The sequence below is a fragment of the Streptomyces sp. S063 genome (genome assembly GCF_002832675.1).
In the GTDB taxonomy this organism is placed as follows: Bacteria; Actinomycetota; Actinomycetes; order Streptomycetales; family Streptomycetaceae; genus Streptomyces; species Streptomyces sindenensis.
In genome coordinates, this window is sequence record NZ_CP021707.1 from 340,341 (window position 1) to 455,683 (window position 115,343).

Annotated in this window: 80 protein-coding genes and 32 pseudogenes (2 of these 112 cut by a window edge); 56 read left to right on the plus strand and 56 right to left on the minus strand. The window is 72.8% G+C overall.

All coding sequences use genetic code 11. The annotated features are described in order from the left end of the window. Positions 1-1,508, plus strand: a pseudogene (locus CCZ36_RS01620) (glycosyl hydrolase family 18 protein); it begins 247 nt to the left of the window's first position. Between the two features lie 163 nt (positions 1,509-1,671). Here CCZ36_RS01620 and CCZ36_RS01625 read toward each other — a convergent pair. The 3 genes and pseudogenes from CCZ36_RS01625 to CCZ36_RS01635 all read right to left on the minus strand — a co-directional run bounded on the left by CCZ36_RS01625 (position 1,672) and on the right by CCZ36_RS01635 (position 3,140). Further along, entirely contained in the window at positions 1,672-2,109 is a 438-nt protein-coding gene (locus tag CCZ36_RS01625; protein ID WP_069735228.1) for a DUF2267 domain-containing protein, read from the minus strand. A gap of 104 nt (positions 2,110-2,213) precedes the next feature. Continuing rightward, positions 2,214-2,610: pseudogene (locus CCZ36_RS01630) on the minus strand (DUF2267 domain-containing protein). 98 nt (positions 2,611-2,708) lie between these two features. Further along, positions 2,709-3,140 carry an Hsp20/alpha crystallin family protein gene (locus CCZ36_RS01635; protein ID WP_069735230.1) on the minus strand — a complete coding sequence of 144 codons (432 nt, stop codon included), beginning with the start codon at positions 3,138-3,140 and terminating at the stop codon, positions 2,709-2,711. A 139-nt stretch (positions 3,141-3,279) separates the two neighbouring features. Between CCZ36_RS01635 and CCZ36_RS01640 the strand changes: the two genes are divergently transcribed. After that, positions 3,280-3,963, plus strand: coding sequence for an HSP18 transcriptional regulator (locus CCZ36_RS01640; protein ID WP_128816901.1), 684 nt, complete (start codon positions 3,280-3,282; stop codon positions 3,961-3,963). Between the two features lie 93 nt (positions 3,964-4,056). Here CCZ36_RS01640 and CCZ36_RS01645 read toward each other — a convergent pair. Together CCZ36_RS01645 and CCZ36_RS34655 are read right to left on the minus strand one after the other, a co-directional pair. After that, a pseudogene (locus CCZ36_RS01645) lies at positions 4,057-4,841 on the minus strand (SAM-dependent methyltransferase). 127 nt (positions 4,842-4,968) lie between these two features. Continuing rightward, positions 4,969-5,124, minus strand: a complete 156-nt coding sequence (locus CCZ36_RS34655) for a hypothetical protein (protein WP_164873471.1) — start codon at positions 5,122-5,124, stop codon at positions 4,969-4,971. A 185-nt stretch (positions 5,125-5,309) separates the two neighbouring features. On the opposite strand from CCZ36_RS34655, the gene CCZ36_RS01650 reads away from it, so the two are divergent. Together CCZ36_RS01650 and CCZ36_RS01655 are read left to right on the plus strand one after the other, a co-directional pair. After that, positions 5,310-5,564 carry a hypothetical protein gene (locus CCZ36_RS01650; RefSeq protein ID WP_128816902.1) on the plus strand — a complete coding sequence of 85 codons (255 nt, stop codon included), beginning with the start codon at positions 5,310-5,312 and terminating at the stop codon, positions 5,562-5,564. 40 nt (positions 5,565-5,604) lie between these two features. After that, positions 5,605-7,064, plus strand: a pseudogene (locus CCZ36_RS01655) (alpha/beta hydrolase family protein). Positions 7,065-7,208: 144 nt separating this feature from the next. On the opposite strand, the gene CCZ36_RS01660 reads toward CCZ36_RS01655, so the two are convergent. The 6 genes and pseudogenes from CCZ36_RS01660 to CCZ36_RS34660 all read right to left on the minus strand — a co-directional run bounded on the left by CCZ36_RS01660 (position 7,209) and on the right by CCZ36_RS34660 (position 13,791). Continuing rightward, positions 7,209-8,531: a lanthionine synthetase C family protein gene (locus CCZ36_RS01660; protein WP_128816903.1), complete on the minus strand. Its 1,323-nt coding sequence runs from the start codon at positions 8,529-8,531 to the stop codon at positions 7,209-7,211. 43 nt (positions 8,532-8,574) lie between these two features. Further along, positions 8,575-9,786 carry a JmjC domain-containing protein gene (locus CCZ36_RS01665; RefSeq protein WP_069735235.1) on the minus strand — a complete coding sequence of 404 codons (1,212 nt, stop codon included), beginning with the start codon at positions 9,784-9,786 and terminating at the stop codon, positions 8,575-8,577. Further along, complete coding sequence (locus CCZ36_RS01670; protein ID WP_128816904.1) at positions 9,783-11,057, minus strand: hypothetical protein; 1,275 nt, start codon at positions 11,055-11,057, stop codon at positions 9,783-9,785. The genes CCZ36_RS01665 and CCZ36_RS01670 overlap by 4 nt, the downstream gene beginning before the upstream one ends. Beyond that, entirely contained in the window at positions 11,054-12,079 is a 1,026-nt protein-coding gene (locus CCZ36_RS35415; protein ID WP_237302572.1) for a DUF6624 domain-containing protein, read from the minus strand. The genes CCZ36_RS01670 and CCZ36_RS35415 overlap by 4 nt, the downstream gene beginning before the upstream one ends. A gap of 79 nt (positions 12,080-12,158) precedes the next feature. Further along, positions 12,159-13,505, minus strand: a pseudogene (locus CCZ36_RS36635) (hypothetical protein); the annotation flags it as partial. A 118-nt stretch (positions 13,506-13,623) separates the two neighbouring features. Beyond that, positions 13,624-13,791 carry a hypothetical protein gene (locus tag CCZ36_RS34660; RefSeq protein ID WP_007449166.1) on the minus strand — a complete coding sequence of 56 codons (168 nt, stop codon included), beginning with the start codon at positions 13,789-13,791 and terminating at the stop codon, positions 13,624-13,626. Between the two features lie 281 nt (positions 13,792-14,072). Here CCZ36_RS34660 and CCZ36_RS01680 point away from each other — a divergent pair. Beyond that, positions 14,073-16,084, plus strand: a pseudogene (locus tag CCZ36_RS01680) (neutral/alkaline ceramidase). 33 nt (positions 16,085-16,117) lie between these two features. Here CCZ36_RS01680 and CCZ36_RS01685 read toward each other — a convergent pair. From CCZ36_RS01685 to CCZ36_RS01700, 4 genes and pseudogenes are all read right to left on the minus strand, one after another. Beyond that, positions 16,118-16,600, minus strand: coding sequence for an NUDIX hydrolase (locus tag CCZ36_RS01685; protein ID WP_128816905.1), 483 nt, complete (start codon positions 16,598-16,600; stop codon positions 16,118-16,120). Positions 16,601-16,630: 30 nt separating this feature from the next. Further along, positions 16,631-18,223 (minus strand): apolipoprotein N-acyltransferase, encoded by a 1,593-nt coding sequence (gene lnt, locus CCZ36_RS01690; protein ID WP_128819382.1) that lies wholly within the window; start codon positions 18,221-18,223, stop codon positions 16,631-16,633. Between the two features lie 227 nt (positions 18,224-18,450). Continuing rightward, positions 18,451-19,013 (minus strand): annotated as a pseudogene (locus CCZ36_RS01695) (hypothetical protein). Between the two features lie 151 nt (positions 19,014-19,164). After that, complete coding sequence (locus CCZ36_RS01700) at positions 19,165-19,950, minus strand: glutamate racemase (RefSeq protein WP_128816906.1); 786 nt, start codon at positions 19,948-19,950, stop codon at positions 19,165-19,167. Between the two features lie 58 nt (positions 19,951-20,008). On the opposite strand from CCZ36_RS01700, the pseudogene CCZ36_RS01705 reads away from it, so the two are divergent. Next, positions 20,009-21,187: pseudogene (locus CCZ36_RS01705) on the plus strand (glycosyltransferase). Between the two features lie 43 nt (positions 21,188-21,230). Here the strand turns inward: CCZ36_RS01705 and CCZ36_RS01710 are convergent. Next, a complete protein-coding gene (locus CCZ36_RS01710; RefSeq protein ID WP_128816907.1) occupies positions 21,231-22,541 on the minus strand; it encodes a TerD family protein in 1,311 nt (436 codons plus the stop codon). Positions 22,542-22,799: 258 nt separating this feature from the next. On the opposite strand from CCZ36_RS01710, the gene CCZ36_RS01715 reads away from it, so the two are divergent. The 3 genes from CCZ36_RS01715 (at position 22,800) to CCZ36_RS01725 (ending at position 26,662) form a co-directional block, all read left to right on the plus strand. Beyond that, positions 22,800-23,285 (plus strand): DUF6643 family protein, encoded by a 486-nt coding sequence (locus CCZ36_RS01715; RefSeq protein ID WP_069742040.1) that lies wholly within the window; start codon positions 22,800-22,802, stop codon positions 23,283-23,285. 162 nt (positions 23,286-23,447) lie between these two features. Beyond that, a complete protein-coding gene (locus tag CCZ36_RS01720) occupies positions 23,448-24,068 on the plus strand; it encodes an Rv1733c family protein (RefSeq protein ID WP_128816908.1) in 621 nt (206 codons plus the stop codon). A 167-nt stretch (positions 24,069-24,235) separates the two neighbouring features. Continuing rightward, complete coding sequence (locus CCZ36_RS01725; RefSeq protein ID WP_128816909.1) at positions 24,236-26,662, plus strand: right-handed parallel beta-helix repeat-containing protein; 2,427 nt, start codon at positions 24,236-24,238, stop codon at positions 26,660-26,662. On the opposite strand, the pseudogene CCZ36_RS01730 reads toward CCZ36_RS01725, so the two are convergent. Then, a pseudogene (locus CCZ36_RS01730) lies at positions 26,632-28,759 on the minus strand (hypothetical protein). The gene CCZ36_RS01725 and the pseudogene CCZ36_RS01730 sit on opposite strands and share 31 nt — an antisense overlap. 548 nt (positions 28,760-29,307) lie before the next feature. Between CCZ36_RS01730 and CCZ36_RS01735 the strand changes: the two are divergent. From CCZ36_RS01735 to CCZ36_RS01755, 5 genes and pseudogenes are all read left to right on the plus strand, one after another. Beyond that, positions 29,308-30,149, plus strand: a pseudogene (locus tag CCZ36_RS01735) (DeoR/GlpR family DNA-binding transcription regulator). A gap of 97 nt (positions 30,150-30,246) precedes the next feature. Continuing rightward, the gene (locus CCZ36_RS01740) at positions 30,247-30,699 is read left to right on the plus strand and encodes an SRPBCC family protein (protein WP_069735248.1); all 453 of its coding nucleotides are present in this window, start codon (positions 30,247-30,249) and stop codon (positions 30,697-30,699) included. Between the two features lie 97 nt (positions 30,700-30,796). Beyond that, positions 30,797-32,811: pseudogene (locus tag CCZ36_RS01745) on the plus strand (hypothetical protein). A gap of 121 nt (positions 32,812-32,932) precedes the next feature. After that, entirely contained in the window at positions 32,933-34,522 is a 1,590-nt protein-coding gene (locus CCZ36_RS01750; RefSeq protein ID WP_069740297.1) for an SDR family oxidoreductase, read from the plus strand. Between the two features lie 71 nt (positions 34,523-34,593). Beyond that, entirely contained in the window at positions 34,594-35,073 is a 480-nt protein-coding gene (locus CCZ36_RS01755; protein WP_069740292.1) for an SRPBCC family protein, read from the plus strand. 47 nt (positions 35,074-35,120) lie between these two features. Here the strand turns inward: CCZ36_RS01755 and CCZ36_RS01760 are convergent, their stop codons facing one another. Next, positions 35,121-36,254 carry a PLP-dependent cysteine synthase family protein gene (locus CCZ36_RS01760; RefSeq protein ID WP_069744649.1) on the minus strand — a complete coding sequence of 378 codons (1,134 nt, stop codon included), beginning with the start codon at positions 36,252-36,254 and terminating at the stop codon, positions 35,121-35,123. 234 nt (positions 36,255-36,488) lie between these two features. Here CCZ36_RS01760 and CCZ36_RS01765 point away from each other — a divergent pair, with 234 nt between their 5' ends. Next, positions 36,489-36,806, plus strand: a complete 318-nt coding sequence (locus CCZ36_RS01765; RefSeq protein WP_069740290.1) for a hypothetical protein — start codon at positions 36,489-36,491, stop codon at positions 36,804-36,806. Between the two features lie 255 nt (positions 36,807-37,061). Continuing rightward, a complete protein-coding gene (locus tag CCZ36_RS01770) occupies positions 37,062-37,580 on the plus strand; it encodes an ATP-binding protein (protein ID WP_176734705.1) in 519 nt (172 codons plus the stop codon). 69 nt (positions 37,581-37,649) lie between these two features. On the opposite strand, the pseudogene CCZ36_RS01775 reads toward CCZ36_RS01770, so the two are convergent. Next, a pseudogene (locus tag CCZ36_RS01775) lies at positions 37,650-37,944 on the minus strand (SHOCT domain-containing protein). A 154-nt stretch (positions 37,945-38,098) separates the two neighbouring features. Continuing rightward, the gene (locus CCZ36_RS01780) at positions 38,099-39,313 is read right to left on the minus strand and encodes an ROK family protein (RefSeq protein WP_069740288.1); all 1,215 of its coding nucleotides are present in this window, start codon (positions 39,311-39,313) and stop codon (positions 38,099-38,101) included. 239 nt (positions 39,314-39,552) lie between these two features. On the opposite strand from CCZ36_RS01780, the gene CCZ36_RS01785 reads away from it, so the two are divergent. Next, positions 39,553-40,683: an MFS transporter gene (locus CCZ36_RS01785; RefSeq protein WP_128816910.1), complete on the plus strand. Its 1,131-nt coding sequence runs from the start codon at positions 39,553-39,555 to the stop codon at positions 40,681-40,683. A 69-nt stretch (positions 40,684-40,752) separates the two neighbouring features. Then, positions 40,753-41,505, plus strand: a complete 753-nt coding sequence (locus CCZ36_RS01790; RefSeq protein ID WP_128816911.1) for a maleylpyruvate isomerase family mycothiol-dependent enzyme — start codon at positions 40,753-40,755, stop codon at positions 41,503-41,505. Between the two features lie 12 nt (positions 41,506-41,517). Here the strand turns inward: CCZ36_RS01790 and CCZ36_RS01795 are convergent, their stop codons facing one another. The 3 genes and pseudogenes from CCZ36_RS01795 to CCZ36_RS01805 all read right to left on the minus strand — a co-directional run bounded on the left by CCZ36_RS01795 (position 41,518) and on the right by CCZ36_RS01805 (position 44,113). Further along, positions 41,518-42,126, minus strand: a complete 609-nt coding sequence (locus tag CCZ36_RS01795) for a response regulator (protein ID WP_237302818.1) — start codon at positions 42,124-42,126, stop codon at positions 41,518-41,520. Continuing rightward, positions 42,027-43,291: pseudogene (locus CCZ36_RS35430) on the minus strand (sensor histidine kinase). The gene CCZ36_RS01795 and the pseudogene CCZ36_RS35430 overlap by 100 nt, the downstream one beginning before the upstream one ends. 114 nt (positions 43,292-43,405) lie before the next feature. After that, positions 43,406-44,113, minus strand: coding sequence for a TetR/AcrR family transcriptional regulator (locus tag CCZ36_RS01805; RefSeq protein ID WP_128816913.1), 708 nt, complete (start codon positions 44,111-44,113; stop codon positions 43,406-43,408). 127 nt (positions 44,114-44,240) lie between these two features. Here CCZ36_RS01805 and CCZ36_RS01810 point away from each other — a divergent pair, with 127 nt between their 5' ends. Beyond that, positions 44,241-44,696, plus strand: coding sequence for a nitroreductase/quinone reductase family protein (locus tag CCZ36_RS01810; protein WP_069740284.1), 456 nt, complete (start codon positions 44,241-44,243; stop codon positions 44,694-44,696). A gap of 96 nt (positions 44,697-44,792) precedes the next feature. On the opposite strand, the gene CCZ36_RS01815 is transcribed toward CCZ36_RS01810, so the two are convergent. Next, a complete protein-coding gene (locus tag CCZ36_RS01815) occupies positions 44,793-46,007 on the minus strand; it encodes a geranylgeranyl reductase family protein (protein ID WP_069740283.1) in 1,215 nt (404 codons plus the stop codon). Between the two features lie 195 nt (positions 46,008-46,202). Here CCZ36_RS01815 and CCZ36_RS01820 point away from each other — a divergent pair, with 195 nt between their 5' ends. Together CCZ36_RS01820 and CCZ36_RS01825 are read left to right on the plus strand one after the other, a co-directional pair. Then, positions 46,203-47,567, plus strand: coding sequence for a dipeptidase (locus tag CCZ36_RS01820; protein WP_128816914.1), 1,365 nt, complete (start codon positions 46,203-46,205; stop codon positions 47,565-47,567). Positions 47,568-47,652: 85 nt separating this feature from the next. Further along, a pseudogene (locus tag CCZ36_RS01825) lies at positions 47,653-48,377 on the plus strand (MBL fold metallo-hydrolase). On the opposite strand, the gene CCZ36_RS01830 reads toward CCZ36_RS01825, so the two are convergent. Together CCZ36_RS01830 and CCZ36_RS01835 are read right to left on the minus strand one after the other, a co-directional pair. Next, a complete protein-coding gene (locus CCZ36_RS01830; protein WP_069744642.1) occupies positions 48,346-49,383 on the minus strand; it encodes an NUDIX hydrolase in 1,038 nt (345 codons plus the stop codon). The pseudogene CCZ36_RS01825 and the gene CCZ36_RS01830 overlap by 32 nt on opposite strands. Before the next feature lie 213 nt (positions 49,384-49,596). Then, a pseudogene (locus CCZ36_RS01835) lies at positions 49,597-50,525 on the minus strand (ROK family protein). 208 nt (positions 50,526-50,733) lie between these two features. Here CCZ36_RS01835 and CCZ36_RS01840 point away from each other — a divergent pair. Further along, a complete protein-coding gene (locus CCZ36_RS01840; protein ID WP_107403870.1) occupies positions 50,734-51,762 on the plus strand; it encodes a LacI family DNA-binding transcriptional regulator in 1,029 nt (342 codons plus the stop codon). Between the two features lie 149 nt (positions 51,763-51,911). On the opposite strand, the pseudogene CCZ36_RS01845 reads toward CCZ36_RS01840, so the two are convergent. Continuing rightward, positions 51,912-52,744: pseudogene (locus CCZ36_RS01845) on the minus strand (alpha/beta fold hydrolase). Positions 52,745-52,837: 93 nt separating this feature from the next. Between CCZ36_RS01845 and CCZ36_RS01850 the strand changes: the two are divergent. Continuing rightward, positions 52,838-53,386: a CGNR zinc finger domain-containing protein gene (locus tag CCZ36_RS01850; RefSeq protein ID WP_069744650.1), complete on the plus strand. Its 549-nt coding sequence runs from the start codon at positions 52,838-52,840 to the stop codon at positions 53,384-53,386. A gap of 438 nt (positions 53,387-53,824) precedes the next feature. Here the strand turns inward: CCZ36_RS01850 and CCZ36_RS35020 are convergent, their stop codons facing one another. Continuing rightward, entirely contained in the window at positions 53,825-54,004 is a 180-nt protein-coding gene (locus CCZ36_RS35020; RefSeq protein ID WP_206515705.1) for a hypothetical protein, read from the minus strand. A gap of 99 nt (positions 54,005-54,103) precedes the next feature. Here CCZ36_RS35020 and CCZ36_RS01855 point away from each other — a divergent pair, with 99 nt between their 5' ends. Then, a complete protein-coding gene (locus tag CCZ36_RS01855) occupies positions 54,104-54,532 on the plus strand; it encodes an RICIN domain-containing protein (RefSeq protein ID WP_206515706.1) in 429 nt (142 codons plus the stop codon). Positions 54,533-54,674: 142 nt separating this feature from the next. Here the strand turns inward: CCZ36_RS01855 and CCZ36_RS01860 are convergent. The 5 genes and pseudogenes from CCZ36_RS01860 to CCZ36_RS01880 form a co-directional block, all read right to left on the minus strand. Continuing rightward, positions 54,675-55,972, minus strand: a pseudogene (locus CCZ36_RS01860) (DUF6986 family protein). Positions 55,973-56,144: 172 nt separating this feature from the next. Beyond that, positions 56,145-57,107 (minus strand): electron transfer flavoprotein subunit alpha/FixB family protein, encoded by a 963-nt coding sequence (locus CCZ36_RS01865; RefSeq protein WP_128816916.1) that lies wholly within the window; start codon positions 57,105-57,107, stop codon positions 56,145-56,147. Positions 57,108-57,173: 66 nt separating this feature from the next. Continuing rightward, positions 57,174-57,959: an electron transfer flavoprotein subunit beta/FixA family protein gene (locus CCZ36_RS01870; protein ID WP_069737254.1), complete on the minus strand. Its 786-nt coding sequence runs from the start codon at positions 57,957-57,959 to the stop codon at positions 57,174-57,176. Positions 57,960-58,154: 195 nt separating this feature from the next. Further along, positions 58,155-58,664 (minus strand): flavin reductase family protein, encoded by a 510-nt coding sequence (locus CCZ36_RS01875; RefSeq protein WP_069739412.1) that lies wholly within the window; start codon positions 58,662-58,664, stop codon positions 58,155-58,157. Positions 58,665-58,860: 196 nt separating this feature from the next. Then, entirely contained in the window at positions 58,861-59,187 is a 327-nt protein-coding gene (locus tag CCZ36_RS01880) for a TlpA family protein disulfide reductase (protein WP_069739413.1), read from the minus strand. A gap of 230 nt (positions 59,188-59,417) precedes the next feature. Here CCZ36_RS01880 and CCZ36_RS01885 point away from each other — a divergent pair, with 230 nt between their 5' ends. Next, positions 59,418-60,140, plus strand: a complete 723-nt coding sequence (locus tag CCZ36_RS01885) for a lysophospholipid acyltransferase family protein (RefSeq protein ID WP_069739414.1) — start codon at positions 59,418-59,420, stop codon at positions 60,138-60,140. A 65-nt stretch (positions 60,141-60,205) separates the two neighbouring features. On the opposite strand, the gene CCZ36_RS01890 is transcribed toward CCZ36_RS01885, so the two are convergent. From CCZ36_RS01890 to CCZ36_RS01905, 4 genes and pseudogenes are all read right to left on the minus strand, one after another. Further along, entirely contained in the window at positions 60,206-60,805 is a 600-nt protein-coding gene (locus CCZ36_RS01890) for a transglutaminase-like domain-containing protein (protein ID WP_069739415.1), read from the minus strand. Positions 60,806-60,885: 80 nt separating this feature from the next. Beyond that, positions 60,886-61,947 carry a threonine aldolase family protein gene (locus CCZ36_RS01895; RefSeq protein WP_176734695.1) on the minus strand — a complete coding sequence of 354 codons (1,062 nt, stop codon included), beginning with the start codon at positions 61,945-61,947 and terminating at the stop codon, positions 60,886-60,888. After that, positions 61,944-62,711, minus strand: a complete 768-nt coding sequence (locus tag CCZ36_RS01900; protein WP_069744416.1) for an SDR family NAD(P)-dependent oxidoreductase — start codon at positions 62,709-62,711, stop codon at positions 61,944-61,946. The genes CCZ36_RS01895 and CCZ36_RS01900 overlap by 4 nt, the downstream gene beginning before the upstream one ends. A gap of 26 nt (positions 62,712-62,737) precedes the next feature. Beyond that, positions 62,738-64,134, minus strand: a pseudogene (locus CCZ36_RS01905) (DUF6421 family protein). Positions 64,135-64,427: 293 nt separating this feature from the next. Between CCZ36_RS01905 and CCZ36_RS01910 the strand changes: the two are divergent. Then, on the plus strand, positions 64,428-65,111 hold the full coding sequence (locus CCZ36_RS01910) for a glycerophosphodiester phosphodiesterase (RefSeq protein ID WP_079134325.1): 684 nt from the start codon (positions 64,428-64,430) through the stop codon (positions 65,109-65,111). A 34-nt stretch (positions 65,112-65,145) separates the two neighbouring features. Here CCZ36_RS01910 and CCZ36_RS01915 read toward each other — a convergent pair whose 3' ends face one another. Further along, on the minus strand, positions 65,146-65,691 hold the full coding sequence (locus CCZ36_RS01915; RefSeq protein WP_069744417.1) for a GNAT family N-acetyltransferase: 546 nt from the start codon (positions 65,689-65,691) through the stop codon (positions 65,146-65,148). 220 nt (positions 65,692-65,911) lie between these two features. Between CCZ36_RS01915 and CCZ36_RS01920 the strand changes: the two genes are divergently transcribed. The 5 genes from CCZ36_RS01920 (at position 65,912) to CCZ36_RS34665 (ending at position 69,338) form a co-directional block, all read left to right on the plus strand. Beyond that, positions 65,912-66,520, plus strand: coding sequence for a DUF5134 domain-containing protein (locus CCZ36_RS01920; RefSeq protein ID WP_128816917.1), 609 nt, complete (start codon positions 65,912-65,914; stop codon positions 66,518-66,520). A 97-nt stretch (positions 66,521-66,617) separates the two neighbouring features. Further along, positions 66,618-67,553: a M56 family metallopeptidase gene (locus tag CCZ36_RS01925; RefSeq protein WP_069744419.1), complete on the plus strand. Its 936-nt coding sequence runs from the start codon at positions 66,618-66,620 to the stop codon at positions 67,551-67,553. 185 nt (positions 67,554-67,738) lie between these two features. Beyond that, the gene (locus CCZ36_RS01930) at positions 67,739-68,344 is read left to right on the plus strand and encodes a phosphatase PAP2 family protein (RefSeq protein WP_443069783.1); all 606 of its coding nucleotides are present in this window, start codon (positions 67,739-67,741) and stop codon (positions 68,342-68,344) included. Further along, positions 68,338-69,033 carry an HAD family hydrolase gene (locus CCZ36_RS01935; protein ID WP_128816918.1) on the plus strand — a complete coding sequence of 232 codons (696 nt, stop codon included), beginning with the start codon at positions 68,338-68,340 and terminating at the stop codon, positions 69,031-69,033. The genes CCZ36_RS01930 and CCZ36_RS01935 overlap by 7 nt, the downstream gene beginning before the upstream one ends. 128 nt (positions 69,034-69,161) lie before the next feature. Continuing rightward, positions 69,162-69,338: a hypothetical protein gene (locus tag CCZ36_RS34665; RefSeq protein WP_164873472.1), complete on the plus strand. Its 177-nt coding sequence runs from the start codon at positions 69,162-69,164 to the stop codon at positions 69,336-69,338. Positions 69,339-69,637: 299 nt separating this feature from the next. Here CCZ36_RS34665 and CCZ36_RS01940 read toward each other — a convergent pair. Further along, a pseudogene (locus CCZ36_RS01940) lies at positions 69,638-71,129 on the minus strand (LVIVD repeat-containing protein). A gap of 157 nt (positions 71,130-71,286) precedes the next feature. Between CCZ36_RS01940 and CCZ36_RS01945 the strand changes: the two are divergent. After that, positions 71,287-71,972, plus strand: a pseudogene (locus CCZ36_RS01945) (DUF305 domain-containing protein). Between the two features lie 91 nt (positions 71,973-72,063). Then, positions 72,064-73,472 (plus strand): annotated as a pseudogene (locus CCZ36_RS35435) (FAD-dependent oxidoreductase). A gap of 13 nt (positions 73,473-73,485) precedes the next feature. Here CCZ36_RS35435 and CCZ36_RS01955 read toward each other — a convergent pair. The 3 genes and pseudogenes from CCZ36_RS01955 to CCZ36_RS01965 all read right to left on the minus strand — a co-directional run bounded on the left by CCZ36_RS01955 (position 73,486) and on the right by CCZ36_RS01965 (position 75,604). Beyond that, a pseudogene (locus tag CCZ36_RS01955) lies at positions 73,486-74,273 on the minus strand (class I SAM-dependent methyltransferase). A gap of 79 nt (positions 74,274-74,352) precedes the next feature. Continuing rightward, complete coding sequence (locus CCZ36_RS01960; protein WP_237302575.1) at positions 74,353-74,865, minus strand: hypothetical protein; 513 nt, start codon at positions 74,863-74,865, stop codon at positions 74,353-74,355. Positions 74,866-74,887: 22 nt separating this feature from the next. Then, positions 74,888-75,604: a cupin domain-containing protein gene (locus tag CCZ36_RS01965; RefSeq protein WP_069739429.1), complete on the minus strand. Its 717-nt coding sequence runs from the start codon at positions 75,602-75,604 to the stop codon at positions 74,888-74,890. A gap of 262 nt (positions 75,605-75,866) precedes the next feature. Between CCZ36_RS01965 and CCZ36_RS01970 the strand changes: the two genes are divergently transcribed. The 4 genes from CCZ36_RS01970 (at position 75,867) to CCZ36_RS01985 (ending at position 79,914) form a co-directional block, all read left to right on the plus strand. Then, positions 75,867-76,952, plus strand: coding sequence for a WD40/YVTN/BNR-like repeat-containing protein (locus tag CCZ36_RS01970; protein ID WP_069744426.1), 1,086 nt, complete (start codon positions 75,867-75,869; stop codon positions 76,950-76,952). Positions 76,953-77,019: 67 nt separating this feature from the next. Next, on the plus strand, positions 77,020-77,697 hold the full coding sequence (locus tag CCZ36_RS01975) for a uracil-DNA glycosylase (protein WP_030112429.1): 678 nt from the start codon (positions 77,020-77,022) through the stop codon (positions 77,695-77,697). Further along, positions 77,682-78,824, plus strand: coding sequence for an N-acetylglucosamine kinase (locus CCZ36_RS01980; RefSeq protein ID WP_079149692.1), 1,143 nt, complete (start codon positions 77,682-77,684; stop codon positions 78,822-78,824). The genes CCZ36_RS01975 and CCZ36_RS01980 overlap by 16 nt, the downstream gene beginning before the upstream one ends. 157 nt (positions 78,825-78,981) lie before the next feature. Continuing rightward, a complete protein-coding gene (locus CCZ36_RS01985) occupies positions 78,982-79,914 on the plus strand; it encodes a sirohydrochlorin chelatase (RefSeq protein ID WP_079134327.1) in 933 nt (310 codons plus the stop codon). Positions 79,915-80,051: 137 nt separating this feature from the next. On the opposite strand, the pseudogene CCZ36_RS01990 reads toward CCZ36_RS01985, so the two are convergent. The 3 genes and pseudogenes from CCZ36_RS01990 to CCZ36_RS02000 all read right to left on the minus strand — a co-directional run bounded on the left by CCZ36_RS01990 (position 80,052) and on the right by CCZ36_RS02000 (position 83,275). Next, positions 80,052-81,112: pseudogene (locus tag CCZ36_RS01990) on the minus strand (lactonase family protein). A gap of 153 nt (positions 81,113-81,265) precedes the next feature. Continuing rightward, positions 81,266-81,577, minus strand: a complete 312-nt coding sequence (locus CCZ36_RS01995; protein ID WP_069739433.1) for a hypothetical protein — start codon at positions 81,575-81,577, stop codon at positions 81,266-81,268. 198 nt (positions 81,578-81,775) lie between these two features. Continuing rightward, a complete protein-coding gene (locus CCZ36_RS02000) occupies positions 81,776-83,275 on the minus strand; it encodes an FUSC family protein (protein ID WP_069744429.1) in 1,500 nt (499 codons plus the stop codon). Positions 83,276-83,536: 261 nt separating this feature from the next. On the opposite strand from CCZ36_RS02000, the gene CCZ36_RS02005 reads away from it, so the two are divergent. The 3 genes and pseudogenes from CCZ36_RS02005 to CCZ36_RS02015 all read left to right on the plus strand — a co-directional run bounded on the left by CCZ36_RS02005 (position 83,537) and on the right by CCZ36_RS02015 (position 85,997). Continuing rightward, a complete protein-coding gene (locus tag CCZ36_RS02005) occupies positions 83,537-83,866 on the plus strand; it encodes a hypothetical protein (protein ID WP_069739435.1) in 330 nt (109 codons plus the stop codon). A 118-nt stretch (positions 83,867-83,984) separates the two neighbouring features. Further along, positions 83,985-84,494: an Lrp/AsnC family transcriptional regulator gene (locus CCZ36_RS02010; RefSeq protein ID WP_069739436.1), complete on the plus strand. Its 510-nt coding sequence runs from the start codon at positions 83,985-83,987 to the stop codon at positions 84,492-84,494. A 304-nt stretch (positions 84,495-84,798) separates the two neighbouring features. Continuing rightward, positions 84,799-85,997 (plus strand): annotated as a pseudogene (locus CCZ36_RS02015) (serine/threonine-protein kinase). Between the two features lie 45 nt (positions 85,998-86,042). Here CCZ36_RS02015 and CCZ36_RS02020 read toward each other — a convergent pair. Continuing rightward, a pseudogene (locus CCZ36_RS02020) lies at positions 86,043-87,034 on the minus strand (aldo/keto reductase). Positions 87,035-87,157: 123 nt separating this feature from the next. Continuing rightward, positions 87,158-88,063: a glycoside hydrolase family 16 protein gene (locus CCZ36_RS02025; RefSeq protein ID WP_069739438.1), complete on the minus strand. Its 906-nt coding sequence runs from the start codon at positions 88,061-88,063 to the stop codon at positions 87,158-87,160. Between the two features lie 273 nt (positions 88,064-88,336). On the opposite strand from CCZ36_RS02025, the gene CCZ36_RS02030 reads away from it, so the two are divergent. The 3 genes and pseudogenes from CCZ36_RS02030 to CCZ36_RS02040 all read left to right on the plus strand — a co-directional run bounded on the left by CCZ36_RS02030 (position 88,337) and on the right by CCZ36_RS02040 (position 90,704). Further along, positions 88,337-88,897, plus strand: a complete 561-nt coding sequence (locus CCZ36_RS02030; protein WP_069739439.1) for a DNA polymerase ligase N-terminal domain-containing protein — start codon at positions 88,337-88,339, stop codon at positions 88,895-88,897. Positions 88,898-89,033: 136 nt separating this feature from the next. Continuing rightward, positions 89,034-90,349: pseudogene (locus CCZ36_RS02035) on the plus strand (geranylgeranyl reductase family protein). Between the two features lie 103 nt (positions 90,350-90,452). Continuing rightward, positions 90,453-90,704 (plus strand): twin-arginine translocase TatA/TatE family subunit, encoded by a 252-nt coding sequence (locus CCZ36_RS02040; RefSeq protein ID WP_069739441.1) that lies wholly within the window; start codon positions 90,453-90,455, stop codon positions 90,702-90,704. A gap of 6 nt (positions 90,705-90,710) precedes the next feature. Here the strand turns inward: CCZ36_RS02040 and CCZ36_RS02045 are convergent, their stop codons facing one another. The 4 genes from CCZ36_RS02045 to CCZ36_RS02060 form a co-directional block, all read right to left on the minus strand. After that, a complete protein-coding gene (locus CCZ36_RS02045; protein WP_128816921.1) occupies positions 90,711-91,733 on the minus strand; it encodes a hemolysin family protein in 1,023 nt (340 codons plus the stop codon). Next, entirely contained in the window at positions 91,730-93,088 is a 1,359-nt protein-coding gene (locus CCZ36_RS02050) for a hemolysin family protein (RefSeq protein ID WP_069739443.1), read from the minus strand. Before CCZ36_RS02050 ends, CCZ36_RS02045 begins: the two co-directional genes overlap by 4 nt. 330 nt (positions 93,089-93,418) lie before the next feature. Then, the gene (locus tag CCZ36_RS02055; RefSeq protein ID WP_069739444.1) at positions 93,419-94,354 is read right to left on the minus strand and encodes a M56 family metallopeptidase; all 936 of its coding nucleotides are present in this window, start codon (positions 94,352-94,354) and stop codon (positions 93,419-93,421) included. Positions 94,355-94,356: 2 nt separating this feature from the next. Next, positions 94,357-94,788 carry a BlaI/MecI/CopY family transcriptional regulator gene (locus tag CCZ36_RS02060; protein ID WP_069743986.1) on the minus strand — a complete coding sequence of 144 codons (432 nt, stop codon included), beginning with the start codon at positions 94,786-94,788 and terminating at the stop codon, positions 94,357-94,359. Between the two features lie 262 nt (positions 94,789-95,050). On the opposite strand from CCZ36_RS02060, the gene CCZ36_RS02065 reads away from it, so the two are divergent. From CCZ36_RS02065 to CCZ36_RS36500, 3 genes and pseudogenes are all read left to right on the plus strand, one after another. Further along, positions 95,051-95,626, plus strand: coding sequence for a TerD family protein (locus CCZ36_RS02065; protein WP_128816922.1), 576 nt, complete (start codon positions 95,051-95,053; stop codon positions 95,624-95,626). A gap of 32 nt (positions 95,627-95,658) precedes the next feature. After that, complete coding sequence (locus CCZ36_RS02070) at positions 95,659-96,240, plus strand: TerD family protein (protein WP_069739447.1); 582 nt, start codon at positions 95,659-95,661, stop codon at positions 96,238-96,240. Positions 96,241-96,286: 46 nt separating this feature from the next. Continuing rightward, positions 96,287-97,059 (plus strand): annotated as a pseudogene (locus CCZ36_RS36500) (hypothetical protein). Here CCZ36_RS36500 and CCZ36_RS02080 read toward each other — a convergent pair. The 3 genes and pseudogenes from CCZ36_RS02080 to CCZ36_RS02090 all read right to left on the minus strand — a co-directional run bounded on the left by CCZ36_RS02080 (position 96,962) and on the right by CCZ36_RS02090 (position 100,205). Continuing rightward, positions 96,962-97,710: pseudogene (locus CCZ36_RS02080) on the minus strand (gamma-glutamyl-gamma-aminobutyrate hydrolase family protein). The pseudogenes CCZ36_RS36500 and CCZ36_RS02080 overlap by 98 nt on opposite strands. Before the next feature lie 59 nt (positions 97,711-97,769). After that, complete coding sequence (gene eat, locus CCZ36_RS02085) at positions 97,770-99,239, minus strand: ethanolamine permease (RefSeq protein WP_069739450.1); 1,470 nt, start codon at positions 99,237-99,239, stop codon at positions 97,770-97,772. Positions 99,240-99,407: 168 nt separating this feature from the next. Next, the gene (locus CCZ36_RS02090) at positions 99,408-100,205 is read right to left on the minus strand and encodes an FCD domain-containing protein (RefSeq protein WP_128816923.1); all 798 of its coding nucleotides are present in this window, start codon (positions 100,203-100,205) and stop codon (positions 99,408-99,410) included. A gap of 73 nt (positions 100,206-100,278) precedes the next feature. Between CCZ36_RS02090 and CCZ36_RS02095 the strand changes: the two genes are divergently transcribed. The 3 genes and pseudogenes from CCZ36_RS02095 to CCZ36_RS02105 all read left to right on the plus strand — a co-directional run bounded on the left by CCZ36_RS02095 (position 100,279) and on the right by CCZ36_RS02105 (position 103,856). Next, positions 100,279-101,643: a glutamine synthetase family protein gene (locus CCZ36_RS02095; protein ID WP_128816924.1), complete on the plus strand. Its 1,365-nt coding sequence runs from the start codon at positions 100,279-100,281 to the stop codon at positions 101,641-101,643. A 28-nt stretch (positions 101,644-101,671) separates the two neighbouring features. Continuing rightward, positions 101,672-103,065, plus strand: a pseudogene (locus CCZ36_RS02100) (aldehyde dehydrogenase family protein). 5 nt (positions 103,066-103,070) lie between these two features. Continuing rightward, positions 103,071-103,856, plus strand: coding sequence for a 3-oxoacyl-ACP reductase (locus CCZ36_RS02105; RefSeq protein WP_069739454.1), 786 nt, complete (start codon positions 103,071-103,073; stop codon positions 103,854-103,856). A 72-nt stretch (positions 103,857-103,928) separates the two neighbouring features. Here the strand turns inward: CCZ36_RS02105 and CCZ36_RS02110 are convergent. Continuing rightward, positions 103,929-105,133: pseudogene (locus tag CCZ36_RS02110) on the minus strand (helix-turn-helix domain-containing protein). Beyond that, positions 105,130-105,282 (minus strand): hypothetical protein, encoded by a 153-nt coding sequence (locus CCZ36_RS34670; protein ID WP_164873474.1) that lies wholly within the window; start codon positions 105,280-105,282, stop codon positions 105,130-105,132. Before CCZ36_RS34670 ends, CCZ36_RS02110 begins: the two are co-directional and overlap by 4 nt. A 186-nt stretch (positions 105,283-105,468) precedes the next feature. On the opposite strand from CCZ36_RS34670, the gene CCZ36_RS02115 reads away from it, so the two are divergent. From CCZ36_RS02115 to CCZ36_RS02145, 7 genes and pseudogenes are all read left to right on the plus strand, one after another. Beyond that, positions 105,469-106,452, plus strand: coding sequence for a DUF3068 domain-containing protein (locus CCZ36_RS02115; RefSeq protein ID WP_128816925.1), 984 nt, complete (start codon positions 105,469-105,471; stop codon positions 106,450-106,452). A gap of 266 nt (positions 106,453-106,718) precedes the next feature. Then, positions 106,719-107,885 (plus strand): annotated as a pseudogene (locus CCZ36_RS02120) (glycosyltransferase family 4 protein). Next, entirely contained in the window at positions 107,882-108,601 is a 720-nt protein-coding gene (locus CCZ36_RS02125; RefSeq protein WP_069739458.1) for a class I SAM-dependent methyltransferase, read from the plus strand. Before CCZ36_RS02120 ends, CCZ36_RS02125 begins: the two are co-directional and overlap by 4 nt. Further along, a pseudogene (locus CCZ36_RS02130) lies at positions 108,598-112,881 on the plus strand (alpha-(1->3)-arabinofuranosyltransferase domain-containing protein). Before CCZ36_RS02125 ends, CCZ36_RS02130 begins: the two are co-directional and overlap by 4 nt. After that, positions 112,881-114,209, plus strand: a complete 1,329-nt coding sequence (locus CCZ36_RS02135) for a condensation protein (RefSeq protein WP_128816926.1) — start codon at positions 112,881-112,883, stop codon at positions 114,207-114,209. Before CCZ36_RS02130 ends, CCZ36_RS02135 begins: the two are co-directional and overlap by 1 nt. Continuing rightward, positions 114,206-114,931 (plus strand): class I SAM-dependent methyltransferase, encoded by a 726-nt coding sequence (locus tag CCZ36_RS02140; RefSeq protein WP_069739616.1) that lies wholly within the window; start codon positions 114,206-114,208, stop codon positions 114,929-114,931. The genes CCZ36_RS02135 and CCZ36_RS02140 overlap by 4 nt, the downstream gene beginning before the upstream one ends. A gap of 4 nt (positions 114,932-114,935) precedes the next feature. Then, positions 114,936-115,343: the beginning of a hypothetical protein gene (locus CCZ36_RS02145; RefSeq protein WP_069739617.1), read on the plus strand. 486 nt of this gene lie beyond the right edge of the window; 408 of the gene's 894 nt are visible here — the first part of the coding sequence; its start codon is at positions 114,936-114,938; the stop codon falls past the right edge of the window.

A 115,343-nucleotide genomic window follows, 5' to 3' on the forward strand; every position in this document is an offset into this window, starting at 1 on the left:
TGGCCCCGGCGCGTCCGTCTCCTTCGGCTTCAACGGATCCGGCTCCGGCGCACCCTCCGGCTGCAAGCTCAACGGCAACCCGTGCGACGGCGGCTCCACCAACCCCGGCGACAACGCCCCTCCGCTCCGGGCAAGCCCACCGCGAGCGACATCACCAACTCCTCGGTGAAGCTGTCCTGGGCGGCCGCCACGGACGACAAGGGCATCAAGAACTACGACGTCAAGCGCGACGGTGCCACGGTCGCAACCGTCACCGGCACCACGTACACCAACACCGGACTGACCGCGGGCACGGACTACAGCTACTCCGTGGTGGCCCGCGACACCGCCGACCAGACCGGACCGGCCTCGGCCGCCACGACGGTCCGTACCACCGGTGGCGGAGGCGGCGGTGAGAACCCCGGCGGCAACGGGAAGATCAACCTGGGCTACTTCACCAACTGGGGCTCCTACACGGTGAAGAACCTCGTGACCTCAGGATCCGCCGAGAAGATCACGCACATCAACTACGCCTTCGGCAACGTGCAGAACGGCAAGTGCACCATCGGCGACGCGTACGAGGACTACGAGAAGTCCTACACCGCCGCCCAGTCGGTCGACGGCAAGGCCGACGCGTGGGACCAGCCGCTGCGGGCCACTTCAACCAGCTGCGCAAGCTGAAGGCGCAGTACCCGCACATCAAGGTCCTCTGGTCGTTCGGCGGCTGGACCTGGTCCGGCGGCTTCGGCCAGGCCGTCCAGAACCCCGCGGCCTTCGCCCAGTCCTGCTACGACCTGGTCGAGGACCCCCGCTGGGCCGATGTCTTCGACGGCATCGACCTGGACTGGGAGTACCCCAACGCCTGCGGTCTGACCTGCGACACCAGCGGCCCGGCCGCGTTCAAGAACATGATGCAGGCCATGCGGGCCAAGTTCGGCCCGGACAACCTGCTCACCGCCGCCATCACCGCGGACGGCTCCAACGGGGGCAAGCTCGACGCCGCCGACTACGGAGGCGCCGCCCCGTACATCAACTGGTACGACGTGATGACGTACGACTACTTCGGTTCCTGGGCGGCGCAGGGTCCCACAGCCCCGCACTCCCCGCTCACCTCGTACCCCGGCATCCCGGCACAGGGCTTCAACTCGGCGGACGCCATCGCCAAGCTGAAGGCCAAGGGCGTCCCGGCTTCCAAGCTGCTCCTCGGCATCGGCTTCTACGGCCGCGGTTGGACGGGGGTCACTCAGTCGGCTCCGGGCGGTACCGCCACGGGCCCGGCCGCCGGAATCGAGCCCGGCAACCAGTACTACAAGGTCCTCAAGACGTCGTGCCCGGCCACCGGCACGGTCGGAGGCACGGCGTACGCCCACTGCGGGAACGACTGGTGGAGCTACGACACCCCGGCGACCGTCGGCACCAAGATGGCGTGGGCCAAGAGCCAGGGCCTGGGCGGCGCGTTCTTCTGGGAGTTCAACGGTGACACGGCCAACGGCGAACTCGTGACGGCCATCAACAGCGGCCTCAAGTAGCCCCGGTACGTTCCCGGGTCCGCCCGCTCCCCACAGGAGCGGGCGGACCCGGGAACCGGAGCATCCGAACTCCCGCGGCCCGGCGGCCGCTGATCTCGTTCACTGTCACCCTGCGGCTGCGCGCGGGACCCGGATTCCGGGACCCGCGCGCAGCCGTGCCGGATCAGGCCGCCTGGGCGAGGAGTTCCGCGCGGCCGAAGAGGAGCGCGTAACCGGGCGGCAGGCAGCTGACCACCTCGGCGACGAGGTCGTCGCCGACCAGCGCGGCGATCTGGCTCAGGACCACCCCAGCGTCCCACCGGGCGGTCGCCGGGGTGCCCCCGGTACGCTCGGCGAGCTCGGCGACGAAGGCGGCCCCGGCGAGCTGCTTCACGGCAGGCACTTCCGCGGTGAACACCCGGGCGGCTTCCTCGGGCAGGGCGGCGGCGAGTGCGACGCGTTCGTCGCCGGTGATCTGGCGGCCGAGCGCCCCCAGCACGGCGCACAGGCTCTCCTCGGCGCGTTCACGCGTGGGGTAGGCGCCCTCGTACCGGATCTTCTCCAACAGCAGGCCAAAGGTCGTGTCCATCGGTGCGCCGGCGTTCCGGGGTTCGTGGGTCATCGTGGCGGCAGCCCTTCTCGTCCGTACTGCTCGTGTCGATGCGCCGTCCGCCCCCGCGACTCGTCGTCGAGCAGGCGCGGGGGCGGACAGCGGTGGATCAAAGTTCAGGTGCTCTTCGGATGCCCGCCGAAGAGCAGGTCATACCCGGGCGGCAGTTGAAGCAGGATGCGTCGGGTGAGATCCTCGCCCGCCGCCTCGGCGGCGACTGAGGACGGCTCCGACGTCCCACCGGGCGGTCTGTTCGCCGGCTCCCTCGATCCAGGCCGCGGTGGCGCGCACGAACCGTTCCGGGGAGAGCGGTTCGGCGGCCTGGAGCGGGTTGAGCAGGATCAGAGCCATGGTCTCCGGGAGCCGGGCGGCCAGTTCGGCCCGTTCCCCGCCCACCAGGTGGGCACCGAGGAGGGCCAGGACGACGCGCGCGGCGCGTTCGGCCTCCCCGTGCGTCTCGTACTCTCCGCGTTCCTGGACCCGGTCCAGGAACGCTTCCCATCGCAGGGTCACCTCAGCCGCCTCCCAGGGTGGTGCGGGCGGGGGCCGGAACCGGGGGGAAGAAGGGGATCTGCGTTCCGGTCCCCGCCGCTGTCGCGGGCCGGCCCGGGTCAGCCCTTGATCTGCTTGCGCCGGGACTCCCCGCCGATGGCGATCTTGCGGGGCTTGGCGCGCTCGGCGATCGGGATGCGCAGGGTCAGCACACCCGCTTCGTAGTCGGCGTCGATGCGCTCGGTGTCGAGCGTGTCCGCGAGGACGATCTGCCGGGAGAAGACGCCCAGCGGACGCTCGGACAGCTCCATCTGCACGTTGTCGGCGTTCACCGCCGGCCGACGTTCGGCCTTGACGGTCAGCATGTTCCGCTCGACGTCGATGTCGATCGCATCCGGCGAGACGCCGGGAAGATCGAAGGCCACCACGTACTCGTCGCCCTCCCGATACGCGTCCATCGGCATCGCCGAGGGGCGCGACCAGGTGCCGGGGCGCAGGAGTTGCTCGGTGATCCGGTCGAGTTCACGGAAGGGGTCGGTACGCATCAGCATGACGGAAACACCTCCGGTCGATCAGGCGGTCAGCCCGCGCTTTTCACCTGCCACCGTTGTAGCATGTCATCCATTCGATGACAACTGACCGTGTCACCGAAAGGATGACGGCATCGTCGAGCGCAGCGAGGAGCCCCCTGTGACCCCACCGACCCAACCCGAACCGCCCCGGCGTTCCACCCCGGACGCCGTCTCCTTCCTTGCCGCGTGGGCGGCCCTCCAGACCATCGACGAGGCGGTCCGCGACGCACTCGGCCACGCCGGGGACGCCACCTCCGGTCCGCCACCGGCCACGGAGCGGGCCGAGGCCCTGGCCTCGCTCCAGCTGTTGCGCGAGGTGCGGGAGCAGCTCGCGGGCTGGGAGACCGGCCTGATCGAGACGGCCCGCGCGGCGGGGGCGAGTTGGGCCGACCTCGCCGACCCGCTGGGCGTCGCGAGCCGGCAGGCGGCCGAGCGGCGCTATCTGCGCCTGCGTCCCGGCTCCGAGGGCAGCACCGGGGAGCAGCGGGTCCGGGCGACCCGGGACCGCCGGGCGGGAGACCGGTCGATCACCGCGTGGGCCCGGCAGCACGCGGCGGATCTGCGGTCGCTCGCCGGGCGGATCGCGGCGCTGACCGATCTCCCCGCCGCGGCGGACGCCCCGCTGGACCGGCTCCGGCAGGCCCTCGGCACCGACGACGCCGCCGCCCTGGTCACCCCACTCACCGCACTGCACCCCCATCTCGCTCCGGGGCACGGTGAGTTGGCGGATCGCGTGGACGCACTGACGCAGCACACCGGTCGGCTGCGTGAGGACACGGCCGCCCGCCGGCGCGGCGACTGACCGCACGAGGGCGGGTCCGGGCACATCCGCCCGGACCCGCCGTACGACCACGACTGCCGGTTCCTGGCTACTGCTGCCGACCACGGCCTCCGGCTACGGTTTGCGGGCGACGAGCCCCCACTGGTCGACCGGCACCGCGTCGTCCTCCTCGGGCCGCCAGCGGTCGATCGGGACGAAACCCGGCTCGACCAGCTCCAGCCCCTCGGCGCACCCAGTGATCTCCGCCGGCTCCCGCACGAGGTAGGGCGGGTTGTCGCCCGACGCGTACGCCTCCTGCGCCGCCAGCGTCTGCGGGGTCTTCACCGTGTCACAGAGCACCAGATGGCTTCCCGACGGCATCCGGGCCAGATACCGCTGGACGACCTCGATGCCCTCGGCCGGCACGAGGTGCCCGAGGGTCGAGAGCAGGAGCACGGCGACGGGCTCGGACAGGTCGAGAGTCTTCGCCGCCTCGTCCACCACCACGTCCGTCGCGGAGAGGTCGGCGTCCACGTAGGCCGTACGGCCCTCGGGCGCGCCGGTCAGGAGCGCCTCCGCGTGGGCGAGGACGATCGGATCGTTGTCGACGTAGACGACGCGGGACACCGGCGCGATGCTCTGCGCCACCTCATGGGTGCTGTTCGCCACCGGCAACCCGGTCCCGACGTCCAGGAACTGACGCACGCCCACCGAGACGAGATGGCGGATCGCGCGGATCTGGAAGGCGCGGGAGGCCCGGGCGATGTCGGCCATCTGCGGGTAGGCCGCGCTCACCGCCTCGGCCAGCTCCGGTCCACCGGGTAGTGGTCCTTTCCGCCCAGCCACGCGTTCCAGACGCGCGCCGAGTGGGGGACGTCGGACCGGATGCTGCGGCGGAACTCGTCGTCGTCGGCGCTCATGGCTCTCCTCTGCCCGCTTCCCGTACCTGACGGTCGACCGGACGCACGCCGACCGGCCCCCGGTGGCGACCGTACCCCGCGCCCCGGCACCACGCACCGGTGACGGAGCGGTCAGGCCCGCGGGCGCTCAAAAAAGCCGGCCCACGAGGCCGAAGATCCAGCTGATCAGCACCGCGAGCAGGATGAAGATCCCGACGGTGATGACACCGCACCACGACCAGCCGCCTCCGGTGTCCAGCCCCCGGTCGTCCCGTCCGCCCAGCTCCCCGTCGAACAGATCCATGCTCCACGCCTCCCCCGTACGCGGAACCCCCGTGTTCCGCGGGAATGCACTCTCCCACACCCTCACGTGGCCACGATACGGATCAGGATCGTGACCATCGGCGTTCAGATGAGGGGCGTGCGCTCCGGGCGACCGCCCGGGAAGCCCAGGCCCTCGGCCGGTGCACGGTCAGCGTCGGCGACCCGGTGCACAACGGCAACCACGTCCGGGCCGAGGCTCCGTGGAACTGTTCCACGCTGCCTCCGTACGGTGGCGCGAAGACCAAGGTGAACCTCTACCGGGACGGCGTCCTGGTGAAGAGCGCCGAGTTCCGGCCGAACGGCCTGCTGAACGCCCGGTACGGCCGGCCCGGCCGTCTCCGTCGGTGCGGTCGGATACGCGTACGGGATGACGTGCGCCGCCGCCGTATGCGCCTCAGGTCGCACACGGGCGCGACGTGAGCCGATGTGCCGGACCCCCGCCGGATCCGACGATGGGCGCATGACCGAACCGACCGCGGGGCTGCCGTTGTCCGCCCCGGAAGCCCTCACGGTGCTCGGGGCGCTCGTCCTCGTCCTGGCCCGCTGGCTCCCCGACCGGCTGCGCGGCCCGGCCGCGCTCGCCGCCGGAGCGTTGCTGGCCGGGTCGGTGACCGTCCTCGTCGCGACGGGGACGCGCTGGCAACTGGTCCCGGTCCTCGTCGTGGCGGCCGCCGCCGGCGGGTTCGCGCTCGCCCCACTGCTCGCCCGGCGCTCCGGCCGCACACCGTGGCGGGCCCGGTGGTGGCTCGCGGTGCCCGGGTCGGTGGTGTGCGCCGCCCTCGTCGCGACGGGGCCGGTGTCGGCGTGGGCGTTTCCCGTACCGGACTTCCCCGCGCCGTCGGGGCGCTTCCCGGTGGGCACCGAGACGGTGGAGTGGTCGGTGCCCGCGACGCGATCCGAGCGGGAGAAGCGACCGCGTGCCGCCGGGCCGCGCCCGCTCGTGGTGCAGCTCTGGTACCCGGCGGGGCGCAGCGCTCCGGAAGCCCGGCGCGCCCCGTACCTCGGGCGTACGGAGGCGGAGGCGCGTACGGTCTCGGCGGCGCTGGCCGACTACGCGGGCGTTCCCGGGTTCCTTCTCGACGGTCTGCCACGCGCCCGGAGCCACGCGGTGCCCGGCGCACCGGTCGCGAACGGCGGCGGACGTTTCCCCGTGGTGCTGTTCTCACCCGGACTGGGCGGTGCGCGCACCCAGAACACCGCCTGGGCCGAGGAACTCGCCTCCCACGGCTACGTCGTGGCGGCGGTCGACCACCCGTACGACTCCGCCGCCGTGGTCCTCTCCGACGGGCGGACCCTCCGTACCCGGGTCGCCGCCACCGGCGACCGGGCGAAGGACCGGGCCCTGGCGGAGAAGTGGACCCGGACGCGGGCGGCGGATCTGCGCGCGATGCTCACCCGGCTGGAGCGGCTGGAACGCGGTGGGGCCGAGGGACGGTTGGCCGGGCGCCTCGACGTCGGCCGGGTCGCGGCCGCCGGGCATTCGATCGGCGGCGCGGCCGCTTTGCGGGCGGCCCGCCAGGACCCCCGGTTCGACGCGGTCGTCGATCTGGACGGCTTCCCGCACGGGCCCGTCGGCGGTCGCTTCGAGCAGCCGGTGCTGGCGCTGACCCAGGAGATCGGGCGGGGCACGGACCCGGACTACCTGCCCCGGCTCACCCGGGTGCTCGAACGGAGCGACGCGACGAGCTACCGGCTGACCGTCCCGGGGCCGCACACCTCACCTTCACCGACGCCCCGCTCTATCTGCCGCCGGTCCCGGGGATCGTGGGCTCCCTGGGCCGTACGGAGGGGCATCGGATCACCGCCGGGGCGACCCTGTCCTTCCTCGACGCCGCCTTGCGCCGCGCCCCCGTCGACGTGCCCGCCGCGCTCTCGGCCCACGGGGAGGTGACGGTTCACCGGCCGGAGGGCGCTCGCTGAGCACCCCGGACCCGGCAGGTCGAACAGTGCGCCGGACGCGATCTTGATGACCGGCCGGTCGGCGAGTTCGCGGTGCACGGGCGATTCCTCCGGCCGGGGCCTCGATGGGCTCGCCCCCACGGTCACACCGGTGCACGACCGCGTTCAGCTCAGCAGCAGGGCGCTGTCCCAGGGGGTGACCGGCGCACGGCCGATGGCGTACGTGTGCAGAGCCAGGGCGATGCCCGCCGCCCCCTCCAGGAAGCCGGGGCGGTCGAGCGGTCGGTGCGCGAGGGCGTGGGCGTAGCGGAAGCCGAACGGGGCCCCGGGGTCGAATCCGTCCAGCACCCGGGCCGCCAACCGGTCGGCGGTGGCGTGGAGTTCCGGGTCGTCGGTGTCCTCGGCGGTGCGCAGCACGATCTGGAGGAGGCCGGCCCAGCCGTGGCACAGCGCGGAGTCACGGATCGACTCGTCGCTCGCCACCGCCAGCGCACCGCGCAGTGCGGCCTCCGCGTCGGCGCGCCACTCCGGCCGGTCCAGCGCGCTTCCGGCGAGGTGGACGGCGCGGGCCGCACCGGCCGCTCCGTAGCACCAGGAGTCCCGACCGCGCTCCGGCGGCTCCCCCTTCTCGATGCGCTCCCGTGACATCAGGTGCGGCCAGCGCGGGCCCGCCTCGTCAAAGGTGCGCAGGCTGGTCAGCAGCGCCATGGTCCGTTCGATGGCCTCGTCCTGGCGGTCCACCCGGACCCCCGCCCGCCAGGCGAGGGCGAGCAGGGCCAGTGGGCCGGGGACACCGTGGGCGAGGCCGAGGTTGACGTGCTCGGGGAGCCCGTGGTCCAGCCCGTCGGTGATCCACCACGCGGGCAGCCGGGAACCGTGCCGGGTGATGTCGTCGGCGGTGGCCACGGCCACGAGGGAGGTGAGCACCTCGGTCAGGGCGGCGCCGGCCGCCTGTCGTGCCTCCTGTGCGTCGGCCGCCAGGTGGCGGGCCAGCAGATAGCGGCCGATCCCGGCGGTGCCGGCGAGGACGTCGTAGCGGCTCCACGCTCCGGCGGGCTCCCCGGCGCGGGTTCGCTCCAGGTCGGCGCGGGCGCGGGTGCGGACCCGGTCGAGGATGTGCCGGTCCAGTCCGGCGAGCATCGCGGTGTAGCCGCCGGAGCCGGCGGCCGTCGTGTGCCCGGCGTACGCGAGCGCCACCATGCCGCCGAACAGCGACTGGGGCGCCGGCCTGACCCCGGCCGCGAGGCCCGCGGACAGGTGCGCGTGGGCCCGGTGGCGCAGGGCCGCGTCCGTGGTGGCCAACTCGGCGTACAGCAGGGCGACTCCGGGGTGGCCGTCGGAGAGCTGGAGCGCGTCCCATACCGGTTGGGGGTCGCCCGGGTAGTGCATGAGGTTGTCCGGCGCACCAGCGGTCCGGGCCACCCGCTCGGGGTCGGCCAGCCGGTCCGCGATCTCGGCGACGACCCGGGCGGCGGCCCCCCGGTGCACCGGTTCGCGGGACGAACGGCCGGCCGGCTCCCGGGGCGAACGGTCAGTGGGTGTCGACGCGGGTGACGGCACGGAAGCTCTCCAGTTCCTCCAGCAGGCGGCGGACCTCCGCGCGGCCGGTCACGGGCAGTTCACCGACCCGTACCGCCTCCCCGGCGTCCAGCCGGCGCAGCACCGCGACTGCTTCGGCGGTGGTCGCGCCGGAAGTGACATGGCCGCCGGTGGCCCAGCGGCGGGGGCTCTCGCCGGGCGCGGGCAGCAGCGGGGCGCAGCCGCGTACGGGCGTGTCGTCGTCCAGGGGGCGTGGCTCGGCGGGCGGTTCGGTCGGCCAGAAGCCGCCCGCCGTCCTGACCCGCAGGGCGAGTTCGGTGGCCCGGTCGGTGAACCGGCCCTCGTCCAGGCGGGTCGCGAAGGCGTCCACGGCGTCGGCGAGGGCCGTGGGCAGTTCGGCGGCGAGCCGGCCGCCCGGGGCGGCGTCCGGGGTGAACAGCGGTGCGGACGCGGTGGGCCGGGTGCCCCGGAACAGGTCCTTGATCTCGTAGTAGGGCCGGTGCTCGCGGCGCGGGATACCCACGTTGACGCTGGTCGCCGGGGCGTCCCCGGTGCTCTCCCCCACGTGGTAGTAGCGCGAGGGCCAGTAGAGCAGGTCGCCCGGTTCGACCTCGGCGACGAACGAGGACGCGAGGTAGGGCTGGTAGTCCAGCACCGTGTGCACCGGGTCCGACCACGGCCTCTCGGCCCAGAACCGCATCCGCTTCGTGCCGCGTACGCAGAACATGAAGGTGGCGAAGCGGTCCTGGTGCACGCCGACCGGGCTGTGCTCGTAGGACCCGTGGAACATCGTGGAGCCCGCGCTGTGCGTGGGCTGGCCGACTCGTTCCCACAGCCCGGCGTAGAACCGCTGCGCGCGGTCCCACAGCGGATGGGAGAAGGAGTGGAAGCGGTGGACGACGAGGGCGTAGCGCCGGCCGCCCAGCCGGTCGGCCATGCGCTGTTCGTAGCCGTCGAACGATCCGTCGGACGGCTCGGGCAGATAGTCGTGGGGCCGGGTCTGCTGCCGTCGTCGCACGAGGAACTGGAGGTTGCCCGGTACGGCGAGCGGGTGCGGCGGGCGGCTGCCGAGCACGGCGGCCCGGAACACCTCGGGTTCGGCGAACGGTACGGCGTCGACGGCCTTGTACAGCACGGGCCGCCGGTCCCAGAACCGCTCGGTGAAGGTGTCCCAGTCGAAGGACTTCTCGACGGTCAGCGTCATCGTGTCCCCTCCTCGGCCAGGTCGATGCCGCGTAGCCGGTACAGCTTGTCGAGCAGCGCGAGCACCGTCGCCGCGTTCCGGTCGTCGTCGCCCGCGGTCAGCGCGCGGCAGACCTCGTCGGCCCCGGTCTCCTCGCCGTCGCCGAGTGCGGCGTACACCCGGTCGGCAGCCGCTCGCGGCAGGGTGAAGACGTTCCCCTCCACCGCCCAGACCTCGTGGGCGGGCCCGTCGGGCATCCGGACGATCTCGCCGGTGCGGCGGAAGCGGGTGGCCCGGGTGATGGTGACGCCCTCGCGGGGCACCGGGATCGGTTCGAGTCCGGCGGCGGAGCGCAGCGCGGCCCAGCGGATCCGCAGGGTCCTGCGCAGGTGCTCGCCGTCCACGACCTCGCGCAGATCGTCGCCGAGGCCGGTCAGCCGGGGCAGCACCCCGTCCGGGTCGTCGATGCCGGTCCCGGGGCCGAAGGGGAAGTACGGCACGGTCTCGTCGTTGCCCTGCCCGGCGTGCACCAGGGCGGCGAGCAGATCCCGCAGGGCGGTGAACGGCAGGCTCCGGTCGACGGGGATCCGCAGGCGGAGGGCGACGCACCGGTCCCGGTAGGTGTCCACGTGCCGTTGGTCGCCGGGCCAGTACAGCAGCTCCCCGGCCCCGGCGCTCAGGGTGCGCGCCCCGGGCACCGCCCGGTCCGGTTCGGCGATGTCCGCGGGCGGCGGCCCGCCGCGCTCGTCCCACAGCCGTACGTCCATCCGGCCGCGCAGCACCCAGGTCAGCGCCGCGTGGGTCGGGGCCTCGGTCGCGCCGACGTGCTGGGTGAACCGGTCACCGGTCAGCACCTCGGCGACGACGGGGAGGTTGGGCCAGCCGACCTGCCGCCACAGCCCGCTGACCGTGTCCCGTACGGCGGACCACAGCGCGTGGTCCAGGAGGAGCGGCTGACGCACGGTGAGCAGGTAGCCCTGGCGCCCGCTGTCGGAGTCGAGCCGGTCGAGGTAGGCGTCCAGGCTCGGATCGGTGGTGTCCGGCAGGAGGGCGCCGGGGGCGCGCAGCCAGCCGTCGCCGACGAGGAACCGGACGTCGGGCATCACCCAGAACCGGGTTCCGGCGCGGAAGGGTGCGCACGAGGCGACGTTCAGGGGGTGGACCGCGTCGAGGCCGAACGGTGGCCGGGCGGGCAGCCGGACGGGCCTCCGGTCCCAGTAGCGCTGCCCGAACAGCTTCCAGTCGACGCCGTCCTGCGGCGTCCGCCGTGTCTCGGGGGCGAGGGTGCTCATGTCGCTTCCCTTCCGGCCGGGGTCCGCGGGGCGTTCCCGAGGGGGAATCGCCGCCGGATCCGGTCCGTGTGATCGGCCAGGGGTTCCATGCCCAGCGCGGCGCGCCGCCGGTCGACCTGCTCCGGCTCCTCGATCGGCCAGGGCACCAGCTCGCCCGCGACAGGCTCGAACTTGGTCCCGTAGACCTGCGGAAGACCTTCACTGACGCGCAACTCGTCGGTGAGATAGGCGACTTCACGCCACGGCAGATCGCGGCGTTCAGCCGCGTCCCGCATCAGCTCCAGGCAGCGGCGGCGGAAGTCGAGGTGCTCCCTGGCATGTTGTACGAGGCGGCTCGCGGCGGCGGCCGCCTCGGCGCCGACGAGGGCGTGTCCCGGCCATCCGTGGTCGGCCACGACCGTGGTGAGCCAGGCGATTCCGGCGTCGGTCAGTTCCCGCAGCCTGCGTTCGGCGCTCTCGTCGCGCATGCCGCCGTCGGCCCACGGCATCCGGATCGTGCCGTCGAGCCGGTCCAGCCGTAGCAGTCTGCGCCGGATCTCCCCGGCGGACGCGGGCTCGACGGGGGCCTCGGGCGCGTCGATCGGGTCGACGCCCAGCCGTACCTTCTCCCGGTCCCAGACGTAGGTGATCCGCCGTCCGGCCTCCGGCCAGTCGAAGGAGACCTGCCCCTCGGAGGGGCTCTGCAGATGCAGCCGCACGCCGAGCGCGGTGTCCGTGACGACGTGGTCGGGCACATCGTCGAAGACGTGCTCGGCGGCGTCCCGCAGGGCCACGCCGAGGCCGGCGAGGGTGAGGTTCTCCCCCTGCAGCAGCGGGGGCAGCGGCGGCCAGCCGCCCTCGGGTTCCGGCCGGGCCGCGACCCGGGACGTGCCGAACGGTCCGGGCGGGGGTTCGACGCTCAGGACCGGGCCGCCCTCCAGCGAGCGGACGAAGTAGGGCACGTCCATGCGCCGCAGCTGCTCGGTCTCGGGCCGGTCGAAGCGGATGCCGGGTTCGGCGGGTCGGGGTGCGGCCCGCGCCACCGGACAGCCAGCGGGGCACGAGCGCGTCGAAGTACCGGAACGTGGGCTGGCGCAGGACCCTGACGTAGTGGCCGGCGGTGGCGGTCGCCAGGTGGTCCCGGATGGCGGGCCGTTGCCGGCACATGAGGGTCCAGGCGTCGAACATGCCGCGCAGCATGGCAGGGAGGTAGGGTCCGTAGCCGGTCCGCCCGTCGGTGTCGGCGACGACGTTCCTGGTCTCGTCCCGGGCGAAGGAGGCCTGGCGGCGGTGCAGGCTCAGCGCGCCCGTCGGCCGCGGGGTCCAGACGACCGGCGGGCCCTCGGCGCTGCACCATCGGGCGGTGCGTTCCAGGCCGACGTGGTGCTGGTCGATCTCGGCGGTCGCGTCGTGCAGGAGGCCGGTGTCGTAGAGGCGCGGGACCCGGCAGAAGTAGATCTCCAGGTCGATCGGGTGGAGCAGCGGCTCCGGGTCTCCGGGCCTGCTCCCGGTGACCACGTTGCCTCCGATCATGTCGGTGATCCCGAAGGCGAACATGGCGGCGGTCAGCGAGCCTGCCCGGTGCCAGAACCGCCCCGACTCCTGAGGGGTCAGCCGGGTGCCGGTCAGTTCCCACGGGCCCGAGGTGCGGATCGGCCCCCACTGGGCGGGCGGTTCGATCCACTCCTGCCAGAGGTAGCCGGGCTCGGCCCCGGGCCAGCAGGACAGCACGGGCAGCCGGATCTCCCCGGAGGCCGCGGGCGCCTGGTTGAGCAGGTGGAACAGTGAGGCCGGCGGTGCGGTCGGGTCGGGTCCGGCGGCCCTGGTGAACAGCAGCTCGCCGGAGGCCGGACGGGGCTTGTAGGCGATCCGGCCGCCGCCCGCGCAGTCGAGGCGCAGCACGCGCTGGCGTCCGTTGTGGGTCTCCTCGCCGTGGGTCCAGAGTCCGACGACCGGGCCCCGGAACGCCGGTTCATCGGGCCAGCAGGCGTCCATGTCCCGCAGCAACCGGTCGAGGAAGAGCGTCAGGAATTCCTCGCAGCGTACCGCCCACTCGGCCACCCGGTCCCGGGCGTGGTGCGTCCTCCCGGCGGCGCAGGCGACAAATGCCTCGGATACCACGGGCCCGAATATGTCGGCGTTCGTGATGTCGAGTATTTCGGGAGAGACAACGGTCGAATAGGCCTGCCGGGAATGGGCGCACCAGCCGTCGAGCCGCTCCCACAGATCCAGCAGCGGCGCGAACCGCGGGTCGCGGACGGCGTGTTCGATCATCCGCGCGTCGCTCTCGCCACCGAGCAGCCGGTCGACCGCGACGGTTCCCTCGGGGCCCGCGGCGACCACGGGCGGGAACATTCCGCCGACCTCGCCCTTGCGGACGGCGTCGACCATCCGCCTTGCCACGGAAGGCAGTTGGGAAGACACCTCCCGGTCAGCACCCTCTACGGAGGCACCATCGGGGGCGCACATCTCCCAGAGCGCCCGGGCGTCCAGGGGGGAATCCGGCACAGCAGCCTCCGACTCGTCACCGGTGGACGGACGGCGCGACCGGGTGGCGCCGGACCGGGCCGGCGCCACCCGCCACGCATCAACAGCAGTAGACGCCCGCGCACGTACCACAGGCGGTGCCGCTGCCCGAGTTCGTCGGAGAAGCGAGCGGCGGAATTTCCTGTTCCAGATCGCCGATCACCAGATCGAATACCTCATCGGCGTTCCGGTCCGTTCCGCTCTGGACCTTTTCCTCAACTGCCTGCATGAATATCCTCCTCCCGTACTGGCCAATTGAACCGCCACTCAGTAGAACAATGCGGCATGCTCATGTCAACGAGGCGCATGCGGGCGCACTGTGGACGCGGGAGCTCTACTGACCGGTAGACATCTATGCGACGCAGGTCACACTGCTCTACGGTCGGGGCACTGCCCCGGCCCCCCCGCGTCGGTGAGCCGCCGACCGGGCCCCGGCATCCCGTCTCCCGCCCCAGGAGGTTCCATGCCACCCCCACCGTCCGCCGCTCCCGACGCCGGCTGCCCGTCGCGCTGCTCGCCGCCGCCCTCGGAGCGGTCACCCTCGGCGCCCCCTCCCCGCGTCCGCGTCGGACACCGCCGAGGAGGCGGGCTACCTCGTCGGGCGCGGCATCGCCGATGTCACGGGCGAGGCCGCCGAGACGGGGATGATGGGCTACTCCAGCTTCGACCAGAAGACCTCCGGCATCCACCAGCGGCAGCGGTCGCGCGCCTTCGTCGTCGTCGACCGGGCGAGCGGCAAGCGCGTGGTGTACGTCAACGCGGACCTGGCGATGATCTTCCAGTCCGTCCGGCAGGGCGTCATGGCGCAGTTGAAGGAGCGTTACGGCAGCCTGTACGGCGAGGAGAACGTCCTGCTCTCCGCCACCCACACCCACTCGGGGCCCGGCGGGTACTCCCACAACGTCGCCTACAACCTCTCCGTGCTCGGCTTCCAGAAGGAGACCTACCGGGCGATCGTCAACGGCATCACCGACTCCGTGGCCGAGGCGCACGAGGACCTGAAGCCCGGCACGATGAGCCTGGGCACGGGGACCCTGACCAACGCCAGCGTCAACCGCTCGCGGGAGGCGTTCGACCGCAATCCGGCCGCCGACCGGGCCGCCTTCCCCGACGGGATCGACCCGGCGATGACCGTGCTGCGGTTCAAGCAGGGCGACCAGGACGCGGGCGCGATCAGCTGGTTCGCCACCCACAACACCTCGATCACCAACAAGAACACGCTGATCAGCCCCGACAACAAGGGCTATGCCTCCTACGCCTGGGAGCACGACCACGAGGGCGTCCGCTATCTCGACGACACCCCGGGGTTCGTCGCGGCCTTCCCCAACACCAACGCCGGGGACATGTCCCCCAACCTCAATCTGAAGCCCGGTTCCGGGCCCACGGAGGACGAGTTCGAGAACGCGCGCGTCATCGGTGAGCGGCAGCTCGACAAGGCCCGGGAGATCTACGACGACGCGACGCCCGTCGCCGGAGGGGTCGACTCCCGGCTCGCCTACGTCGACATGGAGAACGTGACCGTACGACCGGAGTACACGCCGGACGGCGAGGAGCACCGCACCTGCCCCGCCGTCGTGGGCGCCTCCACGCTCGCGGGCAGTGTCGAGGACGGTCCGGCCATCCCCCTCTTCGAGGAGGGCATGCGCACCCCGATCGCCCCCATCCTCGAAGCGCTGCGCGTCGACACCCCGTCCTGGCTCGCGAGCTGCCAGTACCCGAAGGCGAGCCTGGTCCCCACGGGCCTGCTGAGCAACGTCCACCCGGTCACCCCGAAGCGGCTCCCCCTCCAGATCATGAAGATCGGCGAGCTGCACCTGGTGGCCGCCCCGGGCGAGTTCACCATCGCCTCCGGCCTCCGCGTACGCCGCACGGTGGCCGAGCGGCTGGGCGTGCCGCTGGACCGCGTCCTGCTCCAGGGGTACGCCAACGCCTACAGCCAGTACGTCACGACGCCGGAGGAGTACGACACCCAGAACTACGAGGGCGGCTCCACGCTGTACGGCCGCTACACCCTGCCCGCCTACCAGCAGGAGTACGCCCGGATCGCGGAGTCCCTGCGCGCGGGCACGGCCCTGGACCGGGGCACGACGCCGGCGGACGAGTCGGGGCGGCAATTCACCTTCCAGACGGGGGTCGTGTACGACAACCCGCCGTCGGGCAAGGCGTTCGGCGCGGTCCTGAAAGCCCCGGAGGGTTCGTACGCGCGCGGCTCCACCGCCACCGTCGAGTTCGCCACCGGCCACCCGAAGAACAACGTCCGCCGGGGCTCCACCTTCCTGGAGGTCCAGCGGCTGGAGAACGGCACCTGGAAGCGGGTCCTGGACGACGGTGACTGGGAGACGGCCTACCGCTGGACCCGGCTCAACGCTCTGACCGGCACCTCGAAGGCCACGGTCACCTGGAGGATCGCGGCGGACACCGCACCCGGCACCTACCGGATCCTGCACCACGGGGACGCGAAGAACCTGTTCGGGAAGATCACGCCGTTCACCGGGGCGACCGGGACCTTCACCGTGGAGTAGAGACGACGGGAAGCCTCACCCTCCGGGAGAGGTTCAGGTCGTGCTCGGGGTGGGCTGGAACCAGGCGGGGCCCTCGGTGAGTGCCTGCTTGATCCGGAACAGGGCGAACTCGCCGAGCGGCGGGAGCCCGTCCAGCGGGAACCAGCCCACCTCCAGCGACTCGTCGTCGTTGACCCGCGCCTCGCCGCCGGTCGCCCGGCAGCGGAAGGTGATGTCGAGATACTGGCAGCGGTCGCCGTTGGCGTACTGCACGGGATCCAGCGCCTGGGCGAGCACCAGCCGCTCGGCGACACAGTGCACGCCGGTCTCCTCCAGCACCTCGCGCTCCGCCGTCGCCGCCGGCTCCTCCCCCGGCTCGGAGATCCCTCCGACGATCGCCCACTTCCCCGTGTCCGCGCGCCGGCCGAGCAGCACGCGGCCCTCGTCGTCGAGGACGACGGCCGTCACTCCGGGCAGCAGAAGCAGCTGGTGCCCGGCAGTGGCGCGGATGTCACGGATGAAGTCGGGAGTAGCCATGGATCCGAGCCTACGTGGCCGGATCCGGTGCTACTTCCCGGCGCCCCTCGCCCTGCGTGCCCGGACCGCCGAGACGCCCACCCAGCCCAGGCCCGCCAGGGCCAGCAGGGCGATGACGCCCTCGGGCAGGGGGCCCATCCTGGTGGCCGGGGTGAGGGAGGAGCGCAGCGGGACCTCGTCGACGAGGGCGGCGGGGGTGAACATCCCGCTCTTCTCCACGATCGTGCCGTCGGGCCGGATCACCGCGCTGACCCCGCTGGTGACGGGGACGACGACGGCCCGGCCGTGCTCGACGGCCCGCACCTGGGACATGGCCAGCTGCTGGTAGGTCATCTCGCTGCGCCCGAAGGTGGCGTTGTTGCTCGGCACGGCGATCATCTGCCCGCCGTGCTTGACCGTGTCGCGTACGGCGTCGTCGAAGGCGGCCTCGTAACAGGTCACGAGCCCCACCTTCGTCCCCGCGAGGTCGAAGACGCCCACCTCGGTGCCGGGGACGAACTCGCGCTGCACCCGGTCGACGTCCTCGCTGAAGAAGCGGGCGACCGTGCGCATCGGTATGTACTCGCCGAACGGCTGGATGTGGCGCTTGTCGTAAGTGTCCACGGGGCCCCGGTCGGGGTCCCACTCGATCAGCGTGTTGCGGAGGCTGTCGGAGCCCTTCTCGACCACCGAGCCGACGACGGTCGGGGCGCCGATCGCCCTGACCGCGTCGTCGATGACCTGGCGGGCGTCGGTGTTGAGGTAGGGATCGAGGTCGGAGGAGTTCTCCGGCCACAGAACGAAGTCGGGCTGCTTCTCCTTGCCCGCCTTCACCTCCTCGGCCAGCTGGGCGGTACGCCGGGCGTGGTTGTCGAGGACGGCGCGGCGCTGGGCGTTGAAGTCGAGGCCGAGGCGCGGCACATTGCCCTGGATCGCGGCGACTGTGGCGGTGCCGTTCTCCGCCGAGTCGTCGACCAGGGGCAGGGCTGCGAGGGCCCCTGCGATCGGTACGAGGACGCTCGCGGCGGCCCCTGCGACGGCGGCGCGGGGAACCTTCCCGGTGGACCGGTACGCCCTGATCCGGCGCACCGCCTCGTAGAGGCCGAAGCCGCACAGCACGACGGCGAAGGAGAGCAGCGGGGTGCCGCCGAGCGCGGCGAGCGGCAGGAAGGCGCTCTCGGACTGGCCGAAGGCGATCTTGCCCCAGGGGAAGCCGCCGAACGGGATCCGGGCCCGGACCGCCTCGTCCAGCGTCCAGACCGCGGCCGCCCACACGGGCCAGTACGCGAGGCGGGTCACCGCGGCGATGCCCAGGCACCCCACGGCGATGAAGAGCCCCTCCGCGGCGGCCAGGGCCAGCCACGGCACCGGCCCGACGTCCTCGCCGGTCCAGTGCAGCAGCGGCAGCATGAAGCCGAGGCCCGACAGGAGGCCGAGGCCGAACGCGGCCCGCAGCCGTCGCCCGTGCAGCACCCAGCCGAGCAGCGCGAACCCGGGCAGCACGAGCCACCACACGGTCCGGGGCGGGAAGCTGGCGTAGAGCAGGAGCCCGGACAGCACGGCGGCGGCCGGGCGGAGGAGCCGCCGCGGCAGCCCGGCGGCCCGGGGGGCCGCCGGGGGCGGCGCATCGTCGACGGGGGTCATGGTGGCGCTCACCCGCCGGAGTCTACGGGGGGCGGCTGTGTGCGGCGGCGTTGACCTGCGCGGGGCCGGGGCCCGGGCGGCTTGCGAACGGCTCGCCGCCGGGGCGGCACGGTCACCGGCGGCTTCGGGGCGGACCGCCGGTGGGACGGCGCGGCATCCGGCGGGGTGCCTGGCGCCGGGTCTGCCCGGCCGCCGCCGGACGGGACGCCGGCGACGGGGCCGTCCGGTCAGTCGCCGGGCCGTTTGCCGGGGGACGGCAGGTGCAGGCGTTGCCGGATGAACCGTACGGCCGCCTCCGCGTCGTCGACCGTGACGGTGAAGGTACGGCCGTCACCGAGGCGCAGGGCCATGCCCTCGCCCTTGCGGACCACCACCGCGGTGCCTTGTTCGGGGCGCCAGCGGTAGCCCCAGCCGCCCCACTCGCGCGGATTGATCCGGGGACGAACTCCGCGCCCGTGACATGGCTGAGCAGGATCCGGCGACGGGGCAGTCCGGCGTGGCCGCAGCGCACCTCGAGGCTGTCCCCGTCGACCCTGACGGCCACATGGACGAAGGCGAGCGTGCCGAAGAGCATCAGCAGTCCGGCGGCGAGGCAGCCGATCACGGACATGAGCAGCGGGGCGATGCCCGAGGTCCAGGCTCCGTCGACGGCGAGCTCGATACCGAGCGCCACGCATCCCGCGCCCGCGAGGGCCAGCAGCCACTGGAGCCGGTTGGTGGCGCGGCCGTTCCACTCCGTGGGCGGCGCCTGGCTCGACCCGTGCCTCACACTCTCGGGGTGGTCGGTCATATTCAGCAGCGTAGCCGTGTTCCGGTCTTCCGGCCGGGGCCGCGGGGCCGATCGGGCTAGGGTCTGTCCGACCGGTTCCCGTCGTCGCCCGCAGGGCGGCCGGCGGGCCATATCTCAGACAGGCCCCAGGGGTTGTCGTTTGGCCGTACGGTCAGCGGACGGGTGCTCCGGCGGACAGGATCCGGCCTTCCGCATAGGTCAGGGCGGCGTCCGGGAGGGCGGCTACGCGGCCCGCCCGCAGCACGGTGAGCGCGCCGGAGGGTGCGGCCGTCGGGGCGGGTTCCGCGCCGATCCGGCGCAGCGCCTGGGCGGCGACCGCCCCGGCGGAGGCGTGCAGGGCGAGCGGCGGGCGGCCGGGGCGCTGCACGGCGTCGCGGATCCGGGTCGCGACGAGCTCGTAGTGGGTGCAGCCGAGGACGACGGCTCGCACGTCGGACGGGGTGCGGGCGGCGGCCGCCGCGACGGCCCGGTCGATCGCCGCCTCGTCGCCGTGCTCCACGGCGTCGGCGAGGCCGGGGCACGGGACCTCGGTGACCTCGGCGGAGCCGCCGAATTCCGCGATCAGTCCGCGCTGGTAGGGGCTGCCGGTGGTGGCGGGGGTGGCCCAGATGGCGACGGAGCCGCCGCCCGCGGCGGCGGGCTTGATCGCGGGGACCGTGCCGATGACCGGAAGGGCGGGCTCCAGCTCGGCGCGGATCGCCGGCAGGGCGTGGACCGAGGCCGTGTTGCAGGCGATGATCAGCGCGTCGGGGCGCTGGGCCGCGGCGGCGCGGGCGACGTCCAGGGCCAACGCGGTCAGGTCCTCGGGGGTGCGGGGTCCCCAGGGCATCGAGCCGGGGTCGGAGGAGAGCACCAGCTCGGCGTCGGGCCGCAGGCGGCGCACGGCGGCCGCTGCCGCCAGCAGGCCGATTCCGGAGTCCATGAGCGCGATCTTCACCCGGTCACCCTAGCCGACAGCCCTTGCGAACCGGGCTCAGTGGGGCAGACTTCGGCGGATGAGCGCCGTTGCCTGGATCGCCGTGGGTTCGCTGATCGCGTGGGGGTGGCTGCTGCTGGGGCAGGGCTTCTACTGGCGGACGGACCAGCGGCTCCCCCGGCGGGGCGACCCGGCGCGCTGGCCGTCGGTGGCGGTGGTGGTGCCGGCCCGCGACGAGGCGGCGATGCTGCCGGTGAGCCTGCCGTCGCTGCTGGTCCAGGACTATCCGGGGGAGGCCCGGATCATCCTCGTCGACGACTGCAGCAGCGACGGCACCGGGCCGCTGGCCCGCGACCTGGCCGCCCGGTACGGCGGTCTCCCGCTGACCGTGGTGACGCCCGGGGAGCCCGAGCGGGGCTGGACGGGCAAGCTGTGGCCCTGCGGCACGGGATCGCGGTGGCCCGGCGGGACAAGCCGGACTTCCTGCTGCTGACCGACGCGGACATCGCACACGAGCCGGACAGCCTGCGCGATCTGGTGGCAGCGGCCGGTCCCGGCGGCCCGGACGGCTTCGACCTGGTGTCGCAGATGGCGCGGCTGCGGGTGGAGAGCGTCTGGGAGCGCCTGGTGGTGCCCGCGTTCGTCTATTTCTTCGGGCAGCTCTACCCGTTCCGCCGGGTCAACAGCGCCCGGTCGCGGACGGCCGCGGCGGCGGGCGGCTGTGTCCTGCTGCGTACGGAGGCCGCCGAGCGGGCGCGGATCCCCGAGTCGATCCGGCAGGCGGTGATCGACGACGTGTCGCTGGCACGGGAGGTGCGGCGCAGCGGCGGCCGGATCTGGCTGGGGCTGGCGGAGCGGGTGGACAGTGTGCGGCCGTATCCACGGCTGGCGGACCTGTGGCGGATGGTCGCGCGCAGCGCGTACGCCCAGTTGCGGCACAGTCCGCTGCTGCTGGCGGGGACGGTCCGGGGCTGCTGCTCGTCTATGTGGCGCCGCCCGTGACGCTGGTGGCGGGTGTGTCGACGGGTGACGCGGTGGCGGCCTGGGCGGCGGCGCGGCCTGGGCGGTCATGACGGCGACGTATCTGCCGATGCTGGCGTACTACCGGCAGTCGCCGTGGCTGGGCCCGCTGTTGCCGCTGACGGCGGTGCTGTACCTGCTGATGACGGTGGACTCGGCGGTGCAGCACTACCGGGGGCGGGGCGCGGCCTGGAAGGGCCGTACCTATGCGCGCCCGGAGGCCGCGCCCGACCGGTGACGCCGCCGGGATGCGGGCGGCGGGTCCGGGCGGGCGCGGGTCGTCACTTGCGGCCGGGCGTCCAGTTCATGCCCCAGCCGTAGGCGGCGTCGATGGTGCGCTGAGGGCTGATCCCCCGGTCCGGGACGAGGTAGCGGGCCTCGCGCTGGACGATGAGGTCGCCGCCGTTGTTGGTGATCAGGGCCAGGGCGCAGACGGTGGAGGGCACGGTGCACTCGTCGAGGGAGAAGTCGATGGGCGCGCCGTTCTGCGGCTGGAGGGTGACCGTGGCATGGAGATCGGCGAAACTCCGGGCGCCCTCATAGATAGTGACGAAGATCAGTACCCGCCGCAGCAGGTTCTTGTGGTCGAGGTTGATGGTCATGTTCTCGCCGGTGGAGACCGCGCCGGTGCGGTCGTCACCGTCGAGATGGATAAAGGGCGGCTGATTCAGAGAACCGAACGCGTTTCCGAGAGCCTGTACAACTCCCTTGCGCCCGTCGGTGAGTTCGTAGAGCGCGCAGAGATCAAGATCGAGGTCGGCGTGCATGGCGACGGCCCGGCCGAGTTTCGCCCCCCAGCCTTTGAACTGTTTGCGCACTTCCCAGTTGAGGTTGACGCGCAGCGCGCCGGAGGTGCCGCCCTGCTTGGCGAGCGAGACGGACGGGGCGCTCTTCGTCAGCGTGATCTTGGTCAGCCGGACGGGCGCCGGGGCCGGCGGGACGGGAGCAGCCGGGGCCGGGGCGGGAGCGACCGGAGCAGGGGCGGGGGCAGCGGGCCGGGGCTGCGGAGGGGCGGGAGGGGCGGCCGGGACCTGCGGTGCCGCCGGGGCCTGCTGCGGTTCGTCCACGGAGATGCCGAAGTCCGTCGCCAGGCCTTCGAGGCCGGTGCCGTAGCCCTGCCCGACCGCGCGGAACTTCCAGGCGCCCTGGCGCAGATACAGCTCGCCGAGGATGAACGCGGTCTCGACCGTGGCGTCCGTGCTGTCGAAGCGGGCCAGCTCCACGCCGCTCGCCGCGTCCGTGACCCGTACGTGGAGCCCGCTCACCCGGCCGAAGGTCCCGCCGTCGGCCGATGCCGCCACGACGACGCGCTCGATCCCGGGCTCGATCTTCCCGAAGTCGACGAGGAGGGTGTCGGTGACCCCGTCGGGGGCAGTCCGCTTGCCCTCGTGCCGGACCGCTCCGGACGCGTGGGCCGGCTGGTTGTAGAAGACGAAGTCCGCGTCACCGCGGACCTTGCCCGCCACCAGCAGGAGGGCGGAGGCGTCGACGTCCGGAGCGCCGGGGGCGGCGTGCCACCCCAATTCGACGCGCACGGCGCCGGCAGGCACCGGAACGTTGGCCCCTTTTTGCATGATCATGCTCGCCCCCATCACGTGTCCGGCTGCCTTCAGCCATTTCCCCGACAACCTAATCCCGGCCCGTCCGAGCGCGCCCAGCCGACCCAGCCCCCTCCCGGCGATCTGCCGGTAACCCCCCGTGAACTCGGCCTTTACACGATCAGTAGACGTCAGTGCGCCCTTTTTTTGCCAAGTTCGCTCGCATTGGGGATCGTCGTTCACTCACATCGCGGAAAACAACCCTCTTATCGGGCTCCCCTTACAGCACATCGTGGGCTTAACTTAGGTGGCATGACGTCCCCCCGCTCCACCTTCGGCGGCGGCTACTACGCCGCGTCGTTCCCCGACACTCCGATCTACGACTCCTTGGTCGCGGAGCGGGGAACCCCGCAGATCGCTCCCATCCGTGTGCCGGCCGCGTACGACACCGGCAACAGCTATCTGCCGGCCCTGCCGTCGGCGCTGCCGGCCCTGCCCGCGGCCCCGTCGCAGCAGACCGGCTCCTACGGCTACCCGCAGCAGCAGCCGATGCCGCAGTACCAGCAGGCTCCGGCACAGCAGGCGCCGATGCAGCCCGCCCAGCTGCAGCACGCGCCCGCGCCGTACATCCCGCAGCAGCCCTCGGCGGTCCGCGGCTATCCGCAGCAGCCCCAGCCGCAGCGCCCCGCGTCCGCCACCGGGTACGAGTCGATGCGTCCGGCCTCGCCGCGCCCCGTACCGGCCCAGTCGCCGTACGAGGACCCGTACAACCGGCCGTACCAGAGCCAGGGGTACTGAACCGCACCACTCGGTACGGGCAAGGTGCGCCGGGGACGCATCGGGCAACCTCTGACGGCTGGACGCGGTCATGGCTACCGAGGCCGGGCTCGGCATCTCGACGACTGTCGCACCGCGGCCCGTCAGGGCCTGCCGCGGGACAATCGATCGAGGGGGCACGGGGTGCGGGAGTCGTGGGGACTGCTGTGGGATCTGCTGCGCGGGCGGGACAATCCGCTGTGCCGCGCCACCGACCGCCGCGAGGCCCGGGTGGCGCTCGGAGCGCTGCTGATCCTCTTGGTCGGGGCCCCGGCCGCGGGCTGGGCCGGCGGTTCCATCGCCCATGACGCCCTCCAGCGATCGGTCCGCGCCCAGCACCAGGAGCGCCACCCCGTCGACGCGGTCGTGGTGGGCCGGGCGCCGGGGCGCGAGCGGTACGTGGGTGACCCCGAGGGCGGCTCCGAACGGGCCGCGCACATCTGGGTGGTGGCGTCCTGGCAGGCCCCGGACGGCAGCCCGCGCACCGGGGAGGTGGCCACCGCGTCGGGGCCCGGCGCCCCGGGGTCCCCGCTGCAAATCTGGACGGACGCGGCCGGTCTCCCGGTCCCCCCGCCGATGGACGGGCACGCCGCCCGCGCCCATGCGGTGCTGGCCGGCATCGGTACGTTCCTGCTCGCCGCCGGATGCGTCGAGGCGGGCCGCAGGGTGATCGTCGGGCACATGGTGCGGCAGCGGTACGCGCGTCTCGACCGCGAGTGGGCCGCGGCCGGCGCGGACTGGGGCAGGGCCGGAACGGGCGGCTGACCACGCTCTCCGCCGGCCGGACGCGGCTGGCTGCGACATCGGCCCGCGGGGCCGACTCGTCAACTCCCGGCTCCCACGCGCGCTACGGTGGTCCGACCCCGTCCGCCTCCCCGGCGACGGACGGGCCCGAGGCAGCGCACAGCACGAGGTGGGGGCACAGCAACGCCATGGCACAGGGCACGGTCCAGGTGACGCACACCGGCACATCGCGATGGCGCCGCCGCACCGGCGAGTACGCCTCCCTCTCCGCGGCCCTGGAGGCGGCGGCCGAGGGCGACGTCCTCACCGTCGCGCCCGGGACCTACCGGGAGAACCTCGTCGTCCCCCGCGCGGTGACCCTGCGCGGCCCCGAGGGGGCGGCCGGCTCCGTGCGGATCGCGCCGCTCGACGGCGTACCGCTGACCGTGCGCGCCTCCGCGGTCGTCCAGGGCCTGCATATCGAGGGCCAGGACTCGGCGGCCCCGGCGCTGCTGGTCGAGGACGGTACGGCGGAGCTGACGGATCTGCGGATCGTGACCCGGTCCGCCGCCGGCATCGAGGTGCGCGGCGCGGCCCGGCCCACCGTGCGGCGCTGCACGGTCGACAATCCGGCCGGGGTCGGCATCGCCGTACTGGACGGCGCGGGCGGGGTGTTCGAGGAGTGCGAGATCGTCTCCGCGGGCCAGTCCGGGGTGTCGGTCCGCGACGGCGCGCATCCACGCCTGGACCGCTGCCGGATCCACCACGCGTCCGGGGCGGGCATCGCCGTCACCGGCGACGGCAGCGGTCTCGAGGCGTTCGGGTGCGAGGTGTACGAGATCAAGGGCAGCGGCATCCAGGTCACCGCCCGGGCCTCGGCCCACCTCACCGACTGCACCGTGCACCGCACGTCGGCGGACGGCGTCACGCTGGACACCGACGCGGTGCTGACGCTCGCCGACTGCGACATCCACGACATCCCGGAGAACGCCGTCGACCTGCGGTCGCGTTCGGTGCTCACCCTGACCCGCTCCACCGTCCGCCGGTTCGGCCGCAACGGGCTCTCGGTCTGGGACCCGGGGACCCGGGTCGACGCCAACCAGTGCGAGATCCACGACAGTACGGGCGACTATCCGGCGGTCTGGGTCAGTGACGGCGCGACGGTGATACTGGACGCCTGCCGGGTGCACGACGTGCCCGACGCGCTGTTCGTCCTCGACCGGGGTTCGCGCGCCGATGTGGTGGACAGCGACCTCTCCCAGATCCGTAACACCGCCGTGTCGGTGAGCGACGGGGCGACCGCGCAGCTGGACGACTGCCGGATCCGGGAGGCGTCCACGGGCGCCTGGTTCCGCGACCACGGGAGCGGCGGCACGCTGAACAACTGCACCATCGACGCGGCGCAGACCGGGGTCATCGTCACCAAGGGCGCGGACCCCACCATCGAGCGCTGCACGGTCACCTCGCCCGCCGAAGCCGGGTTCTACGTCTCGGCCGAGGGCCGGGGCACCTTCGACGGCTGCCGGGTGACGGGCAGCGACGGGTACGGCTTCCATGTCATGGAGGGCTGCCGCACGACCCTGACCCGGTGCCGTACCGAGCGGTGCGCGCGGGGCGGTTACGAATTCCCCGAGGGGGACGGCGGTTCCACGGCCGGGCCGATGGCCCGGGACTGCACGAGCGACGAGAGCGGTCTGCGGACGGCTCCGGCCCCGCCTCCCCCGGTTCTGACGGCCACGCAGTCGACGCCGGGGCTGCTGGGCGCTCTGCCCGGGCAGCGCGCGGTCGAGCCCGCCCCCGAGCCGGCCGCCCCGGTGGAGCCGGCCCGGGACTCCTCGGCGGTCCTCGGTGAGCTGGACGCGCTGGTGGGCCTGGAGAGCGTCAAGCGGGAGGTGCGGGCGCTCACGGACATGATCGAGGTGGGCCGGCGCCGCGCGGAGGCCGGTCTCAAGGCGGCGTCCGTCCGCCGCCACCTCGTCTTCACCGGCTCCCCCGGTACGGGCAAGACCACGGTCGCCCGGCTGTACGGGGAGATCCTGGCCTCGCTCGGCGTGCTGGAGCGCGGTCATCTGGTCGAGGTGTCCCGGGTCGACCTGGTCGGCGAGCACATCGGCTCCACCGCGATCCGCACCCAGGAGGCGTTCGACCGGGCACGCGGCGGGGTGCTGTTCGTCGACGAGGCGTACGCCCTCTCCCCCGAGGACTCCGGCCGGGACTTCGGGCGGGAGGCCATCGACACGCTGGTGAAGCTGATGGAGGACCACCGGGACGCGGTGGTCGTGATCGTCGCGGGCTACACCCTGGAGATGGAGCGGTTCCTCACCGTCAACCCCGGGGTGGCCTCGCGGTTCTCCCGGACCATCACCTTCCAGGACTACGTTCCCGAGGAGCTGCTGCGGATCGTCGAGCAGCAGGCCGAGGAGCATGAGTACAGCCTGGCGGCGGGGACCGGGGAGGCGCTCCTGAAGCACTTCGCGGCGCTTCCCAAGGGCCCCGCCTTCGGCAACGGCCGCACCGCCCGCCAGACCTTCGAGTCGATGGTGGAGCGGCACGCGGGCCGGGTCGCCCAGCTCGCCGAGCCGAGCACGGACGACCTGACCCTGCTCTACCCGGAGGACCTCCCCGAGCTCTTCTGAAGGGTGTCCCCGCCGTCCGTCTGCCGGGGCAGCCGTGGTCCGAGCTCTTCGAGGAGGGCGGCCCGTTCCTTCGCGAAGACCGGGTCGGCCTGGTAGTCGGAGTGGCCGAGAATCGGTTCGGGCAGCGGGAGCGCGGTGGTACGCCCGTACGCCAGCGGATCCTTCAGCGGCCCCCGGTCGACATCGGGGTCGGGGTCGGCGGTAAGCCGCACGGCCCCGCCGATCGGGTCGGTGGCCCGGAAGAGGTTGCGCCAGCAGTGCACCGAACGGTTCAACCCGAGCAGGGGTACGGCTCCGAAGTAGGCCGGGAACCAGCGCCCGTACAGCCGCTCGATCGGGGAGCCGTAGGTGAGCAGCCCGACCCGGCGGCGGGCCGTGTCGGGGAGCTGCCAGACCGCGGCGGCCGCGAGGACGCTGCCCTGCGAGTGGCCCGAGATGATGAGCCGGCCCTTGGTCGTCGCCGTCCACGCGCACATCCTCGACGCCAGGTCGGGGACGGCGCGCTCGGCGTAGCAGGGGGCGCGAAGGGGTGGGCGGCGCGCGGCCAGAAGGTGCCCACGTCCCAGAGGATGCCGATGGTGCGCCGGGCGGAGGCGTCCCGGTAGGCGCGGCGCCCGCCCGCGACGAACAGGATGAAGCCGAAGCCGATGAGCCAGGAGCCCGTCGACTGGGCGGCCTCGGCGAGGGATTCGACGGGGGCCGCGGCCCCGTCCGTCGCGAGGCCGGGCACCTCGCCGCTGGCCCAGGAGCCCGCGACGGCCGCCGCGCCGAGGAGCAGGGTGGCGGCGGAGACCACCCCGACGATCCAGGGGGCCGAGTCGGTGAGGGCCGCCGTGGCGCGGATGCGGGCGATCCGCCGGGTGCGGGCGCGGTCGGGCGGCTCGGGGGCGTACTCCGCCTCGATGTCCGGGCCCATGCGGCGGGCCCGGCGGGCGGTGCGGACGACGAGGAAGACGACCGGGACGAGCAGCAGGAGCAGGAGTACGGGGATGACGGAGGCCTGCCAGCTGAGCAGGACGGGCGGTCCCTCGATGATGGAGCCGCGCCCCGTGCCCGGGGTGCCGGGGCCGTCCAGCCAGTCGGCGACGCGCTGGGCCACGCCGCCGGTCATCACTCCGCCGAGCGCGCAGGCGAGCATGGCGACGGAAGGGCCGCCGAGACCGTACAGCGTCGTACGGGGTTCGGGGGTGCGCCGGTAGAGGCTGCGGGCGACCAGCGCCATGATCACGACGAGGAGGCCCTGGCCGAGGGCGAGGAGCCGGAAGGCGGTCTCGCCGGACAGGCTGCCGGAGGAGACCCACTCCGGACGTGACCAGCCGGCGTGCAGGACGGCGAGGCCGAGCAGCGTGAGCGCGGAGCCGGGCAGATAGGTGATGAGGGCGCCGTCGACGCGGGTGTCCCGGACGCTCTCGCTGCGGCCCCGGCGGCAGATGACCCAGACGGCCACCACCGCACAGAGCAGCAGGGCCCCTTCGATGACCAGGCCGAACACCGGCGGCACCGAGCTGCCGACCGTCCGGTCGTGGCGGGCCGCGGCGCCCATGACGAAGGCCGCGACGGTGAGGAAGCCGGCGGCGGTGTGCGCGGCGCGGAGCCGGGCGACGAGCCGGCGGCCGTACCAGAAGCCGGGCCTGCTGAGCGCGGGCGGCACCGGGCGCGCGGACTCCGGGTCGTCGGCGTTGTCCGGGGCGCCCGGCCCGTGGGCCTCCTCCATGCCGTCCGGGTCGCAGGCGTCGGCGTCCGTGGCGTCCAGCGGGCTCTGGGACTCGTAGGCGCTCCAGGTCCGGTTGGAGAGGTACCACAGCAGTCCCACCAGGGCGGCGGGCACGGTGGCGGCGAGCGCGAGCCGCCGTCCGGGCTGGGACCACCAGCCGCCCTGATGGGCCGACAGGAAGCCCAGCCAGGAACGGCGTTCGGAGCAGGCGGAGGTGCCCGCGCACTGCCAGGCCACCAGGTCCAGCGCCACCTCGCAGGCGGCCGCCGTGAGCAGCACGGTGAGGCTGAGCGCGACGAGCCGGACCAGCACCCGTACAGCCGGACGGCGCGGGTGCGGCCGGCGGCGGTGGGGCGCATCCAGTGGGCGAGGTTGACCACCATGAACGGCAGGAGCAGCAGCCACAGCGCGCGGGAGCTGTTGCCGGAGGTGAGCCCGGACCAGCAGTACGCCTCGGCGACGGGCTCGTCCCGGTAGCGCTCGGGGTGCTTCTCGCCGTGGGCGTCCTCGGTGCGCCGGTACACGGCGGCGGTCGTGTCCCCGGTGACCCGGACGGTACGCGGGTCGCCCAGCATCTCCTGCGGGGTGGCGCCGCCGACGCCGTGGACGAGCAGTTCCAGTGCGCTTCCGGTGTGCTCGGGGGGCGGGTGGCGGACGGGGCGGGGTGGCAGGAGCCAAGGGGGAACTCTTTCTCGGGCGAGCGGCACTGCGGGAAGCGGCACAGCGGGTACGGGTGCGGACGGGGCGGCGGACGGGCCGGGGCGGGGAAGCGGCGGGCCGCCCGGAGCCACGATCCCCGGTCCGGGGCGGCCGCGTGAGCGGTCTCACGGAATCTCCCCAGGTGGTACGCCGGACATGCCTGCGTGGCAGGATGAGCGTGGCCCGCAGACCGCTGCGGACGGTACGGCAGAGGGAAGGACCGGACCCGGCGTTGAGCGAGAATCAGAACCTGCTCGCGGAGCAGCGCCGTGCGCTGATCCTCGACGAGGTGCGCAGGCGCGGCGGGGTCCGGGTCAACGAGCTGACCCGGAGGCTGAACGTCTCCGACATGACGATCCGCCGGGATCTGGACGCACTGGCCCGCCAGGGCGTCATCGAGAAGGTCCACGGCGGTGCGGTCCCGGTCGTGGAGGCGAGTACGCACGAGCCCGGGTTCGAGGCGAAGTCGGCGCTGGAGCCGAGCGCCAAGGAGGACATCGCGCGGGCGGCGGCGGCGCTGGCGGTGCCCGGCAGCGCCATCGCGCTCTCGGCGGGACGACGACCTTCGCGCTGGCCCGGCATCTGCTGGACGTGCCGGATCTGACGGTGGTGACCAACTCGGTGCGGGTGGCCGACGTGTTCCACGACGCGCAGCGTCCGGCCACAGGGCGCGGCGCGCGCCCCGGGGCGGCGACGGTGGTGCTGACGGGCGGGGTGCGCACCCCCTCGGACTCGCTGGTCGGGCCGGTCGCGGACCGGGCCATCGACTCCCTCCACTTCGATGTGCTGTTCCTCGGCGTGCACGGGATCTCGGCGGAGGCGGGGCTCTCGACCCCCAATCTCGCGGAGGCGGAGACCAACCGCCGTTTCGTCCGGGCGGCGCGCCGGATCGTGGTGGTGGCCGACCACACCAAGTGGGGCACGGTGGGCCTGAGTTCCTTCGCCGCGCTGGAGGAGGTCGACACCTTGGTCACGGACGCGGGACTGGCTCCGGAGCTGCGCGCGGAGATCGAGGAGCATCTGCCGGGTCTGGTGGTGGCGGGCGAAGCCCGCGACGGGACCGACGACGCCTAGAAGACTGATGAAGATCTTGTCGAGCGGCTGTCCGACCGCGGCGCTGCGGATTCCGTTCCGCTCGGCGGGGCGGCGGTACACGCTCTAGGATCGCGGTGTGGCCGTCTTCCGGATCGAGCGTTTCTCCCCTCTCCCCGCAGCCGAGGCCTGGTGCCGGGTGACCGACTGGGAACGGCACGCCGCGCAGGTGCCGTTGACGTCGGTCTCGGTCCCGACGGGCCTGCCCTCGCGGCTCGGCACGGTCTTCGTGGCGCGTACGGGGCTGGGCCCGCTGGCGTTCGACGATCCGATGGAAGTGGTGCGGTGGACGCCGCCCGCCGGGGGCCGGGCCGGGGTGTGCCAACTGGAGAAGCGGGGCTCCGTGGTGCTGGGCCGGGCCTCGATCGACGTGCTGCCCACGGATTCCGGTTCTCATGTGGTGTGGGTCGAGGAGCTGCGGGTTCGGCTGGTGCCCCGGTGGGGTGACCCGCTACTCGCCTCCGCCGGGCGACGGATGTTCGGCAAGGTCCTGGACGCCCTGCTCGCCTCCCCCGGCGACGCGCACGGCTAGGGAGGGCACGCGCCGCGTACGGGTGATGTGACCGTCACACGATTGACTCGTTTGTCGGTATGACACCCCCGCCACGGCCCCGGAAGGCACCCATTTCATGCCGATCCACCAACCGCAGCAGCGGACCGACGTACGCACCGACCGCACGGGCGTGCAGCAGGCCGAGGCCGCCCTCGTGGAGCACTACCCGCGTCTCGTGCGGCTCGCCTATGTCGTCCTGCCGCCGGCCCTCGGCCGGCACCGCCGGGTCCTGACCGCTCACGCCGTCGTCCAGCGGGCCCTGCCGGCGGCCGGGAGCAAGGCGTCGAGCCCACGTGTGCCGGCCCAGTCCCGCCGGACCGGCGCTCCGGAGGGCGCGGAGGGCGCCTCGGCGGACCGTAACCCCCCGCACTCGGCGTACGGGTGGGTGCGGCAGCGGGTGCTGCGGGCGGCACTGGCCCACGAGCGGCGGCCCGGCTGGTGGCCCGGGCGGCTCCCGGCGCCGGCCGCGCTGCGTCCGGCCCTGCCGGTGGTGTGGGGGCTGCGGCTCTTCCCCGGGCGGGCGGCGTCGACGAACTGGCCCTGGACCGGGCGTTGTCGGCGGTGGACGGGCCGGTCCGGGCGGCGTTCGCGCTGCACCTGCTGGAGGGTCTGGACGAGTCCGGCGTCCGGGAGCTGCTGGCCGGGGCGGGGGCGGCGGATCCGGCGGGTGCGGTGCGCCGGGCGGCCCGGCTGGGGCGGCCGGACCGGGCCGGGGCGCAGGCGTTGCTCAGGTCCGGCGAGTTCGACCCGTGCACGGTCCAGACCCGGCCCAGCGATCTGCTGCGGCGTCGGCACCGGGTGCGGGCGGCGGCGGTGGCGGCGGTGCTGTGCGTGGTGGCGGGCGGCCTGGCGGCCGCCGTCGAGGAGGGGGCGCGGGGCGGGGGCGAGGACAGGGCTCCGGCGGGGGTGTTCGCGCCGGTGCTCGATCCGGCGGAGCTGATGCGGACGGCGGCGGAGCGGTGGGCGGACACCTCGCGCGTCGACTTCACCGCCTGGCCGGCCAGGGGTGAGCGCACGGACGACGGCGAGCTGTTGGGCCGGGCGCTGCGGGCCTGGGCGGGGCCGCCGGATTCGGCCCGGGTGTCCACGACGCCGGGGACGGTCACGGTGCCGCCCGCGCAGCCGCCCGGCTGCTGTTCGCGGGTGAGGTGGACGGGGCGGCGGTGGTGCTGTTCCACGACGGCGGGGTCCGGGTGGTGCGGTACGCGGAGCCGCTGTCCGGGTCCGGCGGGGGGCGCTCGACTTCGCCCGGACCGACGACGCGGACGTGACGACGGGTGCGGCGGTCGTCGTCAGCCGCACGGGGGACGGCGCGCGGTTCCTGCTCGCCCCCTGGATCGACGCGTCGGCCACCCGGGACCTGCTCGCGCCGGACACGCCCGCACAGCCGCTGGAGGTGGGCCCGGACGGGGTCACCGCCGTGGTGCCCCGGCCCGCCGCGGGCGGCGCGTGCGAGACGTGGCCGGTGCTCCGGTTGCGGTCCTCCGAGCGGATCGTGGAGAAGCACGCGTTCCTGGTGACGGATCTGGGCGATCTGACCCCTGTCCATCTGACGTACACCCCGAAGCCCGGGCGGGGTACGCCGGCCCGGCAGCCGCGTGAGGCGACGAGCACCGAGGCGCTGCTCGCCTGGGCCCGTACGGCGTGTTCCCTGCGGACCCTGGCGGGCTCCGGCGTACGGTCCGTCAACAACTGGGCCTTCGCCGAGCAGAAGCTCCCCGAGGGCCGCGCGTCGGCCGACTGGCTGTGCACCCGCGCCGACACCTGGCAAGGCCCGGGCCGGGTCCTCGTGCAGTTCCTCGCCCCCGCCGTCTCGCCCACGGAACCGGCCGCGGTGGTCGCCGGCCGCGACGACACGGCGCTGTGCAGCCGGTTCGGGCAGCACGTGCTCGCGGGCACGCACTGGAGGGCGGCCTCGGGCCGGTGGTACGTCCTGGCCGCGGGGAGCCGGGCGGTGACCCGTATCGAGGCGAGCGGGGCGGTGCGGGGCGCGGCGGGCGGGCCGACGTTCGCGGTGCGGGCGCCCGGGACGCCGACGTGGAGCTGACGGCGTCGCTGCGCGAGGGCGGGACGCTCACGGCGGTGCGCTGAGCCCGCGGGAGGGCCAGGTGTGGCGGCCCGGGCCGGGGGCGTCACCGTACCGATGGGTCCGATGCCGCTGTACGGAGTCCTCGACCGGCCCCCGGAGCCGTCCGCTGGCACACTCGGACAGGTGACGGATCTTGAGGAAGGCCCCGGCGGCAGCGCGGAACTCCCCGACGGACCGGCCCCGCGCTGTCTGGTGACCGGGGCCACCGGGTACATCGGCGGGCGGCTGGTGCCCGCGCTGCTGGACTCCGGGTACCGGGTGCGGGCCCTGGCGAGAACGCCGCAGAAGCTGCGCGACTACCCGTGGGCGGACCGGGTCGAGGTGGTGCGCGGCGATGTCACCGACGCCGGCTCCCTGGCCGAGGCGATGCGGGGCGTCGATGTGGCGTACTACCTGGTGCACGCGCTCGGCACCGGCTCGTCCTTCGAGGAGACCGACCGCAGGGCGGCCCGGACCTTCGGCGAGCAGGCGCGGGCGGCCGGGGTGCGCCGGATCGTGTACCTGGGCGGGCTGACCCCGGCCGGAGTGCCGGAGGAGGACCTGTCGCCGCATCTGCGTTCGCGGGCCGAGGTGGGGCACATCCTGCTGGACTCCGGGGTGCCGACGGCGGTGCTGCGCGCGGCGATCGTCATCGGCTCGGGTTCCGCCTCGTTCGAGATGCTGCGGTATCTGACGGAGCGGCTGCCGCTGATGATCACCCCGAGCTGGGTACGGACCCGGATCCAGCCGGTGGCCGTACGGGACGTGATCCGCTATCTGGTGGGATGCGCGGCGCTGCCGGCGGAGGTGAACCGGGCCTTCGACATCGGGGGCCCGGACGTCATGACGTACCGGGACATGATGCAGCGCTACGCGGCGGTGGCGGGGTTGCGGCGGCGGCTGATCCTGCCGGTGCCGGTGCTGACCCCGACGCTCTCCAGCCGCTGGGTCGGTCTGGTCACTCCGGTGCCCAGCTCCATCGCCCGGCCGCTCACGGAGTCGCTGCGCCACGAGGTGGTCTGCGCGGAGCACGACGTCAAGGAGTACGTCCCCGATCCGCCGGACGGGACCATCGGCTTCGACCGGGCGCTGCGGCTGGCCCTGAAGCGGATCCAGGAGGCGCGGGTCGACACCCGCTGGTCCAACGCCGCGGTGCCGGGCGCGCCGAGCGACCCGCTCCCCACCGACCCGGACTGGGCGGGCGGCAGCCTCTACCGCGACGAGCGGGAGATGGCCGTGCCGGTCGGGCCCGAGGCGCTGTGGCGGGTGATCGAGGGCATCGGCGGGGAGAACGGCTGGTACTCCTTCCCGCTGGCCTGGGCGGTACGGGGCTGGCTCGACCGGCTCGTCGGCGGGGTGGGGCTGCGGCGCGGCCGGCGGGACGCCCAGCATCTGCGAGTGGGCGACTCGCTGGACTTCTGGCGGGTGGAGGAGATCGTGCCGGGCGAACTGCTGCGGCTGCGGGCCGAGATGCGGGTGCCGGGGCTGGCCTGGCTGGAGCTGTCGGTGCGCCGCGACGAGCGGGGCCGGACGTTGTACGGGCAGCGCGCGCTGTTCCATCCGCGCGGCCTGTTCGGCCACGCGTACTGGTGGAGCGTGTGGCCGTTCCACTCAGTGGTGTTCGGCGGGATGGCGCGCAACATCGCCGAGGCGGCAGCGGCGGAGGAGAAGCGGCGCGGACCGGTGGCAGGCGGCGGTCGCGAAGCGGTGACCGGCAGTGGTACAGACAACTGACGGCCGGGCCGCTAGGGTGTGCGCTCCACAGACGCAACACCGCGACAGCACACCGCCGGGAGGTGCACGGGATGGCACGCCGACTCCGTACCGTGGGAAGGGATTTCACCGACTCGGCACCGATGCGGCTGGTGTTCGCCGCCGAGGTGTCCGCGCCCCCGGACGTGGTGTACCGCGCGCTCGCCGACGATGTCGCGTCCTGGCCGTCCTGGTTCACCGCCGTCACCCGGGCCACGCCCGTCGACGGGGGCGCGGGCCGGGAGGTGCGGTTGCGGGGCGGGGTCCGTTTCCGCGAGACGATCGTCGCCACCGACCCGGGTCACTGTTACGCCTACCGGGTCGACGAGACCAACGCACCTGGTCTGCGGGCCCTGCTGGAGGAGTGGCGGCTCACCCCGGAGGGGTCGGGGACCCGGGTGCAGTGGACCTTCGCCGCCGACGGGACGGGGCTGTTCCGCCTGGTGCTGAGCCTGGGCCGGGCCGGGGTGGGCCGGTCCTTCCGGGACGCTGTGCGCCGCCTGGACACCCGGCTGGCGACGACGACGCCCTGAGCGGTCGGGCGGCGGGCCCCAGCGGGGCGCGGGCCGGACGCGGACCCTCAGCAGGGCCAGGTGCCGGTCGCGAGGAAGTCGTCGATGGCGGCGGTGTACGGGGCGATGTCCAGGCCCTGCTCCTCCAGCCAGGAGTCGGAGTAGTACTTGTCCAGGTAGCGGTCGCCCGGATCGCACAGGAGCGTGACGACGCTGCCCTGCTCGCCGCGCTCCACCATCTCGGCGATCAGCTTGAACGCGCTCCACAGTCCGGTGCCCGTGGAGCCGCCCGCCTTGCGGCCGATGGCGCGCTCCAGGGCGCGGACGGCGGCGACGCTGGCGGCGTCGGGCACCTTCATCATCCGGTCGATGGCGCCGGGCACGAAGCTGGGCTCCATGCGCGGGCGGCCGATGCCCTCGATGCGTGAGCCGCGGTCGCTGGTGGCGTGCGGGTCGTGGTGGGTCCAGCCGTCGAAGAAGCAGGAGTTCTCCGGGTCGGGCACGCAGATGCGGGTGTCGTGCTGGAGGTAGTGGACGTAGCGGGCGATGGTCGCCGAGGTGCCGCCGGTTCCGGCGGTGGCGACGATCCACGCGGGTTCCGGGTAGCGCTCGAGGCGCAGCTGCTGGTAGATCGACTCCGCGATGTTGTTGTTGCCGCGCCAGTCGGTGGCGCGCTCCGCGTAGGTGAACTGGTCCATGTAGTGTCCGCCGGTCTCGGCGGCGAGCGCCGCGGACTGTTCGTACATGGTGCGCGAGTCGTCCACGAAGTGGCACTGCCCGCCGTGGAATTCGATGAGGCGGCACTTCTCGGGGCTGGTGGTGCGCGGCATCACGGCGATGAACGGGACGCCGATGAGCTTGGCGAAGTACGCCTCCGACACGGCGGTGGAGCCGCTGGACGCCTCGATGACCGGCTTGCCCGGCCTGATCCAGCCGTTGCAGAGCCCGTACAGGAAGAGCGAGCGGGCCAGGCGGTGCTTGAGGCTGCCGGTGGGGTGCGTCGACTCGTCCTTGAGGTACAGGTCGATGCCCCACGCCTCGGGCAGCGGGAAGCGCAGCAGATGGGTGTCGGCGGAGCGGTTGGCGTCGGCCTGGACCTTGCGGACGGCCTCCTTCAGCCAGGACCGGTACTCCGGGTCACTGCGGTCGATGTCCACGGTCGCCCTGGCCCCGCTTCCGGACGCGTGTTCACTGGTCTTCATGGGCCTGCTCCTGTTGGTCGTCGATCCGCGCTCGCACCTCCCACGATATGTACCCCACCTGCACAAACGGTCACTTTGATGGCCCATAGCGCTGCCTTTGACCGCCGCCTGCGGGGCGGCTGTGGCGTGCGGTGCGGGCGGCCGTGCGCCGGGCTTTCGGGCCCTCTGGCGGTCCGGCCCGCGTCCGGGCACACTGCAACAGCAGGAGTAGTGACGAAGGGGGGCGAATCCGCGATGGCGGACGTCGAGTTCAGTGCGTCGGGGGTCAGGATCGAACGGTTCACCAGGTCGCTGACCAGGGCTGGTCAGGTGGTGGTGAAGGACGGCCGGCTGTCCCTGCTCACGAGCAACGGGCGGGAGATCGACAGCGCCCCGGTGGGCACGGTCAGCGCCCGCAAGTGGTGGTTCATCGCGGCGGATTCCGTCATCGCCCGGGTGAACGGGGTGCGTTACCGGTTGACGATGGGGCAGCGCAACCGCAGACGCGACGGAGCGGCCCCGCTGCGGCGCTTCCTGGAGACGCTGCGCAGCGCGGGAGGCCGCCGGGACTGAGCCCGCCGCACGTCCACGGCGACCGGGTGCCGGGCCGTCGGGCTCCGCCGCGAGTTGCGGAGCCACAGCCCCTGGGCCACGCTGGATCCACGTCACTGAAGGTGCAGCATCGGTGACAGAGCGATCCGCTCCACGGACCGGGTCGCGCGACACGAGCAGACACGACAAGAGCAGAGCGGATTCGGCAGTCAGTCGTCCGCCGGGCCCGTTCGTGTCTCTTCTCTTCTTCCGGACCTATTTCGGGGAGTCGCAGCCGTGATCAGCGAGCCAAGCAGGCACTGCACGGTGGAGCTCCAGGCCCTGCCGTCGCGGATCGGTCAAGTCCGCAGAATCATCTCGGCGCAACTGCGCTACTGGCATCTCGATCCTCTGATCGACCAGGCGGCCCTGGGCGTCACCGAGCTTCTCACCAACGTTCACCGGCACGCACAGCCGGACAAATCATGCACCGTCGACATCGAGCTGCTGCTCGACCGTCTGACGGTCTCCGTCCACGACCACGATCCGCGGCTGCCCACGGTGAACGAGGCGGATTCGTTCGCCACCTCGGGCCGGGGGCTGGCGCTCATCGCCGCCGTCAGCGAGAGCTGGGGCGTGCGGCCGATCGGCTCGGCCGGGAAGGCCGTCTGGTTCACCCTGCCGGCGGTCACCGGCGCCTCGACCCTGCCGCCGCTCGCGGTCTACGGGTCGACGACCGACGGGCCGTTCGGAGCCGTGACCATCACCCCCGACGACATCGCGGCCCTGCCCGCCCGGTCGGCCGTCGTCGGCTGACGGGGAGGCCCTGTCCGGTCGGCCCGCGCGGGCCGATGGGACAGGGCCGGGCCTCCGGGGACCACGGGGTCACGCCGGTCCGCCGCCCGCGGTCCGGCCGGACTGCTCGTCCAGCGCCGACAGTCGGCGCCAGCACTCGTCCTCGTCGATCTCCCCCGCGGCGAACCGTCGGCCGAGCAGCGCGATCGGCGAGGACGGTCCGGGAGCGCCCTGGGGAGTGCGGGCCGTCTGCCATGGGCCCTTGCGCCCGCGCCACACGGTGCGGGCGCAGCAGGGTGACGCTTCCGATGACGACCGCCGCCCGGAACAGCGGGAAGAGCAGGGCCCAGGGGCCGGGCCCGCCGGTGTGCGCCAGGGTGTTCATCTCGGTCAGCTCCCTCGTTCGCGGTCGGCACGGTGCCTTTCCGGTCGCTTTCGAGCCTGCCGGGACGAGGCGCTCCGGGCGTCGTCCACCCGGCGGCCGTGCGCGTACTCCGGTGGGAGCGCGCCTTCTCGCGCGATGACCGCTCGGCGGCCGCTCAGGCCAGCGCGGCGAGCGGGTCGTCGAGGACCGGCTGCCAGGCGAGTTCGGCGGCGCCCACCAGGCTGTTGTGGGCCAGGGTGCACGGCAGGATCGGCACGCTGCCGCTGCGCCCCCACAGGCTCCGGTCGGCGACGACGGCGCGCAGCCGCTCGGGGTCCGCCTCCAGCAGGTCGCGGTGGAGGCCGCCGAGGATGATGCGGTCGGGGTTGAGGATGTTGACCAGTCCGGCGAGCCCCAGGCCCAGCCGGTCGATCAGCGCCTCGGCGGCCTGTCGCACCGCCGGATCGTCGTACTCCGCACGGAGCAGGTTCCCGGCCTGCTTGAGGAGGGACTCCTCGGGGCCGGGTTCACGGCGGGCGGTGGTGAGGAAGGCCAGCGGATCGGTCTCCACGTCGAGGCAGCCGCGCCCGCCGCAGTGGCAGGGGCGCCCCTCGGGGTTCACGGTGAGGTGGCCGACCTCCAGGGCGAGGCCCGAACTCCCGCTGTGCAGGCGGCCGTCGAGCACGAGGGCCCCGCCGACGCCCCGGTGTCCGGTGGCCACGCACAGCAGATGCTGGGCACCCCGCCCCGCACCGTGCCGGTGCTCGGCCAGCGCGGTGAGGTTGACGTCGTTGCCGGTGAACGCGGGCCCCGTGATGCCCGCCCGGCGTACGCAGGCGGCGAAGATGTCCCGGACCGGGGAGCCCGCCGGCCAGGCGATGTGCAGCGGGTTGAGGGCGGTGCCCTCCGGTTCGGCGACCGCCGACGGCACGGCGAGACCTGCGCCCACGCAGCGGAGCCCGCTCGCGCGGAGCAGTTCGGCTCCCGCCTCCACGACCTCGCCGAGCACCTGCGCGGGGTCCGCCATCACGGCGACACAGCCCGGCGAGGTGGCGACGATCCGGCCGCCGAGCCCGACGAGCGCGGCCCGGAAGCCGTCGGCGTGCACCTGGGCGGCGAGGACGACGGGGCCGGTCTCCAGGACGGACAGCCGGTGCGAGGGGCGGCCCTGGGACCCGGCCGCCGACCCGGGGCTGGAGTCGACGCGGATCAGCCCGAGCGCTTCCAGTTCCGCGGCGACCGCCCCGGCGGTGGCGCGGGTGACGCCGAGTTCGGAGGTGAGGACGGCCCGAGTGGGGGCGCGTCCGGTGTGGACCAGTTCCAGTGCGGGCCCGAGCGCGCTGCGGCCCCTCTCCAACTTGGTCCGGGTGGTGGTCGCCTTGCCGTTCATGGGGGCGAGTCTCCCATGATCCGGAGGCTTCCCGGACGCCCAGGGCCGGGCCGGGGACCCCGTTCCGGCCACGGCCGTACCCCCGGAACGCGCGGTGTGCGGCGGTGTTGCGTCCGCCGCCGGAGCGCCCCTATGCTGAGTTTGTGCCGCAACTAAACAAACTGCGGACGGCCCTACCGGGGGGACCTGGCGGAGACACCGCCCCACCCTCGTCGGCCCGCCTCCGTACCGCGCTGACCGTGTTCTTCGCCCTCGACGGGTTCCTCTTCGCCGGCTGGGTGGTCCGTATCCCGGCCATCAAACAGCAGACCGGAGCATCCGCCTCCACCCTCGGCCTCGCCCTGCTCGGCGTCTCCGCCGGTGCGGTGATCACCATGATGCTCACCGGCCGGCTCTGCCGCCGCTACGGCAGCCATGCCGTCACCGTGGCCTGCGGTGTCCTGCTCCCCCTGAGCATCGCCCTGCCCGCCCAGACCCACTCGGCGCTCTCCCTCGGCCTCGTGCTGCTGGTGTTCGGAGCAGCGTACGGCGGCATGAACGTGGCGATGAACAGCGCCGCCGTCGATCTGGTCGCCGCTCTGCACCGGCCGGTGATGCCGAGCTTCCACGCGGCGTTCAGCCTCGGCGGGATGGTCGGCGCCGGGCTCGGCGGGCTGGTCGCGGGCGGCCTCTCCGCCTCCATCCATCTGTTCCTGCTGGCCGGGATCGGCCTGCTGGTCACCGCGTTCGCCGGACCCTCCCTGCTCCGGTACCGCCCGGCCCCCGCCGCCCCGGAGGCCGTCAGCCCGCGCGAGCCGAGGCAGCGGCTGTCGCCCCGGGCCCGTCGGATCGTCGTGCTCTTCGGTGTGATCGCCCTGTGCACGGCGTACGGGGAAGGGGCCCTGGCCGACTGGGGCGCGCTCCACCTGGAACAGGATCTGGGCGCGCACCCCGGGCTCGCCGCCGCCGGATACGCGCTGTTCGCCCTGACGATGACGGCGGGCCGGCTGACCGGAACCCTGCTCCTGGAACGGCTCGGCCAGACCCGCACCCTGGTTCTCGGCGGGACGACGGCCGCGGCCGGGATGCTGCTGGGTTCGCTGGCGCCGACCGCCTGGGCGGCGCTGGCCGGCTTCGCGGTGACGGGGCTCGGGCTCGCCAACATCTTCCCCGTCGCCGTGGGGCGCGCGGGCGAACTGGCCGGTCCCAGCGGGGTCGCCGCCGCCTCGACGCTCGGCTACGGCGGGATGCTGCTCGGCCCGCCCGCGATCGGCTTCCTCGCCGACTGGTTCTCGCTGCCGGTGGCCCTGACCACGGTCGCCCTGCTGGCCGCGGCCGCGGCGGTCCTGGGCTACACGGCCCGCAACGCCACGACGAGCGCGCCCGTCTGACCGTCCGCCCGGGCCGGTGGGGCCGCCGATCCCGGTCGCGGCCATCGCGGCCCTGGCACAATCGCCGCCATGCAGATCACCGAGCACATCGCGTCGTTGCCCGAGGAGGGGCGGCTGCTCGCGGCGGCCGCCGAACAGGCCGGCCCCGGGGCGTCCGTCCCGACCTGTCCCGGCTGGCAGATACGCCATCTGCTGCGGCACACCGGCATGGTGCACCGGTGGGCGGCGGCGTTCATCACCGAAGGCCACACCGCGTACCACCCGGACGGCGGCGAGCCCGATCTCGACGGCGCCGGCCTCCTGGCCTGGTTCCGCGAGGGGCACCGCCATCTGGTCCGGTCCCTGGAGGAGGCGCCCGCGGACCTGGAGTGCTGGACCTTCCTGCCGGCCCCCTCACCGCTGGCGTTCTGGTCCCGCCGCCAGCTCAACGAGACGACGGTGCACCGGGTGGACGCGGAATCGGCGCTCGGCGGTCCGCTGACCCCCGTCTCCGTCGACCGTGCCGTCGACGGCATCGACGAACTGCTCGTCGGCTTCCACGCCCGCCCCAAGAGCCGGGTCCGCTCCGACAAGCCGCGCACACTGCGGGTACGGGCCGTGGACACGGCGGCGACCTGGACGGTGCGGATCTCCGACGACCCGCCGCAGACCGTGCGCACGGCGGGTGAGGAGAACGCGGAGGATGTCGACTGCGAGCTGAGTGGTACGGCCGAGGGGCTCTACCTCGCCCTCTGGAACCGGCTTCCGCTCTCCGCCGTCACCCTGCGCGGCGACCGCGCGGTGGCCAGGCTCTGGACGGACAACTCCGCCGTCACGTGGTGAGGTCGGGCCGGCTCAGCCGAGCCAGCCGGGGAGCACCAGCCCCGATGCGCAGGCGAGGACGACGAGCTGGGCCCGGTCGCGGGCTCCCAGCTTGACCATCGTGCGGCTGACGTGGGTCTTCGCGGTGAATGGGCTGACGACCAGTCTGCGGGCGATCTCCTCGTTCGACAGGCCGATGCCGACCAGCGCCATCACCTCCCGCTCCCGCTCGGTGAGCAGGGCGAGCGAGGCGGCGGCGGCCGGTTCCTTCGAGCGGGCCGCGAACTCCGCGATCAGCCGGCGCGTCACGCCCGGGGAGAGCAGCGCGTCCCCGCCGACCACCGCCCGTACCGCGCGCAGCAGTTCCTCCGGCTCGGTGTCCTTGACCAGGAAGCCCGAGGCTCCGTTGCGGAGGGCCTCGAAGACGTACTCGTCGAGTTCGAAGGTGGTGAGCATGACCACCTTCACCGCGTTCAGTTCCGGGTCGCCGGTGATCCGCCGGGTGGCGGCCAGTCCGTCGAGACGGGGCATGCGGATATCCATCAGCACGATGTCGGGGCGCAGTTCGCGGACCAGGCGGACGGCCTCCTCGCCGTCGGCGGCCTCCCCGGCGACCTCGATGTCGGGCTGCGCGTCCAGCAGGGCTCGGAAGCCCGCCCGCCGCCGTCCGGGCGCGGGCCCGCCTCGATCGTGCCACCGAGGGCGGCGGCCCCGCTCCAGCATCCCGACGAGTCCATTGCCGCTGCCGCCCGCGTCGCCGCCGGTGGCCGGTCCCGCGTCGTCGATACGGAGACGGAGACGCGCGGAGCCGTAGCCGACGCGCACCTCGGCGGTACGGGAACCGGAGTGGCGGACGACGTTGGTCAGGGCTTCCTGGACCATGCGGAAGGCGGCGAGTCCGGCGCCGGGCGGGACGGCGGACGGGTCGCCCTCGCTGTCGACGGTGACGGCGAGTCCGGCGGCCGCGGCCTGTTCGACGAGTTCCGGCAGCCGGTCGAGGCCGGGGGCGGGGGAGGTCGGGCGTCGCCGGGCGTACGGAGGTGGGCGAGCACCTGGCGTATCTCGTCGAGCGCCTCCTTGCCGGCCCCCTTGATGGTGGTGAGGGCGGTGCGGGCCTGTTCCGGGTCGGAGTCGAGCAGCGCGAGCCCGACGCCGGCCTGGACGTTGATGACGGAGATGGAGTGGGCCAGCACGTCGTGGAGTTCGCGCGCCATGCGCAGCCGTTCCTCGTCGGCCCGGCGCCGCTTGGCCGCCTCGCGCTCGGCCCGGGCCGCCGCCCACCGCTCGCGGCGCACCCGCAGCAGTTCGGCGGCGGCCACGACGGCGACCACCCAGGCGGTGACAGACCCTTCCTGCGACCAGGGCGCGGCCCGGTCCCCGTCCGTCGGCAGCCAGCGGTAGAGCCAGTGGGAGACCAGGACGTGCCCGGCCCACAGCCCGCCCAGCGACCACCAGGCGGCCTTGCGGTGTCCGGTCACGATCGCGCTGAAGCAGCCGACGGCGACGAACACCGGACCGTACGGATAGCCCGCCGCGAGGCAGACGAGGGTCGCCGCGCAGGTCGTGGCCACGGCGACCACGGCCGGCGGCGGCGCAGGAGCAGCACGCCGACCGCGACGAACAGCAGCAGCCGGACCGCCGGGTCCAGGGGCCGGCGGCCCTGTCCTTCCTCGGCGAAGCCCGTACCGACCATGACGAACACCAGGAGCACCACCGTCGACACCCAGGGCAGCCCGGCGGCGGTCCGCGAGCGCGCGCCGGACAGCCACGGCGGCCCGCCCCGGTGCGGCGGTCGCAGTTCGTCCATGGCGGCCACGCCAGACGGCGGGCGGGCCCGAAAGCGTCCGCCGTGCGTGGTGATCACCCGCACTCCGTGGGGAGTACGCCGCTGGGAAAGCCGGGCGGGGCAGCGCTCGGCCCGTCAGTCCGTATCGGCGTCGCGCAGGCCCACCGAGCGGGCCAGCTCACCGGCAGCCTGCCGGAACAGCGCCTCACGTTCCTCGACGACCCGGTTGAACTGGCCGAACAGCTCGAAGGAGATCAGGCCGAACAGTTGCGCCCAGGCGGCGACCAGGGCGGCCACCGCCTCGGGCGGGACACCCTCGGCGAAATCGGCGGCCATCCGCTCCGCGTCGGCGCGCAGCTCGTCCGCGAGCGGCGGGAGGACGAGGCGGCCGGCCCGGTGCGCGCCGCGGACGATGTCGACGAGGACCAGGCCCACGCGCGCCGCGGGCCCCACCGTGTCCATCGGGGCGATGTAGCCGGGGACGGGCGAGCCGTAGATCAGGGCGTACTCGTGGGGGTGGGCGAGCGCCCATTCCCGTACGGCACAGGCGACGGCGACCCATCGCTCGGCGGGCGGGACCACCTCCGCCCGCTCCCCCGCCGCCGCCTGCTCCGCCGCCGCGCCGATCGCGTCGAACGCGTCGACGATCAGCGCGGTCAGCAGGTCGTCGCGGCTGGGGAAGTAGCGGTAGAGCGCGGAGGAGACCATACCCAGTTCCCGGGCGACGGCCCGCAGCGAGAGCTTCGGCGCGCCCTGCTCGGCGAGCTGCTTCCTGGCCTCGTCCTTGATGGCCGCGGTCACTTCGATACGGGCGCGTTCCCTGGCCCCTCGGATGGTGCTCATACGGTCAGTCTGCCATGCCAACGGAGCAGTGACCATGAACGAGAGCAGTGCTCTTGCTTTGGATCGCCCTTGCGTGCACACTGATCTCAAGCGAGAGCACCGCTCTCTCCGTAACCCGGGAGTCATCATGTCGCAGCAGCCCTACTACCTCCGGGCGAGCGCCTCCGCCGCCCGCTTCAACAAGGTCGTCGGCCGGCTGGCCCGGCACGGCTTCAGCCTGATGGGCTCCGCCGAGCTGTCGGTGCGCGGGCGCAGGACCGGCCAGATGCAGCGCCTCCCGGTCAACACCCACACCTTCGAGGGCGACCGCTACCTGGTCTCGGCACGCGGCCACTCGCAGTGGGTGCGCAACATGCGCGTGGCGGGCGGCGGGGAGCTGCGGCTGGGGCGCAGGTTCAACCGCTTCACCGCCGTGGAGATCCCCGACGACGCGGAGAAGGCCCGGATCATCCGGGCCTATCTGGAGCGGTGGGGCTGGGAGGTCAACCAGTACTTCCAGGGGGTCACGGCGAAGTCCACGGACGCCGAGCTGCTGGCCGCCTGCCCGGACCACCCGGTCTTCCGGATCACGGTCGAGGCATGACGACGCCCCCGTGCCGTACGGGAGGTACGGACAACGGGGGCGCGGTCGCCGGTCGCGGGTGTGGGCCGCGAGCGGCCCAGGGCGTGGCGTGGGGGGCTAGCGGTCCAGGGCGTGGAGGGCCCGCTGTGCCAGCGGGTGCGTACGGACGAGCTCGGCCAGCGACGTCGTGCCCCGGGTGATTCCGGCGAACGACTTCCAGGCCGGGCGGAAACCGGTCAGCACCGCGTGCAGCAGGCCCGGCCGGCGCTCGAACAGCTTGAGCATGCGGCGGCCGACGCCCATCTCCACGCCGAGGCCGGCCTTGATGGCGAACGCGTAGTTGAGGGCCTGACGCCGCGCGTCCACCGCGTCGTGCGCCTCGGCGATCCTCACCGCCCACTCCCCCGCGAGCCGTCCCGAGCGCAACGCGAAGGAGATGCCCTCGCGGGTCCACGGCTCAAGAAGTCCGGCCGCGTCGCCGCAGACCACGACCCGGCCGCGGGAGAGCGGCGAGTCGTCGCTGCGGCAGCGGGTGAGATGGCCCGACGAGACGGCAGGCTCGAACCCGGCGAGGCCGAGGCGGGCGATGAAGTCCTCCAGATACCGCTTGGTGCCCGCGCCGTCGCCGCGCGCCGAGATGACGCCCACAGTGAGAGTGTCGCCCTTGGGGAAGACCCAGCCGTAGCTTCCCGGCATCGGGCCCCAGTCGATGAGGACCCGGCCCGCCCAGTCCTCCGCGACGGTGGCCGGAACCGGGATCTCCGCCTCCAGGCCGAGGTCGACCTGATCGAGCTTCACCCCGACATGGGCTCCTATCCGGCCCGCGCTGCCGTCCGCGCCGACGACCGCCCGCGCGAGCACGGTCTCACCACCGGCCAGCACCACGGCGACCGTTCGCCGGTCGGGCACGGCGGGACCGTGCTGCTCGACCCGCACCACCGAGGCGCCGGTGCGCAGTTCGGCCCCGGCCTTCTGCGCCTCCTCGACCAGCCCGGCGTCGAACTCGGGGCGGTTGATGAGCCCGAAGAGCATCCGCCGGGAGCGGCGGGTGCGGGCCAGCTTGCCGTTGAGCGAGAAGGTGACCGCGTGGATGCGGTCCTTCAGGGGCAGTTCGAACCCGGGCGGCAGGGCGTCCCGGGAGAAGCCGATGATGCCCCCGCCGCAGGTCTTGTAGCGCGGCAGTTCCGCTTTCTCCAGCAGCAGGACTCTCCGGCCCGCCACGGCTGCCGCGTACGCCGCCGATGCCCCGGCCGGTCCGGCGCCGACCACGACGACATCCCACACCAACGACTCTTCCGGCTCACGTCCGGCGTCTGCGTTCTCGCTGCTCACGATGTGCTTCTGCTCCCGATCCGACCAGTGGCCCCAAGCTGCTCACGGCATCCTACGGCGCGCTGCGGGCCGGCCCTCCTGTGGGAGGATCGGCCATGATTTCGTCGTACATGCGTCGTCGCACACACGGCTTCGCACACGGTCGCGTACACACCGCGCCCTACCCATAACGTCGCACCCACGAGGAGCGTGCCCATGACCGCCCGTCCGATTCCCGAGACCGTCGCCTCGCTGATGCCCCGCGCCCGGGAGGAACTGGCCGAGCTGGTGGCGTTCCAGTCGGTGGCGGACCCGGCGGTGTTCCCGAGGAGCGAGTGCGAGGGCGCGGCCGACTGGGTCGCCGACGCGCTGCGCGCCGAGGGGTTCACGGACGTCGCCCTCCTGGACACCCCCGACGGGACGCAGTCCGTCTACGGCTACCTGCCGGGGCCGGCCGGGGCGCCGACCGTGCTGCTCTACGCCCACTACGACGTACAGCCGCCGCTGGACGAGTCGGCGTGGATCTCCCCGCCGTTCGAGCTGACCGAGCGCGACGGACGCTGGTACGGGCGGGGCGCGGCCGACTGCAAGGGCGGGTTCATCATGCACCTGCTCGCGCTGCGCGCCCTCAAGGCGGACGGTGGCGTCCCGGTCTCGGTGAAGGTGATCGCCGAGGGGTCCGAGGAGCAGGGCACCGGCGGTCTGGAGCGGTACGCGGAGGCTCACCCGGAGCTGCTGCGCGCGGACACGATCGTCATCGGGGACACCGGCAACTTCCGGGTCGGGCTGCCGACGGTCACGGCGACGCTGCGGGGGATGTCCATGCTGCGCGTGCAGCTGGACACCCTCGAAGGGAACCTGCACTCGGGGCAGTTCGGCGGTGCGGCGCCGGACGCGCTGGCCGCGATGATCCAGCTGCTGGCGTCGCTGCGCGCGGAGGACGGGACGACCACGGTCGACGGTCTGACCGGTGACGCCGACTGGGACGGCATCCAGTACCCGGAGGAGGAGTTCCGGCAGGACGCCAAGGTGCTGGACGGGGTGGAGCTGATCGGCACGGGTACGGTCGCGGACCGCATCTGGGCCCGTCCCGCCGTCACCGTCATCGGCATCGACTGCCCGCCGGTGGTCGGCGCGACCCCGTCCGTGCAGGCGAGCGCCCGGGCCCAGATCAGCCTGCGGGTGCCGCCGGGCCACGACGCGGCCGAGGCGACGAAGCTGCTCACCGCCCACCTGGAGTCGCGGGCCCCCTGGGGCGCGCGGGTGAAGGTGGAACAGGTGGGCCAGGGCCAGCCGTTCCGGGCCGACGTGAGCAGCCCGGCGTACCAGGCGATGGCGGACGCGATGCGGGACGCCTACCCGGGCCAGGAGATGCAGTCCTCCGGCATGGGCGGCTCCATCCCGCTGTGCAACACCCTGGCGAGCCTCTACCCCGAGGCGGAGATCCTGCTGATCGGGCTGAGCGAGCCCGAGGCGCAGATCCACGCGGTGAACGAGAGCGTGTCGCCCGAGGAGCTGGAGCGGATGTCGGTCGCCGAGGCGCTGTTCCTGCGCAACTACGCGGAGTCGAAGAAGGCCTGATCCCGCTGGAGGGCTTCGCCCTCGGCGAAGTCGCCCGGAGCGTAGATCCGTGCGGCGTCCGTGCGCCGCTGCGTACGTTCGCCGCATGGATCTCGTCGAGGTACTCCCCCAGTTGCACATGTTCCGCTTCCGGATCGGTCAGGCGTATCTCTGGCGCGACGGGGCGGACCTGACCCTGGTCGACGCGGGCGACATCGGGGCGGCCGGCGCGATCGAGGACGCGGTCCGGACGCTCGGCCACGCCCCCGCCCGGATCCGGCGCATCGTCATCACCCACGGCCACCGCGACCACTACGGGGCCGCGCAGGAGCTGGCGGACCGGCACGGCGCCGAGATCCTCTCCCACGCGCTGGACGCCCCGGTGATCCGGGGCGAGCGACCCGTACCGGAGCCGGACCTGCTGGACTGGGAACGACCGTTGTACGCCCATGGGTTGACGTGCCCCGAGGCGCCGCCCACCCGGGTCGACCGCGAGCTGACCGGCGGCGAGGTGCTGCCGTTCGGGGCGGGGCGCGGGTGGTCCACGCCCCCGGTCACACTCCGGGCTCCGTCGCGCTCCATCTGCCGCGCCACGGTGTGCTGTTCACCGGGGACGCCGTGGCCTCCGTGGAGCGGGTGATGCTCGGCGTGTTCAACGTGGACCGCGCCGGGGCGGCGGCCGCGTTCCGCGAACTGGCCGCGCTCGCGCCCCGTACCGTCTGCTTCGGCCACGGCGACCCGCTCACCGAGGACGCCGCCGCGGTGATGGAGGCGGCGGCGAACGGCGTACGAGCCCCGCTCAGCCCACCGGCGCCCCCGCCTCCAGGTTGAGCACTGTCCTTTGCTCACGCGCCCGCAGGGCCCAGCGCAGCCGCTCGTACCGGGTGGGCGGCAGCATCCCCGCGGCCTCGTCCTCGGTGACGAAGCGCCAGCCGCGCAGCTCGGAGCCGGGCAACAGCAGCCGGCCGGCGTCCTCGGAGCGGAGCAGGCCGCCGTCGAAGAGGAAGCGGAGCCCGCCGTAGCCGGGCGGGCGGGGCGACTCCCAGTCGACGAGCAGCAGGGTGGGCACCCGGTCGAGGCGGAGGCCGATCTCCTCGGCGACCTCGCGGATCCCGGCCTGCGCGGGAGCCTCGCCGGCCTCCACGACCCCGCCGGGGAACTCCCACCCCGGTTTGTACGTGGGGTCGACGAGCAGCACCCGGTCCTGCTCGTCGAAGAGCAGCACCCCGGCGGCGACCGTCTCTCCGGTCGGCTCGGGGCTCTGCACGATGGGGCACGGCGGCGCGCTCCCGGTGCGCACGGCGTCCGCGATCCGCTCCGCGGTCTCCCGCGGGGTGAGGGCGCTGTTGTCGACCACATGCGCGTCCTCGGCGATCCAGCCGAGGGCGTCGCGGTACGGGCCGATGTGTCCGTACGCCCACCGGCGCACCCGGTCGTTCTGCTCGTCGTCGCCGGGAAACTCCTCGCGGCCCGCGATGCGCCTACGCAGGATCGTTTCCTCAGGTGAGAGCGCCACATGGCGGACCGGGATGCGCCGGGACGCGAGCCCGCCGAAGATCTCGTCGCGGTACTCCTGCCGCAGCAGTGTCATCGGCACCACCAGTACCCCGGGCACCTCGGCGAGCAGCGCCGCCGCCGTGTCCACCACGAGTCGCCGCCAGATCGGCAGGTCCTGGAAGTCGGTGACCTCGGCGAGCCGCTTCTGCGGCAGCAGGGCGCGCAGCCCCGCGCCGGTGACCTCCGGGTCGTACAGCGTGCTGTTCGGAATCAGATCGATCAGTTCGCCGGCGGCGCTGGTCTTGCCCGCGCCGAACGCACCGTTGATCCAGACGATCACGGTTCCCCCTCCTCCGTAGCCCCCTGTGGCTTGCCCGCAACACCCTGCCGCGGAAACCCCGCGGGGGCGACGGCGTTGGCCGGATGCGGCCGCCCGGGGCGTACGACCGGCCCACCGTCACCCCACGGTGCCGTCCCCGCGCGGCTCGGACCATTCCACCCGCGGCGCGATCCCGCGCGCTCCCGGGACGGCGACCGTCGGAACCGAAGACGGCTAGCGCAGGGCGATGGCCGCCGCCGCGGCCCCGACCAGGCCCGCGTCGTTGCCCATCACGGCGGGCGCCACCGTCAGCCGGCGGAGGTAGGAGAGCGTGGCGTACTCGCGCAGGCTGCGGCGCAGGGGGGCGAAGAGGACGTCGCCGGCCCCGGCCACTCCCCGCCGACCACCGCGATGTCGAGGTCCGCCAAGGTCGCGGTGGCGGCGATACCGGCCGCCAGCGCCTGGGCCGCGCGCTCGTAGGAGGCGAGGGCGACCGGATGCCCGGCGCGGGCGGCGACGGCCACCGCGGCGGCCGTCGCGTCGCCGTCCGGGCCGGGCCGCCAGCCGTTCTCCAGGGCACGGCGGGCGATGTTGGGGCCGCTGGCGATGCCCTCGACGCAGCCGCGCGCGCCGCAGGGGCACGGGTCGCCGTCCAGGTCGACGCTGATGTGGCCGATGTGCCCGGCGTTGCCCGAGGGGCCGGGGCGCAGGGTACCGCCGAGGACGAGGCCGCCGCCGACACCCGTCGACACGACGAGGCAGAGCGCGTTGTCGTAGCCCCGGGCGGCGCCGAGCCAGTGCTCGGCGGCCGTCATCGCGACCCCGTCGCCCACCAGCGCGACCGACAGCCCGCCCGCCGCCTTGTGCACGCGCTCCACCAGCGGGAAGTCCCGCCAGCCGGGAACGTTGACCGGGCTGACCGTACCGGCGGCGGCGTCCACCGGACCGGCGCTGCCGATGCCGACGGAACCGGCCCTGGCCCACAGCGGCGAGGCCATCAGCTCGCCCAGTACCTCGTCGACCGCCCCCATGACCGCCTCGGCGCCCTCCCGGGCGGGCGTCGGCAGCTGCGCCCGTACGAGGAGGGATCCGTCGCCGTCCACCAGCGCTCCGGCGATCTTGGTGCCGCCGATGTCGAGCGCGGCGACGAGGTCGGTATGCATCGGTGTGGGCTCTCCGGATCGGTGAAGGGGCGGGACCTGCGGGTTCCGTCCATAGTCTGCACAGTCTTCATCCTCGTGACAACGTTGTCCAGGGCCTATGCTCGACGCCACAGCCTCCGATCACCTGAGCGGCGCCCCGTCTCGGCCCCGCTCAACCCCGGCCGGAGCACCGCACGCCCCGCCCGTATCCGACGACAGGACAGCGCACGTGGACCGGACCACCCGGCATTCCGAGACCCGCTACGGCAACCGGCCGACCATGAAGGACGTGGCGGCCCGGGCCGGAGTCGGCCTGAAGACGGTCTCCCGGGTGGTGAACAGCGAGCCCGGCGTCACGCCCGACACCGAGCGCCGCGTGCAGGAGGCGATCGACGCTCTCGGCTTCCGCCGCAACGACAGCGCCCGGGTGCTGCGCAAGGGGCGTACGGCGTCCATCGGGCTGGTCCTGGAAGATCTGGCGGACCCCTTCTACGGTCCGCTGAGCCGCGCGGTGGAGGAGGTCGCCCGGGCGCACGGCGCGTTGCTGATCAACGGTTCCAGCGCCGAGGACCCGGAGCGGGAGCAGGAGTTGGTGCTGGCGCTGTGCGCCCGCCGCGTCGACGGCCTGATCGTGATCCCGGCCGGCGACGACCACCGCTATCTGGAGCCGGAGATCAAGGCGGGGATCGCCACGGTCTTCGTGGACCGTCCCGCGGGCCATGTGGACGTCGACATGGTGCTCTCCGACAGCTTCGGCGGGGCCCGGGAGGGGGTGGCGCATCTGATCGCGCACGGTCACCGCAGGATCGGGTTCATCGGTGACCAGCCGCGGATCCACACGGCCACCGAGCGTCTGCGCGGCTATCACGCGGCCATGCGGGACGCGGGCATCACCGTCGAGGACGGCTGGGTCTCCCTGGGCTCCACCGACCCGGAGCGCGTGCGTGCCGCGGCCGAGGAGATGCTGAGCGGCTCCGAACCGGTCACCGCCCTGTTCGCGGGCAACAACCGGGTGACGGTGACGGCGGTACGGGTGATCGCGGAGCGGGAGCGTCCGGTGGCGCTGGTCGGGTTCGACGACATCGAGCTGGCCGATCTGCTCGGCATCACGGTGATCTCGCAGGACGCCGCGGCGGTCGGCAGGACCGCCGCCGAGCATCTCTTCCGCCGCCTCGACGGGGCGGACCACGCCCCGGCACGGGTGGAGCTCCCGACGACGCTGATCCCCCGCGGTTCGGGCGAACTGCCGCCCGCCTGAGCCGAGTCGGCCCCCGCGCGGTATACCCCGGGCGAGCGGCGGCAGGAGTCGTACGGGCGTGGGGCGGGGAGCCAGCCGCCCCACCCCAGGCCCACGAACCCCAAAGGCCCTCGGCCCCCGAAAGACCCCGGGCCCCGGGACGCCCGCCGTCAGGCCGCGGCGGCCAGCGGCCTGAACTCCCGGGTGAGCAGCGCCAGAAGCCGCGCGGGCGCGTCCTCGGGGGTCGCGTGGCCCGCCCCTCCAGCCAGTGCAGCTCGGAGTGCGGGATCAGGGCGTGCAACTGCTCGGCGAAGGGCGGCGGCAGGAAGCCGTCCTCGCGCCCCCAGATGATCCGGGTCGGTACCGGTACGGACCCCAGCAGATGCTGGAACTCGTCGGTGGCCGCCTGCTCCAGCTGTCCGTACTGGCGGTAGTACGCGGCCCTGCCCGCTTCACCGCGCCACGGGTCGAGATGGGCGGCCAGGATTTCCGGCCGGTAGCCGGTATGGCTCGCGAAGCGCAGGTGGCTCTCGGCCAGCGCCTCGTGCGCGTACACCGGCAGCTGCTCGAAGATGTGCGCGTTCTCCCGTACGAGCCTGAACAGCCCGGTCCCCCAGTCGCCGCAACTCACCGCGTCGACCAGGGTGAGATCGGTGCACCGGGCCCCTTCCAGCAGCAGCGCCCGCAGAGCCACCGCCCCGCCGATGTCATGGGCGATCACCCTCGGGCTCTCCAGCCCCCAGTGATCCAGCAGCCCGGTGAACACCCGCGTGTGCGCGGCCAGCCCGAGGTCCTGCCCCGCGCGCTGCTCCGACTGCCCGAAGCCGAGCAGGTCGAAGACGTACACCCGGTGGTCCTGGGCGAGCGCCGGTGCGATCTCGCGCCAGACACGCGACGAGAACGGGGTGCCGTGGAGCAGGACGACCGGGTCGCCCTCCCCCAGCACGTCCCAGCGGACGGTCCCGTCCGGGGTCTGATACGTCCTGGTCAGATTGCCGTTCATGACACGCCTCCTGATGTCGGGTGCAGAACCCTGCCGGACTTTCGACGTTACCAGATAAGGCTGCTTGTCGGTAACGTTGATACAGTGGGGATCATGCGACGGAACCCGGCGCCCCCGGAACTCGAACCGGTCGAGGCGTTCTGCAATACGGCGACCCTCCTCCACGGGGAGGACGAGTTCGCCCGGCCGGAGACGGCGGGCGGATGGCTGCGGGCGCACGGGTATCCGGAAGCGGTCGCCCCGGCCGAACTGGCGGCGCTCACCGAGGCCCGGGAGACCGTGCGGGCCTTCCTGGTGGAGCGGGCCTCACCCGGGGCCCTCGACGCCCTCAACCGGCTGATCCGCTCCGTGGCCGGCGCCCCGGCCGTACGCCCGGACGGCACACTGACCCTGCGCCCGGCCGACGACGGGCCGGTGGCGGGGATCGTACGGACGGTGCTCGAAGCCCTGCTGCGGGACGGCCTGACCGGGCGTCACGCGACGCGGCTCAAGGCCTGCGCGGCGCCGGAATGCCGCTGGGTCTTCTACGACCGGGCGCCGTCGTCGAACGGCCTGTGGTGCGACATGGGCGTGTGCGGCGCCCGGCACAAGATGCGGGCCTACCGCGCCCGTGGCGGCGCGGCCGCACGCCGGGACGACTGAGAACGGCCTGACCTCCGGAGGGGGCCCGTCCGGAGGCAGGTGCTCCCGACGGGTCGAACGGTACGACGATCCCCGCCGGGCGACGTCGGGACGCTTCTGCTGGCAGGCGGACGCTGCGAGCGAACCGGGCATCACCACGCGCCGGGCCTGCCTGTCTCCGCGCTGCACGGCTGGTCCCCATAGATGACGGAACTCTTACGGTGCGCCGCCACCGCGAACATACGGGCGCTCCAGGATGTGCACTCTTCTCGTCAGCCGAATATTTCGATCTTTCGACGGAGTGACCATGAGACGCATACCTTCCTTGGCCACGGCGGCCCTGGTCCTGGCCGCCTTCCTCGGCCTTCCCGCCACCGCGTCGGCGACCCCGACGGCCGACGCACCGGAGAACTTGCGGATCTCCGACGGCCCCTACGCGGGCTTCCAGCTCTGCGGTGATCAGTCCCGGCCGGCCTTCAGCACGTCCAACACGTTCGGACCGCTGTTCGCCGCCTCGGTCAAGGGCCTGGCCCCCGGCCCGACCTGGGCGGGACGCTGGAGCTCGCGCGCCTGGGCGAGCAGCCGTTCCAGGTCCTCCCGGTCAGCACGGGGCCGCTCGGCCACGGGTGGGACGTCCAACTCCCTACAAGTACGTTCAGTCCGGGCGAATACCAGTGGCGGATTCGCGCCGAGGGACCCGCCGGCCCGTCCGCCTGGTCCGCGTGGTGCACGTTCACCGTGACCGGGCCGGAGGCCACGCCCACCGGGTTCACCTACAGCCCCGACGGCGGCGCGCACTGCTTGGATGTGAGCGGCGCCGGCAGGGAGAACGCCACGCCGGTGCAGCTGTGGGACTGCAACGGCTCTGCGGGCCAGACCTGGCAGGTCATGCCCCCGGGCACCTTGGTCAACCCGAACTCCGGTAAGTGCCTGGACGTGGCCGGGGCGGGGATCGCCGACGGCACCACGGTGCAGATCTACACGTGCAACGGCACCGGGGCCCAGCAGTGGCGCCACGACGAGCCGACCCCGGACGCCTTCACCAACCCCAGCTCCGGCAAGTGCCTCGATGTGCCCTACGCGGACTTCGCCAACGGGGTCCGGGTGCAGATCCACGCGTGCAACGGCACCGACGCCCAGACCTGGAAGCGGCTCACCCTCGCCTGACCTGACCGCCGTCGCCGCCCCCGCGCCGCTTTGGTCGCGGCGACGGCAACGGCGGTTCGACCGGCACGGCGCTCAACGTCCGAGGGTCGTCTCACCGCCGACAGGGACGACGACCGGACCGTGCGGCGCCCGGAGAAGCGTCCTACGGAGCGGTGACCGTCAGGTCGCCCCGGCGCGGCGAGGAGAAGGCGTCCAGGTCCGCGCGGGTCAGGCCGGTCAGTCGGGCGACCTCGGCGGTGTCCAGCGCGCCGCAGTCGATGCCGCGCAGCAGGTAGCCGCTGAGGGCCTTGGCGGTGGCGGGTTCGTCCATGACGTCACCGCCGGCCTTGGCCACGTAGGCGGCGAGGCGGGCGGCGGCGGGCTCCAGGCCCTCGCGGTAGAAGGCGTACACGGCCGCGTAGCGCGTCGGCAGGTGGCCGGGGTGCATGTCCCAGCCCTGGTAGTACGCGCGGGCCAGAGCGCGGCGGGTGAGGCCGTAGTGCAACCTCCAGGCCTCGTGGACCTGGTCGGTCGGGCCGACGGGCAGGACGTTGGTCGAGCCGTCGGAGACGCGTACGCCGGTGCCCGCGGCGGCGACCTGCATGACGGCCTTGGCGTGGTCGGCGGCGGGGTGGTCGCTGGCCTGGTAGGCGGCGCTGACCCCGACGCAGGCGCTGTAGTCGAAGGTGCCGTAGTGCAGTCCGGTCGCCCGGCCCCGGGCCGCGTCGATCATGCGGGCGACGGCGGCGGTCCCGTCGGCGGCGAGGATGGACTGGCTGGTCTCGATCTGGATCTCGAAGCCGATGCGTCCGGTGTCGAGGCCGTGGCCTTCTCGAAGGCCTCGAGGAGCTGGACGAAGGCGGTGACCTGCTCGGGGTACGTGACCTTCGGGAGGGTCAGCACGAGCCCTTCGGGGAGCCCGCCCGCCTCCATCAGGCCGGTGAGGAAGACATCGGTGGTACGGATGCCCCGGTCGCGGACACCGGCCTCCATGCACTTCATGCGGATGCCCATGTACGGGGCGGCGGTGCCGTTCGCGTACGCCTCGGAGACCAGGCGCGCGGCGCGAGCGGCGGCCTCGTCCTCCTCGGCGTCCGGGCGGGGACCGTAGCCGTCCTCGAAGTCGATGCGCAGGTCCTCGACCGGCTCGCGCTCCAGCTTGGCGCGTACGCGGTCGTGGACCGGACCCGCCAGCTCCTCGGGGATGCCGAGGACTGCGGCGAACGAAGCGGCGTCGGAGGCGTGTTCGTCGAGGGCGGCCAGCGCCTGGTCACCCCAGGAGCGCAGGGTGCCGGGCTCGAAGACGTCACCCGGTACGTAGACGGTGTGCACGGGCTGGCGGGTGCCGGGATCGCCCGGGTAGCGGCGGGCGAGCTCCGCGTCGACCGCCGTGAGGGAGGCGCTGATCTCCTCGCTGACCGCACCCGCGAGGCTCGTTGCCACCTTCTCCTGCTGACCCATGACCGTACCCTCCACGCTCTCGCTGTTTCCGCTTCCCGGAATCAACAATCCGTATAGTGAAGTTATAAGGCCGCTCGACCCGCGTCAATGGTCGCCCGGAACGGCCCCGGGCCGCGCGGTGGGGTTCACCGTGCGGCCCGGGGCGGGGTAATGCTGGGTGGTGCTGGAGGGATCAGCCCTTGCGGGTGTTGATCTCCTCGGTGAGCTGGGGAACGACGGTGAAGAGGTCGCCGACGACGCCGTAGTCGACGAGCTCGAAGATCGGGGCCTCGGCGTCCTTGTTGATCGCGACGATCGTCTTCGAGGTCTGCATCCCCGCCCGGTGCTGGATGGCACCGGAGATCCCCGAGGCGATGTACAGCTGCGGGGAGACGGACTTGCCCGTCTGCCCGACCTGCGAGGTGTGCGGGTACCAGCCCGCGTCGACCGCCGCACGCGACGCGCCCACCGCAGCCCCCAGCGAGTCGGCCAGCGCCTCGATCAGCGGGAAGTTCTCCGCACCGTTGACCCCACGGCCCCCCGAGACCACGATCGCGGCCTCGGTCAGCTCCGGACGCCCGCTCGACTCCCGCGCCGTCCGGGAGGTGACCTTCGTACCCGTCGCGCCCTCACCGAACGACACCGACAACGCCTCCACCGCACCCGCCGCCGCGGCCGGCTCGACCGGCGCCGAGTTCGGCTTCACCGTGATCACCGGAACACCCCGGGAGACCCGGGACCTGGTGGTGTACGAGGCGGCGAACACCGCCTGCGTCGCCACCAAACCCCCGTCCCCCGCCTCCAGATCGGTGGCGTCGGTGATGATGCCCGACCCGATCCGCAGCGCCAGACGCGCCGCGATCTCCTTGCCCTCCGCGGAGGACACCACCAGCACCGCCGCCGGCGAGACGGCCTCGAACGCCGCCTGCAACGCATCCACCTTCGGCACCACGAGGTAGTCCGCGAACTCCGCAGCCTCCGAGGTCAGCACCTTCACCGCACCGTGCTCACCCAGCACCGGCGCGGTCGCCCCCGCACCCGCACCCAGCGCGACCGCGACCGGGTCACCGATCCGACGCGCCAGCGTCAGCAACTCCAGGGTCGGCTTACGGACCGCACCATCCACATGATCGACCAGAACCAGAACATCAGCCATGACAACGCACTCCAGACGAGAAGAAGAGAGGGAGGGGAAGAAGGAGGAAGGACCGCACGCGCGGGATCAGATGAACTTCTGGCCCGCGAGGAACTCGGCGAGCTGCCTGCCGCCCTCACCCTCGTCCTTCACGATCGTGCCCGCCGTCCGCGCCGGACGCTCCGTCGCCGAGTCGACCGCCGTCCACGCACCCGCCAGACCCACCTCGTCCGCCTCCAGCCCCAGATCCTCCAGATCCAGCGACTCCACCGGCTTCTTCTTCGCCGCCATGATCCCCTTGAACGACGGGTAACGCGCCTCACCCGACTGGTCGGTCACCGACACCACCGCCGGCAACGACGCCTCGAGCTGCTCCGTCGCCGTGTCACCGTCACGCCGCCCGGTCACCACACCCCCGGCCACCGACACCTCGGACAACAGCGTCACCTGCGGCACACCCAGCCGCTCCGCCAGCAGCGCCGGCAGCACACCCATCACACCGTCCGTCGACGCCATACCGCAGATCACCAGGTCATAACCGGTCTTCTCGACCGCCTTCGCCAGCACCAGCGACGTACCCATCACATCCGTGCCGTGCAGATCGTCGTCCTCGACGTGAACCGCCTTGTCCGCACCCATCGACAACGCCTTGCGCAACGCGTCCTTGGCATCCTCCGGACCCACCGTCACCACGGTGACCTCCGCATCGTCCGCCTCGTCCGCGATCTGCAACGCCTGCTCGACCGCGTACTCGTCCAGCTCCGACAACAGACCGTCGACATCCTCACGGTCCAGCGTCAGGTCATCGGCGAAACGCCGGTCACCGGTCGCGTCGGGCACGTACTTCACACAGACAACGATCCTCAAGCTCACGCCGGCTCTCCTACTGCATCGTCATTTCCGGGCTGCCTTGTTGCACGCAGCATAGGCGCCTTGTCGGCCGGATCCGGTCAGGACGACCGAGGCTCCGAGGCCGATATTACTCGCCAGTACACCCAGGCTGTTACCCCTGAGCAAGGGCGCCGCACTGTGACCTTGCCAACGCGGCAGACCCGTGCGTGCGTGACCTCAGTCTCGCAGAGCCGTGAACCGTCCCTGGTGATAGACCAGCGGGCGGCCGGCCCCCGAGGGCGAGCCTTCCACGGCCTCGGCGATGACGATGCGGTGGTCCCCGGCCGGGATCCGGCTCACGACCCGGCAGACCAGCCAGGCGGATACGTCCGCCAGCAGCGGAACGCCTTCGGGGCCGCTGCTCCAGTCGGTCGACGGGCCGAATCGGTCGGCTCCGCTGCGGGCGAAGGTCGCGGCCAGTTCCCGCTGGTGCTCGCCGAGTATGTGGACGCCGACGTAGTCGGCGTCGGACAGCACGGGCCAACTGGAGGACGAGGTCCCGATCCCGAAGGAGATCAGCGGGGGTTCGGCGGCGACGGAGGTCAGCGAGGTGGCGGTGAAGCCGACCGGACGCTCCCCCGCGGCCGTGATCACGGCGACGCCCGCCGCGTGGCGGCGGAAGACGGAGCGGAAGAGTTCGGGCGTGGCGACCGTCGGGGCGGGGGCGAGGTCGGGCGTTGCCGTCATGGACGTGTCCTTCTGCGGGGGTGGCATGCGGGTCCGTGGGTGCTCAGACACCCGGACAGCGAGCACTCGCGCAGCGTGCGAGGTCCACGTGGACCCGGCCGTGGAGAAGGAGTTCTGGCGGCATAACGTCAGACTGACGATGCGTGGTACGTGCAGTCAAGAGGGTTCCGGAAGGTGCGAGATGCATCACGGTCCGTCATATGGCGTGCCCCAGCGCCGCGACGACGTCGACCTTGCGGGGCTGACCGGACGCCCGGCGGACCACCTCGCCCTCGGCGTCGAGCACCAGGACGGTCGGCGTCTTCGTGATGCCCAGCTCCCGCACCAGCGCGAGACGGTCCTCGGCGTCGATCTCGATGTGGGCGACCCCGTCGACCAGTCCGGCCACCTCGATGAGCGTGCGGCGGGTGGCCCGGCACGGCTGGCAGAAGGCGCTGGAGAACTGGACGAGCGTCGCTCGTTCCCCCAGTTCCGCACCGAGCCGTTCGGCGTCGAGTCGCTGTCCGCGGGTCCGGCGGTCCACCTGCTGCCTCCTGATCAGAGTTCTTCGTCAGGGGTCAGCATCGGCTGCCGCCCCGGCATTCCCGCAGCGTGCGGGTCACGCGCACGTGACAAGAATCTCGCGCTCGGCGTCCGCCGGGACTGGCCAGGGGCCCGCGCATGGGGCACCATCGCCACAATGCCGAAAACCTACGGCTGCGTAACTTCCGCCGGGAGAACCCTCCCGAGGCACTGAAGAAGGGTCTTCCCCAGATGGCAGAACTCGTCTATCGACCGGTCATCGGCGCCGCTCGCACCATGTTCAAGGCGCTCGACCTGAAGATCGACACTCAGGGTTCGGAGCACATCCCGAAGACCGGTGGTGCAGTGCTGGTCAGCAACCACATCAGCTATCTCGACTTCATCTTCACCGGCCTCGGGGCCCTTCCGCAGAAGCGGCTCGTCCGGTTCATGGCGAAGGAGTCGGTCTTCCGACACAGGATCTCCGGTCCGCTGATGCGGGGAATGAAGCACATCCCGGTCGACCGCAAGCAGGGCGAGGACGCCTACGCGCACGCGCTGCGGTCGCTGCGTTCCGGCGAGATCGTCGGCGTGTTCCCCGAGGCCACCATCTCGCAGTCCTTCACGCTGAAGAGCTTCAAGTCGGGTGCCGCGCGCCTGGCCCAGGAGGCGGGGGTTCCGCTGATCCCGATGGCGCTCTGGGGCACGCAGCGGATCTGGACGAAGGGCCGGCCCCGCAATTTCTCCCGCAGTCACATCCCGATCACGATCCGGGTCGGCGAGCCCGTGGAGGCGCCTGCCGACCAGTACGCGGGCGCCATCACCCGGCGGCTGCGGGAGCGGGTCCAGGAGCTGCTGGAGGCGGCACAGCGGGCCTACCCGGTGCGCCCGAAGGACGCGAGCGACACCTGGTGGGTGCCGGCCCATCTCGGCGGTACGGCTCCGACCCCCGCCGAGGCGCGCGAACTCGGCTGACCGGCCCTCTCCGCCCCTTTTTCCCAGGCCCCCGGCGAGCACGTCGCCGGGGGCCCTGGGTGCGTTCAGAGGTGCGTGGGGAGGGTCTGCCAGAGTTCCGTGCGGTCCCGGGCGCTTCTCAGCGTGCGGAGAATTTCGGGCGGCGGAGCGGCGTAGACGGTCGGGTAGTCCACTTCCCCGAGGTGTTCGCGTACCGTCCACGCCAGCCGCTCCTCCTCCAGCGAGAACTGCGCGTCGATGCCCGGCTTGTTGCCCCGGGGATCCACCCGCGCCCAGCGGTCGCGTCCGGGCAGCCGGAGAGCGACCAGGCCGTGGACCACGGGGTTGCTCCCGTCGTCGTCGGCCAGGCGCTGGTAGCAGAGGCCGGCCGGGATGGCGTGGGCCCGGAGGAGAGCGGTGAGCGCGATGGACTTGGCGTAGCAGATGCCGTTGCGGGTGGCGAGGACGTCGGAGGCACGCCACGTGACGCGTGGATCGCCGGAGTCCGCGGAGTGCGGGACGGTGTCGCGTACGTAGGTGAATGCCGTACAGGCGTAAGTGTATGCACCCTCGGCCTCGTGGGCCAGGTCGGCCGCCAGCTCCCGTACCCGGGGGTGCTCATGGTCGATGGCCCCGTCGGCGGCCAGATAGGCCGCGATGTCCGGGGATTGCTGGATCAGTCGCATGGCCCCGGAGCGTACGAAGCGGCCGACCGGAGATCAATTGATTTCCGGTCGACCGCATAGTCATGCATTTCGAAAGAGTCCTACCGCGCCATCTCTTCCTTGATCGCCTGAAGGAAGGCGTCGACGTCGTCCTCGCGGGTGTCGAAGGCGCACATCCAACGGACGTCTCCGGCCGCCTCGTCCCAGAAGTAGAAGCGGAAGCGCTCCTGGAGCCGCTCGGTGACCGCGTGAGGGAGCCGGGCGAACACGGCGTTGGCCTGGACCGGGTAGAGGATCTCCACCCCGTCGATCGCCCGGACGCCCTCGGCGAGGCGCTGGGCCATGGCGTTGGCGTGCCGGGCGTTGCGCAGCCAGAGGTCCTTGGCGAGCAGCGCCTCCAGCTGGACGGAGACGAAGCGCATCTTGGAGGCGAGCTGCATGGAGAGCTTGCGCAGGTGCTTCATCGCCCGGACCGCGTCCGGGTTGAGCACGACGACGGCCTCGCCGAACAGCGCGCCGTTCTTCGTGCCGCCGAAGGACAGCACATCGACGCCGACCGTGTTGGTGAACGTCCGCATCGGCACGTCCAGGGAGGCGGCGGCGTTGGCTATCCGGGCCCCGTCCAGGTGCACCTTCATGCCGCGCTCGTGGGCGTGGTCGCAGATGGCCCGGATCTCGGCGGGGGTGTAGACGGTGCCCAGCTCGGTGTTCTGGGTGATCGAGACGACCTGCGGCATGGCCCGGTGCTCGTCGTCCCAGCCGTACGCCTGACGGTCGATGAGCTCGGGGGTGAGCTTGCCGTCCGGGGTGGGCACGGTGAGGAGCTTCAGGCCGCCCATGCGTTCGGGCGCGCCGCCCTCGTCCACGTTGATGTGCGCGGACTCGGCGCAGATGACCGCTCCCCAGCGGTCGGTGAGCGCCTGGAGGGCGACCACGTTGGCTCCGGTGCCGTTGAAGACCGGGAAGGCCTCGGCGGTGGGGCCGAAGTGGCTGTGCATGACGCGCTGGAGGTGGCCGGTGTAGTCGTCCTCGCCATAGGCGACCTGGTGGCCGCCGTTGGCCAGCGCGATCGCCGCGAGGACCTCCGGGTGCGCTCCGGCGTAGTTGTCACTGGCGAAGCCGCGTACCTGCGGATCGTGGTGACGTCGCGCGTCGGTCCTCACGGTTGCGGGGTCAGCCACAGGCGCTTTCCGTTCACTTCGGGGGCGGGCTCGTCCCAGACGCCGGCGATGGCCTCGGCCAGCTCCGTGACGTCGGTGAAGCCCGCGAATTTCGCATTCGGCCGCTCGGCGCGCATGGCGTCGTTCACCAGTGCCTTGACCACCAGGATGGCAGCAGCGGTACGCGGCCCGTCCTCGCCCCCCGCTTTGCGGAAGGCGTCGCCGAGCGCGAGGGTCCACGCCTCGGCCGCGGCCTTGGCGGCGGAGTAGGCGGCGTTGCCCGCGGTGGGCTTGCTGGCTCCGGCGGCGCTGATCAGGAGGTAGCGGCCCTTGTCACTGCGCTCCAGGGCCTCCTGGAAGGCCAGCGAGGTCGACTGGACGGTGCGGATGAGCAGCTTCTCCAGCGCGTCCCAGTCGGAGAGCGCGGTCTCCTGGAACGTCGGGCTGCCGCGCCAGCCGCCGACGAGGTGGACCAGGCCGTCGATGCGGCCGAACTCCGCCTCGGTGCGCTTGGCCCAGTCCCGGGTGGCGTCGAGGTCGAGCAGATCGACGGTCTCGCCGGTGACGGTCGCGCCCCCGTGGGCGTACCGGGCGGCGTCCACCGCCTCGGCGAGCCGTTCGGGGTTGGCGTCGCAGCCGACGACGGTGGCGCCCGCCTCGGCGAGTCGCAGCAGCGTCGCGCGGCCCGCGGGCCCCGCCGCTCCGGCGACCGCGACCACGGCTCCTTCGAGCGCACCCGTCCCCTCGCCCGTGCCGTTTCCGTTCATGGCCACCGCCTCCTCGGGAGAATGGTTCACGCGGCTGCCCGCTCGTCGTTCGCCGCGGTGATTCCCTTGGTGGAGGCAATCACGTGCTTCAGCTTCTTGGCGAGCGCCTCATAGAACATGCTCAGGGGAAACTCGTCCGGAAGCACGTCGTCGACGAGCTTGCGAGGAGGAAGTGAGAGGTCGAGAGCGTCGGGGCCCTTGGCCAGCGCGATCCCGGGTGCGGGGCGAGGTAGGTGGAGACGAGGTCGTACGCGGCGAACCAGTGGACCAGCTTGGGGCGGTCGATGCCGTCGCGGTAGAGCTGCTCGATCTCGCCGCAGAGCTGGTTGGTGACCTGGGGGGCACGCTCCCAGTCGATCTTCAGCGTGTTGTCGGTCCAGCGGACGACGTCGTGCTTGTGGAGGTAGGCGAAGAGCAGCTGGCCGCCCAGGCCGTCGTAGTTGCGGACGCGCTCACCGGAGACGGGGAAGCGGAACATCCGGTCGAAGAGGACGGCGTACTGGACGTCGCGGCCGTGGGGGTTGCCCTCGGACTCCAGCTTCACTGCCTCCTTGAAGGCGGTGAGGTCGCAGCGCAGCTCCTCCAGGCCGTACATCCAGAACGGCTGGCGCTGCTTGATCATGAACGGGTCGAACGGCAGGTCTCCGTGGCTGTGAGTGCGGTCGTGGACCATGTCCCACAGGACGAACGCCTGCTCGCAGCGCTGCTGGTCACCGATCATCTCGCGGATGTCCTCGGGGAGCTCCAGGCCGAGCAGTTCGACGGAGGCCTCGGTGACACGGCGGAAGCGGGCGGCCTCGCGGTCGCAGAAGATGCCGCCCCAGCTGAACCGCTCGGGGGCCTCGCGCACGGCGATGGTCTCCGGGAAGAGCACCGCGGAGTTGGTGTCGTATCCGGAGGTGAAGTCCTCGAAGGTGATGCCGCAGAAGAGCGGGTTGTCGTAACGGTTCGCCTCCAGGTCGGCGAGCCACTCGGGCCAGACCATCTTGAGGACGACCGCTTCGAGATTGCGGTCGGGGTTGCCGTTCTGCGTGTACATCGCGAAGACGACGAGGTGCTGGGTGCCGTCGGCCCGGTTCTTCGCGGGCTGGAAGGCGAGCAGCGAGTCCAGGAAGTCGGGGACGCGGAAGCCGTCGGCGGCCCAGCGGCGCAGGTCGGTGACGAGCGCGCGGTGGTAGGCGGCGTCGTGCGGGAGGAGCGGGGACAGCTCCTCGACCGCACCGACGACCCGGTCCAGGACGCGCTCGACGTCGGCCGGGGTCGGGGCGCCGTCGGCCTCGAAATCGATGGATCCGTCCTCGGACTGCCAGGGCCGGATCTCCTCGACGGCATCCCTGAGCACGGGCCAGGCCGGGTGCTCGACGACCCGGGGGGCCGTAGCTATCGCGCCGTCGGTGGCGTCGTGCACAAGAATTTCCGTCATAACACTTCCTCCACGGGAGAACCTCGCGTGGCATCACCGTAGCCGGGCAGGCTTCCCCTCGGCAAGGCGAGCCCTGAAAATTATCCTGCACATCCTCACCGTCACCGCTGTTTTTCCTGTGAAATACCGGGTAGGCGCGCAGTTCCCGCAGTGTTACTCGCATCCGGGCGTCCGGGCCCGCACGGCGTGGGACATCCCACGCGCGGGCCGTTACCCTCCCCAGTGCCGTATTGCCGTACCTCAGCGCGGGCAGGAGCAGTCGACGGGAAGCCGCCGACGGAAACGAGGTCGCCTTGTCATTTCTCACCCTGGGCCATCGCGGAGTGATGGGCGTCGAGCCCGAGAACACCCTGCGCTCGTTCGTCCGCGCCGAGGCGTCCGGCATGGACGCCATCGAGCTGGATCTCCATCTCAGCAAGGACGGCGCGCTCGCCGTGATGCACGACGCGGACGTGGACCGCACGACGGACGGCACCGGGCCGATCGCGGCCAAGACCCTGGCGGAGCTGCGTGAGCTCGACGCCGGGCGGGGTGAGCGGATTCCCGTCTTCGAAGAGGTGCTGGAGGCCGTCTCCTCCCCGCTCCAGGCGGAGATCAAGGATGTGGCGGCGGCTCGGGCACTGGCGGACGTGATGCTGGAGCGCGATCTCGTCGGCCGGGTGGAGGTGTCCTCGTTCCACGACGAGGCCGTCACCGAGATCGCCCGGCTGGTGCCCGGCGTCCGCACGGTCCTCATCGCCAGCCGCTGGGGCGCGGACGTGGTGGACCGGGCGAAGGCGGCGGGCGCGGCGACGCTCGCGCTGAACATCCGCCGCCTCACCCTGGAGGTGGTGGAGCAGGCGCACTCCGAGAGCCTGAAGGTGATCGGCTGGGTCGTGAACACCCAGGACCACCTGCGCCTGGCCCGGGCCCTGAACCTGGACGGCGCGACGACCGACTTCCCCGAGATCCGCCGCACCGGCCGCTTCACCGCGTGAGGGAGCGGCCCGGGGCGGTCGGCCCGGCGGGCCGTCAGATGTTCTTGACGAGCAGTTCGAAGGCCAGATCGTCGCGCTGCGGAATGCCGAAACGCTCGTCGCCGTACGGGAACGGGGTGAGCGATCCCGTCCGGCGGTAGCCGCGGCGCTCGTACCAGGCGATCAGGTCGTCGCGCACCGAGATGACCGTCATGTGCATCTCGCCGACGCCCCAGCTCTCCTTCGCCGTGCGCTCGGCCTCGGCGATGATCAGCTTGCCGAGTCCGCCGCCCTGGAGTCCGGGCCGTACCGCGAACATGCCGAAGTAGGCCGCGTCGCCCCGGTGTTCGAGCTGGCAGCAGGCGACCAGTTCGCCTCCGAGCTCCACCGCGAGGAGCCTGCTCGCCGGAGCGTCGATGACGTCGCGCACGCCCTGTTCGTCGGTCCGCTGCCCCTGGAGGATGTCGGCCTCGGTGGTCCAGCCGGCGCGGCTGGAATCACCTCGGTAGGCGGATTCGATCAGGACCACCAGCGCCGGGACGTCGGCCTCGGTCGCGTCACGGAAGGTCAGCCGGGCCGAGTCGGGCGTGGCGGTGTCCATGGTGGGGCTCTCCGTTCCTCTGCTGCCGTACGAACCTGCGTGCTGCCGTGCGTACGGTCGCTGTCGCGCGTCCGGTCGAGAGTAACGCGACCCGGAGCGCCCCCGGCGGGCCCCGGCGCGCTCCCTTCACTCCCCTGTGCGCCGGGTTCGGCGGCGTCGGCGTGGGCAGCGATGGGGCGACCCGCAACAGTGCCGTACGTCGGACCGGGGGAGGCACGCCGTGCACGGAGGGGCTTCGATCGGCTGGCTGCTGATGGTGTTGTGCGCGGTGAGCGGCGCGTACTGCCTTCTGCGCGCCCGTACCGGGACGCCGCGGGAGCGCCGCACCGCGCGCTCGGAGGCGCTCATGGGTTTCGGGATGGCGGCGATGGCCGTCCCGGCGGCGGTGCTGTCGCCCCCGGGCTGGGCCTGGGCGGTGTACGCGGTGCTGTTCGGCGCCGCCGCGCTGCGAGCGCTGCGGCCCGCCCTGCGCGGCGGCCACCATCTGCACCATCTGATCGGCTCGCTGGCCATGGTCTACATGGCCGTGGCGATGTCCCCGGCGGTGACGGGGAGCGGCGGGGGCGGCCATGCCGGACACGGGACGGCGGCGGGAGTGGGCGGCATGCCCCTGCTGACCGGGGTCCTGCTCGTGTACTACGCGTTCTACGTGCTGGGCGCGGCCGGTCGGCTGCTGCCCGAGGCTGCTGTGCCCCCGACCGGAGGCACGGGTGCCATCGGCCGGGGCCCGGGCGGTCTCGGGGGCGGAACGGATGGCCGGCCCGAGCTCACGACGGCCTGCCGACTGACGATGGGCATCGGCATGTTCGCCATGCTTCTCACTCTGTGAGACGAGAAGTGGGACAGAACCTCCGTCAAACAGTGGCCTGCGTCACTTGGCCGTCGCGGCCGTACCCCGGTCGGCCCGCCGCTCATAAGCTGAGGCCATGCTGGTCTCCCTCGCGCTGCTGCTGCTCGGTGCACTGACCGCCCTGGTGACTCCGCGCGTGATGGCGCGGGCCCGGTGGCCGGAGCGCGAGCCGGTCGTGGCCCTGTGGGTCTGGCAGTGCGTGGTGGCCGCGGTCCTCCTGTCGTTCGCCCTGTCCATGACGTTGAGCGCGGCCGCCGCCTGGCAGGCGGTGCGCGGTCATGTCTTCGCCCCCGCCCCGCACGCCGTCGTCGAGGCGTACGCCCTGGCGGCGTACGGGCCGTGGTCGGCGGTCATCGCGGTGCTGCTGGCGCTGGGCGGGCTGTGGTCCGGGACGATGCTCCTGCGGGAGATCCGGCGGGCGCGGCGTCGCCGCAAGCAGCGTCGGGCGGAACTGCTGGTGCGCGTCCCGTTGCTGCCGGGCGAGGAGCCCGGCGCCGACCGTCTCGTGGTGCTGGAGGGCGAACGTCCCGACGCCTGGTGGCTGCCCGGCTCCGCCCCACAACTCGTCATCACCACCGCCGCGCTGGGCCGGCTGAAGGGCCGTCAGCTCGACGCCGTGCTCGCCCATGAACAAGGGCACGCCCAGGCCCGGCACGACTGGTTGCTGCACTGCTCATCCGCGCTGGCGATCGGCTTTCCGCAGATCCCGGTGTTCGCCGCGTTCCGCGACGAGATGCACCGGCTGGTCGAGTTGGCCGCCGACGACGTGGCTTCGCGCCGCTTCGGCAGGCTGACGACCGCGCTCGCCCTGGTCGGACTCAACGAGGACCGCGGCGTGTTCGGCCCCTGCCCCACCCCGCAGGCCGAAGTGCCCCACCGGGTCAACCGGTTGCTGGCCCCGGTCGAACGGCTCACGGCGGGCCGCAGGCTCCGACTGACGGCCGCCGCCGCACTGGTTCCGGTCGTCCCGGTGGTCGTGGCCTTCGTCCCGGGGCTCCGCGCTCTGGGCTAGCCCCGGGGGCCGGGGTTCCGCCTCCGGATCAGCGCGACTACGTACCCGGGTTGGCCTTCCGGCGGTGTCCTCCGCGAGGATCAGCCCCATGCCCTCCCCCCTCATCCCCTTCCGCTTCCGTTCACCGGACCGTTCCCCCGCACGGCGCCCTCCCTGTGGGCGGGGCCGTCGTCGGCTCGGCATCCGTGGTGCTGCTCGTCCTGGTGGCGTTGCGCTGGTCGCCGCTGATGGCCCTGGACCGTTCGGTCGCCGACTCACTGCACCGGCACGCCGTGGCCGATCCCGGCCTGGTCCGGGTGAACCGGGTGCTGACGGACTGGGTGTGGGATCCCTGGGCCATGCGCGCTCTGATCGCGGTGGCCGTGATCACCCTGTGGTGGCGGGGGGCGCACCGGCTCGCCCTGTGGGTGGCCGCCACGATCCTGTTCGCCTCCGGCTTGCAGCAGGGGCTGAAGGCCGTGGTGGACCGGGAGCGCCCGCAGTGGCCCGACCCGGTGGACTCGGCCCAGTTCGCGGCCTTCCCCTCCGGGCACGCGATGACGGCCGTCGTGAGCTGCGGGCTGCTCCTGTGGCTGCTGCGGCTGTACGGCGCGGGCCCCGGACTGTGGGGTGCGGCGCTGGCCGTGGCGCTGGTCTCGGCGGTCGGCGTCGCGGTGACCCGGGTATACCTGGGGGTGCACTGGCTGACCGATGTCGTGGGCGGTGCTCTGCTGGGCGTGGCCGTGGTGGCGTTGAGCACGGCCGGGTACGCCCGGTTCGCGGCGCCGCGGGAGGGATCGCACCGATGGTGACCAGAGGCGTGCTGTTCGACTTCTCCGGAACCCTGTTCCGGATCGAGCCGGTCCGGGACTGGCTCGCCGCCGTGCTGCGCGAGGAGGGCGTCGACGTACCGGCGGAGGACTTCGAGCGGTACGTGACCGGGCTCACGGAGTCCGGTGCCCTCCCGGGGGGTCCGCCGCCGCTCCGGGTCCCGGATCGGCTGGCCGACGCCATGGCGCACCGGGACCTCACCCCCGCGCTGCACCGCGAGGCGTACACCGGTCTGGCCCGGACCGTCGCCCTTCCCGTTCCGGGGCTGTACGACGCGCTGTACGCGCGCCATCTGCGTCCGGAGGCCTGGCAGGCGTATCCGGACGCGGTTGAGGTCCTGGCAGAGCTGCGGGAGGCGGGGATCGCGGTCGGTGTGGTCAGCAACATCGGCTGGGACCTGCGCCCGGTCTTCCGTGCCCACGGGCTGGACGGCTTCGTCGACGCCTACGCCCTGTCCTTCGAGCAGGGGCTCCAGAAGCCCGCCGCGGAGCTGTTCCGTATCGCCTGCGCGCTGATCGGCCGGGATCCGGCGGACGTGGTCATGGTGGGTGACGACCGGGTCGCGGACGGGGGTGCGGTCGCTCTGGGCTGCGAGGTCCGCTTCGTGGACCATCTGCCCGTGTCGGAGCGGCCCGACGGGCTGCGTTCCCTGGGGCTGGTCCCGGGCTGAGGCCCGCGACGGGCGGGTGCCGGGCACACCGGCGGGACAGGGGGGTGAGGGAGATCGGGCTGGGGTGTGAGGCATATCCCGCCGCGGAAGGGGTAGAGGGAGCCGCCCGTGGTCGTAGCCTGGTGGGCATGTCCCCGATGTCGTCGTCCGTGTCCGCTCGTTCCGCAGCCGAGGTCAACGCGGCGATCCGCGACCTGTGGCGGCGTTCGGGCGGTTCCCTGACGCCGCAGGACGAGGCGGAGTACCAGCGGCTGCTGGTGGAGTGGGCCGCGGCTGCCGGCGGGAGCGTCCGCACCGCCGTCTGACCGCCGCGTCCGCCGTGACCGGTGGCCCGGGAGAGATCGCGCCCGATCCGGCGATCCCCGCGTCGCCGGATCCGGGCACACCCTCCGGCGTGTCCCGTGGGAACACGGCCGTGGACCGCGTCGGGACCGGAATCGCGGGGCCCGCCGTCGCAGGGATCCAGCATGTCCCGGCCCGGCTCATCGGTCAATGAATTTCCGGGGCGCACACGCACCGGGGCCGGTGGCTCCCGGGCGGCTGACCGCCCGGGAGCCACCGGCCCCGGCATACCGACGGACCTCCTGTGCGACGCGCTGACGGATCAGCGGTCGAAGTAGTCCGGCTGCGTCTGCGCGTTGAGCTCGTCCATCGTGACCCGCTTCGCCGGGTCGGTACGCCGGTCGTCCACCCTCAGCACATCGAAGCCCTTGGCGATGTCGCTGGAGTAGATGTGACCGTTGTAGTAGTACGCCGACCAGGAGCCGGCCGTGGTGACCCGGTCGAGGTGACCGGGCCGCGCTCGAAGAAGGCGATCTCTTCGGGCTTGGCCGAGTCGGTGAAGTCCCAGACGGAGATACCGCCCTGGTACCAGGCCTGGACCATCAGGTCACGGCCCTTCACCGGGATGATCGAGCCGTTGTGGGCGACGCAGACCTCGGCGTCGGCCTGGTGACGGTCGATCTTGAAGTAGTTCCGGAAGACCAGCTTGCGCTTGTCGCCCTTGCCGACGATGTCGTAGATGCCGTTGGCCCCGCGCTTGGGGCCGACCTGCTCGTTGCAGGTGGCCGCGCCGCCGCCGCCGAGCTCGTCGGTGAAGACGACCTTGTTCGCCCCCTGGTTGAAGGTCGCCGAGTGCCAGAACGCGAAGTTCACGTTGTCCTGGACCCGGTCGATGATCTTCGGGTGCTCCGGGTCCTCGATGGAGAACAGCAGACCGTCACCCATGCAGGCGCCGGCCGCCAGGTCCTTCGACGGCAGCACCGTGATGTCGTGGCAGCCGGTCGTCCTGGTGACCCGGGGTTCTCGGGCGCTCCCGGGTTGCCGCCGTCCGGGAAGAGCACCGGGAAGTCGATGACCCGGGCCTTCTGGGGCGCCTTGAGCGGCACCTTGATGATGGAGATCCCGTCGTGCGGCGGCCGGCAGTCCGGGAACGACTCGTTGGGCGCGTACGAGGAGACGTACACGTACACGTTCTTGCTGCCGTCCGGCACCAGCGTGTGCGTGTGGGAACCGCAGGCGGTCTCCACGGCGGCGATGTACCTGGGCTGCCGCTTGTCGCTGATGTCGAAGATCTTCATGCCCTCCCAGGAGGACTTCTCCGTGGCGGGCTGGGAGGTGCTGGAGCAGGAGTCGTCGCTGCGCGAGGAGTCCGTCGAGAGGAAGAGCAGGTCTCCGGAGACCGAGATGTCGTTCTGCGAGCCGGGGCAGAGGACCTGCGAGACCGTCCTGGGCTTCTTCGGCTTGCTGATGTCGTAGATGACGAAGCCGTCGTAGTTGCCGACGAACGCGTACTTCCCCTGGAACGCGAGGTCCGTGTTGAAGCCCGTGAGGGCGCCCTTCGGCACGTTCGTCAGGTGCTTGATGTTGGAGCTGTGGACGATCTCGTCCACGCCCGGTATGTCACCGCCGGTTATCGCGGCCCTGGCCTCGGCCTGGTCGCTCTTGGAGACGGAACCGCGTTCGGCCGGGACGTCGCCCGGGTCGGGGGTCGCGGCCGCTGTGGTGGCCGTCAGCAGCGTGGCGAGGAGTCCGGCCGCGGCTGCCACCGCGCCCAGACGTCTGCGCCGCACGCGGGTGGTGTGCAACGAGGTCACTGCGTCCTCCCTTGTATCCGTTCGGGGTCGAACGGTTATGCATCCCCGGCAGTATCGTCCCTCGCATGTACACATCAATAGATGGCAACAGAGACGCAAGGAAAGTTTTTGATCTTCGGCCGGTGGAAGCGTGTTAGGACGGTCGGCAACAAACCCCGTGGCACAGGAGGTCACCGTGTTGATCCATCCCCGGACCGCAGCTCTGCGCTCAACCGCTCTCGCGGCGGTGGCGGTTGCCGCCGTGCTCACCCTGGGAGCCTGTGAGGCGGACAGCGGTGACGGAACGTCGGAGAAGGCCAAGGACGCGGGCCCCGGCGTGGTCGCGCCCGGCAGACCGGGCGAGCCCGCCCGGACGCTCTCCGCCGAGGAGGCCGCCGAGGAGACCGGCCGGGACACCGCCAACTCCGCGGACTTCCGCTATGCGCAGATGATGATCGAACATCACGCGCAAGCGCTCGTGATGACCGAACTCGCCCCGAAAAGGGCCTCCGGGAGCGCCGTCAAGCGGCTCGCGGAACGCATAGCGGCGGGCCAGAAGCCGGAGATCGGCGCGATGGAAGGATGGGTCGAACAGAACGGCGGCGACAAGCGCAAGCACCACCACGACCACTCCCAGATGCCCGGGATGGCGACCGAGGACCAGCTGAAGAAGCTGCGCGCCGCGGAGGGCAAGGCCTTCGACAAGCTCTTCCTGGAGCTGATGATCACCCACCACCAGGGGCGATCACCATGGCCACGGAGGCGCTCACCGAGGGGAACGACGTCTTCGTCGAGGAGATGGCCGGTGATGTGGTCGCCCAGCAGACCGTGGAGATCAACCGGATGCGCGGGATGCTGGACTGAGCCACTCGGCTGCGCTGCTCCGCGCGCCCGGCGGTGCCATCCTGGAGGAATCCTCGGAAACGGGAGGAAACTTCGGGAAAGGAGGTACGCCGTGCTCTCCGTCGCCGTCGTCGGTTCCGGTCCCAGCGGGGTCTACACCGCCCAGGCCCTCCTCCAGCAGTCGCTGGTGCCCGATGTGCGCGTCCATGTCCTGGACCGGCTGCCCACCCCGTACGGACTCGTGCGGTACGGGGTGGCCCCCGACCACGAGAAGATCAAGTCGCTGCAGAACAGCCTGCGGGCGGTGCTGGAGGACGAGCGGGTCACCTTCGTGGGCAACGTCGGCGTCGGCGGGGCCGACGGGGTCTCCCCCGCCCGGCTCGCGGAGCTGTACCACGCGGTCGTCTACTGCGTCGGGGCGTCGGCGGACCGGGCGCTGGCGGTGCCGGGCGAGGACCTGCCGGGCAGCTATTCGGCCACCCGCTTCGTCTCCTGGTACAGCGCCCACCCGGACAGCGACACCGATCCGTTCGCCCGGGGCGCCCTGGACGCCCGCTCGGCCGTCGTGATCGGCGTGGGCAACGTGGCGGTCGACGTGGCCCGGATCCTGGCACGCGGCGCCGGTGAACTGCGCCGCACCGACGTGCCCAGCGCCGCGCTGCGCGCGCTGGAGAGGAGCCGGGTGCGCGAGGTGAACATCGTGGGCCGCCGGGGCCCCTCCCAGGCCCGGTTCACCACCAAGGAGCTGCGGGAACTGGGGGCGCTGCCCGGGGCGCGGATCGTCGTCGACCCGGTGGAGCTGGCGCTCGACCCGGCGTACGCCGCTCCGGACGGCCTTCCCGGAGCGCTGCCGCTGCCGGCCGTGGTGCGGCGGAACCTGGAGGTGCTGCGCGGCTGGTCGACGGCGAGCGGAGCGGGGGCGGCCGGGGTACCGGGCTCGGGCGATGACGCCGGACGCCGTATCCGGCTGCGGTTCTTCCTGCGGCCGGTGGAGTTGCTGGAGCGCGGCGGGCGGGTGGCCGGGGTGCGGTTCGCCCGGACGGTCCCGGACGGGGCGGGGGGCGTACGGGACACCGGTCAATACGAGGACATGGAGGCGCAGCTCGTCCTGCGGGCGGTCGGCTACCGCGGGGTGGAGCTGCCCGGACTGCCGTTCGACCCGGTGCGCGGGACGGTGCCGCACACGGCCGGGCGGGTGCTGCGGGCGGGGTGCCGTCGCCGGGTGAGTACGTGGCGGGGTGGATCAAGCGGGGGCCGACCGGGGTGATCGGCTCGAACCGCTCGTGCGCCAAGGAGACGGTGGCCTCGCTGCTGGCGGACGCGGCCGCGCTGACGCGGCGTACGGCGGCGGGCGACCCGCTGGCCGTGCTGCGGGAGTGGGGGCTGCGGCCCGTGGAGTGGACCGGCTGGCTGTCGATCGAGCGCGCGGAGGCGGAGCTGGGGCGTTCGCTGGGGCGCGGCCCGGTGAAGATCCCCGACTGGGCGGGGCTGCTGGCGGCGGCGCGGGACGAGAACCCCTGAGCGGCCCGCGCGGTCACTCCCGGGTCGCCACCACCAGGCGCGCGCGGGGCTGCCGTCGGGGCGGCGGCCCAGTTCGGTGAGGGGCATCAGCCGCACGACGAATCCGGCCTGCATCAGGTCCTCCAGCACGTCGCCGAGCCGGAACGTGCGGTAGTACATGACGAACCGCGGGCGCCACAGGGCGTTGCGCACGCGCATCGCCGCGTCGAAGCCGAGCAACGCCCAGTAGGCGCGGGATCCCACCGGGGGCGGGGCGCCGATCGGGAAGACGAACTGACCGCCCGGCCGCAGCGATCCGTACACCTCGGCGAAGAGACCGAAGCGTTCGGCGGGCAGGAAATGGCCGAACGCCCCGAAGCTCACAGCGAGATCGAAGGCGGGGGCGAAGGGCAGGGAGCGGACGTCGGCCCGTACCCAGTCGACTGCCGGCCTCTCTGCGGCCGGTCCCTCTACCGCTGGCCCCTCTGCGGCCGCGGCCTCCCCTGCCGGCCCCTCTCCCCCGGGTGGGAATGCGGCCCGGGCCTCCGCGAGCATGCCCGCGCTGAAGTCGACCCCGACAACACGCTCACGGCACAGCTGCCGCAGTACGCCCATCCCCGCGCCGGTGCCGCAGCAGACGTCGAGTCCGGTGTCGAAGGGACCGAGCCCGCGCACCTCGTCGGTGACGGCGTCGAGCACACGGTCCGGGGTGCGGTAGGGCGTGTGGTCGAACTTCGGGGCGAGCAGGTCGTAACCGCGCTCGATCGAGGAGAGCGCCTGGACGGCCAGTTCGCGCACGGTGGGGCCCTGTTCGGTAAACATCACGGGCCACCCTACCGACGTGGCAGGCCCTCTGCGGCCACGCGCTGTCGTGCCGCCCGGGCCGGCGGGGCCACCGGCGTCAACGGCCTTCGGGAAGTCGCCGCTTGAGGGTGATGGCGGCGTCGGCGGCGTAGGCCTGGGTCCAGCTGCGGCCGGCCCCGGACTTCCAGGTGACATGGACCGTGGAGCCGTCGGACCGGGCGCTCTCCACGGTCATGGCCCGGTCGCCGGCGCGCACGTCGCCGCGGCGCAGTCGGCCCGCCTCGACCGTGACGGGGCGCGCCGTCGGCGCGTTCTCGGTCTCCTCGGCCGCCCTGAGGAGTTCGGCGGCCAGCTCGCGGGCCGCCCCGGGGGTGCAGGTCCAGACGAGCTCACCCGCCGGGGGTGCGAGCCGGATGCCGATACGGGGAGCGGGGCGGGGTCTTCTCCCTGAGCGGCCGGGGTGACCGTGATCCGCACCGGGTGGCCGTCGGCGTCCGTGATCCCGGTCCCGCTGCTCATCGTCGTCTCCTCCATGCGTCTGACCTCCGGTCGGCCGCCACCAGGATGTCAGCACCCGGCGGCCGGTCGTGCGGGCGGGCCCGGCGGGCACCGGGGCAGCGCGGCGTGGAGGGTCAGGTGCGGTAGACGTCCAGCCGGCCGCACATGCCGAACCTGCCGTGCGCCGAGGGACGTTCGGCGTGGACCCGGGCGGCGGCGAGGTGGCCGCCCTCGCCCCGGCCCAGGGCGTCGAGCTGGTGGGCGGTCGCGGCGGCGGCCATGGCGGCCCCGTTCTCCCAGCGGGTGCGCCACTGAGCCGTACGGGGACGGACGAGCGAGGCCGCGGCCCGGTGGAACCCGGCCAGCGGCTCCGGATCGCCGTCCTCCACGGCCTCGCGCAGGGCGAGGAACCCTTCCACGGCAAGGTCGCGCCGGGCCCGCGCGGCCTTCTCCTGCACGGCTTCCCCGGCCTCAACCGGGAGCGCCGTCGCCGCGCGGTAGTCGTCCACGTCCGTCAGCCTGCCGGGCGGCAGCGTGAGCACGGCGTCACCCGCCTCGGGCAGCCCGCTGTTCTGCATGAGCACGATGAGCCGCAGTCCGTCCTCGTTGACCAGGCGGTGGATGGTGCCCGGGGTGAACCAGACCAGTGCTCCGGGCGTCAGCGGGGTCTCCCGGTACCCGGCGGTGGTGAGGGTCTGCACGGAACCGCTGCCGCCGACCACGACGTACCCCTCCGAGCAGGTCAGGTGGAGATGCGGGGTGCCCCCGCGCAGCCCGTCGGCGGCGGGCCAGTCGTAGACGGTCAGATGCGAGACGGCGACGGCGCCGGGCAGTCCTTCGAAGGTCACCACGGGAGCTCCTCTGTCTCGGCGGCACGGTCCCCGACCGCTCCACAAGCGCTTTCTCCGCTCCTCGGACGCTAGGGCCGCCGCCGGACACCGGTCAAGGGAACCGCGCACGCGGACAGCGCCACGGGCCGCGCACCGGGACAGCGTCACGCCCGCGCACAAGCCGGCGCCACGGGTGCGCGGGCGTGTGCGCGAGCCGCTGTCAGTGGCCGGGTGCAGACTGGCACTGTTCCGGCACAACGACGTTTCCGGGAGGTCCAGAACCATGACCGACGTATTGCTCACCGCAGGCACCCGCAAGGGGCTTTTCATCGGCCGCAGACGCGGCGGGACCTGGGAGATCACGGGCCCGCACTTCAACGCGCAGGCGATCTACTCGGTGGCCGTGGACACCAGGGGGGACACCCCGAGAATCCTGGTCGGCGGGGACAGCGCCCACTGGGGGCCGTCCGTCTTCCACTCGGACGATCTGGGCGAGTCCTGGGTCGAGCCACGGCAGCCGGCGGTGAAGTTCCCCAAGTCCACCGGGGCTTCGCTGGAGCGGGTCTGGCAGTTGCATCCGGCGGGCCCCGAGGCGCCGGACGTGGTCTACGCGGGCACCGAGCCGGCCGCGTTGTTCCGCTCGGAGGACCGGGGCGAGTCGTTCGAGCTCGTCCGTCCGCTCTGGGAGCACCCGACCCGCTCGCGGTGGGAGCCGGGCGGCGGCGGCGAGGGGCTGCACACCGTCCTGACCGACTCCCGGGACGCCAAGGCCGTGACGGTCGCCGTGTCGACGGCGGGGGTGTTCCGGACGAAGGACGGCGGGGCGAGCTGGGAGCCGTCGAACAAGGGCGTCTCCGCGGTCTTCCTCCCGGACCCGGATCCGGAGTTCGGGCAGTGCGTCCACAAGGTCACCCGGGACGCGGCCGACCCGGACCGGCTCTATCTGCAGAACCACTGGGGCGTGTTCCGCAGCGACGACGCCGGTGACCACTGGAGCGACATCGGCGCGGGGCTGCCCTCCGACTTCGGGTTCGCCGCCGCCGCGCACCCGCACCGCGGCGATACGGCGTATGTCTTCCCGATCAACGCCGACGCCGACCGGGTCCCGGCGGAGCACCGCTGCCGGGTGTTCCGTACGACCGACGCGGGGCGCACCTGGGAGCCGCTCTCCGAGGGCCTGCCGGACGGGGCGCACTACGGCACGGTGCTGCGGGACGCGCTCTGCACCGACGACGCGGACCCCGCCGGGGTCTACTTCGGCAACCGCAACGGCGAGTTGTACGCCAGCGCGGACGACGGGGACACCTGGCAGCAGCTCGCCTCCCATCTGCCGGACGTCCTGTGCGTACGGGCGGTGGCGCTCGGCTGACGGGTGGCCGGCCGGAGCACCGACGGCAGTTGATCGGAGTGGTCGTATCAGCAGTAGAGTGCGGGCCGTGGCAGCACGACCGTTGAAAGAGATCATCGAGCCCGGGTGGGCCGACGCCCTCGAACCCGTCGCCGAACGCATCGCCGCTATGGGCGACTTCCTCCGCGCCGAGATCGCGGCGGGACGCACGTACCTGCCCTCCGGGGCGCATGTACTGCGGGCGTTCCAGCAGCCGTTCGAGGAGGTGAGGGTGCTGGTCGTCGGCCAGGATCCGTATCCCACCCCGGGACACGCGATCGGGCTGAGCTTCGCGGTGGCCCCCGACGTCCGGCCGCTGCCGGGCAGCCTGGAGAACATCTTCCGGGAGCTGCACGGGGATCTGGGGCTGCCCAGGCCGTCCAACGGCGATCTCACTCCGTGGACCAGACAGGGAGTGCTGCTGCTCAACAGGGCACTGACCACCGCGCCGCGGCGGCCCGCCGCCCACCGGGGCAAGGGCTGGGAAGAGGTGACCGAGCAGGCGATCAAGGCACTGGTGGCCCGGGGCACTCCACTGGTGTCGGTCCTGTGGGGGCGTGACGCCCGCAATCTCCGCCCGCTGCTGGGTGACTACCCGGCGATCGAGTCCGCGCACCCCTCCCCCATGTCCGCGGACCGGGGCTTCTTCGGTTCGCGGCCGTTCAGCCGGGTGAACGAACTGCTGGAGCGCCAGGGAGCGCAGCCGGTGGACTGGCGGCTTCCGTGACTCACGCAGGGCCAGCCGGTCCCGGTGCGTATGTCCTCGGGGTCGACTCCGGGGGCTCCGGGTTGCGGGTGGCGCTCGGCCGGGTCGAGGAGCCGGGGCCCCTCGCGACGACGGTCTGCGCCGAACCGGTACGGACGGGTCCGGGCGGCATCGACGCCGGGCATCTGCTGGATCAGCTGCTGCCCGCCGCCCGGGAGTTGCTGGACCGGGCTTCGGACGCCGCGTCGGCGGAGGGCCGGAGCGACGCCCCGCGAGCTCACGGCGCTCCGGCGGGTGAGGTCGCGGCGGTGGCGATCGGGGCCGCCGGGATGGCCACGCTGGGCGAGCGGTTGCGGGCGGAGCTTCCCGGCGCACTCGCAGAAGCCCTGGGGGTACGCCGGGTGGCACTGGCCGCCGACGCGGTGACGGCCTACGCGGGCGCGGTGGGGCAGCGCCCGGGCGCGGTCGTCGCGGGCGGCACGGGCATGATCGCCCTCGGTACGGACCTGAAGGAGTGGCACAGGGCCGACGGGTGGGGTCATCTTCTGGGTGACAGTGGCGGCGGCGCGTGGATCGGCCGGGCCGGGCTGGACGCGGCGATGCGGGCCCATGACGGGCGGCGTGGCGGTTCCGCCGCGCTGCTGGACCGGCTGCGGGCCGTGTTCGGGCCGGCGGAGGAGCTGCCGGGGTTGCTCTATCCACGTTCCGACCGACCGGCCGTGCTGGCCTCGTTCGCCCCGGAGGTGGCGGCGTGCGCCGGAGCGGATCCCATCGCCGCCGGCATTCTGCGCCAGGCCGCGGGCCATGTCGCGGAGGCGGCGGCGGCCGTGTGCCCGGCGCCCGCCGGATCGGACGGTGAGCCGGGCGAGGGCGGCGGGACCGGTGAAGTGGCCCTGACCGGCGGCCTGTTCCGGATGGGCGAACCGCTGGTCGCACCTCTGCGCGAGGAACTGGCACGGCTGCTGCCGGGGGCCCGGGTGACCGTCGCGACGGGCGATCCACTGACGGGCGCACTCCGGATCGCGCGCGCCCTGGCAGCCGGGGACCTGCGTCTGCCGCGTCACCCGACGATGCTGTTCGTGCCCCTGGAGCAGGAGACCGGACAGCATGCGGATCCGGTGGTGCGCGCCTCACCCCGGTCGGGGTGACGGGGAGAAGGACGAACGGGCGAACCGGGTGAAACAGCGAGCCGACAGACAGGGACACTCCGGCGGTACATCACTCATCGGACATAAGCGGATAGTTAACGCTCGACCTGCCCCTCCCCGAACGGAGGGGCAGGTAAAACCAGTAGCATGCGGCGCCATGAGCACCCCCACTGGGCCCGCTTCCGGCCTGCCTGTACGAATGCCGCGACCTCGCCAGTCCGGACGGCACCGCCGCCCGGAGCCCGTGGTCGCACCCGAGGGCGCTGCCGCGCTCGTTCTCGCCGTTCCCGGTATCCCCTCCTCGGCCACGCGCAGCCTGGCCGAGGAAGTGATCAGCATCGCCCGTTCCGAGCTGCCCGGCCTCAACGCCCGGATCGGCTACCTCGACGGCGACGATGCCGAGTACCCGACCCTTGCCACCGTTCTCGCCCATAACGCCGCCGAGCGCGTCGCGCGCTTCGAGCAGGCCGTCGCGGCCGGCCGTGAGGTCGCCGAGCCCACCGGTCCGTCCGCCGTCGTGGTCCCGCTGCTCGCGGGTCCGGACAGCGCGCTGATCCGGCGGATACGGCAGGCCGTGATGGACAGCGGTACGCAGGCCGAGCTGACCGATGTGCTCGGCCCGCACCCGCTGCTCGCCGAGGCCCTGCACGTACGGCTGTCGGAGGCCGGTCTCGCGCGCGCCGACCGTGCCCGGCTGTTCACCGTCGCCACGGCCGCCGACGGCATCGTGCTGGCCACCGTGGGCGGGGAGGAGGCCGTGCAGGCCGCGGGGATCACCGGCATGCTGCTGGCCGCCCGGCTCGCGGTGCCGGTGATGGCCGCCGCGCTGGACGTGGAGGGCTCGGTCGCCTCGATCGCGGAGCAGCTGCAGGGCTCGGGCTCCGCGCAGCTGGCGCTGGCGCCGTACCTGGTGGGTCCGGAGGTCGACCCCGGCCTGCTGGACGCCGCCGCGAAGGAGGCGGGCTGCGCGACGGCCGAGCCGCTGGGCGCCTACCCGGCGATCGGCAAGCTGGTGCTGTCCCTGTACGCCACGACGCTGGGCATCACGCCGGCGACGCCGCAGGGTGCCCAGGGAGCTCAGGCGCACTGACCGGAGGCCGTCGCCCTCGGGCGGCGGCTCGGGAAGCCGGACAGCGCGGCGGGCCCGGACCGGAGGAGAAATCCCCGGTCCGGGCCCGCCGCGCTGTTCCCGGGATGTTGTGGCCGAGCGGCCGCAGGGGCCGGAGGTCAGACGAGGACGACGCAGGAGACCGCGGGGCCTCGACCGAGCCCGCGTGCCGCGGGATGCCGGTCTCGGCGTCCACGGCGAACCAGCTGACGTTCCCCGAGTGCTCATTGGCCGCGTACAGCCACTGCCCGCTCGGGTCGAGGGTGAGGTCGCGCGGCCAGCGGCCGCCACAGCCGACGGTTGCCACCAGAGCCGCCTTCTCGCCGCTCTCGTCGAGGGTGAGGACCGAGATGCTGTCGTGCCCGCGGTTGGCGGTCCACAGGAAGCGTCCGTCGCGGGCCACGACCACCTCGGACGGGTAGGTGCGCACCGCCTCGTCGGCCGTTTCGTGCTCGGGCAGCACCGGGGTCTCCCCGAGGACGTCGAGGCGGCCCGTCGCCGCGTCCCAGCGGCACACGGTGAGGGTCGGTTCCAGCTCACCCAGGACGTAGGCGAGGGCGCCCGAGGGGTGGAAGGCCAGGTGGCGCGGTCCGGTGCCCGGACGCAGCGCCGTCTCGCCGTGCAGACGCAGGGCCCCGGTAGCGGGGTCCAGGGCGCAGACGCGTACGGAGTCGGTGCCGAGGTCCACGCTGACCAGCCAGTTCCCGGAGGGGTCGGCGAGGACCTGGTGGGCGTGTGGGCCCTCCTGACGGTCGGCGTCCGGGCCGCTGCCCTCGTGCTGAAGCACCGAGGCCGCCGCCCCGAGGGAGCCGTCGGCGAGGACCGGCAGGGCGGTGACGCTGCCGGAGGTGTAGTTGGCGGTGACCAGGTGGTCCGCGGCGAGCGCGAGGTGGGTGGGCGCATCGCCGTCGACATCCTGGGCGGGGCCCAGGAGCGTCGGTACGTCCCCGTCGACGGCGAAGGCGGCGGCGACGCCCGGGGCGCTTTCCCCGACGGCGTACAGGACCGTGCCGCTCCCACGGGAGCCGACCGCGAGGAAGGAGGGGTCGGGCACGGCGTCCGTGGACCCGAGGACGGTCAGGGCTCCGGTCTCCCGGTCCACGGAGGCGGCGGTGATGCCGAGCCCGCCCGCCGAGGTGAACGACCCCAAGAATGCCCGCCCGGCGCTGTTGCCGATCATTGCGCTACCCCTCTTCACCGTCGCCGTGATCTTCACGGGCGACGGTAGCAGGCAGGCCGCTGCGGTCCAGACCAATCCAGGGCATCGTCGGGCGGGGCGGGCGGTCACTCGCAGGGTGAGCGACCGGCGCCCCTCAGTCGGCCCGAGGAGGGGTCAGTGGTCGTCCCAGTGGCCGTCGTGAGCCGCATGGCGGTGGCCGTCGTGCACATAGTCCAGGTGGTCGCCATGCCTGACCGCCACATGCCCGCAGCTCTCACCGTGGACGTGGTCATGGCCGGCGTGCTCGTGGTGCCCGGCGGCCTCGCACTCGTCCGTGTGGCCTTCGTGTTCACGGTGCAGATGACCGTCATGCACGTAATCGACGTGATCGTCGTGAGGGACCGCCACGTGTCCACAGCCTTCGCCGTGCGCGTGATCGTGTCCGGGATGCGGCTTGTGCTGCAGGGATGTTGCCACGCTGTCCATCTCCACATGCTCGGGCGACCGTCCGGTCGAGGGACGGCTGCAGCGAACTCTCGCCTTGTTCCTCCCCTTACGGGCAAGGCTGCCACGAGGGACATACGAGAGCAAAAGGGCCACCTCGACCGTACAGAGGACTCGACCGTGCGGGGCGCGACCGTGCGGAGGAGTCGACCGTGCGCCGGAAGCGCACGCCTCCGGACGTCAGGCGCTCGTGGACGCCGCGCGCGGAGCGTGGCTCAGCGGGCTGGCGAGTCCGGCGAGCGCTCGCTCCAGGCCATGCAGGTGGGCCAGGGCCGGGTCGACGGCAGCGGCGGGCAGTTCGGGCAGGTGGAAACCGCGGGCGCCCTCGGGCGCGGTCAGGGCTTCGACGGCCGCCTCCACCCGGGAGCACGCGGCGGACAACCGCGCGTCGTGCGAGGCGTCCGGGTCGGCGGCGATGGAGGCCAGGCCCCGTACCTCCCGTACGCAGTCGTCCAGCAGCGCGATCACCTGGCGGGCGCGTGCCTTGCGGGCCGGCAGCGGACTCAGGGGGTGCACCAACGGCGCGAGGGAGAGCCTGACCCGGCCGAGCAGCATCTCCAGCTCGGCGACGCGGGGCGCGGGGTCGGCGAGCGTCGACCCGGCGAGCCGGTCGGCCGCCTCGGCCGTGCAGGCGTGGACGCACCGCAGCGCCTTCTGGATCCACGCGTCGGTGATGGCGTGGGTGGTGACGGGGAGCACCAGCAGCACGGCGAGCACCGCGCCGAGCGCGCCGACGGCGGTCTCCGCGACGCGCAGCCAGAGCAGGGCGGCGTCCAGGACGCCCAGCGCGCCGTAGAGCATGCCGGCCATCAGCGTCACGAAGAACATCATCCAGCTGTACGAGACCGCCGCCGTGTAGAAGATGCCGAAGACGCCGACCGCGACGACGGCGGCGGTCGGGACGGGGGCGCCGTCGAGCGGGATGGCCACGGCGAAACCGGAGACGATGCCGATCACGGTGCCGAGGACCCGGCGGAATCCGCGGACGAGCGTCTCGCCGCGCGAGGTGGTGTTGACGAAGACCCACCAGGTGGCGCCGACCGCCCAGTACCACCGCTCGTCGGACAGGACTTGCCCGATGCCGAGCGCGAAGGCCCCGCCCAGGGTGGCCTGGACGGCCTGCCGGGTGGTGACGCGCAGTCGGCCCCGGATCTCCGGTGGCGCGGGCTGGGCCGCGGCCGGGAGGCGTCGCTCGTAGCACCAGAGGCCGAAGCGCACGGCGGACGAGGCGCACAGGGACAGCGCCACGGCGGCGTACAGCTCGGGGAGCTGGCCGGGCACGGTGTGCAGGAACTGGGCGGCGAAGAACATCATGAACGCGAAGACGCCCAGCGCGTGACCGCGCGGTCCCCAGCGCCGGGCGTACACGCCCGCCCCCATCACGCCGAGGAAGACCAGGTCCCGGGCGAGGGGCTGATCGTGCAGGACCGCCGCGACGGCGAGGACGGGCAGACCGGCGACCGGGAGGAGGGCGGTGGTGGCGGCCTGCCCACGCACCGTCGGGTCGGTCACGGTGAAGAGGGCGAGCAGAGCCGCGAGGCCGCCGGTGATGGCCGCGACGAGCGAATGCCCGACGAGCCCGCACAGCGCGACGGCGAGGCCGATGCCGACCACGGCACGGCAGGCGAAGCGCAGCCGGGCCCGCCCCGGGTCCGGCGCCACGAACACCCTCTTCAGCACGCTTCCACCCCTTCCGCGTCGCCGCAGAACTCGCATGAAAAAGGCGCCGCGGAAGTCCGCAGCGCCATCGACGCCACCATTGCAGCATCTGTCGGACCCTTGGATCAAACCGGGAGCAATCTCCTGTACCAATGGACCAGCAAAAGGGGCGAAAATTCGGCCACGAGCATGCCAACGGACCATCCGGGGATGAGACGGGCCGTCCCCGGGATGAGTACGCGTACTCATCCCCGGAGAGCCTCCCCGGCGCAGGATCCCGACATGGACATGGACACGGGTACGCGCACGGCCGGCTTCGGGCGTCGGCGCGAGCCGCGCACCGGCACGGCGAACCTTCTGGTGTTCCTGGGCCTCCTGCCGCTCGACATCCTGGTGGGCGGTTACGCCTGGCTGGCCGTCGGCATGCGGGGCTGGGCCGCGGCGCACACCGGTGAGGACGCCGTCCTCCCGGTGACGGAGCTGCTGTGGAGCGGGGGTGCACTGGCGGCGATCGGGCTGGCCCTGTGCTGGGGACGGTTCTGGGCGGCCGCCGTGGCCCAGTTCGCCCTGACGGCCGTGGTGATGGCCGTGCTGTCGTCGTCCTACGGGTGAAGGGCGGCCATGGGTGACAGGTGGTCCGCCCGTCACGGCCTCGGCGTTCCGGGACGGCCGCGTCGCCCTGGGTACAGTCGGGTCCGGACAGGACGGCTCGGAAGGAGATCGGCGGATCATGGCGGTGGACGCTCTCGACACCCGGATCCTGCGCCTGCTGATCGAGCAGCCGCGCACCAGCGTCCGGGAGTACGCGCGCATCCTCGGCGTGGCCCGCGGCACCCTGCAGGCGCGGCTCGACCGGCTGGAGCGCGACGGCGTGATCACCGGCACCGGGCCGACCCTCTCCCCCGCCGCGCTCGGCCACCCCGTGCTCGCCTTCGTCCACCTGGAGGTCACCCAGGGGCATCTGGTCGAAGTGGGTGACGCGCTGGCGGCCGTGCCCGAGATCATCGAGGCGTTCTCGACGACGGGCGGCGGCGATCTGCTGACCCGCGTCGTCGCCCGGGACAACGGGCACCTGGAGGACGTGATCCAGCGGCTGATCCAGCTGCCGGGGGTGGTCAGGACCCGGACCGATGTGGCGCTGCGCGAGCGTGTGGCGCACCGGGTGCTGCCGCTGGTGGAGTCCGTGGGACGCGCGGCGGGAGACCGTGACCGGCCGGGGCCCGGGGCCGCTGCCGGGTGACCGGAGCGCTCTTCCCGCGGACGGCTCGGCGGACGGGGCTCCCGGCCGCGGCGACGCCCGCGCACACGGCAGGGGCCGGGAGGCGTGGCGGGCCGTCAGCCGAGCCCGGTGAAGGGGCCGTCGGGGCATCCGGGCTCCGCCGGACCGATATCCTGATCATGTCGTTCGCCGCACCGCCCAGGACTCCGCCGGAGACCGGGTGCCCCGGGGTGCCGACAGCCGGAGCGGGCCACCATTCGAGATAGGTGTACAGGTGCTGGTAGCTGGTCGGTACCGATTGGTATCCCCCATCGGGCGTGGCGGCATGGGCGAGGTGTGGCGCGCCACGGACGAGGTCCTGGGACGGGCCGTGGCCGTGAAGCTCCTGCTGGGGGACCAGGCGGACGCCTCGTCGACCGCCCGCTTCCGGCTGGAGGCCCAGACCGCCGCCCGGCTGAGCCATCCGCATCTGGTGGCCGTGTTCGACTTCGGCGCCTGGGAGGACCGGTTCTTCCTGGTGATGGAGCTGGTCGAGGGGCAGAGCCTCGGCGACCTGCTGGCCGCCCAGGAGCGCGTCCGCCCTGAACTGGTCGCCCGGATCGCCGGACAGGCGGCCGCCGGCCTTGCCGCGGCGCACCGCCAGGGCATCGTCCACCGCGACATCAAGCCGGGCAACCTGATGCTGGACGCGGACGGTTCGGTGAAGATCGGCGACTTCGGGATCGCCCAGTTCGTCGACGATCCCTCGACCGCGCTGACGACGGCCGGTCACATCGTCGGCACCAGCCTCTACCTGGCCCCCGAGCGGGCGCTGGGGCGGACCGCCGACTCGGCCTCCGACATGTACTCCCTGGGCTGCGTCATCTATCAACTGCTGCTCGGGCAGCCCCCGTTCCGCTCCGACACGGCGACCGCGACGCTGTACCAGCATGTCGACACCCCGCCGGTCCGCTGCGGCAGCGCGGTGTGGAGATCTCCGCCGCCTTCGACGCGTATCTGCTCGGGCTGCTGGCCAAACAGCCGGAGGAGCGGCCCACCGCGCAGCAGGTCTCCGACTGGTTCCGCACCGACGCCTGGCGCGGCCTGCCGGAGCCCCTCCCCGCGCAGACGCCCACATCGCACCGGGCGACCGCCCCCATGGCTCCGAGGCCCTCCCCCGCGGCCCCGCCCGCACCGGTCGGCCCGACGACATACCGGCTCCCGGGGCCCACGGGACGCAGACGGCAGGCGCCGGCCCGTTCGGCTCCGGCCCGTCGTCGTCGCAGTACCCGCGAGGCGATCCGCCGGCGCCCCAGGGTGGCCAGCGCCATCGCGGGCACGGCGACGTTCCTGGCCGCCGTGTACCTGGGGATGATTCTGTTCTCCCCGGACTCCAGCTCAGCCGGTACGCCGGACCAGAGCCCGCCCTCGGCCCCGTCGGTCCCCTCGCAGGACGCCGGCGACGGCGATCAGCAGCAGGGCACGCAGCAGCAGGAGCGCGACGGGGACGGAGAAGAGGACGGGGAGGACGAGCGGGACGACTGAGTCCCGCTCGCCGCTCACCCGTTCGTCACTCCCCGTCCGCCGCCGTCACCAGCGACCGTGGACCTCCGCGCGGATCGACCGGTCGTACAGCTCGCGCACGGCGTCCAGCGTGCTCTGCGGCAGCGGCGGCAGGGATGCGGCCGCCGCGTTGGCGCGGGTCTGTTCCACCGAACGCGCCCCGGGGATCACGCTGGTGACGCCCGGCTGCTGGATGATCCAGCGCAGCGCGGTCTGCGCGGGGGTGGCGCCCTCCGGGGCCAGCTCGGCGAACTCGGCCGCCGCGGCGACGCCGGTGGCGTAGTCGATGCCGGAGAACGTCTCGCCCTGGTCGAACGCCTCGCCGTGCCGGTTGTACGTCCGGTGGTCCTCGGGGCCGAAGACGGTGTCCTTGGTGTACTTGCCGGAGAGCAGGCCGGAGGCGAGGGGACCCGGGCGATGATGCCGACGCCCGCGGCGGCGGCCGCCGGGAGGACCTCGTCGAGCGGCTTGAGGCGGAACGGGTTGAGGATGATCTGCACGCTCGCCACGCCGGGGCGCGCGATGGCGGCCAGCGCCTCGGCGCAGGTCTCGACGCTCACCGCGTAGGCGGCGATCCGCTGCTCGGCGACCAGGGTGTCCAGGGCGTCGTAGACGGCGTCGGAGGAGTAGACGCTGCTGGGCGGGCAGTGCAGTTGTACGAGGTCGAGTGTGTCGGTGCCGAGGTTGGCCCGGGAACGGTCGTTCCAGGCGCGGAAGTTGTCCAGGACGTAGTTCTCCGGCACCTGGTCGGCGCGGCGGCCCATCTTGGTGGCGACGAAGACGTCCGCGTCGGGGCGGTTCTTGAGGTAGTGGCCGATGAGCTGTTCGCTGCGGCCGTCCCCGTACACGTCCGCGGTGTCGAAGAAGGTGACGCCGGATTCGACGGCCGCGTCGAGGACGTCGAACGCGTCGCCCTCCGCGACCTCGCCCCAGTCACCGCCGAGTTGCCAGGTGCCCTGTCCGACGACCGAGACGTCACGGCCGGTCCTGCCGAGTGTGCGCTGTTCCATGGGGATCATGCTATTCCGCTTCTCGTGCCCGGCGGGGCGGGGCGGGCGAGACGGACGGGGCAGGGGCGGACGGCGGCAGGAGCACCTCTGCCGCCGTCCACGTTTCCGGGGCTCCCGGTCAGTCGCCGGTCGTCACGACGTCGTCACCCGGACGTAGTCGATGATCATCTGCTGCGGGAACCGGGTGGAGCCGTCGGGGTCGCCGGGCCAGTAGCCGCCGACCGCGAGGTTCAGGATGAGGAAGAAGGGCTTGTTGAACACCCACGGGTTGCCGCCCAGGTCGGCGGGGGTGCGCCGCTGGAAGACGTTGCCGTCGACGGACCAGGTGATGGAGTCGGGCGCCCAGTCGACGGCGAAGGTGTGGAAGTCGTCGGCGAACGCCTGCCCGTCGGGGAGGGTGTACGCGGCGCCGATGCCGCCCGAACCGGAGTAGCCGGGGCCGTGCAGGGTGCCGTGGACCGTGCCGGGCTCGAAGCCGACGTTCTCCATGATGTCGATCTCGCCGCTGTCGGGCCAGCCGACATTGCCGAAGTCGTCGCCCAGCATCCAGAAGGCGGGCCAGATGCCCTGGCCACGCGGGATCTTGATCCGGGCCTCGACATGGCCGTAGGCGGCGGCGAACTTTCCGGAGGTGTTGAGCCGGGACGAGGTGTACTCGCACGCCCCGTACCAGCACGGGTAGTTGCCCGGGTTCTCCTTCCGGGCGGTGATCACGAGGTTGCCCTGGCCGTCGAGCGCGGCGTTGTCGTTGCCCGGGGTGTAGTACTGCCGCTCGTGGTTGTTGACGTTGTCGCCGGTCTCGATCTGCCACTTGCCGCCGTCGACGGCGGCACCGGCCGGCCCGTCGAACTGGTCCTCGAAGGCGACGGCCATGGCGCCCGGCCCGGGGGACGGGGAGTCGGCGGCGGGTGCGGCGGACGCTCCGCCGGGGAGTGCGGTGAGGATGGCGGAACAGCAGAGCAGCGAGGCCGCGTAGAGGGCGACGCGGCGGCGCCGGGAGACGCTGCGCGCGGTGGAGTGCGTGGGGTGCACGGTCATCACATCACTTCGCGTGGGGGGACATACGCATGAAGGGCATGCGCATGACAGATCAACACCGAGAGGTGAACGGTTGGGGCGAACGCCTCGGGCGCATATTTCACTTCTTGATTTAAGGGAGTGCCACAGGTGCCGTCAATAACCTGGTCCGGACCGGAGAGGGAACGGCATGTCTCTTCGGCATATGCGTCTGAAGGCAGTGGCCCCGTCGTGCGGTTCCCACGGGGCGGCGGCAGAGTGGAGATACGGACCGGACGGCGAAGGGAGCACGACGTGGAGAGCGACAGCACACCGCGGCCCCACTTCGTCGTGCAGATCCATGACGCGCGACGGCTGCATTTCGACTTCCGGCTGGAGGTCGACGGCGTGCTGAAGTCCTGGGCGGTGCCTCGCGGGCCGTCGGAGAACCCCAGCGACCGACGGCTCGCCGTGCCGACCGAGGATCACGCTCTGGAGTACCGCGAGTTCGAGGGCGTCATCCCCCGGGGCGAGTCCGGCAGCGGCACGGTCATCGTCTGGGACCAGGGCACCTACCGGCCGCTCGGCCACGACGGGCAGGGCGACTCCGTCCCCTTCTCCGAGTCCCTGGAGCTGGGCCACGCGACGTTCTGGCTGTACGGTTCGAAGCTGCACGGCGAATTCGCGCTCACCCGCGTCCAGAAGGGCGACGAGCCGGACAGCGGCGGCCATGAGGCCTGGCTGCTGATCAAGGCCAACGACCGCCTCGCCGTACGCGACCGGCCGGGTTCGCCCGATCCGTACCACGCCCGGTCCGCCCGTACGGGACGGACGCTGCACCAGGTCGCCGCGGCGGCCCGGGGCGGCGAGGACTGACCCACCGGTCGGACGAACGCCCCCTCGTGCCAATCCTGTTGTCCGGACGCCGGGTATCGCCCCGGCCCGTCCTGATCGATGATGTTGCCCGGGGCCGCCGCCCCGGCAGGCAACGGCCGTTGACGAAGGGGTGGTCATGCGGGAGCAGCCGACGGACGCGGACGCACGGGAGACGGACGCCCAGGTGATCGTGGTGGGGGCGGGCCCGGCCGGCTCCTCGGCCGCGTACCACCTGGCGCGCGCCGGGGTGGACGTGATCCTGCTGGAGAAGGCCCGCTTCCCCCGCGAGAAGGTGTGCGGTGACGGCCTCACCCCGCGGGCGGTGCACCAGCTCATCCGGATGGGCGTCGACATCACCGCACCGGGCTGGACGCGTTCACGCGGGATGCGCTGGGTGGCCGGGAAGCACCAGGTGCACATCGAGTGGCCGGCGTTGGACCGCTATCCGGACTTCGGCCTCTCCCGCAGCCGGCACGACTTCGACGACATCCTGGCCCGGCACGCCGTGGCGGCGGGGGCCCGGCTGTACAGCGGCTGGAAGGCGGAGCGGCCGCTGACGGACCGGGCGGGCCGGGTCACGGGGATCGCCGCGTCCTCGGACTCCCCGGACGTGCCGGACCCGGTCGACTTCCGCGCGCCCGTCGTCATCGCCGCCGACGGGGCGTCCGCCCGTCTCGCCCTGGCGCTGGGCCTGGAGCGGGACCCGCGACGCCAGATCGCGACCGCCGCCCGGCGCTACTACCGCAGCCCGGAACGCTCCCGGGAGGAGTACCTGGAGCTGTGGGCCGACCTCCGCTTTCCCGGCACAGGCCCGTACCTCCCCGGCTACGGCTGGATCTTCCCGATGGGCGACGGCCGGGTCAACGTCGGGCTCGGGGCGCTCCCCACCGGCGGCACGGCAAGGCGGACCTGCGCGCCACCCTGGACCAGTGGCTGGCCCGCACCCCGGAGCAGTGGGGGCTGCGCGAGGACAACGCGGAGGGACCGGTGCGCAGCGCCGCCCTGCCCCTCGGTTTCAACCGCCATCCGCTGTACGCCCGAGGGCTGTTGCTGGTCGGTGACTCCGGCGGGATGGTGAGCCCCTGGAACGGCGAGGGCATCGCCCAGGCGATGGAGGCGGGCGAGGTGGCCGCCGAGACCACGGCTCTCGCCCTGGCGCACCCTCAAGGACACCGCCGCGAACAGCTGCTGCACGGCTACCCGGTGGAGATGAACCGCCGCTGGGGCCGCTACTACCGGCTGGGCAACACCGCGGCCGACCTGCTCTTCAGCCGCTCGGGCTTCCAGCCGGTGCTCAACCGCTACGTCCTGGGCTCGCCGTTCCTCCTCGATCTGCTGGCCCGGCTGCTGACCGACCTCACGGACAAGCCGTCGCGCGATGTGGCCGACCATGTCCTCAACACGGCGTTCCGCCTGGTCCCGACCCCGAGGCCGCCGAACAGGGCTGGCTGATAGGGAGGTTGCCCGGGCAGCCTGATCATGGAACCCGTGAGCGGACACTCTACAGACCTGTAGATTATCTCCGTCGTAGACCGCTCCAGAGAAAGCAGCAGCCATGTTGGGGATCGGCGAACTCACCCTTGTCCTTCTCGTGATCGTGGTGGTCCTGAGCATCAAGAGGCTGCCGGATCTGGTGCGGTCCGCCGGCAAGGCCGCGCGCATCCTCAAGAGCGAGAAACGGGCCCTCAAGGAGCAGGACGCCCCGCGGGCCGCTCCCCCGGGCACCGGCCCGGGCGCCGCGAACGACGACGCCCGGCCGTCTCCCCGGGTGATCCGCGGGGAGACGACCGAGCGTCGGGACCTGTAGCGCCGGTCAGGCGGCGGTCGGCGGGTGCAGCAGCCTGGCGAGCAGGTCGTCCAGGCTGACCAGTCCGGTGATCCGTCCTTCCCCGTCCCGGACGACCGCGATCGTGGCGCGCCGCTCGCGCAACTGCTCCACCGCGTGCGCCGCGGTGGCGTCCGGGGCGAGTTCCGGGACCGGGCGGGCCAGGTCCCGGGCGAGGACCGCCCGGCCTCCGGCGCGGGCCACGAGGGCGTCCCTGGCGTGCACCGATCCGAGGACCTCCTCCCCGTCCCGTACCAGCAGGCGGGTGCGGTCGGCGGCGGCGGCGGTGGCCAGGACCTCGTCGAGCCCCGCGTCGGCCCGGACGGTCGCGATCCGTTCGGCCGGGATCCGCACGGTGGAGACCGGGGCCTGCGGTTCGGTCAGGGACCGGGTCATCAGGCCGGAGTCGCCCTGGCTGATCAGCCCCAGCCGCTCGGACTCCTCGATGAGGTGGGTGAGCTGGTCCCGGTTGTGCACCGAGGCCAGCTCGTCGCGCGGGGTGACCCGGCAGAGCCGCACCAGGCCGTTGCTGATCCAGTTCATCAGCCGGATCAGCGGCCGTACGGCGTTGACCAGGGCCCGGAAGGCCGGGCTCAGGAGCATCGCCGAGCGCTCCGGGTGGGCGATGGCCCAGGATTTCGGGGCCATTTCGCCGACCACCATGTGCAGGAACACGACGATGATCATCGCCAGCGCGAAGGCGATGCCGTAGCTGAGGGCCGCGGGCAGTCCGAGCTTCTCCAGCAACGGGTCCAGCTCGTGCGAGATGGCGGGCTTGGAGACGGAGCCGAGGCCCAGGGTGCAGATGGTGATGCCGAGTTGGGCGCCCGCCAGCATCAGCGACAGCTCACGCATGCCGGTGAGCGCCGCCTTGGCACCGCGCTGCCCGCGGGCGGCGGCCTGTTCCATGCGGTGCCGTTTGGAGGCGACGAGGGCGAATTCGGCGGCGACGAAGAAGCCGCTGCCGATCAGCAGCAGGAGGGTCACGAAGAGGGCCAGGGGGAAGCTCATGCCTGCGGCTCCTGTCCGGTGCGATCGGCGTCGGTGGTCCGATCGGCGTCAGCGGGGCGGTCCTCGCGCTCGATGCGGACGTACTCGGCGACGTGCCGGTCCAGCGAGCGGACGGTGATCCGGACGCCGGGGACGGTCAGCCGGTCCCCCACCGTCGGGAAGCGGCCGAGCCGGTCGATGATCAGTCCGGCCAGGGTGTCGTAGTCGTCGCTCTCCTGGGGCAGTTCGACCCCGGTGGCCTCCTCGATCTCGTCGAGGCGGCGACCCGCGTCCACGATCCAGCCGGAGCCGTCGACGACCGCGAGTTCGACGACGGTGTCGGACTCGTCGGCGATGTCCCCGACGAGCTCCTCGGCGATGTCCTCGTATGTGACGATCCCGGCGAGACCGCCGTGCTCGTCCAGGACCACGGCGAACTCGTCGTCCCGCTCCCGCATCTGCGCGACCGCCGCCGGGAGCTTGAGCAGTTCCGGCAGCAGGAGGGGGCGGCGGGCAAGGGAGCCGACGGTGGTGCGGCCGATCTCCGCGGCGGGCAGCCGCATCAGTTCCCGCACGCCGAGGACCCCTGCCGGGTCGTCGGGGTGGTCACCGAGCACCGGGTAGTTGGAGTGGCCGTGCCGGGCGATCAGCTCGACGGCCTCGGTGGCGGGGGCGTCGCGGCGGACGAAGGCGACGTCGGCGCGCGGGATCATCACCTCGCCCAGGGTCCGCTCGGAGAACTCCAGGGCGTGGTCGATCAGTTCGGCGGTGGCGGCGGGCAGCTCGCCCTGTTCGCGGGATTCGCCGATGAGGTGGCCCAGTTCCTCCAGGGTGGCGCCGTGATGCAGTTCCTCGACGGGTTCGATGCCGATCCGGCGCAGCAGCCGGTTGGCCGCGCTGTCGAAGATGTGGATCACCGGGCCGACGACCCGGAGGTAGAGCAGGGTGGAGGCGGCCAGGGACTTCGCCATCCGCTCCGGGACGGCGAGGGCCAGGTTCTTGGGGGCGAGTTCACCCAGGACCATCTGGATGACGGTGGCCACCACGAAGGACAGCACGACGGAGATGCCGGAGACCACGCCGTCGGGCACACCGGTGCCGCTGAGAACGGGCCGCAGGAGCGCGGAGACGGACGGTTCGGCGAGGAAGCCGACGATCAGCCCGGTGACGGTGATGCCGAGCTGGGCGCCGGAGAGCATGAACGAGAGGCGCTCCAGCACCTTCACGGCGCGGGCGGCCCGCTTGTCACCGGCCGCGGCCTCCCGCGAGAGAGTGAGGCGGTCGGCGGAGACGTAGGCGAACTCCTGGGCCACGAAGTAGCCGGTTCCGGCGGTGAGGACGAAGACGGCCAGGAGGCCGAGCAGTGCGGCGATCACCGGGTCCTCGCCCCGTAGGAGCGGCGGCCGGTCCGGCCCGTGGCCGCGTCGGCGGACCGGATGCGGTGGAAGTCAGGCCCCGGAGGGCGAAGGTCAGGCCCCGAAGGGCCCGTACTGGCGTACAACGCGTGGCTCCTGTCCGGCTGGGTGGTTCCAGCCACTGTGTGGAGGGGTGCGGCCGGCTCCGCCGCACCGGCACGTTCCGGCTCTGCCCACGGCCGGGCCTGCCGTCCATGAACTCTACAGCGAAGTAGATGGGCGGTTCGGGGGCGCCTTCCGTGGCGAGAACCGTACGCCAAAGGGAACGCATCCGGACCGAACGGACGCCCTCTACAGCGGGGTCGCCGCCTTCAGAACGAGGAACAGGGCGACGGCCGCGTTGAGTGCGGACAGTGCGGAGACGGTCGCGCCGGCCGCTGCGACGAGCGCCGCGGCCCCGGCCGGGGTGAGGGCCGGGGGCCAGCTGCGGTCCGGCGGCACCGGCCCCAGGAGCGCCGCCACCCGGCGGGGCACCGGGCCCGCGGTGGCGAAGGCGGCGAAGGCCGCGCCGCCGGGCACCGGGCGCGCGACGAGCGCCGCCTTGCCGACCGCGCGGGCGGTCAGCCGGCGGTCGCCGGTGACCCGGGCCGCCTCCTCGTCGGCCCAGCGCTCCGTGCTGTAGACCAGGGCCCCGAGCAGCGGCCACAGCAGGGGGTTGACGCAGCCGGCCAGCCGGGTCGCGAGCAGCAGCCGATGGTGGCGTCCCGTCAGGTGGGCCCGCTCGTGGGCGAACAGGGCCCGGTGCTCGGCCGGTTCGAGGGAGGCGAGCATCGCCGTGGAGACCATCACCTTTCCCGGAGAGCCGGGGAGCGCGTAGGCGTACGGCGTCGCGTCGGGCAGCACGGCGACGTCGTCGGCCCCTCCCAGCCCCCGGAGCGCCCGGTGGGCCCGGGCCCGGAAGCGGAAGTGGCGGTGGACGGTGAAACCGCAGGCCCCGGTCACGACGACGAGCGCCAGGATGGACGCCTTGCCCGCGAACGCGTCGTGCGGCACGGCATCGCGGACCTCGTCGTCGGACCAGCCGTCGGGCAGCGGGTTGCCGGGCAGCTGGGCGGTGCCCACGACCACCAGCAGGCCGAGGCAGAGCAGGCTGCAGGAGGCGAGGATGACGGCGACGGTGGTGAGCAGCCGGGCGGCCCCGCGGGGGTGCAAGTGCTGTTCGGCCAGGCGCGCGATGGGCAGCGCGGTCAGAGGGAGCACGAGGGGCAGGTAGACGAAGACCCCCATCGTCAGCGCTCCGGCCGGTCCGAGGGCGCGCCGGTGTCGTCGGGTCCGCTCTCGGCGAGCAGGGACCGCAGCAGGTCCTCGTCGTGGGAGGAGAGGACGGAGACGAAGCTGGAGAGCACCGCGTCACGGTCGCTCTGTTTGTCGAGGAGCCGGCGCATCCGCAGGGCGGCGAGCCCCGCCTCGTTCGCGACGGGCTCCCACAGCACGGGACGCCCCCGCCCGGTGCGCGTGACCGCCTGCTTGGCGTGCAGCCGGGTCAGGATGGTGATGACCGTGCTGTACGAGAGGTCCGCGTCGAGCCGCTCCAGCACCCAGGCGGCGGTCACCGGTTCGCTCGCCTCGCCCAGCACCGACAGCACCTGGGCCTCCAGTTCACCCTGGCCGCGCCTGCGGGCGGGCGTCTCCCGTTCACCACCGGCTCTGTCGGCGTTCACGGCGCGGCCCCTCTCTCCGTCTCGCCGTCCGGCTCTCCCGGTTCGGCCGCCCGGCTGTGGCACTGGACCCGCCGGGGATGGGGGAATCGTATCCAGCCGGGCCGGGCACCGGCCACCGACCTACCGCTCACACCCGGGCGGCGCGCACTACTCGCCCGCCCCCCGGCCCGCCTCCTGGCCCGCCTCCTGGCCCGCCTCCTGGCCCAGGAAATCTACAGTGCTGTAGATTTTCCTCACCGCTGCCGGACAAAGGGAGAAGATCATGGGTGTGAGCCTCGCCAAGGGTGGAAACGTCTCGCTGAACAAGGAGGCCCCCGGGCTGACCGCGGTCCTCGTCGGTCTCGGCTGGGACGTCCGTACCACCACCGGCACCGACTACGACCTGGACGCGAGCGCGCTGCTCTGCGACGAGTCGGGCAAGGTGCTGTCCAACGGGCACTTCGTCTTCTACAACAACCTGAAGAGCCCCGACGGTTCGGTCGAGCACACCGGCGACAACCTCACCGGTGAGGGCGAGGGCGACGACGAGATCGTCAAGGTCGATCTCGCGTCGGTGCCCGCGAACGTCGCGAAGATCGTGTTCCCGGTCTCGATCCACGACGCCCAGAGCCGGGGCCAGAGCTTCGGCCAGGTCCGCAACGCGTACATCCGGGTGGTCAACCAGGCGGGCGGCGCGGAGATCGCCCGCTACGACCTCAGCGAGGACGCCTCCACCGAGACGGCGATGGTCTTCGGCGAGCTGTACCGGCACGGCGCGGAGTGGAAGTTCCGTGCGGTCGGGCAGGGTTACGCATCCGGGCTGAGCGGCATCGTCGCCGACTTCGGCGTCAGTCTCTGAGCCGCTCGGACACGATCACGGAAGGCGGAACGATGACGATCAACCTCACCAAGGGCCAGCAGGTCAGCCTCACCAAGTCCGGCGGCGGCGAGCTCGACGTCGTACGGATGGGTCTTGGCTGGAAGTCCGCTCCCCGCAAGGGTTTTCTGGCGCGGCTGACCGCGCGCGAGATCGACCTGGACGCCTCGGCGGTGCTCTTCGCGGGCCGGGACCCGCAGGACGTGGTCTTCTTCCAGCATCTGACCAGCGACGACGGCTCGGTCCAGCACACCGGGGACAACCGGGTCGGCGGGGCGGGCCAGGGCGGCGACGACGAGTCCATCGTCGTCGACCTGCGACGTGTACCCGCCCATGTGGACCAGATCGTCTTCACGGTGAACTCGTTCACCGGCCAGACCTTCGAGGAGGTCGAGGCGGCCTTCTGCCGGCTGGTCGACGAGAGCAACGGCCAGGAGCTGGCCCGGTACACCCTGACCGGTGGCGGGCGGCACACCGCCCAGATCATGGCCAAGGTCCAGCGCACCGGCTCGGGCTGGCAGATGACCGCGATCGGCGCGGCGGCGGACGGGCGGACCTTCCAGGACCTCATGCCCGCGGTCGCGCAGCACCTGTAGCTCCCCACCCCACACCTATCGACGCACGTATCGACCGAGGGACAGCATGGGCAGACCTTCCCGGCTCGGGGACGAGGACAGATCCGACTACGCGAGCGCGCTCGACGAGGTGATCGCCTCCCCGGAGATCCGCCGTCTGCTGGAGCGTTCGGGAGTCCCCGCCGACCGGCTGCGCGTCCGGGGTCTGGCGGCCGTGGCACGCACGACGGCCGCCGCCGACGCGGAGTACCGGAGGTACACGGCCCTGCGGCTCCGGGCGCGGGGCGCGCAGGGCGGGCGACGGGACGCCGGGGCGGCGCCGCTCTCCGGTCCCGGCGATCAGGAGCGGCCGGGGCCCGGGTGCTGGCGGTCCTCGGGGTGCTGACGCCGGTGCTCGCCGCCGTGGCCGCGGGCACGTTCCTGCTGCTCGGGTACGGCCTGCGGCTCGCCGGTGCCCTGGCCGCCCTGGCGGACACCCTCGTCGGCGTCGGCTGGTTCAGTCTGGCGGTCGCGGCGGCGACGGCCCTGGTCAGTGTGGTCGCCCTCTACCGGACGGCGGCGAAGCAGTCGGCGGCGGCCGTGCCCGGCCCGTCCGCCGCCGGCGATTCTCCCGCACTCGCCCAGGCCCGTCAGGCGTGGCTCGTGGCGTTGCGCGACCGGGGGGTCCGGCCGTTCCTCCTCCAGGAGCTGGCCGAGGCGCCGGTTTCCGTGCCGGGTGCGGGCGAGGGCCGGGGATCCAGGTTCAGTTCACCGGCGTTCGCGGGGCCCGAATACTCCGGTCCGGGGTTCGAGGGGCCGACGCCGCCCGCTCCCCGGCAGCCCGGACCAGGGCGGCCATGACCCGGGTGTCCCGGCCCATCTCCGGATGCCACTGCACCCCGAGCACCAGGCTTGCGTGGTCCGGGAGTTCCAGGGCCTCCACGGTCCCGTCCGGGGCGTGTGCGGAGGCCACCAGGCCGGTGCCGAGGCGGTCGACCGCCTGGTGGTGGTAGGCGGGCACCATGGCGGCCTCGGGGACGGCGTCCGCGTACACGGTGCCGGTCACGGGGGTCACCGCGTGGCTCCCGAAGACGCCGAGGCCGCCGGTGTGGTCCTCCAGGTGCTGGATCAGCGTGCCGCCGAGGGCGACGTTGAGCAGTTGCATGCCCCGGCAGATGCCGAGCAGAGGGACCTGCTGGTCGATCGCCGCCCGGATCAACGCCAGCTCCCAGGCGTCGCGTTCGCGGGCCGGGGGGCCGGTACGGGGGTCGGCGACCGCCCCGTACCGGACGGGCTCGACGTCCGCTCCCCCGGCGATCACCAGCCCGTCGAGGGCGGCGACGGTCTCCCGGGCCGCGTCCTCGGCGTCATCGGGCGGCAGCAGCACCGCCAGCCCGCCCGCCGCCCGGACGAGGCGCGGATAGGCGGCGGGGAGCAGCACCGCGGGCATCTCCCACACCCCCACCGCGCGGGGTCCTGGTAGGTGCTGATGCCGATGACGGGCCGGGGCATGGAACGTACTCCTTCGGGTCGGTCGGGGATGGCGTCGGCGGCCCGGGGGCCCGGTGTGCTCAGTCGCGGGCCAGTTCGGCCTCGGCCGCCGCCAGTGCGGCGAACTCCTCCTCCGGGGCTCCCGCGACCAGCCGGTGACGGCTGTAGAAGGCGAAGTAGGCGAGCGCCACCGCGTACACGGCGAGCGCGATGAACGCCGCGTCACGGTCCACCAGGAAGGTCGCCACCAGGGCCGAGCATGCCAGAGCGAAGGCGACGGACGAGGTGAGCGCGCCGCCGGGGGTGCGGTAGGGGCGCGGCAGCTCCGGTTCACGGCGGCGCAGCACCAGGTGGGAGAGGGCCATGAGCGCGTAGCTGATGGTGGCCCCGAAGACGGCGACGTTCAGCATCCGGCCGCCGTTGCCGCTCCAGGCGGCGAGCGTGAAGCCGATGACGCCGGGGATCAGCAGGCCGAGGTAGGGGGACTTGCGGCGGTTGGTGAGGGAGAGGAAGCGGGGCAGATAACCCGCCCGGGAGAGGGCGAAGAGCTGGCGGGATCCGGCGAAGATCAGGGAGAAGAAGGAGGCGACGAGTCCGGCGAGGCCCGCGTAGTTCACGAAGCGGCTCAGGGCTGTCGGTTCGCCGTCGCCCTGGAGGGCCACCACGAGCGGGTTCCCGGCCTCCTTGATGGCGTTCGCGCCCTGGGCGCCGGTGGCGGAGACGAAGGTGATGAGGGCCAGAAAGACCAGCACGGCCAGCGAGATGGCCAGGGCCTTGGGCATCGAGCGGACCGGGTCCTTGGCCTCCTCGGCGGCGAGCGGCACACCCTCGACCCCGAGGAAGAACCACATGCCGAAGGGGAAGGCGGCCCAGATCCCGAGGAGTCCGTACGGCAGCCAGGAGGAGGAGCCGAAGGCGGAGGCGTCGGCCGGGATGTCGTTGAGGCGGCCCGCGTCGAACTCGGTGAACGCGCCGACGGCGAAGATCAGCAGCGCGGCCACCGCGATGACGGTGACCACCAGGCTGAAGCGGAGTGCCTCGCCGACGCCCCAGAGATGGATCCCGATGAAGATCGCGAAGCAGGCGAGGTAGACGGGCCAGCCGGAGGTGAGGCCGAACAGGCCGAGCGATTCGACGTAGTCGCCGATGAAGAGGGAGATGGCGGCGGGGGCGAGGATGTACTCGATGAGGATGGCGGTCCCCGTCAGGAAGCCGCCCCAGGTGCCGAGCGCCCGCCGGGCGAAGCCGTAACCGCCGCCCGCCGTGGGGAGGATGGCCGAGAGTTCGGCCAGGGCGAAGACCAGACAGGCGTACATGACGCCCATCAGGACCATGGCCACGGCGAGTCCGCCGAAGCCGCCCTTGGACAGGCCGATGTTCCAGCCGGAGAAGTCGCCGGAGACGACGTAGGCGACGCCGAGCCCGGTCAGCAGGAGCCAGCCGGCGCTGCCGCGGCGCAGGGTCCGTCGGTGGAGGTACGCGTCCGTGCCGGACTTCGCCGGGCCCGCGTCACCGGGTGGTCCGGCGGGTGTTTCGGTTCCCTGAGCCATGAGGCGCTCCAGATGTGTGTCGACTTCATCGTTGGAACTGCTTCGATCAAAGGTTCGTCGGCACACCTTTGTGGAACGTGACGGCGCCTGGCAAGGGGCGTGCGTTAAAGAGTGGTTATCAATTCGCCTCGCCGGCCGTCGTCGAGCCGCACACCGTCACCCCCGGGCTCAGGCGAGGAAGCCGCGCAGCAGGGCGGCCGTCCCGCCGCAGTGTTCGCGCATCATCTCGCGCGCGGCGTCCGGATCCCGGTCCAGGACCGCCTCGACGACGGCCGCGTGCTGCTGCTGGGAGTGCTCCAGATTGCGCACCAGCAGCGGGATGCAGTCGAGCAGTTCGTTGAGGGTGGCCCGGACGGCGGCGTACTGGGCGGCGAGGGTGCGGGAGCCGGAGAGTTCGGCGAGGGTGAGGTGGAGCAGGGTGTCCTGGCGGCGGTACTCCTCCAGCCGGGCGCCCCGGGTGGCGTCGAGCGCCCCGCGCAGCCGGGTTTCGCCGTCGGCCGTGAGCCCTTCGGCGCACAGGCCCGCGGCTCCGGCCTCCAGCACTTCACGGAAGCGCAGGGTGTCCTCGACGTCGACGGCGGCGATGCGGCGGCGCAGTTCGTCGCTGCCGTCGCGGGCGGCGGTGCGCGGCAGGACGAACGTCCCCCCGTAGCGTCCACGGCGGCTCTCGACCATGTTCTGGTCCTGAAGGACCTTGAGGACCTCGCGCAGCGTCACCCTGCTGATCCGCAGATGCTGCGACAACTCACGTTCGGAGGGCAGGCGTTCGCCCGGCGGCACGAGGCCGAGGCGCAGCAGCTGGAGGACCTGCTCCAGGGCCTCCTCGAAGCCGTTGCCCGCGCGGACCGGGCGCAGCACGGAGTCCAGGGGCCCTGGCGCGGCGTCGTCCGCGACGCCCGCCGCCCCGCCCCCCTCTGCCGCCCGTACCCCCGGACGGGTGTCGTCCCCTCTTCCGCTCGCGCCCACTGGCGGATCCCCTTCCCAAGCAATGGTTCTCTGTCATACCTTATGACTCCCGGTTCACCCAAGGAGGCATCCCGTGGCAGACCGCACACCCCCGCTCGGCGTCGACGAGCTCCGCTCACGGGTCGCGGACGGGTCGATAGACACCGTGGTGCTGGCCTTCCCGGACATGCAGGGCCGGCTCCAGGGGAAGCGGTTCGCGGCCGGGTTCTTCCTCGACGAGGTGCTGGAGCACGGGACCGAGGGCTGCAACTACCTCCTGGCCGTGGACACCGAGATGCGGACGGTCGACGGTTACGCGATGTCCTCGTGGGAGAACGGCTACGGAGACTTCGGCATGGTCCCCGACCCCGCCACCCTGCGCCCCGTACCCTGGCACGAGGGGACCGCCCTGCTGATCGCGGATCTCGCCTGGCACGACGGCAGTCCGGTGGTGGCCGCCCCCCGGCAGATCCTGCGCCGTCAGCTCGACCGGCTGGCGGAGCGCGGCTGGACGGCCCAGGTGGGCACGGAGCTGGAGTTCATCGTCTTCCGGGACAGTTACGAGGAGGCCTGGGACCGCGACTACCGCGGGCTGACCCCGGCCAACCAGTACAACATCGACTACTCGATCCTCGGCACCGGCCGCATCGAGCCGCTGCTGCGCCGGATCCGCAACGAGATGCAACAGGCGGGGCTGACCGTCGAGTCGGCCAAGGGCGAGTGCAATCCCGGCCAGCACGAGATCGTCTTCCGCTACGACGACGCTCTCACCACCTGCGACCAGCACGCCGTCTACAAGACGGGCGCCAAGGAGATCGCGGCCCAGGAGGGCGTCGCGCTGACCTTCATGGCCAAGTACGACGAGCGCGAGGGCAACTCCTGTCACATCCACCTCTCGCTGACCGACGCGGACGGCGAGAACGTGATGGCGGGCGAAGGACCGGACGGCATGTCCGAGGTGATGCGCCACTTCCTGGCCGGCCAGCTCGCCGCCCTGCGCGACTTCTCCCTCCTCTACGCCCCCAACATCAACTCCTACAAACGGTTCCAGCCCGGCTCCTTCGCCCCCACCGCGGTCGCCTGGGGCGTCGACAACCGCACCTGCGCCCTGCGGGTCGTCGGGCACGGGCGCTCGATGCGCTTCGAGAACCGGCTGCCGGGCGGCGACGTCAACCCGCATCTGGCCGTCGCCGGGCTGGTCGCCGCCGGACTGTACGGGGTCGAGCACCGGCTGGAGCTGCCCGAGGCCTGTACGGGCAACGCCTACACCGCCGAGTACGACCAGGTGCCGACGACCCTGCGCGAGGCCGCCGAACTGTGGGAGGCCAGCCCGATCGCCAAGGAGGCGTTCGGCGAGGAGGTCGTCGCCCACTACCGGAACATGGCCCGGGTCGAACTGGCCGCGTACGACTCCGCGGTGACCGACTGGGAGCTGCGCCGCTCCTTCGAACGCCTCTGACCAACCCCTTCCCGATCGAGGTCCGTACGTGTCACAGCACCCCGCGGCGTCCGCCCTGGACGTCCTCAACCCGGCCACCGCCGAGGTCATCGCCACCGTCCCCGCCGCCTCCGCCGCCGATGTGGACGCCGCCGTCGCCCGCGCGGCGGCGGCCCAGCGCTCCTGGGCCGCCGCCGCGCCCGCCGACCGGGCCCGGCTGCTGCGCCGCTTCGCTGCCGTCGTCGACGAACACACCGAGGAACTCGCGCGGTTGGAGGTCCGGGAGGCCGGCCACACCATCGGGAACGCCCGGTGGGAGGCGGGCAACGTCCGCGATCTGCTCGACTACAGCGCGGGCGGGGCCGAACGGCTGCTGGGCCGGCAGATCCCGGTGGCGGGCGGCATCGACTTCACCGTCCTGGAGCCGCTGGGCGTCGTCGGGGTCATCGCCCCGTGGAACTTCCCGATGCCGATCGCCGCCTGGGGTCTCGCCCCGGCCCTCGCGGCGGGCAACGCCGTCCTCCTCAAGCCCGCCGAGACGACCCCGCTGACCGCTCTGCGACTGGCCGAACTCGCTCTGGAGGCAGGTCTTCCCGAGGGTCTCTTCCAGGTGCTGCCCGGCGAGGGGCCGGTGGCCGGGAGCGCACTGGTCGAGCACCCGGGGGTCGCGAAGATCGTGTTCACCGGCTCCACCCGGACCGGCAAGCACATCATGACCCGCTGCGCCGAACGCGTGAAGCGGCTCACCCTGGAGCTGGGCGGCAAGAGCCCCAACGTCGTCTTCGCCGACGCCGATGTGGAGGCCGCGGCCGCATCCGCCCCGATGTCCTTCCTGGACAACGCCGGTCAGGACTGCTGCGCCCGGACCCGGATCCTGGTCGAGCGGTCCGTGTACGACCGGTTCCTCGATGCCCTCGTGCCGGCCGTGTCCGCCGTGGTGGTGGGCGACCCGGCCGACGAGAAGACACAGATGGGGCCGCTGATCTCGGCCGTCCAGCGGGACCGGGTCCGGGGTTCGTCGACGGCGGGCGGGAGGCCGGCGGCGTACGGGCGATGCTCGGTAAAGCCCCCGAGGGGCCCGGGTTCTGGTATCCGCCGACCGTCCTCGCCGGGGTCGCTCCCGACGCTCCGGTGGCGGTCGAGGAGATCTTCGGGCCGGTGGCCGTGGTCCTGCCGTTCGAGGACGAGGCGGACGCACTGCGGCTGGCCAACGCCACCGACTACGGGCTCGCCGGCTCGGTCTGGACCCGGGACGTGGGCCGGGCACTGCGCGTGAGCCAGGGGCTGCGGGCAGGCAACCTCTCCGTCAACTCGCATTCCAGCGTGCGCTATTCGACCCCCTTCGGCGGCTACAAGCAGTCGGGTCTGGGCCGCGAGCTCGGCCCGGACGCCCTGGCCGCCTTCACCGAAACCAAGAACGTCTTCATCAGCACGGAGGCCTGAGCACCATGACCGACACTTCTTCCGTCTGCCGCCGCCTGGTCGGCCGCACCGCCGTCGTCACCGGGGCCGGCAGCGGCATCGGTCTGGCCACCGTGCGGCGGCTGGCCGCCGAGGGCGCCCATGTCGTCTGCGCCGATGTGGACGAGGAGCGCGGCAAGGCCGCCGCCGAGGAGGCCGCCGGGCTCTTCGTCCGTACCGACGTGACCGACGCCGAGCAGGTGGACGCCCTGTTCAAGGCCGCCCACGACACCTACGGGTCGGTCGACATCGCGTTCAACAACGCGGGGATCTCCCCGCCGGACGACGACTCCATCCTGGAGACCGGTCTGGAGGCGTGGAAGCGGGTGCAGGAGGTCAATCTGACCTCGGTCTACCTCTGCTGCAAGGCGGCCATCCCCTACATGCGCGCGCAGGGCAGGGGCTCCATCATCAACACGGCCTCGTTCGTGGCCCGGATGGGCGCGGCCACCTCGCAGATCTCGTACACCGCGTCCAAGGGCGGGGTGCTGGCGATGTCGCGCGAGCTGGGGGTGCAGTTCGCGCGGGACGGCATCCGCGTCAACGCGCTCTGCCCGGGGCCGGTCAACACGCCGCTGCTCCAGGAGCTGTTCGCCAAGGACCCGGAGCGGGCCGCCCGGCGGCTGATCCACATCCCGCTCGGGCGGTTCGCCGAGCCGACGGAGATCGCCGCCGCCGTGGCGTTCCTGGCGAGCGACGACTCCTCGTTCGTGAACGCCACGGACTTCCTGGTCGACGGCGGGATCGCCGGGGCGTACGTCACCCCGGTCTAGAACCGACGCAGACGCACCGCGGCCCGCGCGTCCTCCGACGTGCGGGCCGCGGTGGACCGAGAGCCTCCGGTCTCAGCCCTGGGCCGGAGCCAGATCGCCCCGCAGCCGCTGGGCGCGGAGCACGAGCAGCATCTCGAAGCGCTGGTCCGGTTCGTCGATGGCGTCGCCCCACAGCTCCCGGATCTGGCGCAGCCGGTAGCGGGCCGTCTGGGGGTGGACGCCGAGACGGGCGGCCACCTCGGGGCGCCGCCGGGGGTCTCGATCCAGGCGAGCAGGGTCTCGGCCAGCCGCCGCGACTGGGTCGGGCTGAGGCCGTCCAGCGGGGCGAGGCAGCGGCGGGCGGAGGCGTCGATCAGCTCCTGGGCCGGCAGCAGGACCAGCTCCTCCACGCGCTCGGTGCAGTGCAGCACCTCGCCCTGCGGGAGCAGGTCCTTCTTGATCAGCTGGACCGCGGTCTCCGCCCAGCGCAGCGAGGTCGCGGCGGCGGCCAGCGGGACCGCCGGGCCGATCGCCCCGGACCAGCCCGCCGTGGCCCGCCGCAGGATCTCCGCGCGGCCCGCCGTGTCCGGGTCCGGGATGACGATGCGCGGCTGCTCGCTCTCCATCTCCAGCAGGATGCCCTGGCCGACCGCGGGGGCCACCGCCTCCCGGGCGGGGCGGATGAGGACGCCCACCGCGATCGTCTCGGGAAGCTCCCAGCCGATGCGGGCGGCCCGCTCGGCCAGGGTCCGGGTCGATTCGACGCGGTGCTCCATGAGCAGCATCTCGATCAGCTGGCGCTGGAGGCGGAGGCGTTCGCTGGCGCGCCGGGCCGCCGCCTCGGCATAGCCCCGTACCGACTGTTCCACGAGCCCGTCCAGATACTCGAATCCCGATTCGGCCAGCTCGTACATGGCGGGCGCCGGGATGTCGACCTGCTGGCCGATCTCGGCGAGCCTGCGCCAGGTGAGCCGGACGCCGAAGCGGTAGATGGCCTGGAGCGAGTCGAGGCTGCGGCCCTCCAGTCCCTCGCCCCGTCCGAACTCCTGGAACATCTCCGGCGGCACCCGGGGGTGCGCGCCGGAGGTGAGGTTGTCGACGAACCCCTCGATGGCGCGCCGGATGCCGACCAGAGCCAGCGGCTCCCCGGACTCGTCCTCGACGAGGTGGAGGTAGGGGTAGTCCCGGCGGATCGCGTGCAGGATCGTCTGGGCGAGCTGCGGGGCCTCGGACAGGGCGATGGTGGCGAACCGGTCCAGCTGGGACCGGGGCACCTCCTGCCAGGCCGTGCGCGTCATGGGGCCGCCGGTGCGGTGTCGTAGCTGATCAGTGGCGTATTGGGCTGGTCGGGGGTGGCGTCGAGCAGTGCCACGACACCGAACGCCGCACCTACGGCGAGCGCCGCGGCCACCACGGCGGTGGAAAGAGCGGCGATGAGTCTGCGCATAGTCGGGTCAGCTCCTTGCTGGAGGCGATCCCCACCCCGTTGAGCCGGGCCCCTCCGGCTCGCACACAGTGTCGACAGGTCATTGACATCTCGTCAAGGCCTTGCTTACTGTTCACGCCAATCAAGGGCTGACCGGCCCGGGGCCCGTGCACCTCCGCGAAGAGTTTTCGACCCAGGAGTGCCCGGATGCGCCGCAATGCTTCACCCCTCTCGCTCGTTCTGCTGGGGGCGGGGGTCTTTCTGCTCGTCCTCGCACCACTGCTCGTCTGGTATGTCCAGCCGCATGCCAAGCGCACCCCGATAGACACCGACACGACCACCGTGTTCACCGGTACCGGAAGCTATTTCGACACCGGCAAGGTGGAGACGGTCGAGGACGAGACGATCACGATCACCCGGCAGGTGCGCGGGGACGTGGCCGACAGCGAGAAGAGCGGCAACGCCGTCTGGGACGTGTCCACGTCCGTCGACCACGACAAGACGCTGCCCGCCTCCGATCCCCGTGACGCTCTCCAGTGGACGCTGGAGCGCTGGGTGACCGACCGCACCACCAACGAGCCGGTGCACTGCTGCGAGGAGTCCCCGACGTTCGACGGGGAGGCGTACCTCAAGTTCCCCTTCGACGTCGAGAAGCGCGCCTACCGCTGGTGGGACAGCACGCTCGGCGGTGTGGTGCGGCTCTCCTTCGAGGGCGAGAAGAAGATCCAGGGCTACGCCGGCTACCTCTTCAAGGGCGAGGTCGAGCCGACGAAGACCGGGGTGCGTCAGGTGCCCGGGGTCCTCGTGGGCCGGAAGAAGACGCCCCAGGTGCTGGCCGAGGAGTGGTATTCCAACAGCGGCATCGAGCTGGTCGTGGACCAGCGCACCGGTCGCATCATCAACGCGGCGATCGGCCCGAGGAAGACGCTGCGTGCGCCCGGCTCGAAGAAGGACGCCGTGGTGCTGCTGGAGAGCAAGCGGGTGGAGTTCACCGAGGGGACCCAGAAGAAGCAGGTCTCCCTCGCGTCGGCGGACAGCAAGCGGCTCGCGACACTCGGCGAGACCGCGCCGATGGGAGCGGCCGGGACCGGTCTCGTACTCACGGTGGTGGGGGTCGTCCTCGTCGTCCGGGGGCGCCGGGAGGCTCCGGAAGCCTCGAACACTCACATGATGACGAGTACGCACACCTGAGTTACCCGCAAGTTGTTGCGCCGGTGAGTAGCCGGGCGGTAACCCGTGCCGAAAACTGTCTATCCCCACCAGAGCACGGCCCCCGGTCTTCCCTTTTCCGTCACATCATGTGCGATCCCTGCCCCGCCCCGTACGCCCCTCCGTTTCCCGTCCCCTCCCTACCCTCCCGTCCCGTCTTCCGTTCTTCGCCCGTCCGCGGACCACCCTCTCCCCCTCTTTCCGCTCGTCCGCGCATTCCCGCACCCCGAGCCGAGTTGGAGCGCCCAATGCCCCAGCACGTACCTCCCCCACTGCTCGATGCAGTCACGCGCCAGGGTCAGGGCCCGGCGTCCTCCAGGGTCCCGCGACCCCGCGACGCATCGTCTTCCTCGCCCACCGCGACCTGGGAAACCCGGCCGCCGGCGGCTCCGAGCTGCTGATCGACCGGCTCGCCTCGGGCCTCACCGAGCAGGGCCACGACGTCACCCTCCTGTGCGGCGGCCAGGCCGCCCGCAGGACCTACCGAGTCGTCTCGGCGGGCGGCACCCTGGGGCACTACCTCGGTGCGCGGTCCGCCTTCGCCCGGCAGGTCGGCGACTGCGACCTGCTGGTCGAGGTCTGCAACGGCATGCCGTATCTCGCGCCCCTGTGGCACCGCGGGCCCACCGTGTGCCTCGTCAACCATGTGCACACCGACCTGTGGGGCATGCGGTTCCCGATGCCGGTGGCGCGGGCCGGACGGCGGCTGGAGCACTGGGCCCTGTCCCGGGCCTACCGCGACCATCTGATGATCGCGGTGTCCCCGTCCACGGCGGGGCCCTGCGGGACCTGGGCGTGCCCGACCACCGGATCAGGGTGGTGAACAACGGCGTCGAGGAGCCGAGCCCGCAGGGCGACCGGTCCGAGACCCCGCTCTTCGTGGCGCTCGGCCGGCTCGTCGACTACAAGCGCATCGATCTGCTGCTCCAGCTGTGGGAGCGGGTCCGGCCGGTCACCGGTGGCCGGCTGGTGATCGTCGGCGACGGCCCCGAGCGGGCCCGTCTGGAGCGGCTCGCCGGTCCCGGGGTGGAGTTCGCCGGCCATGTCACCGAGGCGGAGAAGCACCGGCTGCTCTGCGCGTCGTGGATGCTGCTGCATCCGGCGGCCGTGGAGGGGTGGGGCTGGTCGTCACGGAGGCCGGCGCCCGCTCCACCCCGACCCTGGGCTTCGACGTCCCGGGGCTGCGCGACTCCGTCGAGGACGGGGTCACGGGCATCCTCGCCCGGGGCGCGTCCTCCTTCGCCGCGGCCTGGTGCGCGCTAGCGCTGGACGACGAGCGGCGCGAGGCGATGGGCAAGGCGGCCCGGGAGCGTGCCGCCGCGTTCCGGTGGACCAGCAGTGTCCGGCAGTTCATGGCGGTCGCCGCCGAGGCGACCAGCGGCGTGACCGCCCCGGCGATCGGTGCGAGCGCGTGAAAGACCCTTCCTTCCGGCGCTCGGCCGCCCTGTTCCGCGCCTTCATGCGCGAGCAGGGCGATCCGGCGACGGCGTACACCCTGCTGGCCCGCGACGCCGCGGACCAGGTGGAGCGGTACGGTCCGGTGCGGGGCAAGGTCGTCGTGGACATCGGCGGCGGCGACGGCTACTTCACCCGGGAGTTCCGTCGTCGCGGCGCGCACGGCTACCTCTTCGAACCGGACACGGCCGAGATGGGCCCCGGCGAGCGCGCGGACACCGTCGTCGCCGACGGCTATCTGCTGCCGCTGGCCGACGGTGCGGCGGACGTCTGCTTCTCCTCCAACGTGCTGGAGCACGTCGCCGATCCGCACACCTTTCTCAGCGAGATGGCCCGGGTGACCCGCCCGGGCGGTCTGATCTACGTCTCCTTCACCAACTGGTACTCGCCCTGGGGCGGCCACGAGTGGGCTCCGTGGCACTACCTGGGCGCCGAGCGCGCCCGGAGCCGCTACGAGCGCCGCACCGGCCGCCCGGCCAAGCACCGCCTCGGCGACAACCTCTTCCGGATCGGCGTCGGCGAGACGCTGCGCCATGTCCGAAGCCGTAGTGACGTGACCGTCGTGTCCGCACGCTCGCGTTACTGGCCCGTCCTTCCCCAGCTCGTGCCGCGGATCCCCGTACTGCGGGAATTCGCCACCTGGAACCTCCTCCTCATTCTCCGGCGGTGTTCATGACCAGCGCTGTCCACCCACCCAGGCCCGCGGCCCCGGACGGCCCGGGCCCCGAGCCCACCGTCCCCGCCGACGGCCCGCCGCAGACGCGCTCCAGGCGTTGGCTCCTGGGCTTCTGGGCCGCCGTCTTCGCGGCGTTCCTGGCGGTGTCGCCGGGTCGGATGACCTTCGACACCAAGCTGGGTGTCGTCACGGCCCCCGGTCGGTTCCTCGGCGACCTGGGCGAGCTGTGGCACAGCCGCTCCGGGTTCGGCGGGATCGCCGACCAGTACATCGGCTATCTCGTGCCGATGCTGCCGTACTACGGCACCGCCGAGCTGCTGCGGGTGCCCACCTGGCTGGCCGAGCGGCTGTGGTTCTCGATCATCGTGGCGACCGCCTTCTGGGGTGCGCTGCGGCTGGCGGAGCGGCTGCGGGTGGGCTCACCGGCCTCCCGGCTGCTCGGGGCGGTCGTCTACGCGCTGTGGCCGACCTACACCATCGTGGTGGGTTCGACGTCGGCCGCCGCGCTGCCGGGCGCCCTGCTGCCGTGGGTGCTGCTGCCGCTGACGAACCCGCGGCTGACACCGCGGATCGCGGCGGTCCGGTCCGCGCTGCTGATCCCGCTGATGGGCGGGGTCAACGCGGCTTCCACGCTGGCCTCACTGCTGCCGGTGGGGCTGTATCTGCTGTCCCGGCCGGCGGCCCGCGCAAGCGGGGTCTGCTGCTGTGGTGGATACCGGGCGTGATCATGGCGACCGCCTGGTGGATCGTTCCGCTGCTGCTGCTGGGGACGTTCGGCGAGAACTTCATGCCGTACGTGGAGTCCTCGTACACCACCACGACCACCATGTCGGCGACCGAGATGCTGCGTGGCGCGGGCAACTGGGTGGGCTATCTGAACTTCGGCGAGGCCTGGCTGCCGGCCGGGTGGACCGTCGCGACCGCGACGGTCACCATCCTCGGCTCGGCTCTGGCCGCCGCCCTGGGTCTGGCGGGTCTGGCGCGGCGTGATCTGCCCGAGCGCCGCTGGCTGGTGCTGACCGTGCTGTCCGTCGCGCTCGTCACCCTCGCCGGGTACGGCGGTGCGCTGGGCGGTCTCTTCCACGGCACGGTGCAGGACTGGCTGGACACCTGGCTGGTGCCGTTCCGGAACATCTACAAGTTCCAGACGGGTCTGGCGCTGGCGCTGGCCCTGGGGCTGGCGCACCTCGTCGGCGTCGCCACGGTGGCCGCCGCCCGGCGGGACCGCGACCCGGCCCGGATGCGCCGGCTCGCGCCGGCCGTCGCCGCCGCGATCGTGCTGCCCGGTCTGGCCTGGCCGTACCTCAACGGCTCGATCCTGCAGACGGGTTCGTTCCAAAAGGTTCCCGACTACTGGGAGAGCACCGGGAGTTGGCTGAAGAACAACTCGCCGGACGACCGCGCGCTGGTCGTCCCGGCGACGGCGCACGGCATCTACACCTGGGGCTCCCCCATCGACCAGCCGCTGGACGTGCTGGCCGAGTCGCCGTACGCACAGCGTGATTACGTCCCCTTCGGCACGCCCGGCAACCGGCGGGCGATGGACGCCGTCGAGCAGGCCCTGACCTCCGGCGGCGAGGTCCCCGGGCTCAGCGAGTTCCTGAACCGGGCCGGGCTGCACTATGTGGTGGTCCGCAACGACCTGGACCCGGACCAGTTGGGCTACGTCCCCTCCACCACGGTGAAGCGCACCCTGGAGGCGTCCGGCTACAGCCGCGTCAAGGGGTACGGGCCGGTGATGACCGCCGGCCGGATCGCGGCGGACACCCCCGTGCAGGTCGAGGGCCTGTATCCGCGCCAGCGGGCGGTGGAGATCTACGAACCGCCCAAGGGGACCGAGCGCCCCGGGCGGGCGGAGGCCACCCCGGTCGCCTCGACGGCCGTGGTGAGCGGCGGCCCGGAGTCGCTGCTGCCGCTGTCGGCGGACGGAGCCATCAAGGGCCGGCCGACCGTGCTCGCCGGTGACGCGCACCCGGGGCTGGGACGGCCGTCGCTGTACGCGGCGGGCGACGGGCTGCGGCGCGCCGACACCCGGTTCGGGCTGGTCAACTCCAACACCTCGTACACGTACACCGCCGACGAGCGCAACGCCGAGGAGTCCGCGCAGGACCCGGGGCGCGAGCCGCGGCAGATCCTGCCGACGTCCGGGGCGAAGCACCAGACGACGGCGGTGATCCGCGGGGCGAAGTCGGTCAGCGCGTCCTCGGTGGGCAACTGGCTGTTCCACCTGCCGCAGTACGACCCGGTCAACGCGTTCGACGGCAACCCGGCGACCGGCTGGGCGGAGGGCTCCCCGGGCGCGCCCAAGGACGAGTGGGTGCGGGTCGACTTCTCCGCCCCGACGGACATCCCCGGCTCGATCCAGGTGACGCCGCTGCCCAGCGGCAATGTGCGGGCCGCGCCGACCGTGATACGGGTGGAGACCGACAAGGGCTCCAGGGAAAGCCCGCTGCGCACCGACGGTTCCGCGCAGCAGGTGGCCGCGCCCCCCGGGCAGGCCGCCTGGCTGAAGGTGACGATCCTGGAGTCCCAGCAGGGGCGCCCGGGGCTGACCGGCGCCGGGTTCACCGACATCGCCATCCCCGGCGTGCAGGTGACCCGGATGCTGGAGCTGCCGAACGACGCGCCGCGCGAGGGCGCCGACGCGACGATGTTCTCGCTGCGGCGGGGCAGCGACCCGGGCGGTCTGTCGTCCGTGGCCGCCGAGGTCGGTCTCGGCCGGCAGTTCACCGCGCCGGAGGCGGGCGACTACACCGTGTCGGCGACCGCGCTGCCGGTGCCCGGGGAGGCTCTCGACAAGCTGCTGTTCGAGCTGACGGGCGAGCGGGACAAGATCGAGGTGACCGCCGACTCCACGGCGCGCCTGGGCACCAACCTCAGCCCCCGCAACCTGACCGACGGTGACCTCACCACGGCGTGGATCGCGGGCGAGCATCCCGTACTGCGGCTGACGTGGCCCCAGAAGCGGCCGGTCGGCGAAATCGTGTTCGCCGCGGCCGGGGGTCTGTCGGCCCGCGCCGAGCAGGTCCAGATCAGTTCGCCGGACGGTACGGCGGTCGCCTCGGTGGACGAGAACGGCATGGCCCGTTTCTCGCCCATCAACACCGACCGGATGGACATCACCATCTCGAAGACGGCGCCGCTGACCGTGCACAACCCGGTGGCCGACAGCCAGTTGCAGCTGCCGGTCGGGCTGAGCGAGGTCTACATCCCGGCGCTGGAGGAGTTCCGTTCGCCGCAGCCCGAGCCGGACCAGAAGTTCAGCCTGCCGTGCGGCAAGGGTCCGGTCCTCTCCGTCGGGGGCACGTACCTGGAGACCAAGGCCGAGGGGCGGGTGCGGGATCTGACCCAGCGCAGGCCCATCGAGGTCTCGCTGTGCACGGAGGACAGCAAGGTCGAGCTGGCCGCCTCGTCCACCACCGTGCAGGCGGGGGACGCGGGTCCGCTGGCCATCACCGACGTGACGCTGAGCAACGGCACCACCGAGGCCGCGGCGGCGACACCGCGCTCGGTGGACGTCAAGCAGGGCGAGGGCGACCGGCGGACCGTCGAGGTCGGGGCCGGTGAGGCCTCCTACCTCCAGATCCACGAGAACCACAACAAGGGGTGGAAGGCCACCCTGGACGGCAAGGAGCTGACGCCGCTGCGGATCGACGGGTGGCAGCAGGCCTGGCTGGTGCCCGAGGGCGAGGGCGGCACGGTCACCCTGGAGTACGAGCCGGCCACGATCTACCGGTGGGGTCTGATCGGTGCGGGCGTGCTGTTCCTGGCGCTCGTGGTGCTCGCCCTCGTCGGCCGCAAGGGCTCCGGCCGGGAGGAGACCGAGGAGCTGCCGGCGCCGCCGGGCCGGGGCTGGTCCTGGGCACCATCGCTCTCACCCTGGTGGGGGTGGTGATCGCGGGCCCGGTCGCCGTGGCCGTTCCGCTGCTCGCCGTGCTGGCGCACTTCCGGCCGCGGCTGCTCGTTCCGGTGGCGTTCGCGGCGATGGCCGCCGCGGGGTCGTCGCCGCGGTGGGCACCGGGGAGAGCACGACGACGGGTGAGGGCGCTTTCGGGCCCACGGCTCAACTCCTGGCCCTGATCGGACTGTTCGCCGCGCTGGTCACCGTGGGCCGGGAACCGCTGGGCCGGCGTGCGGTCCGCGCCGGCCAGGACACGGCCGAGCCGGGCCCGGTGGGCGGTGACCGGCCGACGGTCCAGCTCCCGGCGCAGCCCGCACCGCCGTCGGGCCGGACGCTGTCCGCCGACGGCAGGCATCCGACGAAGGGAGAGGACGTCTGATGGCGACCACGCAGCACCAGCGGGACCCGGGCGGCGGCCAGTCGCCCGGGCACCCCGCCCGGGTGCCGTTCCCGGTCGTCGACGAGGTGGCCCGGCACTGCGCGCAGGACGCCGAGCCGAGCACGGTGCACATCGAGATCCATCTGCCGGGCCGGGTCGACGAGGAACGGCTGCGCTCCGCGTTCGCCGCCGCGCTGGCCCGGCACCCCCGGGCGCTGATGCGCGAGCGGCCTCGGGGGCTGTTGGCCCGGCGGTACGAGTGGGAGCTGACCGAGGGCCCGGACACGGACCCGGTCTCCTTCCCGCCGTGCGCGCCCGGTGCGCTGGAGCGGGCGCGGGCCGGGGCGCTGGACCGCGCCCCGGCGCTGAGCGCCTCGCCGCCGCTGCGGCTCGACGTGGTCCGGGAGCCGGGCCGGGAGGGCTGCGTGCTGCTGTTCACCGTGCACCACACCGCCCTGGACGGTCCGGCCTGCATGCGGCTGGCGGCGACGGCCGCGGAGATCTACAGCGGGTCTCCGATTACGCCGTCGCCCGCTCCGGCCCGCCCGGCCGCCGCCCCGCTGCCCCGGCAGTCGCGGACCCCGGCGCTGGCCCGGCCCGCCCAGGTGGCGCCGGGCTCGCCGGGGCCCGCCCCGGTGCCGGGCAATTCCCTGCTGCTGGCCGAACTCCCGGTCCCGCGACGGGAGTCCGGTGCGCCGTACACGGTGAACGACCAGCTGATGGTGGCCACCGCCCTGACGGTGGCCGACTGGAACCGGGCGCAGGGCGCGCCGGGGGCGGACCGGCGGCCGCTGCGGATCACCATGCCGGTCGACGACCGCACCCGGGGCCCGGAGATGCCGATCGGCAACGGCACCCGGCTGGTGGAGGTCGGCTTCACCGCGGCAGAGGTGGCGGCGGAGGCGGACGTGGCGGCGCTGCTGCGGACGACCGCCGAGCGGACCCGGGCTCTCAAGGCCCAGCCGCGCCCTCAACTGGGCCACGGAGCGGGGCTGTTGACCGTACCGCTGCTGCCGGTGGCGGCCCGGGCCGCCCTCACCCGGGGGCTGCGGGTGGCGGCCGGTCCGTGGACCTCGACGACGCTGCTGAGCAACATCGGGCGGATTCCGTACCCGTTGGACTTCGGTGACGCGGGCCGGGCGACAGCCGTGTGGTTCTCCGCGCCCGCCCGGATGCCCCGGGGCCTGACCTTCACCACGGCGTCCACGGGCGGGCGGCTCCATCTGTCGCTGCGCTGGTCGCGCACCCTGCTGGGCGAGCGCGACGGTGCGAGGCTGCTGGACCTGTTCACCCGCCACCTGGCCGCGACGTCCTCGGAGGTCGTATGACCGGCACCACGTCCCCCTCCCCCGGGCTGCGGGACTTCTACGAGAACCCGTCCGTCCCGGTGGCCTCGGGCGACGGGCGCACCCTGCGGCAGGCCCGGCTGCTGGCCGACGCGCTGGACGCGCCGGGGCAGGTGATCCTGGACATCGGGTGCGGTGACGGTACGGCGGCGGCGACGGCGGCCCCGTTCCTCGCCGGGCACCGGCTGATCGGGGTCGACTGGTCGCAGGACGCGCTGCGCAGGGCCCGGCCCCGGATGGGCCATGTGGTGCGCGGCGAGCTGGAGCACGGCGGGCTGCCGCTGGCCGACGGATGCGCGGACGCGGTGCTGTTCAGCGAGATCCTGGAGCATCTGGTCGACCCGGACCAGGCCTTGGACGAGCTGCGGCGGGTGCTGCGGCCCGGTGGCCATCTGATGCTGTCGACCCCGAATCTGGCGGCCTGGTACAACCGGGCGCTGCTGCTCGCCGGGGTGCAGCCGGTGTTCTCGGAGGTCAGTCTGCGCGGGATCCACGGCCGACCGGGGTCGGAGGTGGTGGGGCATCTGCGGCTGTACACGGCCCGTGCGCTGCGCTCGTTCCTGACGGCGTCCGGCTTCACCGATGTGACGATCAAGGGCGCCCCCTTCCACGGGGTGCCGCGTCCGCTGCGCCTGCTGGACCGGGCGGCGTGCGCGCTGCCCGGGGCGTCCTCCATCCTGCTGGCGCACGCGCGGCGGAGGTAGCGCCATGTGGTGGGGTGTCGGCGCGGCGCTGGTCGCCAACGCGCTGTACAGCGTGGGGTTCGTGGTGGAGAAGCGGGCCCTGGGTTCACTGCCGTCCCTGTCGGCGGGCCGGCCGCTCCAGGTGATCCGGGTGCTGGCGACCAGTCCGCTGTGGATCGTCGGCGCGCTGGCGCTGGCGGCCGGGTTCGGGGCGCAGCTGGTCGTCTACCGCGCGCTGCCGATCGCGGCGGCGCAGGGCATCTTCGTCTCCGGGCTCGTGCTGCTCCTGCTGCTGTCGTCGGCGGTGCTGGGCGAGGAGTCGACGGGCCGCGAACGCTATGCGCTGGGCGGGGTCCTGCTCGCGCTGCTGATGGTGGTGGCCTCGGTTCGCGAGGGCGAGGACGTGGTGAGCGGCGGGGCCCCGTGGCCACTG

What these genes read in the sequence shown, in the direction of transcription:
- CCZ36_RS34670 (WP_164873474.1), bottom strand. Translation starts at nt 105,282, where the DNA reads ATGCGCAGACTCATCGCCGCTCTTTCCACCGCCGTGGTGGCCGCGGCG.
- CCZ36_RS02025 (WP_069739438.1), bottom strand. Translation starts at nt 88,063, where the DNA reads ATGACCGTGCACCCCACGCACTCCACCGCGCGCAGCGTCTCCCGGCGC.
- CCZ36_RS01710 (WP_128816907.1), bottom strand. Translation starts at nt 22,541, where the DNA reads ATGGGGGCGAGCATGATCATGCAAAAAGGGGCCAACGTTCCGGTGCCT.
- CCZ36_RS01915 (WP_069744417.1), bottom strand. Translation starts at nt 65,691, where the DNA reads ATGGACACCGCCACGCCCGACTCGGCCCGGCTGACCTTCCGTGACGCG.
- CCZ36_RS01685 (WP_128816905.1), bottom strand. Translation starts at nt 16,600, where the DNA reads ATGGCTACTCCCGACTTCATCCGTGACATCCGCGCCACTGCCGGGCAC.
- CCZ36_RS01715 (WP_069742040.1), top strand. Translation starts at nt 22,800, where the DNA reads ATGACGTCCCCCCGCTCCACCTTCGGCGGCGGCTACTACGCCGCGTCG.
- CCZ36_RS01925 (WP_069744419.1), top strand. Translation starts at nt 66,618, where the DNA reads ATGCTGGTCTCCCTCGCGCTGCTGCTGCTCGGTGCACTGACCGCCCTG.
- CCZ36_RS02105 (WP_069739454.1), top strand. Translation starts at nt 103,071, where the DNA reads ATGACCGACACTTCTTCCGTCTGCCGCCGCCTGGTCGGCCGCACCGCC.
- CCZ36_RS02040 (WP_069739441.1), top strand. Translation starts at nt 90,453, where the DNA reads ATGTTGGGGATCGGCGAACTCACCCTTGTCCTTCTCGTGATCGTGGTG.
- CCZ36_RS01625 (WP_069735228.1), bottom strand. Translation starts at nt 2,109, where the DNA reads ATGACCCACGAACCCCGGAACGCCGGCGCACCGATGGACACGACCTTT.
- CCZ36_RS01970 (WP_069744426.1), top strand. Translation starts at nt 75,867, where the DNA reads ATGACCGACGTATTGCTCACCGCAGGCACCCGCAAGGGGCTTTTCATC.
- CCZ36_RS01805 (WP_128816913.1), bottom strand. Translation starts at nt 44,113, where the DNA reads ATGAGCACCATCCGAGGGGCCAGGGAACGCGCCCGTATCGAAGTGACC.
- CCZ36_RS34665 (WP_164873472.1), top strand. Translation starts at nt 69,162, where the DNA reads ATGTCCCCGATGTCGTCGTCCGTGTCCGCTCGTTCCGCAGCCGAGGTC.
- CCZ36_RS01935 (WP_128816918.1), top strand. Translation starts at nt 68,338, where the DNA reads ATGGTGACCAGAGGCGTGCTGTTCGACTTCTCCGGAACCCTGTTCCGG.
- CCZ36_RS01755 (WP_069740292.1), top strand. Translation starts at nt 34,594, where the DNA reads ATGGCACGCCGACTCCGTACCGTGGGAAGGGATTTCACCGACTCGGCA.
- CCZ36_RS01670 (WP_128816904.1), bottom strand. Translation starts at nt 11,057, where the DNA reads ATGAGCACCCTCGCCCCCGAGACACGGCGGACGCCGCAGGACGGCGTC.
- CCZ36_RS02005 (WP_069739435.1), top strand. Translation starts at nt 83,537, where the DNA reads ATGGACATGGACACGGGTACGCGCACGGCCGGCTTCGGGCGTCGGCGC.
- CCZ36_RS01725 (WP_128816909.1), top strand. Translation starts at nt 24,236, where the DNA reads ATGGCACAGGGCACGGTCCAGGTGACGCACACCGGCACATCGCGATGG.
- CCZ36_RS01820 (WP_128816914.1), top strand. Translation starts at nt 46,203, where the DNA reads ATGACCGCCCGTCCGATTCCCGAGACCGTCGCCTCGCTGATGCCCCGC.
- CCZ36_RS01790 (WP_128816911.1), top strand. Translation starts at nt 40,753, where the DNA reads ATGCAGATCACCGAGCACATCGCGTCGTTGCCCGAGGAGGGGCGGCTG.
- CCZ36_RS01635 (WP_069735230.1), bottom strand. Translation starts at nt 3,140, where the DNA reads ATGCTGATGCGTACCGACCCCTTCCGTGAACTCGACCGGATCACCGAG.
- CCZ36_RS02115 (WP_128816925.1), top strand. Translation starts at nt 105,469, where the DNA reads ATGCGCCGCAATGCTTCACCCCTCTCGCTCGTTCTGCTGGGGGCGGGG.
- CCZ36_RS01890 (WP_069739415.1), bottom strand. Translation starts at nt 60,805, where the DNA reads ATGCGACTGATCCAGCAATCCCCGGACATCGCGGCCTATCTGGCCGCC.
- CCZ36_RS01665 (WP_069735235.1), bottom strand. Translation starts at nt 9,786, where the DNA reads ATGACGCTGACCGTCGAGAAGTCCTTCGACTGGGACACCTTCACCGAG.
- CCZ36_RS34655 (WP_164873471.1), bottom strand. Translation starts at nt 5,124, where the DNA reads ATGGATCTGTTCGACGGGGAGCTGGGCGGACGGGACGACCGGGGGCTG.
- CCZ36_RS01810 (WP_069740284.1), top strand. Translation starts at nt 44,241, where the DNA reads ATGTCGCAGCAGCCCTACTACCTCCGGGCGAGCGCCTCCGCCGCCCGC.
- CCZ36_RS02065 (WP_128816922.1), top strand. Translation starts at nt 95,051, where the DNA reads ATGGGTGTGAGCCTCGCCAAGGGTGGAAACGTCTCGCTGAACAAGGAG.
- CCZ36_RS02070 (WP_069739447.1), top strand. Translation starts at nt 95,659, where the DNA reads ATGACGATCAACCTCACCAAGGGCCAGCAGGTCAGCCTCACCAAGTCC.
- CCZ36_RS01780 (WP_069740288.1), bottom strand. Translation starts at nt 39,313, where the DNA reads ATGAACGGCAAGGCGACCACCACCCGGACCAAGTTGGAGAGGGGCCGC.
- CCZ36_RS01865 (WP_128816916.1), bottom strand. Translation starts at nt 57,107, where the DNA reads ATGGCTGATGTTCTGGTTCTGGTCGATCATGTGGATGGTGCGGTCCGT.
- eat (WP_069739450.1), bottom strand. Translation starts at nt 99,239, where the DNA reads ATGGCTCAGGGAACCGAAACACCCGCCGGACCACCCGGTGACGCGGGC.
- CCZ36_RS01885 (WP_069739414.1), top strand. Translation starts at nt 59,418, where the DNA reads ATGGCAGAACTCGTCTATCGACCGGTCATCGGCGCCGCTCGCACCATG.
- CCZ36_RS01985 (WP_079134327.1), top strand. Translation starts at nt 78,982, where the DNA reads ATGAGCACCCCCACTGGGCCCGCTTCCGGCCTGCCTGTACGAATGCCG.
- CCZ36_RS01765 (WP_069740290.1), top strand. Translation starts at nt 36,489, where the DNA reads ATGGCGGACGTCGAGTTCAGTGCGTCGGGGGTCAGGATCGAACGGTTC.
- CCZ36_RS02135 (WP_128816926.1), top strand. Translation starts at nt 112,881, where the DNA reads ATGGCGACCACGCAGCACCAGCGGGACCCGGGCGGCGGCCAGTCGCCC.
- CCZ36_RS01995 (WP_069739433.1), bottom strand. Translation starts at nt 81,577, where the DNA reads ATGGACAGCGTGGCAACATCCCTGCAGCACAAGCCGCATCCCGGACAC.
- CCZ36_RS01760 (WP_069744649.1), bottom strand. Translation starts at nt 36,254, where the DNA reads ATGAAGACCAGTGAACACGCGTCCGGAAGCGGGGCCAGGGCGACCGTG.
- CCZ36_RS02140 (WP_069739616.1), top strand. Translation starts at nt 114,206, where the DNA reads ATGACCGGCACCACGTCCCCCTCCCCCGGGCTGCGGGACTTCTACGAG.
- CCZ36_RS02010 (WP_069739436.1), top strand. Translation starts at nt 83,985, where the DNA reads ATGGCGGTGGACGCTCTCGACACCCGGATCCTGCGCCTGCTGATCGAG.
- CCZ36_RS02045 (WP_128816921.1), bottom strand. Translation starts at nt 91,733, where the DNA reads ATGAGCTTCCCCCTGGCCCTCTTCGTGACCCTCCTGCTGCTGATCGGC.
- CCZ36_RS01875 (WP_069739412.1), bottom strand. Translation starts at nt 58,664, where the DNA reads ATGACGGCAACGCCCGACCTCGCCCCCGCCCCGACGGTCGCCACGCCC.
- CCZ36_RS01850 (WP_069744650.1), top strand. Translation starts at nt 52,838, where the DNA reads ATGCGACGGAACCCGGCGCCCCCGGAACTCGAACCGGTCGAGGCGTTC.
- lnt (WP_128819382.1), bottom strand. Translation starts at nt 18,223, where the DNA reads ATGACCCCCGTCGACGATGCGCCGCCCCCGGCGGCCCCCCGGGCCGCC.
- CCZ36_RS34660 (WP_007449166.1), bottom strand. Translation starts at nt 13,791, where the DNA reads ATGCAGGCAGTTGAGGAAAAGGTCCAGAGCGGAACGGACCGGAACGCC.
- CCZ36_RS02055 (WP_069739444.1), bottom strand. Translation starts at nt 94,354, where the DNA reads ATGGGGGTCTTCGTCTACCTGCCCCTCGTGCTCCCTCTGACCGCGCTG.
- CCZ36_RS01900 (WP_069744416.1), bottom strand. Translation starts at nt 62,711, where the DNA reads ATGAACGGAAACGGCACGGGCGAGGGGACGGGTGCGCTCGAAGGAGCC.